The sequence below is a fragment of the Campylobacter sp. CFSAN093259 genome (genome assembly GCF_012889985.1).
GTDB lineage: Bacteria > Campylobacterota > Campylobacteria > Campylobacterales > Campylobacteraceae > Campylobacter_D > Campylobacter_D jejuni.
On the sequence record NZ_CP040617.1, the window covers coordinates 1,153,432 to 1,268,774 of the forward strand.

Genomic DNA, 115,343 nt, shown 5'->3' on the forward strand with positions numbered 1-115,343 from the left:
GTGGTTAAAATAACCCCCATTGCCCAAAGAAAGTTAATTTGCTTTGGTATCCAATACTTTACCATTAAAACATCAAGCAGTTTATGTACCGCAAGTCTTTGATCAAGCCAATCTACAAGACCATTAGCTTTTCTAATTTGTGCCATCTTAAGCCTCCGCTATCATTTTTTTATATTCAGGACCCTCTTCACCTAAAACAAGCTTGGTTCCATCAATTTTAAAAGGAGGAATTTCAAGAGGCTTTGGAGGAGGTCCAAAGACATTTTTTCCACTTGTGTCAAATTCTCCACCATGACAGGCGCATTTAAACAATTGCTCACTTGGTTGGTAAGCAGGTATACAACCCAAATGCGTACAAAGTCCTATAACCACAGTATAAGCTGCGTTATCTACCACAACATCACGTTTTTCATCTTTTGGCATACTCGCATCTTTTTTTAATATAAAAATAGGCTTTTTACGCCATTCTATAGTTCTAAGCTCCCCATCTTGCATTCCTGATAAATCTACTGTAGTAAAACCTGCAGCTTTAACACTTGGAAGCGGATCCCAAGTTTTTTTCATCGCAACAAGTGAGAAAATACCGCCTACAGCAGCTACGCTTCCAAATGCAAAGCCCATAAAGCTTCGTCTACTCTCAGATGTAGCCATAACTTGCTCCTTTCGATTTTATTTTTTAACCAAGTTAAAAGTTTATCGAAATTAAAATAAATTTTTTCTTTGTTTAACAAGTTTTGATATTTAGACAATAAGAGCAAAAAGAGAAAAAACAAGCACAGGTAAAGTTATCAAAAAGCCAAATTTACAATATTGCCAAAAAGAAATATTAATGCCTTTTCTAGCCAAAACTCCAAGCCAAAGCAAAGTTGCTAAAGAACCTATTGGCGTAAGTTTTGGACCTATATTTACACCTAAAAGATGTGCATAAATCATCAAAGAATCAAAAGAAAAATTCTCAAAATATTCTTTTAATGCCAAATCTCCGATTAAAACCATAGGCAAATTATTAAACACAGAAGATCCAAAAGCTGAAATCAAGGCCACACCAAAAATTCCACTCTTATCTTGCATCAAAAAAGCATAGCTTTTAACCAAAATTTCACTCACACCTATTTTATGTAAAGCAAAAACCACCATATAAAGCCCAAAACTAAAAAGCAAAACTCCATAAGGTGCTTCAAAAAGAATTTTAATACTTTTTTTACCTTGAATTTTTAAAATAATAAGCCAAAAAATTCCCGCCCAAAGCAAAGCAAAAAAACTTATTTTAATATTAAAAATTTCACCTATAAAAAAACTGATAACAAAAAGAAATAAAAATACTATGCAAAGAAAAAACAATTTCAATGAAATTTGCTCTTTTTTGATTAATTTAAATTCAAGCCTTTTAGGTAAAACTCTCACATAAAGCACAAAAACCGTAACTATAGTAGAAAGCAAAACAAAAAAATTTGGCAAAAACATATTTTTAGCAAATTCTAAAAATTCTATCTTAAAATAATTTGCTGTGATGATATTGGTTAAATTTGAAATAACCAAAGCGTTTGAACTTGCATCACATAAAAAAGAAAGGCTAAGTAAAAAAGAACTTAAAATAAAAGCATGATTTTTACAATCTTTAAGAGATGAAAATAAAGCTATAATAATAGGTGTAATGATTAAAATCGCTCCATCGTTAGCAAAAAATGCAGAAAGAAAAAATACAAAAATCAACAAAAATAACATCATTTTTTTTGTACTGATATAAATTTTTTCTTGATTTTTCTCTCTAGAAAAATACAAAATTTTACTCGCAATAAAATCAAAAAATCCCAAAGCTTCCAAGCTAAAAGAAAGGATAATCAACCCAACCAAAGTTAAAGAACTATCCCAAACCAAAGAAAAAATAAAACAAGCATCTTTAAAATCTACCAATTGAAAAATAAAAACAAAAAAAGCCCCCAAGCTAGAAAATACCCAAATAGGTAAATCCCATGGACGCCAAAAAAGTAAAACTAAAGTAGATAAAAAAATAAAAAAAGCAAGCATTTAAGCTTTTTTCTTTTGCATTTTGATATAAATTTGCAAAATATCCAACGCTGCAGGAGTGATTCCACTGATTTGACTTGCAGCAAAAATGGTTGGAGGTTTATGATGATTAAGCTTTTCTACAACCTCATTACTCAAACCACTTACACTTTTAAAATCAAAATTTTCAGGAATTTTAAGCTCACTAAGATTTTTCATTTTTTCTACTTGAGCTTTTTGCATACTAATGTAATGATAATACTTTGCCTCATTTAAAATCTCTCTTAAGGAGTAATGATCCATGGTTTCAAATATAGGGTCAAGTTTTTTTAATTTTTCTATATCAAAACTTGCTCTTGCAACAATTTTTTGAAGATTGACTATAGAAGAAATTTTATCTTCTCCTAAACTCTCTAGAAAAGCATTATTTTGGTTGTTAGGCGTAAATTCTTTAGAAAGTAAAAATTCAAGTCCTTTTTGAAGATTGTTTGCGATATTTTGTATATAAGTAAAATCTTGCTCGCTTAAAAGCCCTAAATCATAGCCATATTTTCCAAGTCTAAGTATAGCATTTTCTTCCCTTAAAAGCAGTCTAAATTCCGCTCTTGAAGTAAACATTCTATAAGGTTCTTTTGTGCCTTTTACTACCAAATCATCGATTAAAACTCCTATATAAGCTTCATCACGCCTTAAAATCAAAGGCTCTTTCATATCTATGCTTAAGCTTGCATTGATTCCCGCCATAAAGCCTTGTGCTGCAGCCTCTTCATAACCTGTAGTTCCATTAATCTGTCCTGCACAATAAAGATTTTTAATCTTTTTAAGTTCTAAAGTATGCTTAAGTTCAGTTGGCTCTATATAGTCATATTCTATAGCATAACCAAAACGGGTTATTTTAGCATTTTCAAAACCCTTTACAGAACGCAACATTTGAATTTGTACTTCATAAGGTAAAGAAGTAGAAAAACCATTGATATAATACTCCGTCGCATCGATAGTTTGAGGCTCTATAAAAAGATGATGGCTTTCTTTGTCGCTAAAACGATTGATCTTATCTTCTATAGAAGGACAATACCTTGGCCCCACACCTTCAATCTGTCCTGTAAAAAGCGGAGCACGATAAAAATTATTCTTAATAATCTCATGTGTAGTTGTATTAGTGCGTGCGATATAACAAGGAAGTTGAGTAGGATTGAAATTTCTTGAACGAAAACTAAAAGCTTTAGGATTTACATCACCATCTTGAATTTCAAGCACGCTAAAATCAATGCTTTTTGCATCCACTCTTGGGCAAGTTCCTGTTTTTAAACGTCCCATTTTTAAACCCAAAGTTTGCAGATAATTTCCTAAATTTACCGAAGCAAGCTCCCCTACCCTTCCTGCTTGAAGTTTGTTTTCACCTACGTGAATAAGTCCATTTAAAAAAGTTCCTGTTGTAAGTATCACTTTTTTGGCAAAATATATATTTTCTAAATTTGTTTTTACGCCTTTAACTTCATCATTTTCTACGATTAAAACACTCGCTTGTTCTTGAGAAATTTCTAAATTTGGAAGTTTTAAAAGTTTATTACGTGTAATGATACGGTATTTATCCATATCAATTTGTGCCCTACTTCCTTGAACGGCTACACCCTTACTTTCATTTAAAATGCGAAATTGTATCCCTGCTTCATCGGTGATTTCACCCATAAGACCACCCATGGCATCAAGTTCTTTTACCAAATGCCCTTTAGCAAGTCCACCTATGGCTGGATTACAACTTGCCGCTCCTATTTGCTCAATCAATGTAGTTAAAAGTAAGGTTTTTTTACCCATTCTAGCAGCAGCAGCACTTGCTTCAACACCTGCATGTCCACCACCTATAACAATGACATCAAACATATTTTGCCTTGAAAAATGTGAATTTTTAAAAGAAAGATTATATAATATTTAGACTTAAAACAAACTCGTTTTAAGTCTAACAAAAATTTATTTAGCTTCTTGAAGAGAAAAGATTAGCTCATTATAAGTTTTATCTGCATCTTTGCAGAAATTTTTAAGCATCTCAACACCCTTATTTAAGCCTTGTTGCTGTTCTGCTCTTAAAAGATCGCTATAAAGACTTTCTATTGTAGAAATAGCGCTTTTATTTGGCATACGACGAACGGAATAATAGCCTATGATATTATTATTAACATCTATTGATGGGGTTACATTTGCAAAAACCCAATAGTAATTGTTATCTTTGGTTTTATTTTTTACGTAAGCAAAAATTTCTTTGCCTTCTTTCATATAATCCCATAAATATTTAAAAACAGTTTTTGGCATCTCTTCATGTCTTACTATGTTATGAGGTTTATTTAAAACTTCACCCATGGTATAACCTGCATACTTTAAAAAATCATCATTTGCATAAACTATTTTACCTTTTAAATCTGTTTTAGAAGTAATTAAACTATCTTCTTGTAAAAAAATTTCTCTTGACATTTTCCCACCCTCTTAATTTATATTTTTAATTTTGCTAAGATTTCAGCACTTCTTTGCTCTAGTGATTTAATATCATTTACAATCGCATCATAAGCTTTTTGATCGATATAATCTTGACTTGATTCTTCTATTGCTTTTTTAGCGTTATCTTTTATAAATTCTTTAGCTAAATTTAACTCAGTTTCAGAACTAAGCTCATTAATAACACCTTGAGCTCTCTCATCTTGACAAAGATTAGAAATTGGATCTACACTTTCAAGATTGAAATTTTGAGCCCCATTTAAATTTAAATATATATTTGATTTATAAAGAATATGATCGATTTTAACCACAGACAAAATCAATCTCTTTGCAAAGGATCCAAAATTAACACCAAGAGCACTACTATTTTCTTCTAGACGTTTAAAAGCTTGAGAAAATTTATTAATTCTTTCTTCAGATTCACTAACAATGTTAAAAACTTGCTCACTGCCACTTTGGATATTTACAAAATCTTGTTGCATAGTCTGAATTGCAATAGAAATTTCGCTTGTAGATCTTTGAGTTCTTTCTGCTAACTTTCTAACTTCATCAGCCACAACCGCAAAGCCCCTACCATGCTCTCCTGCACGCGCAGCTTCAATAGCAGCATTTAAAGCTAGAAGATTGGTTTGATCGGCTATATCGCGTATTACTTCAACCACTGAAGTAATATTTTGGGAATTAGCCACAAAAGTTTGCACTGTTTCCTTGCTCGAATTTACAACATCCATTAAAGAACCCATAGCACTTTGCAAAGAATCCACCTCTGAGCCATTTTCTGTAGCTGTATGAGAAATGGCATCCACTGTATCATATACATTTTTCATCATGCTAATATCTTGATTTAATGAGCTAGAAATTTGAGACATATCTTTATTTTGATTTCCAAGGCTTAAATCCATTAAAGTTCTTGATAAAGCATTTTTAAAAGTAGATCTTGCTGTCACTTCTATGTTTGCTAAAGCTTTATTTATAAATTCGATATTATGAGCAAAAATTCCTTTTAAACCTTCAGGCAAAGCCTTACGATAAAATTCACCTTTTTGAGAACATGAAATAGAAGTATTAATTTCCCTTAAGTAAGCTTCTAGCCCATCAATAGTATTGTTAAGATTATCTGCTATTTCGGCTAATTTTTTGCTTTTTGTTTTTACATAGATGATTCTATTGTCGAAATTACCCTCCTTTAACTCTCTACAAAGAACCAAAAGTTTATCTATCATTATTTGCTCATCTTTGTGTTGTCTAAGCAAATAAATCATTAAAACAGCGATTAAAACAAAAATTATCGCTCCAACAAAAATATGAATAAAAATGACACCTAAAACACCGATAACACTTAGAAAAATAGTTAATAATAATCCATTTTTCACCATAAATTTACCCCTTTTTATTGAAAATTTTTTGAAGTCATAAATCAAAACAATACTTTAATAATATATTACTTTAATTTCTAGGTGAAAATTATACAATAAAAAAGATTAAATATATCTTATTTAATTATTTTCTTGTAAGTTAAAAATAAGTTCATTATAAGTCATTTTATAAGAACTTACAATATCCATTAAAGCTGAAACTCCAGCATTAATGCCTGATTTTTGCTCTTTTTCAAGTAAAATTTTATAAACTTCTTCAATTATAGAAAGAGATTTTCTATTGGGTGCACGACGAACAGAATAATAATTGACGATATCTCCATTAGCATCAAATGAAGCACTTACATTTGCAAAAACCCAGTAAAAATTACCATCTTTGGATTTATTTTTCACAAATGCAAAAATTTCATCTCCTTTTTGAATATAATCCCAAAGACATTTAAATACAGTGCGTGGCATATCTTCATGTCTTACTATATTATGAGATTTATATAAAAGCTCATCGACTTTATAACCTGCGTATTTTAAAAAGTCATTATTGGCATAAATGATATTCCCCTTAAGATCTGTTTTAGAAGTAATTAAAGCATTTTCAGACAAAACTATTTCTTTCATAATTTAAAACATCCCAATAAAACAAATAAATCAAAAATAGAATTATTACCAATAATAAATAACAAAAAGCAAACTGAATTACAAAATTATAAAATTTTCAAAAATATTTTAAATTTTATAATGCAAATAATGAGAAATTTTGTAACGTTTATATAAAAAATTATCATATCATATAAAAGAAAGTATTTCTAGATTTGTTTTTTTGTTAAAATTTACGATACACATTGTTAAAATTATATTTTACAAAGATCAAAAGGAGTGAATAAACTTGGAAACTTTAAGTCAAACTTTAGCTGAAAGAAAACCGCCTTTATATAAACGTATTATCAAAAGTCTTGGATTTTGGGTGATTATAGGCATTATTACAGGTATTGTACTTGGCTATACAGATAAAGAATTAGCCATTGCTAGCAAACCAGGAGTTGATTATTTTATAGGTGCTTTAAAGGTTCTTATAGGCCCTATTATTTTTGTTACTTTGGTTTTGGGCATCATTAGTCTTGAAAGTTTAAAAAAAGTAGGTAGCATTGGTGCTAAAGCGGTTATTTACTTTGAAGTTGTAAGTACTTTAGCACTTGCTATAGGTATTTTTATGGCAAATGTTATGCAACCAGGCCATGGAATGAATCTTGATCCAAGTCAACTTGATACAAAAAGCGTTCAAAAATACATTTCTCAAACCACAGAAGTAAGTGCGAGCTCTGAGATTATGCATATTTTAAAAGATGCTATGCCTACTGATATTATCACACCTTTTACAGAAGGAAAAACCATACAAGTTTTAGTTATTGCTATAATTACTGCTTTGATTATTTCTTTAATGAGAATAGAAGAAAAACAGGCAATTCAAAGAGTTTTTGAAGTGGTACAAAATTTTGTTTTTAAAATTCTACAAATCATTATGTATTTTAGTCCTATTGCCGCCTTTTCAGCAATGGCTGTACTCATAGCTCAATACGGAATTGGCTCTTTGATCAACTTAGCATATTTACTTTTAGTAATGCTGATTTCATGTCTTGTTTTTATATTTGGAATCTTAGGTCTGATTTGTTATTTTGCAAAAGTAAATATCTTCAAATTTATGAGATTTATCTCAAGAGAAGTATTGATCGTTTTTGCAACCAGTTCAAGCGAGTCTGCACTTGCTCCTTTAATGAGAAAACTAGAAAAAGCAGGACTTTCTAAAGCAACAGTCGGACTTGTTTTACCAACGGGATATAGTTTTAATCTTGATTGTACAAATATTTATCTAGCTATGAGCTTAATCTTTCTAGCACAAGCTTTCAATGTAAATTTAAGTTTAGCACACGAAATCAGTATTTTAATAGTATTAATGATAGCCTCAAAAGGTGCAGTAGGTGTAACTGGATCAGGTTTTATAGTGCTTGGAAGTACGCTTGCGGCTCTAGGAAATATGGAAATTTCAGAAGCAAATGCAACCTTAGCACAAGTTCTACCAGTAACTGCTATAGGTATTCTTTTAGGTGTTGACAAATTTATGTCTGAAATGAGGGCGGTTGGAAATCTTTGTGGAAATTCAGTAGCAGCCTTAATCGTTGCCATCTGGGATAAACAAATTGATTGGGAAAAATTCCGCTATGCTATGGATAATCCAGAAAAATTCCATAATGCTGGAATGAACTAATGAGTTCTTTGGAGGAAATCATATCGATTAACCTCCTCTAAAGTATTATCTTTTTTTCTAAATTGCTTTAAAAAACTTTCATTGAAATTAAAACTAAATCCAACTTGAACAACAGTATCATCAACAGTCTCTCTTGCACTATAATCACGACGCAATAAATTTAAACTAAATACACTATAAGGAGAGTAAGATACTTGATAATTAGTTTTATCATTATCCTTACTTATATCAAAAGCAAAAGCGGTATAAGTTGGAATTACAAAACTCATTCCAAGCTGTAAATTTTTTTCTGCTTCATTGGGTATATAATAATTACTATAAGCCTTTATAAATTTACTATAACCAAACTCTGTACCAAAGCTTTTAGTATCTTTTTGTTCCTTTTGTTTATCAATAAAACCATTAACTCCAAATAAAAAATCATCTTTTTCATAACGATTGATTAAACCCCCTGAGTAATTATAATTATTTTGAGCCACAAAAAGTTCTTTTTGAAAAAGCAAAGAATTATTCTCCCCCTCATAAAGAGAACTTAAATTTTTAACCTGCGCGTTTTCGTTTTGAAAATCCAAATTCCCATCTGTTTTATCTATACCATTATTATTTTCTAAAGTTTTTGAAAGCAAGCTATCAAAAGTGCTTTTAAAATCCACATTCTCTTCTTGAATTTTTGGAGCTTCTTTGGTATTTTTATAATCAAAGTGCTCCCAAGAATTTTGATTATTATTTTTTACTAAAGCCTCTGTAAGTTCATCGGCATTGAGTAAAGAAAACAATGCTATTATATAAAAAATACCCCTCATTATTCTTATATTCCTTATTATTTCTTGTTTGAGTATTTATTATAAAAAAATAATATAAATAAAAATTCCACAAAGACTAAAAAATAAAATTAGCAAATTTAAAGTAAATAAGTGTATAATTAAAATAAAAAAGGGTTATTAATGCAAAAAGACAACCTCATAGCTTTTGTTATTTTTATTATCAGTACTATCGCATTTGTTATTTGGGGATTTGGTTATATTTCGCAACATCAATTGATTCTTTTTATTCTTGCTTCTATATTTGGCATTTTTATGGCATTTAATATAGGTGGAAATGATGTAGCCAATTCTTTTGGAACAAGCGTTGGTGCAAAAACAGTAACCATTAAACAAGCTTTAATTATAGCAGCTGTTTTTGAGCTAAGCGGGGCAATCTTCGCAGGCGCAGAAGTTACTAAGACCATACGCAGCGGTATTGTTATTTTTCCAAATTCTTTAGATCCTATGCTTTTTGTTATCATTATGCTTGCTGCACTTTTAAGCTCTGGGGTTTGGATTTTTATTGCAACCAAGAAAGGCTTACCTGTATCAACCACACACAGTATAGTTGGTGGGATTGTAGGTGCTAGCATTATGATGGGGCTTTTAAAATTTGATGGAATCCAAACACTCTCTATGGTTAAATGGAGTGAAATTTTAAGAATAGCTATTTCTTGGGTAGCTTCGCCTCTTTTAGGGGGTATTGTAGCTTATATTATTTATTCATATATTGATAAGAAAATTTTAAAACCATCAGAAAAACTAAATGATGATTTGAAAAATATCAAAAAAGAAAGAAAAAAATTCAAAGAAGAATATTTTTTAAATTTAAAAACAAAATCCCAAGAAGAACAAATCAAAGAACTTTCCGCTATAGCTTTGGATGAAGAAGAACAAGAAAATAATTTCTATAGAAATAAAATGAAGGAATTTAAGGATCAAGAAAAAGATATAGATATTTACTCTATTTTAAAAACTCATATGCCAATCATTGCTTGTATTGCTGCTGCTATCATTTCGGCAATGTTTTTATTTAAAGGTTTAAATAATGTTAGCACTTTGGATATTTTACAAAACTTTTGGATTATCGGAATTATAGGAACTATAAGTTATGTTGTAACATTTGCTATAGTCAAAATCGTTAAAAAAACAGAACTTAATAAAACTACTGATAGAATTTTCTCATGGTTTCAAATATTTACAGCCTCTAGTTTTGCATTTTCACACGGAGCCAATGATATAGCCAATGCTATAGGTCCTTTTGCAGCGATTTTAGATGTCTTAAAAAACGGTACAATTAACGCGACTTCTCCTGTACCTTTTGCAGCTTTAGCTATGTTTGGAGTTGCTCTAGTTGTAGGGCTTTGGTTTTTAGGTAAAGAAGTGATTACTACAGTGGGTTCAAAACTTGCAACCATACGCCCTACTACTGGATTTTCTGCAGAACTTGGTGCAAGCATAGTTATACTCTTAGCTACACAATTTGGAATTCCTGTTAGCTCCACCCATATACTCATAGGTGCTATATTGGGTATAGGAGTGTATAATAAAAACGCAAATTGGATTATGATGAAGCCTATAGGATTGGCTTGGATTATCACTTTACCAGCCGCTGGTATTATGGCAGCACTTGTATTTTTAGGATTTAAACTATCTTTAGGAATTTAAGTAAAGCTTATTTTTCTAAAATATTTTTTCCTTTAATTATATGCATTTTAATCTTTCCAAAAAGTTTATCCTCAGAATAAAGAGAACTTTTTGGAGCAAAAATTTCTTCATTCTCATCAAAAAGAACTAGATTAGCTTCTTTGCCAACTTCTATAACTCCACTATTTAAACCTAAAAATTCACTAGGATTTTTACTTGTAAATCGACAAAGCTCTTGCCAATTTAAAAATCCTTCTTTGATTAAAAAAGTATAACAAAGACTTATAAATTCGCATACGCTATGAATTCCAAAAGCCGCTTCATCAAAAGCTAAATCTTTTAAAGAAATTGATTTTGCACTATGCAGGGAAGTTAAAAAGCTAATCTTTCCTTCTTTTAAAGCCTCTCTTAAAGCCAAAACATCTTCTTTGCTTCTTAAAGGTGGCATAAGTTTCGCAGCCGTATTAAAATCTTCACAAGCACTATCATCTTTGATAAGATGATGAATGCTTACAAGTTTTAAATCCTTTTCATCTAATAATACTAAAGAATCTTTCAAACTTAAAAGATCAAAAATAACTTTATTTTTATAAAATTTAGCCAATTCTTTCATTTTAGCTATCTGGCTAGTTTCAGCGATTTTACTCATGCCTATAAGCCCTAGCTCAAAACTCATTTCACAATCATTCATCACTCCATTATCATCAAAATCCTTATCATAACAACGCACAAAAATTGGAGAGTCTTTCATAAAAGCATATTGTGAACTTACTTTTAAAGTATTTGCATCTAAAGAGCTGTCAAGTTCTAGAGCACAAGCACCTTTATTTAAAAGAGTGGCTAAATTTTTAAGCTTGCCGTTTGCATCCTTAACCCGCACACTTGAAAAAATTTGCATCTTTCTTTGAGCTAAATTTTGTAAAAATAAAGCAAAACTTTCTTCATCAAAATCCATGCAATCACGCAAAACTATACTAGAAATTCCTCCTTTTAGACACTCATTTTCTAAAAGCTCTAAATTAGCTAAAGAAAATTTATCGTTTTTTAAACTCACACACAAATCCACAAAAGATGGAAGTAAAGTCATACCTTTAGCATCTAAAATTTCTTCGCCTTGTAAATTAGAACCAATATTGGTAATTTTTCCTTCTTTAATCTCTATATCTTGTAAAGAATCTCCATAAATTTTTGCATTTTTAATTATCATGATTTTTCCTTAATCATTTTGCTTTAATAAACTCTGCGTTGCTTCTTGCACGCTTTTACCCTTAAAAATTGCCACTACTTCATTTACAATAGGTGTATAAATTCCTTTCATTTTTGCTAGTTTTTCTATAGCATAAGCAGTTTTTACACCTTCTGCTACTTCATTAAGTTCGACTAAAATACTATCTAATTTTTGATTTTGCGCCAGTTTTAAACCTACTCTATAATTTCTTGATAAAACACTCGTTGCAGTTAAAAACAAATCCCCTGCCCCACTTAACCCTAAAAAAGTTTCTTCTTTAGCACCAAAAAATTTACCAAAACGATGCATTTCTATAAGCCCTCTTGAAATCAGTGCCGCTCTTGCATTATTGCCAAGTTTTAACCCATCACTAATCCCACTTGCAATTGCTAAAACATTCTTATAAGCACCACAAATTTCAGCACCACGAACATCATTATCAATATAAGTTTTAATAAAATCAGGGAAAAAACTTGCAAATTTTTTACAAAGCTCTTGATTTATCCCGCTAATCATCAAAGCAGTAGGAAGTTTTTGCATTACTTCAGCAGCAAAAGAAGGACCGCTTAAAACACAAAAATTTTCTTTTGGTACAAAATCTAAAAAAATTTCATCTAAAAATTGACAACTTTGATCTTCTATGCCTTTTGAAGCAATTAAAATTTTTTGTCCCTTGTTGATGAAATTTTCTTTAAGCCAAGCACGCATCCCTTGAGAACTTAAAGCAAAAACAAGATATTCACATTCTAAAGCTTCTTTTATGCTAACAAAATCTTCTAAATCACGCTGATGCAAAGAACTGATAAAACAATTGTGATTTTCTTTTAAGGCTAGATGTAAAGCACTGCCCCATTTTCCCGCACCAATAACCGCTATACGCATCAACCAAGCTTTGTTTTTAAAATTTCATTTACTTTTGCAGGATTAAAAGCTCCTTTGCCTTCTTTCATTGTTTGACCCACAAAAAATCCAAAAAGCTTGTCTTTACCACTTTTATACTCTGCAACCTTATCGGCATTTGCATTTAAAATTTGTTCAATCACCGCTTCTATGGCTGAATCATCACTTACTTGCTTAAGTCCTAGCTTTTCTATAGCTTCATCAATTTCCACGCTAGTATTTTCAAATACAAAAGCTAAGACATCTTTAGCCGCTTTTGCACTGATAGTGCCATCTTCTATGCGTTTAATTAAAACTCCAAGCTTTTGAGCATCTACAGGAGAATTTTCTATAGTCAATTCTCCTTTTAAAAGTCCCATAAGTTCAGTATTTAACCAATTTACGCAAAGTTTAGGATTTAAATTTTGAGAAATAAGACTTTCAAAAAAACGACTCATTTCTAAAGAACTGATTAAAACCTCTGCATCACTTTCTTTTATACCAAGCTTGTCTATAAAGCGTACTTTCTTCTCATCAGGAAGCTCAGGGATTTTAATATCCAAAAACTCATCTTTTAATAAAACAGGCAATAAATCAGGATCAGGAAAATAGCGATATTCTGCCGCTTCTTCTTTGCCACGCATACTTCTTGTAACTAAATTTGTCGTATCAAAAAGTCTAGTTTCTTGAACTACTTCTTGTTCGTAAGTTCCATCTTCCCAAGCCTCACTTTGTCTTTTTACCTCATATTCTATAGCTTTTTGGATAAAACGAAAAGAATTAAGATTTTTAATCTCTACTCTAGTATAAAGTTTTGTATCGCCCTTAGGTCTTATACTAACATTTGCATCGCATCTAAAACTTCCTTCTTGCATATTTGCATCTGAAATGTCTAAAAAGCGTATAATAGAATGAAGTTTTTTAAGATAAGCTACTGCCTCATCGCTACTTCTAAGCTCAGGCTCACTGACAATCTCAAGCAAAGGAGTTCCTGCACGATTTAAATCTACTTTAGAAAAATTACTTTCATGGATATTTTTACCTGCATCTTCTTCCAAGTGCGCTCTTGTAATACCTATGCGTTTATTTTCACCCTTTACATTGATAAAAAGCTCACCCTTTTCTACTATAGGGATATCAAATTGTGAAATTTGATAAGCCTTAGGTAAATCTGGATAAAAATAATTCTTACGATTAAAAACACTTTTTTTATTAATTGTTGCATTGACAGCTTTTCCAAAAGCTATAGCTTTTTTTACAGCCTCTTCATTTAAAACAGGCAAAGCTCCTGGTAAGGCCAAACAAGTGGGACAAACATTGGTATTTGGAGCTTCTCCAAAAGAAGTTGCACATGAGCAAAAGATTTTTGTTTTTGTATTTAACTGAGCATGAACTTCAAGACCTATAACTACTTCAAACATAAAATTTCCTTGAATTTTTAAATGTTTTATTTTATCTTTTTTTCTTTTAGAAAGGCTTTAAATATTAACTTTAAATGCTATAATTCTTAGACAATTTATATTTAAGGAGTTAAAATGCCATTATTAGACAGCTTTAAAGTTGACCATACTAAAATGCCAGCTCCTGCTGTGCGTTTAGCTAAAGTTATGAAAACACCTAAGGGTGATGATATTAGCGTATTTGATTTGCGTTTTTGCATACCAAATAAAGACATTATGAGCGAAAAAGGTACTCATACCTTAGAACATTTATTCGCAGGATTTATGAGAGATCATCTTAATTCAAATTCAGTTGAAATTATTGATATTTCACCTATGGGTTGTCGCACGGGTTTTTATATGAGTTTAATTGGAACACCTGATGAGAAAAGTATTGCAAAAGCTTGGGAAGCAGCCATGAAAGATGTTTTAAGCGTAAGCGATCAAAGCAAAATTCCTGAACTTAATATCTACCAATGCGGAACTTGCGCAATGCATTCTTTAGATGAAGCCAAACAAATTGCCCAAAAAGTTTTAAATCTAGGTATTAGCATAATAAATAACAAAGAATTAAAACTCGAGAATGCTTAAAAAGAATCTTTATTTTTTAAATGATTAAGCTTTAATTAATATATTTTTATATATGATTTTGAAATTTTATTATTTTAAAAGGAGAAAAAATGAAACTGATGTGCGAGATGTGTAGTATCTAGTGCGTCCTTTGGCTTAACATTATGTTTCCAAAGGTCCAAAAAGTGGATAAGGAGATATAATGTGTAAGAAAGTCAAAAAAGTTTATTTTTTCAAAATACTCATTTAAAATCTTAACTTACAAAAATTTCTCTAATAAAATTTTAATTCAAAATATCTTCTTATCCTTAATTTTAATTTAAGGAGCAAAAATGAACTTACCTATACTTGATTTACAAGCTTATGAAAAAGATAAAAGCACTTTTCTTAAAAATTTAAGAGAAATTGCTTCTAAAATAGGTTTTTTTTATCTTATCAATACCAGTATAGATAAAAATTTAAACGAGAAATTATTCAAACTTGGCAAAGAATTTTTTAATCTTTCTAGAAGTTCGAAAGAGCTTATTTCTATGGTACATTCTCCTCAATTTAGAGGTTATACTAGCGAAGGTTTTGAATACACAGCAGGATCTAAGGATTATAGAGAACAACTGGATATAGGCACAGAAAGAGATGCTTTAAACTGGAATTTAAACTCACCCTTATGGCAAAGACTAGAAGGTCCTAATCTTTGGCCTAGTGAAATTCCAGAACTTAAAAAAACTTTCTTAACTTGGCACAAACAAACCAAAAAAGCTTGTTTAAAGCTTTTAAAAGCCTTCGCTCAAGCTCTTGATCTACCTAACAATGCTTTTGATAAACTTTATGGAGAAAATTCTTACGAACATTGTAAAATCATACATTATCCAAAAAGCTCAAAAAATATCACTCAAGGCGTAGGTTCACATAAAGATGGTGGGCTTATCACTTTTGTTTTTCAAGAAAAACAAAGCGGATTTGAAGCTTTTATAGATGGTAAATGGCTTAGTATACCCCCACTTGAAAATAGCGTTGTAGTTAATATAGGAGAATTTTTAGAACTAGCTACCAATGGCTATTTAAAAGCTACTATTCACCGCGTGAATTTAAGCCCAAAAGAACGCTTTAGCATAGCTTATTTTCTTGGAGTGCAGCTTGATAAGGATATACCTATTTTTAAGTTAAATCCAGAGCTTGCTAAAGAAAGTAAAGGTGTGGATACTGATCCTAAAAATCCACTTTTAAGAAATGTTGCAAGTAATTATTTTAAAAGAATGATACGCTCTCATCCTGATGTGGCAAGTATTTATCATAGTGACTTGATAGAAAAATTTAGTTTTGCGTAAAGGAGAAAAAATGACTTTATTTACTAAAGCTTTTTGCGTCGCTACTCTTTTTACCGGTTTTGCATGGGCAAATGAAGAACTTAAAGTTGGCTCTTCTATAACACCTCATGCAGATATTTTAAGATTTATAAAATCAGCACTTCAAAAACAAGGTTATGATTTAAAAATTTATGAATTCAATGATGGAGTAATCCCTAATGTAATGGTTGAAAATGGTGAGTTAGATGCTAATTATTTTCAGCATGAGCCTTATTTAAAAGAATTCAATCAAAGACAAGGCACCCATCTTGTAAAAGTTGCCAGTATCCATATAGAACCTATGGCAGTGTATTCTAAAAAACACAAAGAATTTCACCCCAAGGAAGGACAAAGCATTTCTATACCCAATAATCCTACAAATGAAAGCCGTGCTTTACGCATTGTAGCAAGCAAAGGACTTATAGAAGTTAAGGATAATGAGCTCATCACTCCTTTAGATATCACTAAAAATCCTAAGAAGCTTAAATTTGTAGAGTTAAAAGACGCTCAACTTACAAGGAGTTTAGATGATGTAGATTATTCTCTTATTAATAGCAATTTTGCTATTTTAGCAGGTTTAAACCCTGTAAAAGATGGGCTTTATACAGAAAGTAAATATAGTGAATATGGCAATATCATCGCCGTTAAAGAAGGTAATGAAAACCTTCCTAAAATCAAAGCCCTAGTAAAGGCCTTGCAAAGCAATGAAGTTAAAAAATTTATAGAAGAAAAATATCAGGGTGCTTTAATCCCTACATTTTAAGGAGAACAAATATGAAAAATTCAATCATTTCTTACCCAAGAATAGGTGCAAATAGAGAATTAAAATTTGCTATTGAAAAATACTTTAAAAACCAAAGTTCTAAAGAGGAGCTTTTAAAGAGTGCTAAGGATTTAAGGATTAGACACTGGCAAGAAATTCAAAAAGCTGGCATTGATTTTATCCCTAGTAATGATTTTTCACTTTATGATAATGTCTTAGATGCAGCTGTGCTTTTTAACATTGTTCATACAAAGTATAAAAATTTAAATTTAGATGCTTTAGATGAATACTTTGCTCAAAGTCGAGGTTATCAAGGAGAAAATGGAGATGTTACAGCCTTAGCAATGAAAAAATGGTTCAATACAAATTATCATTATTTGGTGCCTGAGTGCGATAATGCTGATATTGTAGCTTTAACAGGGGATAAAATTTTTAAAGAATATCTCGAAGCTAAAGAGCTTGGTATAGAAAGCAAGCCTGTTTTAATAGGCATTTTCACACTTTTTAAACTCATTGCCTTTAAAGATGAAAAAACTCAAAAACTCGCCAAAGAAAAGCTTTTAAACGCTTACATAGAGCTTTTTGATAAACTAAATGAACTTAAAGTAACATGGCTTGAACTTGATGAGCCTTATTTGGTTTATGATTTAAGCAAGGAAGATATCGCTTTGTTCGAAGAATTTTACCAAGAACTTTTAAATCACAAAAAAGATCTTAAAATTTTACTTCAAAGCTATTTTGGAGACTTAAGAGATATTTATCCTAAACTTTTAGAAAGCAAATTTGATGCTTTGGGGCTTGATTTTATCGAGGGAAAACAAAGCTTAGCCTTAGTCCAACAATACGGTTTTGCTAAAGATAAAATCCTTTTTGCAGGTCTTATTAACGGCAAAAATATCTATGCTAATGATTATGCTAAAAGCCTAAAGCTTATTAAAGAGCTTCAAAAATATACACAAAATATCATCTTAAACACTTCTTGCTCACTTTTACATGTGCCTTATAGCACTGAATTTGAAAGCAAATTAGATTCAAGCTATCTTAAACTTTTTGCCTTTGCTAAAGAAAAACTTCAAGAACTTAAAGATTTAAAAGAAATTCTAAATTCTAGCGAAGAAAATCCGCTCTTTAGAGCCAATCAAGAGCTTTTTAAAAATATCCCAGAGCGTTTAGATGAAAAAGTCAAAGCAAGGCTTAAGGCCTTAAAAAAAGAAGATTTTACCAGAACGCCTAGTTTTAAAGAACGCGCCTTAATCCAAAAAGAATTTTTAAAACTCCCTCTTTTACCAACCACAACCATAGGTTCCTTTCCTCAAAGTGCCGATGTAAGATCTAATCGCCTTGCCTTTAAGCAAGAAAAAATTTCAGCTCAAAACTACACTGAATTTAACCAACAAAAAATCAAAGAATGCTTACAAATTCAAGAAGAAATAGGACTTGATGTTTTAGTGCATGGAGAATTTGAAAGAAATGATATGGTGGAGTATTTTGGAGAGAATCTAAAGGGCTTTTTATTTACTCAAAATGGTTGGGTGCAAAGCTATGGCACAAGGTGCGTTAAACCTCCTGTGATTTGGGGTGATGTATCACGCACAAAGCCTATCACCTTAGCTTGGTCTAAATTTGCACAAAGTTTAAGTCAAAAAATCGTAAAAGGTATGCTAACTGGACCTGTAACCATACTTAATTGGTCCTTTCCAAGAGAAGACATCAGTCTAAAAGAAAGCACTGAGCAAATTGCCTTAGCTATAAGAGATGAAGTGTTAGATCTTGAAAATGCAGGTATAAAAATCATACAAATTGATGAAGCGGCTTTGCGTGAAAAACTGCCTTTAAGAAAAAGTGATTGGCATAGTGAGTATTTAGATTGGGCTATTCCTGCTTTTAATCTTGTGCATAGCGGGGTAAAAGCTAAAACTCAAATTCACACTCATATGTGTTATAGTGAATTTAGTGATATCTTAAAAGAAATTGACGCTATGGATGCTGATGTGATTTCTTTTGAAGCTTCAAGATCAAACTTAAGTCTTTTAGATACCCTAAAAGCTATTCGTTTTAAAACTGAGGTGGGACCAGGAGTTTATGATATACATAGCCCTAGAGTTCCAAGCGTAGAAGAATTAAGTTTAACTATAGAAAAAATTTTAAACAAATTACCTAAGGAGCAAATTTGGATCAATCCAGACTGCGGACTTAAAACAAGAGCCTATGAAGAAGTTATAGCCTCTCTTAAAAATTTAGTTACGGCTACGCAAAAAATACGAGAACAATTATAAGGAGTTTTCATGTGTAGTTTTTCTTTTGAAGTTTTTCCACCAAGAAAGGATGAAAATATCAAAAATCTTCATGCTATCTTAGATGATTTAGGGCAATTAAGCCCTAATTTTATCAGCGTAACCTTTGGAGCTGGAGGCTCTATTAACTCACAAAATACTTTAGAAGTTGCAAGCTTAATCCAGGAAGAATATCAAATTCCTAGCATAGTACATTTACCTTGCATCCATTCTAGTAAAGAAAAAATCACTCAGATACTTCAAAAATGCAAAGAAAAAAATCTTAATCAAATTCTTGCCCTAAGAGGCGATATATGTGAAAATTTAAAAAAAAGCAAAGATTTTTCTTATGCTAGTGATTTAATTTCTTTTATAAAAAAACAAGAATACTTTGAAATTTATGCCGCATGCTATCCCGAAAAACATAATGAATCTAAAAATTTCATCGAGGATATACACCATCTTAAAACTAAGGTAAATGCAGGAACAGATAAGCTCATTACTCAACTTTTTTACGATAATGAAGATTTTTATACTTTTAAACAAAATTGTGCTTTAGCAGATATTGACATACCTATTTACGCAGGTATTATGCCTATTACTAACAAAAGACAGGTTTTAAAAATTTCTCAACTTTGCAGAGCTAAAATCCCTCCTAAATTTGTTAAAATTTTAGAAAAATATGAAAATAATACTTTGGCTTTAGAAGATGCAGGTATCGCGTATGCTTGCGATCAAATTGTCGATTTAATCACAAGTGGTGTAGATGGAATTCATCTTTATACTATGAATAAATCCAAAGCGGCTATTAAAATTTATGAAGCTGTAAAGCATTTGCTTAAAAAAGAGCTTCATGCTTAGAAAATAAACTATTTTTTGCTTTTATCTTAACTTATTTTCATTTTTTAGCTTATGGTTTTCTATAAGTAAAACAAAAATTAAAGATAAAAGCAAACCTGGTATAATACCCAAGCAAAGATAGAAAAAAGAATTATATTTAAAAAAGAAGAAAAGTGCACCAAAAAGCATTAAAGCTAAAGATGCACCTTTGAAAAATTCTAAAATATAGATCAATGACCTTCCTCAACAACAGTTGCACCCGCTAAATATACATAAGTTAAAATCATAAAAATAAAAGCTTGTAAAAATGCCATAAAAGTTAAAAGTACATAAGCAGGAAGTGGAGCTATATAAGGAACTAAAGCTAAAATTACCATTAAAAATAAATCGTCGCCTTTAATATTTCCAAACAAACGGAAGGACAAAGAAACCACACGAGAAAGATGAGAGACTATCTCTATAGGAAACATCAAAGGAGCTAAAAGTTTAATAGGTCCCATGAAATGAGCAAAATACTTTACAAAACCTTGTGCCCTAATACCCTCAAAATGATAATATACAAAAACTATAATAGCCAAGGACAAAGTCAAATTTAAACTTGCAGTTGGAGCGTGAAAACCAGGTATTATACCTATAATATTACTAAAAAACACTATAATTCCCAAAGTTGCAACCAAAGGAAGATATTTTCTTGCACCTTTTTCACTTCCCATGGTATCTCTACCCATAGATAAAACTCCCTCTAAAAAAGCCTCACCTAAATTTTGCATACCGCGTGGAACAAGTTGCATAGAACGAGTAGCCATCATAGCCACTATAACAGCAATTAAAGCTACCAAACCTATGTGAAAAAAATAAGAAAAAGTATGACTTGCATCAAGCAAAGAGCTAAATAAAAATAAATCTTTCATGGTTTCCTCAAAAATTTTATTCTAAACTCGAAATTTTAGCAAAATCTTACTTATATTTTAATGAAAATTTACATCCATTCTAAAACTTGCGAAAGTTCTTTAGCAACAAAACACTTAAGCCCTATATCTTCCAAAGGCTTAGAAGGAACAATGGCATTTTTAAATTTTTGCATTTTAGCTTCTTTTAAACGCGTATCAAGGCTAAAAACCTCTCTAATTTCTCCATTTAAACTAAGCTCCCCTATAAAAATACTATCTTTGCTCAAAGGGCGATTTTTAAAACTTGAAATAATAGCTGCAACCACAGCCAAATCCGCCGCAGTTTCGCTTACTTTTACTCCGCCACTAATATTTACAAATACATCATAATGCCCCAAAGGAATTTCAAGCTTTCTTTCAAGCAAAGCCAAAAGCATATCTAAGCGATTTTTTTCATAGCCCGTAGCGCTGCGTTTTGGATAAGAACTTTCACACACCAAAGCTTGAACTTCTAAAACCAAAGCACGAGATCCCTCCATTACAACACCTAAAGCACTTCCTGAAATAGCCTTTCCACGAGTAAAAAAACGATTTGCCAAATCTTTTGCACTGATCAAACCCTTAGCAGTCATCTCAAAAATACCTACTTCATTCGTTCCACCAAAACGATTTTTAAAGCCTCTTAAAAGTCTGATTTCTTTAGTGGCATCTCCCTCAAAATAAAGCACCACATCTACCATATGCTCAAGAACTCTAGGTCCTGCTATAGCACCTTCTTTAGTAATGTGCCCTATGATAAAAGTACTGATATTATAAGCCTTACTCACACGCATAAGCTCAAAAGTAATCTCACGCACCTGAGTGATGCTTCCTGCTGCTGAAGTGATTTTATTTGAATATAGAGTTTGTATAGAATCAACGATAAGAATGCTATAATCTTTTTTGTGCAATTCTTCTAAAATATTTTCAAGGCAAAGTTCAGTAAGTAAAAATAAATTCGGAGTATTAGCCTCAAGACGATCAGCTCTTAATTTAATCTGGGCTTTACTTTCTTCGCCACTGACATAAAGCACTTTTTTACCCTGTTTAGCTAAATTTGAAGCAATTTTTAACAAAAGCGTAGATTTTCCCACACCTGGACTTCCGCCTATAAGCACTAAAGAACCTTCAACAAGCCCTCCGCCTAAAACCAAATCAAGCTCATTATCATCTGTGCTGTATCTTGTAAAATGCTCTAACTCCACATCTTCAATACAAACAGCCTCACTTGTTTTCATGCTAACTTGCGCAAGCTCTTTTAAAACTTTAATTTGCTCAGCTTTTAATTCTACAAAACTATCCCAAGCTCCACAATCAGGACATTTTCCAAGCCATTTGCTTTGTTGATTTCCACAAGCTTGACATTCAAAAAGTGCTTTATTTTTTGCCATTATTCAAAAATAGGATCTAATAAAGTATCTAAATAAGCACTTGCATTAAATTCTTGTAAATCCGTCATTTGCTCACCCACGCCTACATAAAAAATAGGAAGCTCAAGCTCTCTTGCTATACTAAAAAGTGCACCCCCTTTAGCTGTCCCATCAAGCTTTGTGATAATCACACCATCAAGTTTTACAAGCTCATTAAAAGCTTTAGCTTGTAAAATTCCAGCATTTCCCTGTGTTCCATCTAAAACTAAAATTTTTCTATGGGGTGCGCCTTCTAAAGCTTTGTTTGAAATTCTTACAATTTTTTCAAGCTCATGAGCTAAATTTTTTTGATTTTGCAAACGCCCTGCTGTATCGATAATAACTCTATCAAAATCCTTTGCTTTTGCTTTAGAAATGGTATCAAAAGCAACCGCTGAAGGATCATGCCCTTGTGCAGTTAAAACTATATCTACATCCACTTTTTGCGCCCAAAGTTTTAATTGCTCAATCGCACCTGCTCTAAAAGTATCACACGCTCCTAAAATCACTTTTTGATTTTGGTTTTTGTATAAATAAGCAAGCTTGGCAATACTTGTTGTTTTTCCTGCTCCATTTACTCCTAAAATAAGCTCTACAAAAGGTTTTTCTTGATTGGTTTCTTTTTTTTCATAAAGAAAATAAGAACCCATAACACGCTTTAAATCTTCTTTTTTTACTTCATTTTGAGGTGGTAAATAATAAATTATCTCTTCAACTATTTCATAACTTACATCTGCTTCAAGCAAAATTTCTTCAAGCAAATCTTTGGTTATCTTTTTATTCTCTCCTTTAACTCCAACAATATTTTCAAGAGTTTTTGCAAGTCCTTTTTTAAAAAAATTAAACATTAAAGTATAGCCTTTTGTATATCAATTTCTAGCATTTCTTCAGGAATAAGCCCTAAATACTGATTAATCAATTTAGAATGCTTGTTGTAAAGAAACATGGTAGGAATTCCATTTACCCCACCTAAAGCTTTAGCTAAAAGATAGTTATTTTCACCATTAGCGACTTTATAAGATATTTTATGCTGTTCTATAAATTTTTGAATCTCATCGTTAGATTTATCTTCTAATAAAACCCCAACTATATTAAAATCATTATTATACTTTTCTTGTAATTTATTAAGATGAGGGATTTCAGCAATGCAAGGGGTACACCAAGTGGTAAAAAATACAAACAAAGTTACCTTATCTTCATCGTTGAAATTTAAAACGGCATTTTCTTTTTTAACTGAAATTGATCCTCCATCAATCAAATTAAGTTTAAAATTCATATCATCACTTTGATTTATACTTGCCTCGGTGCTTAAATTTACATCATTTTGCTGCTTTTCTTTATCATTGCTACAAGCAACAAACAAACAAGATATTGCCACTAGTAAAAGTATTTTTTTAATCTTCATTATTTATCAATCCTTTATTATTCTTTATAAAAATGCTAAAATTATAACATACATAAGATAATATTTTTTTAAAGGCATATTAATGGAAAAAACAGATTTTAGGGCATTGCAAAAAATACGCCTTTTCAAACATTCAAAACTAAATTTCAAACAAGATTATAAAATATTTAAAGAATGTCTTAAAATAATAAAGCTATTTAAAGCTAAAAATATTTTAATTTTTATTCCTTTGCATTATGAACCAAACTTAATAAAATTTCGCCATATTCTTAATAAAAATTACAAACTTTTTGTTCCATTTATGCAAGATAAAAGTTTAAAAATTGTAAAATTAAGATTGCCTTTTATTAAAAAAAGGTTTGGGGTTTTAGAGCCTATAGATTCTTTTTTTAAAGCAAAAATTGATTTAGCTATTGTGCCTGTAATTGGCGTCGATAAAAATTTAAAAAGAATAGGACATGGGCAAGGTTTTTATGATAGATTTTTTGAAAATTTAAATTACAAACCTCATATAATATTTATCCAAAGTATAGATGCTTTAAGTCAAAATAATCTAACACAAAAGCATGATATTTCAGGAAAATTATACATAAACCCTTATAAAAAATATTACAAGAAAGAAAGAAAAAATGATAGAATCACTTATCGCACTTATAGCCGCTATAGTCGGACTCGGTATAGGATATTTAGTTGCAAAAAAAATCAATGATGCCAAATATGAAATTTTCGTAGAACAAGCCAAAGCTAAAGCCAAAGCTATAGAATACGAAGCGGAGCTTATTTTAAAAGATGCAAAAAATTCAATTCTTAATGCAGAATTAGAAGTTAAAAAAAAATACGAAGAAAAAACTCACAAATTTCAAAAAGATTTTAATCAAAAATTTGATGATCTTTCTAAAAAAGAACAAAAACTTCAGCAAGAAGAAGAAAAACTAAAAGAAGATAAAGAATACCTTTGCAAGTCACAAAAACACATTCAAAACTTACAATCTGATGTTGATAAATTAAAAAATAAATATCAAGAAAAACTTGACGATGTTTTAAAAATTTTAGAACATTCGACAGGACTTACACAAAATGAAGCCAAAGAAATCATTCTTAAAAAAGTAGAAGAAAATTCTCGCGAGCAAATTGCACATATAGTAAGAAAATATGAAGAAGAAGCAAAAAATGAAGCTAAAAGAAAAGCTAATTTCATCATTGCTCAAGCTACTTCTCGTTTTGCAGGTGAATTTGCAGCTGAAAGACTTATCAATGTTATTAACATTAAAAACGATGAACTTAAAGGACGTATCATTGGTAAAGAAGGGCGCAATGTTAAAACCTTGGAAATGGTTTTAGGTGTTGATATTATCATCGATGATACACCAGGTGCTATTATAGTAAGTTGTTTTAATCTTTATCGCCGTGCTATTGCTACAAAAGTTATAGAACTTTTAGTTGAAGATGGCAGAATTCAACCCGCGCGCATAGAAGAAATTCACGAAAAAGTGTGTAAAGAATTTGATAGTGCCATTCTAGAAGAAGGCGAAACCATAGTTATGGATCTAGGTTTAAATAAAATACACCCTGAAATTGTAAAACTCATAGGAAAACTCAAATACCGAGCAAGCTATGGACAAAACGCTTTAGCACATTCTTTGGAAGTGGCTCACCTTGCAGGAATCATTGCTGCTGAGTGTGGTGGAGATGAGAATTTAGCACGTCGTGCGGGAATTTTACATGATATAGGAAAAGCATTAACCCATGATTTTGAAGGATCTCATGTGGATTTAGGTGCAGAACTTTGCAAACGCTACAAAGAGCATCCTGTAGTAATCAATGCTATTTACGCACATCATGGACACGAAGAAGCTACAAGCATAGAATCAGCAGCTGTTTGTGCAGCAGATACTTTAAGTGCTGCACGACCTGGAGCTAGAAGAGAAGTGTTAGAAGCTTTCTTAAAAAGAGTCAGTGAGCTAGAAGATATCGCTAAAAGTAAAGAAGGAATTAAAAATGCCTATGCAATCAATGCCGGAAGAGAAATTCGCGTCATAGCCAATGCTCAGCTTGTTAATGATGATGAAAGTGTACTTTTAGCTAAGGAAATAGCAGCTGAAATTCAAGAAAAAATGCAATATCCTGGTGAAATTAAAGTCAATGTTATACGTGAACTTAGAGCTGTAGAATACGCTAAATAAGGTTTATTATGCAAGATATGATTGATACTTTAATAAAATATGGTTATATTGTTTTATTCTTTTACTCTTTAGGGGGCGGGATGGTTGGAATTTTAGCTGCAGGAGTTTTAAGTTCTCAAGGAAAAATGGATCTTAGTTTTTGCATTGCTCTTGCTTTTATTGCTAATACCATAGGTTCAACTTTGCTTTTTATACTTGGAAAATATTATAAAAAAGACATTATGCCTTATTTTAAAAAACACCGACGCAAGATAGCCCTTGCTATGATAAAAACAAAACAACATGGAATTATTTTACTTGTAACTCAAAAATTTATTTATGGTTTAAAAACTTTCATTCCCATAGCTGCAGGTATGGCAAAATATAATTTTATTAAATTTTTTATTATCAATACTCTAGCTAGTTTGGCATGGGCTATTGTTCTAGGTTTTACTGCTTATACTTTTGGGTATGTTATTGAAGCAATTTTTGATAAACTGAGTTTATATCCTTATGCTGCTCCTTTATTTTTATTATTTTTAGCCGGAATAATTTGGCTTTATTTAAGTAAATTTTCTAAAAAATAATGTCTCTATGGAATTCTTTTTCTTACTCTTTTAAAGAATTTCATTATTTATTTTTCTCTGTTGTTGTTATTTTTATTTTTAATATCCTTTTAGAATATAATAATTTTTTAAACTTTAAAAACCAAAAACATTACCTTATAGACAACGCTCTATTAACGCACCAATATATAAAATATAATAAAAAAAATAAAAAATACTGGGTTTTAAAGTTACAAACTGAAAACTTCACTTTTTATACTACAAGTTTTAAGGATTTAAATTTAAGCAAGAATCAATTTTTAAGCCTTAGAATTATCACCCATAATATTAACTTTAAAGACTATCTGAGTAAAAGTTTTTACGCACCTTCTTATGATTTTGAAAAATTAAAAGAAAAAGAATACAATCCCATTATATCTTACTTCTTAAATCAACATACAAATGAAAAGATTAAAGAATTTTATGGTGCTTTATTTTTTGCACTGCCCATATCTTTAGAGCTTAGAAACGATGTAAATTACTACGGTATAGCACACCTTATAGCAATTAGCGGTTATCACATAGGCTTACTTTTTAGTTTAATTTTCTTTATTTTAGCTCCAATTTATAGTTTTTTCCAAAAAAGATATTTTCCTTATAGAAATTTACGTTTAGATTTAAGTATTTTAATTTTTGCACTACTTTTAGCTTATGCTTGTTTAATAGGATTTGTCCCTTCTTTTGTGCGCTCCTTGATTATGGCTTTTTGGGTTTTTTATCTATTGTGTAAAAATATAAAAATCATTAATTTCGTTACGCTTTTTTGTAGTATTTTATTGTGCATTTCTCTTTACCCTAGACTTTTATTTAGTATTGGATTTTTATTTTCTATTTTAGGTGTTTTTTATATTTTTTTATATATGCATCATTTTGCAAATAAATTTAATAATCTTATAAATATTATTTTGCTTAATATTTGGACTTTTTTTGCTATGGTTTTACCTGTGCTTTATTTTTTTCCACTTATAAGCTACCAACAAATTTTAGGTATTATTTTGAGTGGAATTTTTGTAATATTTTATCCTTTAGTATTATTTTTGCATCTTATAAACTATGGAGATTTGCTCAATTTTATCTTAGATGAATTTTTTAAATTTAAAATTTATGGAACTAATATCCATATCCCATTTTGGATTTTTATAAGTTATCTTATTGCTTCTTTAATCTCTGTGCGATTTAAATATCTAGCTTTTCTTTGTATTTTTGCGAATTTTATTCCCTTCATTATGATTGTGATTTAGAAAATAATAGAGTTTAAGCCCAAAAAGATAAATAATCCAAGAAATATAAATCCAAATAAAAAAGAATAAAATAGTAGAAAAAGATCCATAAACGCTAGCGTATGTTTTATTATATACCACGTAATATACAAATAAATTTTTTCCTATATACCAAATAGTACCCGCTCCAAAAGATACTAAAGCTAAACTTTTAAGAGTTCCCTTATGAACAGAACTTGAATAAGATATAAAAAATAAACCCCAAATAATTACAAAGGGTAAAATTTCAAAAAAATTAAACCCTATTTTATAATCATCTAAAGTTTGTTGGATAAAACCTGAAATATAAAAACTAAGCCCAAGCCCCAAAGGAACAAGAGTTAAAAGAGTCCAATAAGAACTAATACTTTGCCAAAGTCCTTTAGGTTCATTTTTAGTAATGCGATTGATTACAAAATCATAGCCTGAAAAAAAAGCTAAAGAAGTAAATGCCATAGCAATAAGACCTACAATACCCAAATTTACACTATTTTTTAAAAAAGTATCGATGTAGGTAGCAACAACATCTTGTTGCGTTGGTATTAAAAAAGCAAAAATTACTTGCTTTGCTTTTTCATAATAAGCTTTAAAACTGGAAATTTGCGTAAAAACAGAAAAACATACAAATAAAATAGGTATTAAAGATAATACAGTATAAAAACTAAGCGCTGCTGCATAATTTAAAATTTCCTTATCACGCAAATTTAGTAAAATAGTAAAAAAATTTTTCACCTTCTAAAGTCCCATTTTAAAAGGATTTAGTATATTATTTGGATCAAAAGCTTTTTTAATATTTCTCATTAAATTCATTTCGGCTTCAGAAAAAGCTAAATTCATAAAAGGTGCCTTAGAGAGTCCGATACCATGCTCTCCGCTTAAAGTTCCTCCAAGTTTCACTGTTAATTTAAAAATCTCTTCCACAGCTTCATAGCCTTTTTTCACCTGCTCTTTATCATTTTTATCAGGAACCATAACATTAGTATGCACATTTCCATCCCCTGTATGTCCAAAGCAAGGAATTTTAAAACCATATTTTTTAGAAATCTCATCTATACCTTCAAGCAAAGTAGGTAGTTTAGAACGCGGAACTGTAATATCTTCATTAAGTTTTAAAGTTCCATACATGGCAATGCTTTGAGAACAATTTCTTCTAGCAAACCAAATATCTGCGGTTTCTTGTTCATCTTTTGCTATTTTAAATTCGCTAGCGCCAGCTTCTAAAAAATAATATTCTAAATTTCTTAAATCCTCATCAATAGCCTCTTTAACATTACCATCCACATCAGCAATCAAAATAGCTCCAGCTTCTATAGGCAAACCTTTATTAAATTTGCTCTCAACCGCTCTAATGCTAAGATTGTCTAAAAATTCCATAGATACAGGACTTACACCGCTAGCAAGACTTTTGTAAACCGCATTCATAGCACTTTTTACACTTGGAAAAATAGCAAAAGCAGTTTTTTTAAATTTAGGCAAAGGTATTAATTTTAAAGTAAGCTCACTTAAAACTGCCAAAGAACCTTCACTAGCGATTAAAATTCCTGCCAAATTATAACCTGCTACATCTTTAATAGTGCGTTTCCCTGCACGAATGATTTCTCCGCTAGGCAAAACAGCCCTTAAAGCCATCACATAATCTTTTGTAATGCCATATTTTGCAGCTCTCATTCCCCCAGCATTTTCGCTTACATTACCCCCTAAGCTTGAATACTCCATGCTAGCAGGGTCAGGTGGATAAAAAAGTCCGTATTTGGCTACTTCTTTTTGTAAATGTATATTAATAACCCCAGGTTGCACAACAGCCACTAAATTTTCAAGATCAATTTCTAAAATTTTATTCATATGCTTTTCAAAAGCAAGCACCACCCCGCCATTAACAGCTAAAGCTCCTCCTGTAAAACCAGATCCTGAGCCTCGCGGTATGACTATGATATTATTTTCATTACAAAATTTTAAAATTCGAGCAATATCTTCTTCATTTCTTGGAAAAAGAACCCCATCGGGTAAATAATGTTTTTTTGTCGCATCATAGCTATAAGCTCTTTTGTGAATTTCATCAAAATAAGCGTTTTCTTCTCCTAAAAATCGTTTAAAATATTGTTCAAATTCTTTTTTCATGTTTATTGCACCTTAGGAAGATTAATCAAAGCATCATAATACCTATAATAATTTCCTATTTCTTGAGAGTTAAAATCAAAAAAATTACTTTTATATCCACCTATACGAGAATAAAAAGGAACCTGAACGCTAGTTGGCTTGCTTATAGGCACTTCATAAAGCTTATTAAAATCTTGACAATCCACAACTTCTGCATGATTTTCCAAAGCCACAACCAAAATGCCGACCGCATTATCATCACAAAATTGCCTAAAATCTGAACGCTTAGGAGAAAGAGTAGCCGTTCTAATTAATTGTGCTCCAAAAATATCAATATGGGTAAAATATATCTGCGGAAATTCTCTAACAAGTTCATTATAAGTTTGTTCATCAGGAGCAATTACCAATCCTCTATCATAAAGAAAATTTAAAACAACCTCATCACCTACTTTAGGTAAAACATTTGGTAAAGGCAAAGCATCTTGCTTAAGAGCTGAAAAAACACTAAATTCTAATTTTGCCAAACCATTTTTTTTATCTATAACACTTGCTCTAGCGATGATACTTTGCGAATTGCTAAAATGTTGCACTACTACGCCACTTGAATAAAGTTTTATATCATCACTATCTTTAATATAACCATAAATATCATCAACTTTTACAAGTTCACTTTTTATAGGTTTTAAATCAAATCCAACCGCAAAGAGGCTAAGGTTTAAAGCTAAAAAACACACTATAGTTTTAAACAAATTTGCTCCTTAAATAAAAATTTATAGAATTATAATCCTTTTTTGTTAAGCAATTGTAAGAAAAATAAAGTAAAATATAGCTTTCAAATTTCAAAATTCTTTTAAAAATTAAGGTTATCTCATGAAAAAATTATTGCTTTTATTTATTTTTGTTGTTCAAAGCTTTGCAGCTTTAAGTGTTGAAGAGCTAACTTGGGATAATGGAGATACCTTGCTTAAATTCCTACAAAGAAATTCCATACCTATGTCGCTTTATTATGGACTTGATAGAGAAGATCAAGAACTTGCTTCTGATATAGCCTATAAAATAAAATATCAAGTTTTAAAAGATGAAAACAACAACATAGAACAAGTTTTAATTCCAATTAGTGATGATTTACAAATTCATATCTATAAAGATAAAGATGGACAATACACTCTTGCTTTTACTCCTGTATCTTATCAAAAAGAAGATAGAATTTTACATTTAACCATTAAAAGCTCTGCTTATCAAGATGTCTATGAAGAAAGTGGTAGCAGTACTTTAGCTCGTGCTATGGTTCGTGCTTTTCGAGGAAGTATAAATTTTCGCAATATCCAAAAAGGTGATGAAGTAACCCTATATTATGAACAAAAAAGACGCATGGGTAAACTTTGGGGCGATATAAATATAAAAATGGCAATGGTAGAAATTAATAAAAGCGCTAGAGAAGTCTTTTCTTATAATGATATATTCTATGATCGCGATGGCAAAGAATTAGAATCTTTTTTACTTACAAAACCTGTGAACTACACTAGAATTTCCTCTCCTTTTACAACAGCAAGATATCATCCTATATTAAAACGCTATCGCGCCCATCTTGGTATAGACTATGCTGCACCTACTGGAACTCCTGTAAAAAGTGCTGGCAAAGGAGTAGTAACCTTTATAGGCACAAAAGGTGGTTATGGAAATGTAATTCAAATCAAGCATGACTCAGGTTATATGACTTTATATGCTCATCTTAGTCGTTTTGCAAAAATTAAAAACGGACAAAAGGTAAATCAAGGACAAGTAATTGCATATGTTGGTTCAACAGGTATGAGCACAGGTCCTCATTTGCATTTTGGAGTATATTTAAATAATAAAGCTATAAATCCTGCATCTGTTGTAAAAATCGCCAAATCAGAACTTAGTGGAAAAGCAAAAGAGAATTTTAAACATATCATAGCTGGATACGAGCAGGTTGTTAAAGAAGCCCTAGCCTCGAATCAACCTAATCCTCCAAAAGAAGAAGATTTTGAAAACTATATAGAATTTTAATTACTCAACAACGCTTTATCTTTTGCATTGATTAAAGAATTTAGAAGAGTTGCAAGCTCTTCTTTTTCTTTTTCATTAATTTCACAAAAATCTGCATCAATCAATTGTTTTACCAAAGCTTCATTTAACAAATCTCCATCGCCAAATTCTCTAGCTTTTTGAATGATTTTTAACACTCTTAAATCTTTTCTTTCATACATTTTAATCCTTTAAATAAACCACACTCACAAAACGCTTAGGCGTTTTATCACGACGATAAGAAAAAAAACTCTCATCATCAAAACTACAAATTCCACAATCTTTAATATTTTCAATGCCTAAATTTTGAGCTTGAAATTTTACTAAAGCTTTTAAATCAAGTTTATCATCTTGAACAAATTCTTTAAATTCTTTTTTAGCAAATTCTAAAATTTCTCCATCTATTTCATAATTTTTAGCACAAATTCCAGGCAGGATAAAAAGATGAAATTTATTCTTATCTAAATGTGAATTTTGCATAGTAATTTGATCAACGCATTCTTTTAGGATATTTTCAAAGCTTCCTTTTCTACCTGAATGCAAAGCTGCTATAATGCCGCTTTCATGATATAAGATCAAAGGCAGACAATCCGCACTTAAAACACAAAGAGCGATATTTTTTTCTTTACTTATAAGCCCATCACAGCTAAGATTTTTTAAATTTTTTTCATAAATGATAACTTTATGAGAGTGAATTTGATCCATAAAAACACATTTTTTAATATCTTTAAAACCTAAATGATAAAATAAATTCTCACTATAAACCTTAGCTCTAAAAACATTATAATCCTTATCAAAAGCACAAAAAATAACGACTTTATCATTTTCTAATAAAGATAAGAAATTCTTTCGACTTCTTCCCATGATAATCCTTTGTTTTTACCTTGCAATTGTGCATAAATATAACGAGCAAGTAAATCACTTTCTATATTTATTTTTCTACCTACTTGATAGTCTTTAAAAAGCGTTTCTTTAAAAGTAATAGGAATAATAGTAAGCCTAATACCATTTTTTAAAATTTCATTGATAGTAAGACTTACTCCATCAACAGCTATACTTCCTTTTTCTGCCATAAATTTCATAGCTTCTTTAGGTAAAGATATATAAAAATCCACTCCATTTTCATCTTTTTGAATCTTTTCAAGTGTGCCGATAAAATCAATATGTCCTTGCATAAGATGTCCATCAATTCTATCGCCATATCTTAAAGCAGGTTCTATATGAACTTTATCTTTTAAATTCTCTATAGCTATATGAGTGCGACTTTCACGAGAAAGCTCCACTTCAAAACCCCCTTCATAAAGTTTTGTTACACTTAAACAAGCTCCATTTACGGCTATGCTATCGCCAAGATTTGGGCGATATTTTGCTTTTAAGCTTAAAGTATTGTTTTGATAAGATTGAACTTTAGCAATTTCTCTTATGAGTCCATTAAACATTTTTTACCTTAAAAAATCTTATTTAATAATTTATTCACCGCTTTATCAACTTTATCGCCCGTACTTTTAGCACCATCACTCACACCGCCACCTACTACATTTTTAATAGAATTTAACACACTTCCTGCATTTAAATTCACTTTAGGATTTTCCGTAGTTCCTGTAATACTTCCTTTAAAATTGGCTCTATCGAGTTTAATATCAAAAGGCAAATTTAAAGCTCCGCTTTTAGAATTTAAAGCTCCTGATTGTACTAAAATATAAGAACGATCTGCTTGCATATTAAGATCAAGTTTGATATTTTCTTTTTTAATCAAAGCTTTAGCATTAGCAGTGCGATAAACATCATTGGTAATATCTTTTAGTGTTAAAATTTTTAAAGCATTGGTAATAAGATTTGGTTTTAATTTACCCTCTTTCATATCCAAATTAACCTCTCCTTCTTCACTTAAAAGATTGTAATTTGCCTTCACATCTGCCTTACCTTGATAAACATCCATAAAATCTAAACCTTGAGCTAGACTACTTAAATCCACTCCATTTAAATCAGCAAGCAAAAGGTTATCTTTAAGTGTGCTTTGAAGCCTCCCTTCAAATAAATTTGGACTATTTACAACAAAATTTAAACTCTTATCAAAACCTACCTTTCCATTAAATTCTGCCTTACCTTTAAGTTTTCTATCCAACAAAAAGCCTAGTTTTGAAAAATCATTTATCTTTAGATTAAAATCCGAATTTAAAAGCATTTTGCTTATATCAAAACTTCCTTGTAGCTTTGTAAGATCAGCTAAAGATGAATTTAAAACAGAATCAAATTGAGCGATATTGTTTTTAAAATTAATTTTGGTATTTAAATCATAACTTGTATTGTTTGGAAAATTTTTATTTAAAATTTTACTTAAAGTTGCAGCATTTAAAATACCCTTAGCTTCTAAATTTGCTTTACCATTAAGATTGTTAAAATCGATATTATCTAAATTAACTTTTGCATTAACAATCCCACTGGCATAATTTGGCATACCTGTTATAACAAAAAGTTTAGATAAATCAAGTTTATCAATGTTTAAATCAAGTTTTTTACCATTTGAATCAGCCTTGATTACACCATCTGCCAAATTTGCATTTGCATTTAAATTTTGTACTTGAGTGCCTATAATATGAGCTTTTGCAGTAAGATCTGCCTTACCTTGTAATTTTTGTCCTGCTATAGCACTAAACTGAGACAAGTCATCAATAAAAGCATTTAAATCTGTATTTAACTCACTATTTTTTAAATTATAAGTTCCTTGAAGTTTTTTGATATTAAGCAAATTTGAAGCAAGTAAAGCATTGTAAGAAATATTACTATTTTTTGCATTTGCTTTAGCATCAAAACTAAAAATTGCATTTGGAAGTTCTATTTTAGCTATTTTTTTAAGCTCATTGGTGTTAATCTTTGCATTGTTTATTTTTGCTTCAAGATCAAAATTAGAAAAATCCAAATCTGCATTTAGAAGTTTAGCATTTAAATTTCCAGAAACCAAAGCTCCGTATCCTGCAAGAGCTAATAATTTTTCCAAACTTGCTTCATTAATATCTGCAAAAATTTTATTATTTTTCAAACTTGCCTTTACCTCTCCACCAAGTCCGATAACTTGAGCATTTAAACTTGATAAGGCATTATTTACAACACTTGTTTGACCTATCACATCCAAACTACCATTTAGTCTAGTTTTTGTAAGTTTTTCAAGCTTTACAAGAGAAGGAATACTTAAATTAAAATCAGTACTTAAAGCATTCTTGCTAATATCATAAAGAGTTTTTTGGGTTTGTAAGTTAAGATAATCATTGTAAATTTTACTTACAGCATAAATCTTATCTTCTTTAATATTGGCCAAAATTTCTGCTTTAGGATTAGAATTTAAAGGCAAGTCTAAAGAAAAATCTTTTTTTATCGCCTCATAGTTTATATAACTTGTATCAAGTTTTATGATGATATTTCCATCAGGTTTTAAATTCTGTGCTGAAATTTTTGCTTGAGCATTTAAAAAACCTTTAGCGTAACTAGGGTAAGATAAAAGATGAAGTATTTCTTCTATCTTAAGATTTTGCGCATCTAAATTTAAAGCAATAGGGCTGTAATTATACATTCTTGCATTTAAAAGTACATTTGAACCTAGTAAATAACCCTTTCCATCTAAAGTAAAATCACTTGCTTTACCTTGAATCTTACCGCCAAAAGAAAGGTTTTGATTTAAATTTAAACCTAAATTTTTAGCATAATTTTGATTTAAAGAAATAAGATAGTCAAGATCAAATCCAAGCTTAAAAGGACTCAAAGCTCCCTTAAGATTAAAATCTGCCATATTTGCGATATTTGCTTGCAATTCAAGGCTTGAAAAACGTAAATTAAAATGCGTGATATTTACATCTAATCCCGCACTTTCTTTGATCTTTTTTTGCGCTATATTTGCCACTATATTATTACCAAAACTTGTGAAAAGTATGGTATAAATAGCAATCAAAAGCACAACAACAAAAGCTATAACTCCATAAAAAATCTTTTTCATTTTTATCCTTTAGTTTATTTTATAAAATAACTTTAGTCTATAAAACTAAACTTTTATAAATATTTTAATTTAAAGTATTGACAAAATTCATTTTTTATAGTATGATATTATCACTCTAAATAAAAGAGTGCTAAAATCAATATTTTTAAGGATGGACAAAAATGAATTTTCAACCTTTAGGAAAGCGTGTTCTAGTTAAACGCGTAGAAGAAACTAAAACAACAGCCTCAGGCATAATTATACCAGATAATGCTAAAGAAAAGCCTTTAATGGGTGAAGTAGTAGCAGTAAGTAAAGAAATCACTGATATTGCAAATGGTGATAAAATCGTGTTTGCTAAATACGGTGGAACAGAAATTAAACTTGATAATAATGAATATTTAGTTTTAAATTTAGATGATATCTTAGGAATTTTAAAATAATTTATAAAAAAGGATAAAAAATGGCAAAAGAAATTATTTTTTCAGATGAAGCAAGAAATAAACTTTATGAGGGCGTTAAAAAACTTAATGACGCGGTAAAAGTAACTATGGGGCCAAGAGGACGCAATGTTTTAATCCAAAAAAGCTTTGGTGCTCCAAGCATTACTAAAGATGGCGTAAGTGTTGCTAAAGAAGTAGAGCTTAAAGATAGTCTTGAAAATATGGGTGCTTCACTCGTAAGAGAAGTAGCGAGTAAAACAGCTGATCAAGCAGGCGATGGAACAACTACTGCAACGGTTTTAGCTCATGCAATTTTCAAAGAAGGTTTAAGAAATATCACAGCAGGTGCAAATCCTATCGAGGTAAAACGCGGTATGGATAAAGCTTGCGAAGCTATAGTAGCAGAACTTAAAAAACTTTCTCGCGAAGTAAAAGATAAAAAAGAAATTGCACAAGTTGCTACAATCTCAGCCAACTCTGATGAAAAAATCGGAAATTTAATCGCTGATGCTATGGAAAAAGTGGGCAAAGATGGTGTTATCACTGTTGAAGAGGCAAAATCAATCAATGATGAATTAAATGTAGTTGAAGGTATGCAATTTGACAGAGGTTATTTAAGCCCTTATTTTATCACTAATGCAGAAAAAATGACAGTAGAGCTTTCAAGCCCTTATATCCTGCTTTTTGATAAAAAAATTACAAATTTAAAAGATTTATTACCGGTTTTAGAACAAATTCAAAAAACAGGCAAACCACTTTTAATTATCGCTGAAGATATTGAAGGTGAAGCGCTTGCAACTTTGGTTGTAAATAAACTTCGCGGTGTTCTTAATATTTCAGCAGTGAAAGCTCCAGGTTTTGGCGATAGAAGAAAAGCTATGCTTGAAGATATAGCGATTTTAACAGGTGGAGAAGTGATTTCTGAAGAACTTGGAAGAACTCTTGAAAGTGCGACTATACAAGATCTTGGACAAGCTTCTAGTGTAATCATCGATAAAGACAATACAACCATAGTAAATGGTGCAGGCGAAAAAGCAAATATTGATGCGAGAGTCAATCAAATCAAAGCACAAATTGCTGAAACAACTTCAGATTATGACAGAGAAAAATTACAAGAAAGACTTGCAAAATTAAGTGGTGGTGTTGCAGTTATTAAAGTAGGTGCAGCAACTGAAACTGAAATGAAAGAGAAAAAAGATCGCGTTGACGATGCTTTAAGCGCTACTAAAGCAGCAGTTGAAGAAGGTATAGTAATCGGTGGTGGTGCAGCGCTTATCAAAGCAAAAGCTAAAATCAAACTTGATCTACAGGGTGATGAAGCAATTGGCGCAGCTATCGTTGAAAGAGCTTTAAGAGCACCTTTAAGACAAATTGCTGAAAATGCAGGATTTGATGCAGGTGTGGTTGTAAATAGCGTAGAAAATGCTAAAGATGAAAACACAGGATTTGATGCTGCAAAAGGTGAATATGTTAATATGCTTGAAAGTGGAATTATCGATCCTGTTAAAGTAGAAAGAGTAGCTTTACTCAATGCAGTTTCTGTAGCTAGTATGCTTTTAACCACAGAAGCAACAATTAGTGAAATTAAAGAAGATAAACCTACTATGCCAGATATGAGCGGTATGGGAGGAATGGGTGGCATGGGAGGAATGATGTAATATCTGCTCTAACCTCTTATCAGCAAGGATTTTCCTTGCTGATTACCAATTTAATTTAAAAACACTCCCTTGATTTTCTACAGATTCGCAAATAATCTTAATATCATTATCATCACAAACTTTTTTTACCAAAGAAAGCCCTATACCAAATCCTCCTTGATCGGTATTAAATCTTGTATATCTATCAAAAATATGATTTAAATTTGACTTTGAAATTCCACAACCTGTATCCGCAATACTTAAAAAATTGGCTTTCAAAATTATAGAAATTACTCCACCTTTTTTATTGTATTTAATAGCATTGCTTATAAGATTATCAATCAATTTAGAAATTTGACTTTTAGGAGCAAAAATATTTGCTTGATTTAAATCAAGCTTTAGTGTAATTTTTTTTTGCTCAAAAAATACTTTAAAATATTCCAATCTTTCTTCAAGTAGTATTCTTAAATCAAATTTTTGTTTTTCTGTTTCTAAGGTATTAGGGAAATTATAAAAAACAAGATCAGAATACACTTGAGACAAACTTTTTGCAGCAAGCTTAATCCTTGTAAATTTAGCATTATCTCCTAAATTTTGATGCTCAAGTTGTTCTATACTCATCAAAATAACACTTAATGGGGTATTGAGTTCATGAGTTGAATCTTTAATAAAACGATTTAGTGTGCTGATTTTATCCTCCAAAGGCTTTAGAGCAATTTTTACTAAAATATAAGATATTAAACCCAATATGCAAAAAGCCATAATAGCAAAACCAAAAACTTTCGTTCTAATCCAAAAAAGATCTTTGCCAACATCTTCACCCTGTATTAAAATTTGCAAACCATCGTTAGTATTTACTTCTTCATTGCTAGCATGTCTTAAAAAATAATGATCTGCACTCATAGGAGCAAGGAAAAAAACCTTATTATCACAAATACCTCTACCTTTAAGCTCTATCTTTGCCTTTCTTAAATCAAAATCTATATTACTAAAAACAATCTTTTTAACATCAAATATAGCAAATTTTAGTGCTGTGCTTTGAGCAATATTTTTTGCACTTATATCTATAGGGGTAAAACGAGAATTTAAGATGCTTATAACAATGTTTCTATGATTTTCTCTCAAAGTGGCACCCTTTAAAACAACTAATTCTTCATATAATTTTTGATACCATAATGCAAAAAAAATAGTTAAAAAAATACCTGTAGTTGTTAGGTAGATTAATAAAATTTGCCTAATGACTTTTTTAGCCATAGCAATATCCCCTGCCTCTTTGATTTATAATTTTTTCTTTTCCTAAAATTTTACGTAAATTTTTCACATAAGCCCTTAAACTTAGCTCACTAGGCTCCTCATCATAATCCCAGAGTTCTTCAAAAATTCTCTCTGTACTTAAAAAGTTGTTTTTATTTTTAAGTAATAAAGACAAAAGCTTAATTTCTTTACTCGGTAAAGTCAAGGCTTTATTATTATGGTAAAGAATTTGTGTAGTAAATTCAAATCTAAATCCATCTCCTAAATCTTCAAAATCTTCATTTTTATGTGAAAAAGCTCTTTTAAGCAAAGCTTTAACCCTGATAGATAACTCGGCAAGTTCAAAAGGTTTTTTTATATAATCATCACAACCTGCGTCAAAGCCTTGTTTTAAATCGTTTGTTGTGTTTAAAGAAGTCATGAAAATTGCTGGAGTTTGCTTTCCGCTTTTTCTTAATTCTTTAAGTAATGAAAATCCATCTCCTAAAGGAACTTTTACATCTAAAATCCAAAGATCAAAATATCTTTCATAAGCCATATCTAAAGCTTCTTGCGCATTATCGCATAAAAATACTTCATATCCCTCATCGTTTAAAAACTCTTCAATGATCTCACTCAAGCTCAAATCATCTTCTAAAAGTAAAATTTTAGCAGCCATAATTTAAATCTTTCTAACTTCAAATCTCTTAAATATATATCATTGTATCAAAATTCTTATCAATTATTTAATAAAATTTCATTTTTATTTAATTTATTTTTATCTATAATCCTTTCATACAAATAAATTTTTCCTTAAGGAGTTAAAATGCTTCCAAAATGGGATAACAGCTATAGTGTGCACAATGCTAAAATTGATGAGCAGCATAAAAAGCTTTTTAAACTTGCTGCAAAAGTTGAAGTTGTATCAGATAGATCTGTAAGTAAAAATGAAGTCAAAGAACTTTTGGCTGAATTTTTTAATTATATGAAAGATCACTTTAATGATGAAGAAAAATACATGCAGCTAATAGGCTATCCAAATTTAGAAGAACATCGAAAAATACATAAAGAAATCATCCAAACCATGATTAATTTAATCAAAGATATCAAATCAACCAATGATCTTAAAGAAAAACTTTATATAGTGGCTAAAAAGTGGCTTTTAGAACACATACTATATGAAGACATGAAAGTTGAAAAATGGAGAAGTTCTTCTTTGTCTACAGATGATGGTGGCGATGTTAGCTTTGAAGCAGCAGAAGATGAAGATAATGAGCATCCACAATTTTATCTTTATACCTGTAATTGTCCTGGTAAAATTCACGATGTTCCTTATAGCATTCATCAAAAAATAGAATTACAAGGTCATAAATTTACTTGTAAAACTTGTAAACAAGCTATAAAATTTTACAAAAAATATTCTTAAGGAGGATAAAATGAAACGCAATGTAAAAACTTATTCTTTTAGAATGCCTTTAGAGCTTAAGGAGCGTTTGGATAATTTAAGTAAAAATCTTTCTAAACCAAAATCAACCATAGTAAAAGAAGCCATAGAGGCTTATCTTAATGAAGTTGAAGATTTTTCTTTTGCTGTTAATGCCCTAGAAGAACTTAAAGATGGGGATTATCAAAAGGCAAGTAAAAAAATAGATAAAATTGTCAAAAATCTTAAACAAACAAAATAAAAAACTTTATCACAATTTTTTTGTGATAAAGACTTATTAATTTTTTATATTAAAATACATTTATGAATATTAAAAATGGAGTTAAAAAAGTGGCTCCGGATGTAGGATTCGAACCTACGACCAATCGGTTAACAGCCGACTACTCTACCGCTGAGCTAATCCGGAATATTTAAAAGTAAAATGTGATTATAGTGAAATTAAAAAACTTTGTCAAGGGTTTTTTCACAAAAATGCATTTTTTATGTAAAAAAATTAATTTACTCCTTAACAATAACACTTTTTAAATTTCTAAAATAAAACAAATTTACCCCATCTTCATATAAATAATCAAGCTTCATTCCATGTGTTTCTAAAATAGTATTTACAATATAAAGCCCTAATCCAAAACTTGATTTTTGTTTTGATCCTTGAGTAAAAGCTTGAGTATAGTATTCTAAAGTATTGTTAAGCTCAGGACCACGATTTTTAAAACAAATATAATCATCTATAATATCAATTTGCACAAACCCATCTTCAGAATGTTTAATACCATTATCTATCATATTTTTAATCGCCGTAGTAAAAAGTTTAAAATCCACATTTACAAAAAAACTTTCTTCCATAAAAATACGTATATTGCTATCATCTCGCATTGCAATTTCTTTGGCTTCATCTAAAACATCTAAAATATTGTATTTTTTTCTATTTATAAAAGCAGCCCCTGAAGTAATTTGCTCAATAGCAGCAAATTCATTAATTAAAATTTCAAGTCTAGTAAAAACCCCATTTAAGCGCTCTTTATATTTATTATCTTCTATCATTTCTAAAGTTAAGAGCCCTTTAGTAATAGGAGTTTTGAGTTCATGCATAATATTTCTTAAAAAAAACTGACGAGATTGGTTTAACTTTCGAATTTGAACAATAGCTTGATAAAAAGCTTCACTTACTTGTGAAATTTCATCCACCCCAGTGCTTACATCTTCTATATCACCAAGCTTTCCTTGGGCAAATTTATCAATTTGTTTTTTAAGTCTTTTAAGTGGTTTTAATTTTTTAAATATATAAATATAAAGCAATACAAGAATACAAATCACAGCTACAGCTATAGCTTTGATAATAAAATACCTATAGGTTTGATAATCTTGATCCTTATAAAGATAAACCTTTCCATCATAAATAATATTTAAATACACCTGTCTATTATAAGAAATAATCTCGATTAAGCCATTGTTAACCTCAACCCTAGCTAAAACATCACCTCTAAAAAGAATTTTACGGATCTGCTTTGCTTCTGTTATCTCATCCATTTTATTATAATTTTTTGTCTGCTCTTCAAATTCTTTTTCACTGATAACTCCTGCAAAATTTAAGAGCCTTGCATTAGCTATCAAAGAATATTTTGTATTTAATTCTCTAGTATAATTTTGCTGATCATATTCTATAAGCCACAAAAAGCCAAGTACAACACTAACCCCAGCAAAAATAAAAATAAAAGTTATAGTATAAAAAATCGAAGATTTATTCATTGAGTAAGCTTATAACCTATTCCACGTATAGAGTGAATATATTTTGGAGTTTTTGGATCATCTCCCATCTTTTGACGAATTCTACTGATAATAACATCTATACTTTTATTACTAGAATCCTCACTAATAGAAGAACAATTATAAACAAGCTCTTCACGACTTACCACTCCACCCTCTTTTTTAATCAAATAGCTTAAAATATCAAATTCAGCATTAGTTAAAGTAAGCTCTTGTCCTTTCATGGTAATAATATGCTTATATTGATCATAAACAAGATCTTTTACACTTTTTGCTATGGCGCTTTTTGTATTTGAAATACGTCTTAAATGACTTTTAATACGTGCTTGTAATTCTTTTGGATTATAAGGTTTTGGTAGGTAATCATCTGCTCCAAGCTCTAAAGCATTAACCTTATCTGTAATATCATGTCTTGCGCTTGAAACAATAATAGGCGTATCATACTTTTTACGAATCTCTTCACACACTTCAAGCCCATCAAGCCCTGGCAAAGAAAGGTCTAAAATGATAAGCTGATATTCTTTTAATGCAAGCTTAGAAAGACCTATATAAGGTTCATGAGCTATATCAACTTTCATATCAAATTTTTCCAAATATTCAGCTGTAATTTCTGCTAATTCTAAATCATCTTCTATCATAAGAATATTTGTCATAGTTTTCCTTTATTTTAAACTTAATTTTAATTTTAAACTAAAATTTATAACGAAAGGAAAATCCTTCCGTTATTTTTATTTAAGCAGAAGCAAAGTCGCAAAACCATTGCGATATACCCAAACTTTGGTAAATTCTTTTTTATTAACTTGTTTTAAAGCTTGTTCTAAATCTTTTAAATTTTTAATTTCACTTTGTCCAACACCTATGATAATATCACCCTCTTGGAAACCAGAATTTTTTCCTTTGCTCTTTTCTTTAACACTATCAACCAAAACACCATTAACATCTTTTGGAATTTGCAAACGATCCTTAAGTCTTGGATCTAAATTTCTCAAACTCAAACCATCAATCAAATCGCTTTGTACGCCTTTAGGATTTTCTTTTTCACCTTTAAGAATAAAACTTGCTTGCTTATTTTCTCCATCTCTTTCGTAACTTAATGAAATTTTTTGACCAATCTCTAAAGTTCCTATATAATTTTTAAGATCAATAGGACTTTTTATAACCTTATCATTAACTTTAGTAACTAAATCTCCACGCTTAAGCCCTGCTTCATCAGCACTTGAACCTTTTTGAACATCAGTGATTAAAGCTCCTTCTTGATTTTTGTAAGCTTTTTTAGTATCACCTTGCAAAGCTAAAATAGTCACACCTAAAAATCCTCTATCAATCTTGCCTTTTTCAATAAGTTTTTTAGCTATATCTTTAACCATATTTGAAGGTATGGCAAAACCTATGCCATTATTTCCACCACCACGAGAAAGAATAGCTGAATTAATACCTACTAAATATCCGCGACTATCCACCAAAGCTCCACCTGAATTTCCTGGATTGATAGAAGCATCTGTTTGTATAAAATTTTCATATTGATTTAAACCTATATTGTCTTTATTTAAAGCAGATATTATCCCACTTGTAACACTAAAACCAACTCCAAAAGGATTTCCAAGTGCAAAAACAACATCTCCTTCCATTAAATCATCAGAATTTGTAAAAGTAATAGCTGAAAGATTATTAGCCTCTATTTTTATAACAGCCAAATCTGTTTTTGGATCTTTACCTATAAGTTTTGCTTTATATTCTATGTCGCTTCCTGGTAAATTCACTGTAATCGTATCAGCATCATCTACAACGTGATTATTTGTTACTATATAACCATCTTTTGAAATAATCACCCCTGATCCCAAAGAACTCACCACTTCTTTATCATTTTTTCCTTTTCTTTGAGAAAAATCAAAATCAAAAAATTGTTTAAAATAAGGATCATTAAAAAAATCATCCAAAGGGCTTGGACGATTTGCTCTTGTAATAGTTTTTGAGGTGGAAATATTAACCACTGATTTTTTTGCATCTTTAATAGAATCATGATAAGAAAGCACTGCATTTCCAGCAGCAGGATTCACACGATTAGCCGTTGCAGTCGATTCGTTAAAATTAATACTTGCAGCAAATAAAGCACTTGCTAAACTTAATGATAAAAAAATCTTTTTCATTTCATTTCCTTTTGTTCTTAAAGATAAATTATCTCGTAAAATATTTTACTGTCTTCATAGTATAAAACCGAAAATTTACAAAATTGTAAATAAAACCTTGAGTGATAAAAATTTATAAAACTTGATTGACTTAGGCTAAAGTTTATGTTATAATTTAATCCTCTATATAATCAAGTAAAAATTTTTAAGGAAATATAACATGAATAGTTTATACGAAACTCTTGGAGTTAGCAAAAACGCTAGTGCAGATGAAATAAAAAAAGCTTACCGTCGCCTAGCTAGAAAATATCATCCTGATATCAACAAAGAAAAAGGTGCTGAAGAAAAATTTAAAGAAATTAATGCTGCTTATGAAATTTTAAGTGACGAAAAAAAACGAGCTCAGTATGACCAATACGGCGATTCTATGTTTGGTGGACAAAGTTTTCATGATTTTTCAAGAAATACTGGTGGGGTAAATTTGGACGATATTTTAAAAGATCTCTTTGGAGGAGGCTTTGGTGGACGCTCAAGAGGGGGTTTTAACGGCTTTTCTTCAAAAGGCTTTAGCAGTGGTTTTGGAGGATTTGGAGGTTTTGAAGAAGAAATTTTAGACAGCAATCTAGAGCTTCACATTCCTTTCGAAAAAGCTGTTAAAGGCGGGGAACATAGTTTTAATTTTCAAGGCGAAACCATTAAATTTAAAATTCCACATGGTATAAAAGAAGGCGAGAAACTAAGAATTCGCTCTAAAGGAAAACAAAGCAGAAATGGAGCTAGAGGAGATTTAATCATTATTGTAAAAATAGAAGAAAGTCCTATTTACACAAGAGAAGATGATGATTTATATCAAAAGGTTGATATTTCTTTAAAAACTGCACTTTTTGGTGGAAAAATAAATATAAAAACACTCAAAGAAGGCAAGGAAGAAGCAACAATTAACATAACGCCTAATTCAAAAAATAACCAAAAAATTCGTTTAAAAGGTTATGGTGTGCAAAATAGAAAAAGTGATATTTATGGGGATATGTATTTGATTTTAAATGTTGTTTTGCCAAATTTAGATACCCTTGATGAAAAATTTATAGAACTCTTAAAAGAAAAATTACCTTAAAGAAAGGAATAAAATATGGAACAGCATTATGATGAACCTGTATATTTAATCAGTGTTGTGGCTAAAGTTTTAAGCATACATCCACAAACCTTAAGGCAATACGAAAGAGAAGGATTGATAGAGCCAAGTAGAACCGATGGCAAAATAAGACTTTATTCTCAAAGAGATATTGACCGTATTAAACTTATATTGCGTTTAACAAGAGACATGGGAATCAATCTTGCTGGAGTAGATGTTATCTTAAAATTGAAAAACCAACTTCACGAATTTGAAAATTTAATTGATGAACTACGCTTAGAATTAAGCAAACAACAAGATAAAGAAGCGGCTAGTAAAGCCGTTGTTAAGCATAAAAATAGCTTTGATTTGATTTTTTATGAGAAAAAATAAAAAATAATGGATAATTTTTTAGAAATTTTTTTAATCACCGTTGCTATAGCTATAGTTTTAAATGTCATATTTAAAAAATTTGAAATTCCAACTATCATTGGATATATAGCTGCTGGAGAAATCATTTCTGAAATTTATCATTTAAGTGGCAAAGGCGAAATCACCCATATAGCCGAATTTGGTATAGTGTTTTTAATGTTTACCATAGGGCTTGAATTTTCTTTTAAGCATTTAATGGCAATGAAACAAGAAGTTTTTTTAAACGGCTCTTTGCAGATGCTTACTTGTGGCTTTGTTTTTATGTTACTTGCTATAGGAATTTTAGGACTTGGAGATAAAAGCGCTACTATAGTAGGCTTTGCACTAGCGCTTTCTTCAACCGCAGTGGTGCTTAAAATTTTAAATGATAATGGCGATATCAATGAGCAATATGGTAGAAAAGCATTGGGAATTTTGCTTTTTCAAGATATAGCCGTTATTCCTTTGCTTTTGCTTGTAGATATTTTTTCATCCAACAATCAAAACATAGAAAAACTCCTTTTTACCACTTTAATTTCAGCACTTATTTTAATCACTTTATTATTTTTCATAGGTAAATATCTAGTGGATAGAATTTTTAGACTCATTATCCACACTTCTTCTCAGGAAATTTTTATTAGTACTGTTTTATTTATGGTTATTGGAGCAAGTTTTTTAGCAAATTATTTTGGATTTTCTTATTCTTTGGGTGCTTTTATAGCAGGTGCTTTGATAGCAGAAACAAAATATAAACACAAAATAGAAGCGGACTTGATCCCATTTAGAGATTTGCTTTTAGGGCTTTTTTTCATAACTGTAGGCATGCAAATTCAACTTGATGTAGTGGCACAAAATTGGTTTTTAATCATAGTTTTAACCCTTCTTGTAATGGCTTTAAAATTTGGCATAGTTTTTGGCTTTTTATTTCTTTACACCAAAAAAAGAGTAGCGCTTAAAACAGCTTTTGCCATAGCTCAAATTGGCGAATTCGCCCTAGCAATTTTTTCTCTTTTACAAGCAAAAAATATGCTTGATATCAAAACTTCACAAATTTTAATTGTTGTTTCTATTTTAACCATGATTATCACACCTTTTATTTTAAACAATATAAGAAAAATTACCAATGTTGTAGAAGATATAGCACTTAATACCAACGCTGTGCAAAATATTGACAGCAATATCAAGCTTAAAAATCATCTTGTTGTTTTTGGCTACGGACGCTTAGGACAAGAAGTCGTACAAAAAATCAAAAACACAGGCGTACCTTATCTTGTTTTAGAAAGTGATTTAAATTTAGTAGAACTTGGAGTTAGTCGAGGTGAAAATGTCGTTTTTGCCAATGCTGCTCAAGAAGAAACCTTAAAAATTGCCAATATAGAAGAATGTGCCGTAGCTATTATCACAGTTACAAATGAAGCTAAACTTGAAATTTTATGTCAAGTGCTAGCTAATTATCCAAAACCTATAGACACCATCATTCATGTAAATGGAACTTTAAAAAAGATGCTTTTTTCTAGCATAGATGAAAATATACGCATCATTCGCTCTGAAAAAGTAATCGCTAGAAATTTAGTTCAAGAAGCGCTAGAATGCCGCATTCACAAAAATACCTAAGGAAGAATTTTGACAAAAAATGAAGAAAAAGCCTTACGCGTAAAATACCTAAGAAATCTTGAAAAATTTTTCAATGGCGCTATATCTGCACTTAAAAAAGAAGATTTTGATAAAACTAAATTTGAAGAAAGAATGTTAAAAAATGCTAAATTTTTTGAAAAAAATCCCGCGGTAAATCTTAACTCAACCTATGCAAAAAATCTTGAATTTTTTGTCAATGCTTGTTTAGATTTTTCCAAAGAAAAAAACGAGCTTTTAAATCTTGCCAATGCTTTAGATAAGCAAAAAAAACAAGGTGGGAAAAAAGAAAAACATAAAAATTATTTAAAGGATTATGAATGATTAATGTATTTTTTGATATGGATGGAACTTTAATCGATAGTGCAAATGCCATTTCTTGTGCAGTCAATGAAATAAGACAGGATTTAAATCTAGCCCCACTTTCAAGAGAAATCATTATGCAAACCATCAATACTCCCAATATTGACTGGGCAAAAGAACTTTATAATATAGAAAATTTCCATCATTCTAATTTTAAAGAAGGCTATGAAAAATATTTTGTCAAGCACTATGAACAAAGCGTGGTGCTTTTTGAAGGAGTAAAAGAACTTTTAGAATTTTTAAAAAGCAAAAATTGTTTTTTAGCTATTGCTACTAACGCCCCACAAAGCTCACTTTCAAACATACTTAAAAAACACGATATCATTCCTTATTTTGATAAAATTTTAGGCGTAAGTTTAGGCATAGAACCCAAACCTCATCCTATGATGCTAGAGCTTTTAAAAAGCGAGGCTCCATATAAAACAAGCGTTTTTATAGGAGATAGTCAAAAAGATAAAGAATGTGCTAAAAATGCTAATTTGCCTTATTTTCATGCCAAATGGTATCAAAAAAATTTAAAAGAAAATGAATTTAGCAACTCTAGTGAACTTAAAGACTTTTTGCAAAAGTATTTATAAGTTTTTTAATGAAATTTTAGTTAAAATTAGAAATAAATTTTAAAAAGAGTAAATTATGAGTGAATTATTAATAGAAATTGGTACAGAAGAATTACCTGCTATTCCTTTGCTAAAAGAATTAGCTAATATAGAAAAAAAATGGAACAATGTTTTAGAAGAATACCGCTTGGTAAGTGATTTTAAATTTTATTATACTCCGCGTCGTTTAGTTTTTTTTCATGAAAATTTTGCAGACAAACAAGAAGATAGCTTTGCTGAATTTATAGGAGCACCTAAAAATGTTGCTTATAAAGATGGAGTTTTAACTCCTGCGGGACAAAGTTTCCTGCAAAAAGCAAGGATCAGTGAAAATGAACTCTCTTTTAAAGAAATCAAAGGCAAGGAAGTTTTGTACCATCAAAAAGCTATTAAAGGTTTGCAAAGTCAAGAAATTTTAGGAGAAATGGTAGAAAAATTTTTAAAAAGTCTTAGTTTTGGCAAAAGTATGCGCTGGGGTGCAAATTCTTTTGAATTCATCCGTGCGATCCGTTCTATAACTTGCATTTTAAATGATGAACTTGTTAATTTTCAAAGCTATGGAGTAAAAAGTACTAAAAAAACTTTCATTCACAGAAGCGTAAGTTATGATTTGCAAGATTTTAACAATGCAAAAGAATATTTTGAACTACTAGAAAAAAACTATATCATCCTTGATCCAATCAAAAGAAAGGAAAAAATACTTGAGCAATTTAAACTCATAGAAAGTCAAAAAAATATACAAATTGGAGAAGATGAAGAGCTTTTAGCTGAAGTAGTTGCTATCACAGAATATCCTAATGCACTTTTAGGAAGTTTTGAAGAAGAATTTTTAGAAATTCCTAGCGAAGTAATCATCACTTCAATGAGAGAAAATCAACGTTATTTTGCAGTTTTTAACGATAAAGGCTTAAGTAATCATTTTATAGTAGTAAGTAATGCAGTATGTAAGGATTATTCAAAAATCATACATGGAAATGAAAGAGTTTTGCGTGCAAGACTTAGCGATGCAATGTTTTTTTATCAAAATGATTTACAAAATGGCTTAAAACCTGAAAAACTTGCCAAAATGACCTATCTTGAAGGTTTAGGCACAATGCAAGATAAAAGTTTAAGAGAGATTAAAATTGCTGAAATTTTATGTCAAATGCTCCATAATGATAAAATCGAAAATATCAGCACAGCACTAAAATACGCCAAAGCAGACTTAGCCACACAAATGGTTTATGAATTTACTGATTTGCAAGGCATTATGGGAAGTTATTATGCGCAAAAAATGGGCTTAGATTATCAAATTTGCTTAGCCATCAAAGAACAATATCTTCCTAATTCCGAACAAGCTCCACTTCCAAGTACAGAATTTTCAAGCATAGTAGCCCTTGCAAACAAGCTTGATACCCTTATAGGACTTTTTAGCATAGGAAAAATTCCAAGCGGAACAAAGGATCCTTATGCCTTAAGAAGAGCTGCCAATGGGATCATTAAAATTGCTTTAAATTTAAATAAAGAATTTGATATCCAAATTTTATTAGAAAAACTTTCAAATCATTATAAAAGCTTTGATATGCAAATTTTAAAAGATTTTATTTTTGAAAGACTTTATACTTTTTATACAGTCAATGCTTCTTTTGTAAAAGCGGTTTTAAGCTCACAAAATACAGATCTTATCCATATCAATCAAAGCGTAAATGCTCTTATAAAACTTAGCAAAAAAGATAATTTTAATGAAAATTTTGCAACCTTTAAAAGACTAGCCAATATCGCCACTAAAAATCCTCATAAAGTTGATGAAAGTCTTTTTGTTCAAGAAGCAGAAAGTAAACTTTACAAAGCTTTTCAAGAAAAAACTAAAGCCAACTCTTTACAAGAAAAACTTGAAAATCTTTTTGCACTTAAGCCTTTTATTGATGAGTTTTTTAATCAAGTGATGATTAATGCTGAAGATGAAAAACTTAAAAATAATCGCCAAGCTTTGGTTTATGAAATTTATGCGGAGTTTTTAAAAATCGCCGATCTTAAAGAGTTAAGCCTATGAAAGCCTTATGGCTTTTTTTAAGCCTTACTCTTTGGCTTTTTGGAGCTCAAAATTTAGAACTCATCAAAGGTCAAGCTTTATTTTTGGAGCTAGATAAGAAAGATTTTTTATCTTTAAAAAATAATGATAAAAATATTCCCACCTTTGCACATCCTAAAAATCAAGAAAAAGTTCTAGCTATTTTTTCCTTACCTTACAAAAATCCCCCGCAAAATACAAAACTTATCGCATTTTATAAAGATAAAAAAGAAGAAATTTTCATAAAAACTTTAGAAGGTAATTATAAAAGTGAAAAATTGCAAGTTGAAAACAAAAAGATTTTTCCGCCAAAAACCGTAAAAGAACGCATCGCTAAAGAATTAAAAGAAGCCAATGCGATTTATAGCTCTTATACTCCAAAAGCTTTATTTAACGGTGCTTTTAATATACCTTTAAATTCTTTTATCACAAGTGATTTTGGCAAAGCAAGAACTTTTAATGAAAAAGTAGCAAGTTATCATAGCGGAACGGACTTTAGAGCCGCTACAGGAACACCTATTTATGCAGCCAATTCAGGTATAGTAAAAATCGCAAAAGATCGTTATTTTGCAGGAAATTCGGTAGTCATTGATCATGGTTTTGGAATTTATTCACAATACTATCATCTTTCTAAAATCGATGTTAAAGTAGGACAAAAGATAAAAAAAGGTGAGCTTATAGGACTTAGCGGAGCTAGTGGTAGGGTAAGTGGGCCGCATTTGCATTTTGGAATTTTAGCTGGAGGCAAACAAGTCGATCCTTTGGATTTTGTATCTAAATTTAATGCTATTTTTCAATGAAATTTAGTGACTTTTTCCATGCTTGGCTACATGAAAGCTATTATAAAAATGCTGTAAGTATAGGAAAAAACGGAGATTTTTTTACTGCTGTGAGTGTAGGAAATCTTTTTGGCACACTTTTAGCCAAGCATTTTTTAAATTTAATAGATGAAAAAATTCTCAAACCTCCACTAGAACTTGTAGAAATAGGCGCTAATGAAGGCTATTTAAGTCGTGATTTTTTAGCCGCTTTGCTTGAATTAAGACCTGAAATTTTTTCTCAAATTTCTTTTTTCATCATAGAACCACATGAAAAATTAAGAACATTACAAAAAAAGACTTTAGAAGGAGTGGAATTTACTCACAAAAATAGTCTTAAAGAATGCCATTTTAAGAACGCTTTTTTCTTTTGCAATGAACTTTTTGATAGTTTTACTTGTGAACTTATAGATCATGATAAAATGGCATTTGTAGAAAATTTTAAACTTATTTTTAAAAATATGGATGAAAATTTGATCACAAAATGCAAAACTTTAAATCTTAAAAAAGGCGAACTCAGTTTAGAGCTTGAAAATTTTTTTAAAGATTTAGATCAAGCTTGCGAGAGATTTATATTTGTGGGATTTGACTATGGAACTTTGAATCCACAAAATTTTAGCTTAAGAATCTATCAAAAGCACGAAGTTTTTAGCCCTTTTGAAGTATCTTTAAAAGATTTTTTCGGCAAAAGCGATCTAACTTATAATGTCAATTTTGCTCATCTTCAAAAACTCATCAAAGAATATGATTTTAAACCTTTAGCTTTTAAAAAACAAAGTCTTGCTTTAATGGATTTTGGTTTTGAAGATTTATTAGAATACACAAAAAATAAAAACATTAAAACCTATGAAAGTTTTTTATCTCAAGCTAAAATTTTATTTTTTAATTTTGATGAAAAATTTCATTTTTTCGAATTTCAAAAAAACTAAAATTTTATATTTTTCATACTCGCTAAACAAACCCCCTCTCTTAAACCCTCATCAATGACTAGAAGTTTATGTTTATCAAACAAAGCATAAAACAATAAACAACCTGCACTCAAATAATTTTTTCTCATCATACCTACTTCTTTTATAGCCTTTTTTTCTTCCATATGAAAAAGTTTAATAGCATAATTTAAAAAATCCTTATGGCAAAGTTTTTTACCATTTACTCTAGTTGTTTCATACTTTTCATAGCTTATATTTTGTTTTAATGCGCTAAGTGTAGTAGGAACTCCGGAATTTAAAACCACCGTTTTAGCCCCTAAAGAACGAAGTTCCTTTTTAATCATAGCCACCTCATCAAAAGCCATAAAAGCTAAATGCTTTAAATAGGGATTTGCAATTAAAAAATGAATTTTAAGTTTTTTATCTTTAATATTGATGATAAATTTAGGATATTTTTTTATCAATTTTTTATAAGAAATACAAGATTTATAATAAGAATGGCAATTTTTTTCATAAAAACTAATAATACCAAAATCAAAACTTTTAAAACTTTTTCTAAAAGAAAGCTCACAAGAAGCCCCTCCTAAATCACAATACGCAAACTCTCCCCAAATTTTAAGCCTTCTTAAACCTGATTGCATACCTAAAACACTAATCTTAGCTTCACTTTTGGCATCTATAAGCTTAAAATCAATCCCAAATTCTTCTTTTAAATGAGCAAAAATTTCATTTGTATTACTTGCCTTTCTAAAAGCTGCAGTCGCTACAGCTCTTGCTTTGCTTAAATCTTGCTCTTTAGCTAAAATACTCAAAGCATTTTTTAATCTTTGTATGGCTTCTTTCGAAATTTCTCCACTTTGATTTAGATTTTTCGCTGCCCCAATAACAAATTCATATTCTTTTAATTTATTTAATTTTTCATCCATTTGTACTGCTCTTAAAGTATTCGAACCAAGATCTATACCTAACATGACTTTCCTTGTTTGATTTTATAGTATAATAGCAAAAAAGTTCTAAAGGAAAAATATGCTTTTAGGTGTAAATATCGATCATATCGCAGTGTTAAGACAAGCTAGAATGGTAAATGATCCTGATCTTTTAGAGGCTGCTTTTATAGCAGCTAGACACGGAGATCAAATCACTTTGCATGTAAGAGAAGATCGCCGTCATGCTCAGGATTTTGACTTGGAAAATATCATAAAATTTTGCAAAAGCCCTGTCAATTTAGAATGTGCTTTAAATGATGAAATTTTAAATTTAGCTCTTAAACTCAAACCCCACCGCGTTACTTTAGTGCCTGAAAAAAGAGAAGAGCTTACTACAGAAGGGGGACTTTGTTTAAATCATGCTAAATTAAAACAAAGCATAGAAAAACTTCAAAATGCAAACATTGAAGTTTCACTTTTTATCAATCCTAGTTTAGAAGATATAGAAAAATCAAAAATTTTAAAAGCCCAATTCATAGAGCTTCATACAGGACATTATGCGAATTTGCACAACGCACTTTTTAGTAATATCTCTCATACTGCTTTTGCCTTAAAAGAACTTGGTCAAGATAAAAAAACCTTGCAAGCTCAATTTGAAAAAGAATTACAAAATTTAGAACTCTGTGCCAAAAAAGGCCTAGAACTTGGCTTAAAAGTAGCCGCGGGACATGGTTTAAATTACAAAAATGTAAAACCCGTAGTAAAAATTAAAGAAATTTGCGAGCTAAATATAGGACAAAGCATTGTAGCAAGATCTGTATTTACAGGACTTCAAAACGCTATTTTGGAAATGAAAGAACTTATTAAAAGATGAAAAAACTAGCCATTAGTATAGGCGATATAAACGGCATAGGACTTGAAATTTTAGTGCGTTCTCATGAAGAACTAAGCAAAATCTGTACACCTTTTTATTTTATCCACGAAAGCTTGCTTGATAAAGCTTCAAAACTTTTAAATTTAAAACTTTTTAATGCAAAAATCGTAGCTTTTAAAGATGGAAAAGACTATGAGTTTAATTTTGTAAAAAAAGAAAATTCTCTTGAAATTTACTCTTTCTACCTTCCTTTAGGCTTTAAAGTGGATGAAAATTTTGAAATCAAAGCCGGAGAAATAGATACAAAAAGTGGACTTTATAGTTTTTTAAGTTTTAAGGCGGCAAGTTATTTTGTCTATGAAAAACACGCCCATGCCTTGCTTACCCTACCTATACACAAAAAAGCCTGGGAAGATGCAGGACTTAAATACAAAGGACACACCGATGCTTTAAGGGATTTTTTTAAAAAAAATGCCATTATGATGTTAGGTTGCAAAGAACTTTTTGTAGGGCTTTTTAGCGAACATATACCTTTAGCTAAAGTGAGTAAAAAAATCACTTTTAAAAATTTAAGTATCTTTTTAAAAGATTTTTACAAAGAAACGCATTTTAAAAAAATGGGGCTTTTAGGTTTTAATCCTCACGCTGGAGATTATGGAGTTATAGGTGGAGAAGAAGAAAAGATCATGGAAAAAGCTATAGCCTTTGTTAATGCCTTTTTATACTCTAAAAAAGATGAAAAATTTTTCAAAAAAGCCTTAAAAGATGGAAATTTACAAAAAGAATTGCTTTTAAATTTTAAAGGCAATGGCGTTTATCTACCCTATCCTTTAGTAGCTGATACAGCTTTTACTAAGGCTGGTTTAAAAAACTGCAATCGTTTAGTGGCTATGTATCACGATCTTGCCCTTGCTCCTTTAAAGGCCTTGTATTTTGATAAAAGCATCAATGTAAGTTTAAATTTACCTATCATACGCGTTAGCGTTGATCATGGCACGGCCTTTGATAAGGCCTATAAAAATGCTAAAATCAACACTAAAAGTTATTTTGAAGCGGCTAAATTTGCAATCAATTTAAATTCTAAAGCTTAAATTTAGCCCTAGAATCAATCAAATCTTCTTTAGCTAAGCTGTCTATCAAATCTTGCAAATCTTTATTGGTATTTAAACTTTGAGTGAGTAAATTTTCATATTTGTCAACTTTATTTTTAAAAATTTGCTCTAAAACTTCTTTAATCTTTGTATCTTTTTTTGCTCTTTGCATAAGTTCTAATAAAGCCTTAATATAAGCTTCTTGCATGCAATCACTTGCATTGAGTAAAGATAAAATAGGATTTTCCCCTGCTTTTGTATTTTGCATATTTTTTATACAAATTTTTCTTTCTTTAAGCATCTTTTTTGAAATGGCTTTAAAATCTTTTTTCATCTTTTTATCTGCTTTTTTTGAAATATTTTGATATAAACTACTATAGATGTTATCTACTAAAGCAAGTTTTTTATTTTCAAATTCATTACGCACACCAATTTTATTGCATATCATAAGCTCATCATCACTTTTGCCATCATATTTGATTTTAGAGCAATCAAAACTAGGTTTTACTTCATCTTTATAAATAAGCTCATCAAAACTCAAAGCCCCTAAACTCGCCAAACTTAAACCAAGCAATAAAATAATTTTTTTCATTATTTACCTTTAAAATTTTTATTTTATTTTAACAAAAATATTTTGAATTTTTTAAGGAAATTAAGCCTTTATTTTATTATAATGCATTTTTATTTTTTATAAGGAACTTAAAATGCAAAATTACAAAAAAGCTCTTTTTGCACTAGCTCTTAGTGCTTTTTGTATGGGCGTAACTGAATTTGTTATGGCAGGAGTTTTGGTTGATGTTGAAGCGTATTTTAGCGTAGATGCAAAAACCGCGGGCTATCTTACAACCTTATATGCTATAGGTGTTGTTATAGGTGCTCCTCTTATCACCATACCTTTAAGTCGTTTTCATAGACATACACAACTTTTAATCAATCTTGGAATTTTTGCTTTAGCAAATTTCATCATCTTTTTTAGCCAAAATTTCTATCTTACTGCCTTTGCACGCTTTATAGCAGGAACACAACATGGGGTATTTTTTGTCATTGCCACCTTAGCTGTAAGTACTATAACACCAGATGATAAAAAATCAAGTGCTCTAGCTATAATGGTCACAGGGCTTACTGTAGCCTTAGTTACTGGAGTGCCGCTTGGAACTTTTATAGGGCATTATTTTGGCTTTAAATTTATCTTTTTACTCATTTTTATCATTACAAGCCTAGCATTTTTTGGAGTATGGCATATGATGCCCAAAAATTTACATCCTAGCCCAACCAGTCTTAAAAATCTAATCCCTGCTTTTTCTCATCAAAATTTGTTAAAAACTTATACTATAACCATTTGTAGTTGTGGGGCTCAATTTGTTCTTTATACTTATTTGCAAAAAATACTTGTAGAAATAAGCGGTTTTAAAGTCCAAGATACAGCTTATATCTTGCTTTTATATGGAATTTGTGCAATTTGTGGGAATTTATGGGGCGGAAAAATAGTAGATAAAAAAGGTGCTATTTTTTCTTTGCGTCTTATTTTAAGCATACAAGTTCTAGTATTTTTAAGTGTATTTCTCACCATGTATTCTAAAATTTTAATCATTTTTAGCGTAGCTTTGATAGGATTTTTTGCCTTTTCAACCATACCTGCACTAAAAATGCTTAGCATTACTAAAGCTAAACGCCATACTTATAAAGTCATAGACAGTACAGTAAGTGTGAATGAAGCAGCTTTTAATGTAGGCATAGCTTTAGCAAGTTTTTTAGGTGGGATTGTTTTAGCAGGATTGGGTATAGAATTTAATGCTTTATTTTCAGCACTTTTTGTAAGCCCTGCTTTGATTTTTGCCTTGCTTTTTGCCAAAGATAAATTAAATTATAAAAAATTTCAAAGAAAAAGTTTTACAAAGGTATAAATTGGAATAGAAATTGCTTGCTTATTTAATGTAAAGTTAAATAAAGGAGGAGAAAATGGTAGTAGATAATACTCAAAAAACATCAAATGCTATCTTTAGCATCACAACTAAAGTTAAAGAAAAAAATACTTCGGCAGATGAATTTCAAGCCACATTAAATGAAGTAAAAAACAAAGAAGAAAAGGAAGATAAAAAAACAAACTCAAGCAAATTTACTAACGAAGATATTGATCTTGGTGCTGTTAGAGAAGATTTTAGATCTTATGCTTGGCAAAAAATGAGAGAAGATCAATACAAAAAAAATGAGGAGACTTTGCTAAATAAGCTTTTTGCTACAATTGACGCAGGAAATGCCACAAACAATACAAAGGCTTAATATACAAATCAATCAAAACTCAAACTACATAAACGAGAATTCCAATAATTCTCATAAAATTTCTAATAACTCTGGATAAAATGAAAAAATTTATTATTTCCTCTATATGAAGAAAATATAGAAAAATTGACCAATTTAATTTATTAAATTCTGTTATAATTTTGCTAAAAACAAAGGAAAATAATGATTTTTATCGATGCTTGCTTTAAAAAACCTACACCCTACACCCCTATTTGGATGATGCGTCAAGCAGGAAGATATTTGCCAGAATATATGGAAGTAAGAAAACAAGCGGGTGATTTTCTCTCTTTATGCAAAGACTATAAAAAAGCTTCTGAAGTTTCTTTGCAGCCTATTGATATTTTAGATGTAGATGCAGCAATCATTTTTTCAGATATTTTAGTTGTTCCTCTCGAAATGGGTATGAATTTACGTTTTGAAAAAGGAGAAGGGCCTGTTTTTGATAATCCTATTTCAACCCTAGAAGACTTAGAAAAACTTGACGATCAAAATGCGCATAAAAAATTAAATTATGTCTATGATGCCTTAAAGCTTACTAGAGAAAAATTATCTCAAAATAAGGCTTTAATAGGATTTTGCGGAAGCCCTTGGACTATAGCTACCTATATGATAGAAGGAAGTGGAAGTAAAAATTATGCAAAGTGTAAAAAAATGCTTTATCAAAACCCAGAACTTTTACATAAAATTCTAAATAAACTAACTCAAGTTTTAAAACTTTATTTAGAAGAGCAAATTAAAGCAGGTGCCAATGCTATACAAATTTTTGATAGCTGGGCAAGTGCTTTAGAATATGATAAGTTTTTTAAATTCTCCTTTAATTATATGCTTGAAATTTCAAATTTTATTAAAAGCAAATACCCAAATATACCTGTAATTTTATTCCCTAAAGGCATTAGCGGTTATTTGGATAGAATCGATGGTAATTTTGATGTTTTTGGAGTTGATTGGAGCACTCCGCTTGATTTAGCACGTGATAAACTATCGCACAAATACACTCTTCAAGGCAACATGGAACCTTGTAGACTTTATGATAAAAATGCCATCAAAGAAGGAGTCGAAAAAATACTAAAAACCATGCAAAATAAAGCTCATATTTTCAACTTAGGACATGGAATCTTGCCTGATATTCCTGTTGAAAATGCAAAATATTTTATCAAGCTTGTACAAGAAAGTTCAGCTAAATGAAAATACTCTTTGGTCCTGTTAGCTCAAGGCGTTTTGGAAGATCTTTGGGTATAGATTTAAGCCCTAGCAAGAAACAATGCAATTTTGATTGTGTTTATTGCGAGCTTGATCCAAAAAAAGCCCAAGAAAAACAAGATGAAATTATCAGCATAGACAAAATTATCTCTGAAGTTAAAGCTATGCTTGAAAAAAATATTGAATTTGATTTTCTTACCCTTACTGCCAACGGAGAGCCTAGTCTTTATCCTCATTTAAATGAGCTTATTTTATCTTTACGTAGCATTGCTAAAGATAAAAAATTGCTTATTTTAAGCAATGGTACAGCTGTATTAGATGAAGACAAATTTAATGCTTTGCTAAAACTAGATGTGGTCAAATTTAGCCTAGATAGTGCAGTTACTAAAACTTTTTATCGTATTGATAGAGCTTTAAAAAACATTGATTTAGAAAAAATGATAGAAAAAATGGCAGATTTTAGAGCTAGGTTTAATGGAGATTTGATTATGGAAATTCTAGTTGTTAAAGATCTTAATGATAACGAAGAAGAATTTAAAGCGCTCAATCAAGCTTTAAAAAAAATCATGCCCTTAAGAGTTGATCTAAGCACCATAGATAGACCTCCTGCTTATGCTGTTAAAAAAGTAAGCGAAGAAAAACTTTTAGAACTTTCTAAACTTATAGATTCTACTCCCGTACTCTTAGCCAAAAGGCATTATGAAGGTGAAAAACTAAGCTTCAATGAAGAAGAATTATTAAAAATGCTTCATTTACGCTCACAAAGCGAAATAGACATTGAAGTGAAATTTGATGAACAATCCAAAACTCTCTTAAATCAACTTATCAAAGAAAAAAAGGTAAAAATTCTCGATTTAGCTGGAGTTAAATTTTATAAAGTTTAAGCCTTTGGCAAATACTTTCTAAGTAAAATTATAAGATCATTTCTACTTACATCACTTAAAACTTCACTCACACAATCAAAATCCCTAACTTTTTCCTTTGAAAAAAAGATGATATGGCTTTGCGGATGCTGTTTTTTATAAGCACTTAGCAAATTTCTCATTTGCTCAAGATCAAATTTAATTAATTCATAATCAAGCAAAATCAAACGATAAGTCTCCTTGCTTAATTCTTGTTTTAATTGACTAAAAGAATTTATACATATATTTTTATCACATTGTTTTTCTATTATATTAAAAAACAAGGTTGCATCAAAATCATTTTGTTTAAAAAGCAATACATTATTTTGATAAGGGGTTTTAAATTTTAAAGCGCAAACCTTATCAAGCTTGTTTTGCAAAATATTTTCAAGATCTTTTTTTTCAAAAGGTAAAGTTAAAAAATACTCATAATGTGTATTTTTATGCCGACCCATCACTATAAAATCATAGTTTTTCTTTACATTTTCATTGAAAATTTTATCCTTGATAAAAATCAAATGAAAGTCATTAACATCAAAACTTAAATTTTTAAAACAAGTGCTTTCTATGCCAAAATACGAAAGTAAATTTGCAAGTAAAAAATTCTCAAGCTCATCATTATTAACTATGGCCACACTTGCTTCAAATTGTAAAACCTTTCCATGAGATGTTCCTATAATGCTTTTATGATGCTCTAAAGCCTCATTTAATTCTAATCTAATTTGATCTTTTTGAGAATTTAAGGCATTTAAAATTAAAGAATTAATTTCTTTATTATACCCTTCATTTAAGCAACGCATTGCATTGGATATATTTCCAAGCTGATATAAATTTTCTTCCAATAAATGCAAATATCTATCTTTTTCATGGGATATTTTAGTTAAATTTTGGCTCGTAGTTTCAAATTTTTCCTTTAACAAATCAAGCGCACTATCAACATCAATCTTTTTTTGAAAATTTAAAAAATCATTTTGCATGCAAAAAATTTTTTGATATATTTTGTTTATATTCCTATTTTGCCTAAAAGCAAAAATAAAAAGTGTTAAAGATAAAACAAAAATGCTAGAAAACATACCTATTTTCAGTTGTTCAGTAACACTATCAAGCTTTGAGATATCAATACTTAAATACGCTAAAATTAGATTAAAAATAAAAATTATCCCTGCTAATATCAAATCAATTTTCCTTTATCTTTTGCGCCGCTTTCCTGCCTACAAGCATTGTAAGATCTTTAAAATCGGCCTTATATATAGATTCAAAATTTCCATAATACGCTAAAAGTTTTTGTATAACCCCTGAACTAAGTCCTAAATTTGCAAGCTTAGAACTTTTCAAGTCCTGTTTTTTCTTAGTATTTTGATGAAAGCTAATAGCAAAACGGTGTGCTTCATCTCTTAATTTCTGTAAGAATTGTAGTTTTTTATCGTTAATACTTAGATTAAATTCTCCTTTTAAGGAATGAATTTTATCCTTAGCACCCCCTTTAGCTCTATGTGCTTTTGCATCGATTTTTTCTTTTGAAATAGCTAAAATATCGACATTTGCCCCACTACTTACAATGATTTCTTTAGCCAAATCAAGCAAAGCCTTTCCCCCATCTATAAGCCATAAATCAGGAGGAGGTATTTTATCAAAGTCCAAAGCCCTACGCGTTAAAACTTCACGCATTTGATCATAGTCATTTTTATGTTTTAAATGAAATTTTCTATATTTTGACTTATCCCAAGAATTTATTCTATAAGTTACCATAGCTCCAACATTTGCCACGCCTTGCAAATGAGAATTGTCAAAAATTTCTATATCATTTGGTAAATTTTCAAGCTCAAAATAAAACTTTAATTCTTTTTGTATAGTAAAATCATGATTTTTTTGCTCTTTTTCTATATTTAAAAGGGCATTTTGAAAAGCCAAATCACAAATTCTTCTTTTTTCTCCTATTTTAGGGATTTTAATACTGATTTTTTTATCAAACCTTTGGCTTAAAATTTCTTCTAAAAGCACTCTATCTTCAAATTCTTCATAAACATAAATAACATTTGCAAGCAAAGGAATATCCATGCTAAAATTTTCTAAAATCAGTTGCTTATAAATTTCATTTTTATCCCATTGTATATCATTTTTTATAGGAGTAATCTTAGAATTTGCACTGATAATTTTTCCATTTTGCACCACAAAACGCAAGGTTGAAAGCATGGAATTTTTAAAAGCTAAAGCAAATACTTCAAAATCTTCTAATTTTGCAATATCTATTTCAACCTTAACTTCCAAATCTTTAATCATTGCAATCTGATCTCTTACTTTAGCTGCTTCTTCGTAATTTTCATTTTGTGCTAAAACAAGCATTTGTTTTTCTAAGTTTTTAAGCAAAACACTAGGATTTAAAAGTGCGTGTATAGCCTCATCTAAAATTTCAAGGTATTTTTCTTTGCTGATGAGTTTATCACAAGGCGCAAGACAACGAGAAATTTGATAAAAAATACAAGGGGATTTACAACTTGCTTTTTGCTTTAAAGGATAGTATAAATAAAGCGCATCTAAAAGCTCTCTAGCGCCTTTAAAAAAAGGGCCAAAATATTTAATTTTGCTTTTTTTTACTAATTTTCTAGTGATCTCAAAGCGTGGAAATTCTTCTTCAAAATCCACATAAATATAAGGATAAGTTTTATCATCTCTTAGCAAAATATTATATTTTGGATGCAGTTGTTTGATAAAAGAATTTTCTAAAATCAAAGCATCAGCCTCTGAATTAGTAGCAATAAATTCCAAATGCACTGTTTCTTCAATCATTTTTTGAATTCTTAAAGAATTTCTTGGATTTGCATGTAAATTTGGAGTAAAGGCAAAATAAGATTTGACACGATTTTTAAGATTTTTAGCCTTGCCTACATATAAAAGCTTTCCTTCTTGATTGAAGTATTGATAAACGCCAGTGCTATTAGGAAGAGTTTTTAACTCATTTTCTAAATTCTCTTTAGTCAAGATTAGAACCTTTTTTTATAAGCTCTCTTAAATCTTCAAATTTTTTAAATAATTTTTTATCTTTAAAGCAATTTTTAAATTCACCCTTAGAAAGCTCCAAATAAGAATTTTTAGAGAGTTTTTCATCATTTTTGTTTTTATTTGCCGCATAAGTGTATTTTTGAGAAAAGATTTTTATATCTTTTATATCAACAAATCCACTTAAAGGATATTTCTGTCCATATGCTTTTATGAGAAATTTAATATAAATTTTGCTATCATCATGATTTAATTCTTGATAAGCTGCTGGATGTAAGGTTATTATATTTAAAATATGATTTTTTACATAAATTTTAGCAATCAAACGTTGCTTAGCAAGCGGAAAAGAACTTAAAAAATCTTTGCAAAAAAATAAGGTTTTTAAAGGCTTATAATGAGGTTTATCCATCAATTCATTAATAACAGCACTAGCATTTTTAGTCATCTTAATATTATTTCTTTTTCCCATAAGATGATTTTAGCATTTCTTTTCTTAATTTTCTTCTGTGCTTGCGGATATAAAGGCAACCCTCAATACACAAGCTATGAACAAAATGGTTCAGTAAAAACCATTAAAAAATACGAACAATTACATAGGTGGTAAATAATGAAAAAAGCAGATATTTTAGTTTTAGACTTTGGCTCTCAATACACTCAGCTTATAGCAAGACGCTTAAGGGAACAAGGAGTTTATGCAGAAATTTTACCTTTTAATGTAAGCTTAGCTGATATTAAGGCGAAAGAACCAAAAGGTATTATTTTAAGTGGAGGTCCAGCAAGTGTATATGCAACTGATGCGTATTTTTGCGATAAAGGTATATTTGACTTAAATCTACCTGTTCTTGGAATTTGTTATGGTATGCAACTTATGGCACATCATTACAAAGCTACAGTAGCACCTGCAGGACATAAAGAATACGGCAAAGCAAACATAGAAATTAAAAAAGATAACGCTTTGTTTAAAAATCTTCCAAAAAAACAAACCGTTTGGATGAGTCATTCTGATAAAGTAGAAAATTTACCTCAAGGTTTTGAAGTTTTAGCCACAAGTGAAAATAGCCCTTTTTGTGTTTTTGGAAACGAAGATAAGAAATTCTTTGCTCTACAATTTCACCCAGAAGTACAACACAGCGAATTTGGCAAAAATATCTTAAAAAATTTTGCTAAATATGCTTGCAATTGTGAAAGTATTTGGAATATGGGTTCTTTTGCAAAAACTCAAGCAGAAAAAATCCGTGAAGAAGTAGGCAATGATAAAGTGCTTTGTGCTGTAAGTGGCGGAGTAGATAGTAGCGTAGTTGCTGCACTTTTAGCTAGTGCTATAAAAGAGCAAGTTATAGTAGTTTTTGTAGATAATGGACTTTTAAGAAGTGGAGAAAAAGAACAAGTTGAATTTATGTTTAAAAACACTTTAGGCATCGATCTCATCAGCATTGATGCAAGTGAAATTTTCTTAAGTCGCTTAGCTAATGTCACAGATCCTGAACAAAAAAGAAAAATCATAGGAAATACCTTTATAGAAGTTTTTGAAGAAGAAGCAAAAAAACATAAAGATGTAAAATATCTTGCTCAAGGCACACTTTATACTGATATCATAGAAAGTTCTGTTGTAGGTTCAAGCAAAACCATTAAAAGCCATCATAATGTAGGGGGCTTACCTGAAAAAATGAATCTTAAACTCATAGAGCCTTTAAAAGAAATTTTTAAAGATGAAGTGCGTGCCTTAGGACTTGAGCTTGGACTTAGCAAAGAAGTAGTTTATCGTCATCCTTTCCCTGGGCCAGGTCTTGCTATACGCATTATGGGAGAAGTAAATCGCGCTAGCTTAGAACTATTACGCAAGGCTGATGTAATTTTACTTGAGGAACTTAAAAGTACAGGTTGGTATGATAAAACTTGGCAAGCATTTTGCGTACTTTTAAATGTTAAAAGCGTTGGAGTTATGGGGGATAACCGCACTTATGATAATGCAGTTTGTATACGCGTTGTAGATGCAAGTGATGGTATGACAGCTACCTTCTCGCATTTACCTTACGAAATTTTAGAAAACATAAGTCGCCGTATCATCAATGAAGTAGAAGGTATAAATCGCGTTGTTTATGATATCTCAAGCAAACCACCTGCAACTATAGAATGGGAATAATCCATTTTTTCTAGCTCTTATTTTTAATATAAAATTTTTATAAAAATAAGGCTAGAATTTATTTAAGAAATTTCAAGGAAGAAATATGCATGGAAAAATAGCTATTTATATGGATTCTACAGGACGTGGAACCGTTACAAACTCAGCAAATACCTTTTTTGACTTTAATCGCCAAATTTGGAATGATAAAAAAAGTATGCCAAGTGTTGGTATGCTTGTGGAATTTAGAACTCTTTCTAGCGAAAAAAAAGCAGAAGACGGCAAACTCGTTCAAACAAGCAAAACCATAACAGGTATAAAACCTTCAAAATTTCAAGAATTCAAAGAAGGGGATTTTATCACTGAGCATGATTTTTGGAAAACTGATAATGATGATGAATTAGAAGACTTGCAAAACTCAAGAAGAAGTGCTTATATAACAGAACTCTATAGAACAACAGACTTTGACACTATAGAAAAAATTCCTCTTTCTTTTACTATACCTCAAGCTATACAAAAATATTTTGCCCATGAAATTTTATCCGTAGAAACGCTTCAAGCCAATCTACAAGATGAAAAGGAAATTCCTTGTATACTTGATTATCTTATACTTAAAAGATTTTTATTTAAAGCTTATGATACTTTAATTTTTATGGATAATAGCATAGACCAAACCCAATTTAGCGCATTAAAAAGCATCATGATGCATTTAGAGAATTCGTATAAGCAAATGATGGCTGATCAAAAACCAAATATCACTAAAATTTTTAACGAAACTTTTTTATCTTTGCAGTGTCATTACCAAGCTTTAGTAGCCACCATAGATACAAGAAAAAATCGTCTAGCCTCACTTGAAGCACAAATGAAAACTTTACAATCTGAAATAAATCTTAAAAGCAATGCGACCGATGCAGACCCTGAAAAACTTAAAGCACGACAAGAAAGATTGGCTAAACTACAAAAAGAAGCAGAATACTACAGAACAACACTAAAAAGACTTGATGCTATAAGGGAAGATTTTTATAAGAAAAATTACAATATTTTCGAAAATGCTTTTAAACTTTCACGAGAAAAACTCTTTAAAAAAATTGTCACAGGTTTAAATCTATGTGCAACCATAATGGATGTCAAAATTTGGCACTTATCTTTAAAATCATCAGGGGTTAAAAATTCTTATTTTACTATGAGTAATATAGAAAATTCTTTCTGTTCTCTTTCTTTTGCAGAACATTACTTAAGTCGCTTAAATAAATCCGCTCTAAATCCTTTTGATCAAAAACTTTTAGTGTATATTCAAAAAATCACAAAAGAACAAAGAAAAAAATTTTTAGTTGTCACATCGGATTTAGATTTATTATGCAAATTAAAAATTGAAAACTTTTCACAAAATCCGTATTATTTAGTAAAATACGCACCCAAAAAAGTAAATTATCAATCTTTAATGCGTGATAACACCTTTGATATAGTCTATATTGATGAAAAACATGTTTGGGAAAATGTTGCCGATATTATTTTACAAGGAAAGCATTTTGACAAATCAGGAAAAACCAAATTTAAACTGATTTAAGACATAGAAATTTAAGCTAAATTAAGTTATAATTTCCTTGCCTAAACAGTTTGTAGTATTTAAAGTGATCCAACACATTTTTATTAACTGCGATTGTGTGATTTACCGTGTTCTGTGGCATCGTTTGAGCTTTGAAAAAAGTGAGAAGTTGCAGCCTTTAAAAATTACCTAGCGGTTTTCTTTGACTTTTTGGGGTCAATCTTTGTTAAACGGCTGTTTGGGTTTAAAAGGAGATATAAATGAAAATAATGATTTTGGGTAGTGGTGCAAGAGAATATTCTATTGCTTTAGCCTTAAGAAGAGTAGACAAAAATTTAGAGTTTTATTTTGCTCCTGGAAATGGCGCTACCGAAAGTCTTGGAACAAATTTAAACCTAAAAGATCCAGTAGTTTTAGCAACCTATGCAAAAGAAAAAGGTTTTGATCTTTGTATAGTAGGAAGTGAAAGTTTTTTAGCTGAAGGGGTTGTAGATATTTTTAAACAACAAGGACTTGCTATTTTTGGGCCAAGTAAAGCTGCTGCAATGCTTGAAACCTCAAAATCTTTTATGAAAAGCTTTCTTAAAAAATACCGTATCAAAACAGCCAAATTTTTAAACACAAATGACATTGAAAAAGCAAAAAATTTTATATATAGTTTAACCCCTCCTATAGTAGTAAAAGCCGATGGACTTTGCGCAGGAAAAGGTGTTATCATAGCTAAAACTCATGAAGAAGCCATAGAAGAAACAGCTAAAATGCTGAGCGGAGAAAGCTTTGGAGATGCTGGAAAACTCGTTGTAATTGAAGAATTTTTAGATGGTTATGAATTAAGCATTTTTGCAGTATGTGATGGCAATGATTTTGTTTTACTTCCTGCAGCACAAGATCACAAAAAATTACTCGATAATGATCAAGGGCCAAATACTGGTGGAATGGGTGCTTACGCTCCTAGCTCTTTGGCGAATGAAAGCTTGCTTAGAAAAGTTCAAAAAGATATTATTTTACCAACTTTAGCAGGTATGAAAAAAGAAGGAGCGGAATTTTGTGGTGTTTTATTTATAGGTGCTATGATCGTTGGAAATAAACCTTACGTATTAGAATTTAACGTTCGCTTTGGCGATCCTGAATGTGAAGTTTTAATGCCTTTAATCGAAGATCCTTTAGAGCTTATTTTAGCTGCTACTCAAAGACGCTTAAGACACTCAAAAATCAAAATCAAAAAAGAATTTGCAGTAGGGGTTGTATGCGCGAGTGAAAACTATCCTTACAAAAGTTCACCAAAAAGTGAAATTACCGTAAATAACATTCCTGAAAACTCTCATATTTCTTATGCTGGAGTAAGCCTAGAAGATGGCAAATTAATGGCTGATGGTGGAAGAGTTTTAGTTTGCGTTGGCACAGGAAAAAGTATAGAAGAAGCGCAAAAAAATGCTTATAAACTTTGTGATAATGTAAATTTCAAAGGAAAACAATACAGAAAAGACATCGCTCATCAGGTTCTGAAATGAAAGAAAATTTACAAGACCGCTTAGAGCGTGAAAATCTAAAAATAGCAAGTTTTGGAAAAAGAGTTCTAGCTTTTTTAATCGATGATATGGTTATTTCTTTGATTGTGTTTATCATTTTTTATGATCGTCTAATCCAAGCAAAAGATTTATTTGAAACAACTCAAATTGTAGGAAATTTTTACCTTGGCTTCATCTTGCTTCATTTTAGTTATCAAGCAATTTTTACTTATCTTTATGGGGCAAGTTTGGGAAAAATATTATGCAAAATTATCATCTTGGATGAAAATCTTCTTGATAAACCCAATCTCATTCAAAGTTGCATCAGGTCTGCCGTAAGACAAGTTAGTGCTATGGCGTTTATGCTTGGATTTGCTTGGGCTTTAAGCAATGATTTACGCAAAGCTTGGGAGGATTATCTAGCAAGGACAATAGTAGTCGATGTGGCGTAAATTTTCCCTATTGCTAGGAACTAGCATAGCTTTAAATGCAGCACAAGTTGATATTTACGCTCTTGATGCAAAAAAAGAAGGTGATATTCTTACTGCGAACAATGATGTTATTATTTTTTCTGATTTTTATTTCATCACTGCCAATAAAGCAATTTACAATGAAAAAACCGGAGATGTTGAGCTTTTTGGCGATGTTAATATCCTAAGGGGACAAAACGAAAGATCACATTCTGATTATGCTAAAATCAACCTAAATTCCAATCAAGCCGATTTTAGTAATTTTTTCTTTTCCAATAACAATCTTGAAGTATGGTTTCAAAGCAAAACAAGCCATCTAAATGATAAAGTCTTTGAAAGCAAAGTTTCAGCAGTTTCAAGCTGCAATGTTGAAGATCCTGATTGGGAAATTCGTTTTTCAAAAGGCTGGCTTAACCGGGAAACCAATTTTGTTCATCTTTACAATGCAAGATTATATGTTAAAAATACCCCAGTTTTTTATCTACCTTATTTTGGATTTAGCGCTGATACTCATAGACAAAGCGGGCTTTTAATCCCAAAAATCGTTTTAAAAAGTAGCGAAGGCTTATACTATGAACAACCTATTTATATAGCCACTCAAGAAAATTGGGATTTAGAACTTGATCCACAAATTCGAACAAACCGTGGTTTTGGACTTTATTCTACTTTAAGATTTCTTGATTCTCCATATTCAACAGGAGAATTAAATTTTGGTGCTTTTAGGGAAAATAGCTCCTATTTTCACGATGAAAATTTGAAAAATCAAACCCACTATGGAATAGAACTAAAATACTCAAGAGATGATTTAATCAAATCTTTACTCAGTGATAATTTTCAAGAAGGTCTATGGATAGATGCAACCTATCTCAACGATGTGGATTATTTAAATTTAGGAAGTAGGGATTATCGAGATCTTAACTCGCTTGTAACCTCCAAAATCAATTATTTTTTAGCTGATGAAAACAATTTTTACGGAGCTTATGCAAGATATTATATCGACACATCTAAACTTAGCAACAATACAACCTTACAAGAATATCCAAGCTTTCAATATCATAGATTTTTAAATAACCTTTTTGATGAACGCTTGCGTTATTCATTTGATGCTTCATTTCATAATTTTTACCGACCTGCTGGTTCTTATGCAAATGAGCTAAATTTAGACTTGCCTATCTCGTATCACAACGCTTTTTTTGGAGACTTTTTACACTTTACTTTTACAGAAAGATTTTATGCTTCTTTTGTAAATTATAGCAACAATCCCGAAAGAAACCATGAGCATTATTTCAGAAACACTCATGATTTTAATCTCTACACCGATCTTTCAAAAGCTTATGAAAATTTCTTTCATACTTTAAATTTAGGGGTGAATTACGTTTTGCCAGGAGCAAAATCAGGTAAAATCACGCAAGATTATCTTGAAGAATACGACAAAGAAAACGAGCATACAAGTCTTTATGCTGTGCAATATTTCTATAACAACGAAGGACAAAAAAAACTCAAACACAGAATTTCGCTTGACTATCTCAATAAACAAAATGAATTCTATGAACTTGAAAATCTTTTAACTTATTATTTTAATGAAAACATCAATCTCAACAGCGAAGTGCTTTACTCTTATGAACAAAGTCGCTTTACCAATGTCATCAGCCAAATAGAAGTCAATACAAATTCAAAATTTAATTGGATGTTTTCTCATGCTTATCAAAACGATGAGTATGGAAAATATAGCTTTATTGGTACAAGAGCAAATTATATTGCCACACCTAATTACAATTTATTTGGTGGAATTTGGTTTGATACTCAAAGAGCTCATGCAAACATGTGGGAACTTGGCTATACCTACCAAAGAAAATGTTGGAACTATTCTTTAATGTATAGAGAAAGAATCGATCCACAACTTACAAGTGGTGGTATCACAGCTAAAAATCAAAGCGGAGTTTATTTTATTTTCAACTTCTATCCTTTAGGAGGAGTAAAATACGATTTCTCTTTAGCAGAAAGTGAAAACAAAATTTAAAAAGGATGAAATTTGCTAAATATTTTAAAAAATTTTACGAATTTATTATCTGGTAAAAAAGGAAAAATAATGCAATACAGCATAGAAATTAACAAAAATACAGAAATATTTAATATAGACAAAGTCGCCAAACAAGCTGCCGGTGCTGTTTTAATGAGACAAGGCAAAAGCGTTGTTCTAGCTACAGTTGCAAGAGAAGAAAAACAAGTTGAAGAAGATTTTTTACCTCTAACCGTCCAATACATCGAAAAAGCTTATGCCGCAGGAAAAATCCCTGGTGGTTATGTCAAAAGAGAAACCAAGCCAAGCGATGCAGAAACCTTAACAGCACGCATTATTGATAGAAGCTTACGCCCTCTTTTTCCAAAAGGCTATGCTTATCCGACTCAAATCGTTGTGATGGTTCTCTCAGCTGATCCTAAAGTAGATTTGCAAGTAATGAGCTTAAATGCCGCAAGCGTGGCACTTTATCTTAGTGATATACCTATGAAAGCTCCAGTATGTGGTGTGCGTATAGGAAAGATAGATGGAAATTTCATACTCAATCCAAACAATGAAGAGCTTCAAAATAGCACCCTAGATCTCTATGTAGCAGGTGTAAAAGATGAGCTTTTGATGATAGAAATGAGAGCCTTACCTGATCAAAAAGAAAATGAAATCTTTATCGAAGCTCCTTATGCTGATGTTTTAACTCAAACCACTTCACAAAATATGAATGAACTTAGCGAAGATGAAATTTTAGAAGCTCTAAATTTAGCTCAAAAAGCTATATTAAATGGTTCAAATGCTTATGAAGAAGCCTTTAGCAAACACGAAAAAAATTCTCAAATCGAACTAAAAAATGAGATTGAATATCCTGAAATTTTAGCTTTTATAGAAAATAATTTCCAAAAACAAATCAAAGAAGCCATCAACCAAATGGCAAAAAGCGAAAGAGCAAGCGAACTAAATAAAATCGCTAAAGAAATTTCAAATCTTGAAATCGCTAAAGAGTGGAGCGAAGAAAGTGTCTTAAATACCTTAGCTAAAGTCAAACGCAAACTTATTCGTGAGCAAATTTTAAATGAAGGCAAAAGAGCTGATGGTAGAAGTTTAAACGAAGTGCGTCCTATTAATATAGAAACCAACATCTTACCAAACGCTCATGGTTCTTGTCTTTTCACTCGTGGACAAACTCAAGCCCTAGTGGTTGCAACCTTAGGCGGAGAAAACGATGCTCAAATGATAGACTTGCTTACAGAAAAAAATCCTATAAGCGAACGCTTTATGGTAAATTATAATTTTCCAGGTTTTTCAGTAGGCGAAGCAAGTCCTATCAAAGCTCCAGGAAGAAGAGAACTAGGACATGGAAATTTAGCCAAAAGAGCACTTTATCCAAGTGTGGATGAAAACTATCCTTATGTAATCCGCTTAGTCAGTGAAATTTTAGAAAGCAATGGCTCAAGTTCTATGGCAACGGTTTGCGGCGGATCTTTAGCCTTAAAAGCAGCAGGAGTGCCAAGCTTAAAACTTGTTGCAGGAGTAGCCATGGGGCTTATCTTTGAAGATAACAAGTATGCTGTTTTAACAGATATCATGGGACTTGAAGATCATGATGGGGATATGGACTTTAAAGTAGCAGGAAGCAAAGACGGCATTACGGCTCTTCAAATGGATATAAAACTAGGTGGAATCGATCAAGAAATACTAAAACAAGCTTTATACCAAGCCAAAGAAGGAAGAATTCACATTCTAAATATCATGGAAGAAGCCGCCAAAGAAATCATAGTCAATGAAGAAGTTTTACCTAAACTTGAGCTTTTTAGCGTTGATCCTTCAAAAATCGTTGATATCATAGGACAAGCCGGAAAAACCATCAAAGAAATCGTAGAAAAATTTGGCGTTTCTATAGACTTAGATCGCGAAAAAGGTGAAGTAAAAATAGCAGGTAGTCAAAACGAACAAATCAAAGCCGCAAAAGACTACATCATAAACATCACAAGCTCTCAAAAAGGAACTAAAAAAGGCTCTAAAGACAAAGATATATCAGGCTTTGAACTTGGGCAAGAATTTCAAGGTATTGTTAAAAAAATCGCTCCTTTTGGAGCCTTTGTGGAACTTAAAAATGGTGTTGATGGTTTATTGCATAGTTCAAAAAGCAAGCATCTTAATTTAAGCGAAAACCAAAGCTTAAAAGTTAAAATCAGCGAAATTAAAAACGGAAAAATTTCTGTGGATTTGTGTGAGTGAGTGAATTTCTAACTCATCCTTTTGAGCCTTTTTTTGACAAAGATTCTAAAATCTTAATTTTAGGATCTTTTCCTTCGGTAAAATCAAGACAAGATGGCTTTTATTATCAACACCCAAGAAATCGTTTTTGGCCTATACTAGAAACACTTTTTGATGTAAGATTAGAAAATATCACAGAACAACAAGCCTTTTTAAGAAAAAAACATATCGCTCTTTGGGATGTACTTCAAAGTTGCAAGATAAAAAATTCAGATGATAAAACTATAAGTTATGCAAAAGCCAATGATTTAAGCCCGATCCTTTCTCAAACCAAAATCCAAGCCATTTTTACTACTGGACAAAGTGCTTATAAATTTTTTATTAAATTCCACCCTCGCTTAAAAGCCATAGCCCTACCCTCAACTTCTCCTGCAAATTTAAATTTTTCTTTTGAACAGCTTTTACAAAACTATGAAATAATCAAAAAATTTACAAAATAACAAACTAAGCATTACCCCCAAGTAAAACAAGAAAAAAGCTAGTTAATATCTAGCTTTTGCGTGTTATCCTTGAATTCAAATTCCACTCTCTTAGCTCCAAAACCTTTAGCAATAGCTTCTAAAGTATCCTTAGCACTTTTATGAATTTTGCTTTCTAAATTTTGGATAAGATTTAAAGACAAGTCTTTAACCTCATCTTTGGCTTCTTTTATGAGTTTGTTTTTATCACTTTCGCTAAAACTAATCCCCGTACTATTGATAGAATCAGGCAGTAAAAAAGGTAAAAATTTAGCATTTTTTTCATCATAAAATTTCATATCTATGATGCTGTGTTTGTATCTACACTCTGGCATGATGATCTTATAAGCATCGTCCCCTAAAGGCAAAATATCAAAGTTTTTATCCCTTAAATCATACAAGAAAGTGATCTCAAATTCAAAAATCAAAGCAATCTGTCTTTCACTCAAAGACCATCCTAAAAGATTTTTCCAAATTCCATTAAAAGCGCTATCTTTTTTAGTAACAATCTCTTTACTAAAAACTTGAAAAACACTTAATTCTCCTATGGATTTAAGCTGCATGATATCGCTAAAACTTTGCGTGCTTTTTTCTTCTATTTTAGGGCTTTTATACTGCCTAAAAAGCACTACAAACAAAAGTACAAGTAAAATCATCACTAAAACAAATAAAATCATTTCCATTTTAAACCTTTCTAAATTTATAAACCTTGATTTGAAAAGATATATTTTTTCTCAAACGCTAAGAAAATAAAAGCATTAATGATAAAAATCAAACACACAAAAGTAAAAACAAATTCCACGCTAAAATGTGAAGCCATAATCCCTCCGCCAAAAGCTCCACAAAAATTTCCCAAAAATTGACAAGTTTGATTAAAACCAAAAATCACACTTAAATTTTTAGCACTCACACTTTTTTTAAGCAAGGCATTCACACAAGGCAAAAGCCCTCCAAGTCCTACACCTATAAGTAAACGCACGAAAATAAGCGTATAAACATTACTTACTACAGCCTGCAAATAAAAGCAAATTCCACAAAATATCAAAGCTCCAAAAATAATCTTACTAGGCCCTATCTTATCGGCGATTTTTCCAAGTTTTGGTGCGAAAAAAAGATTGCTAATCCCACTTGCAGCCACTACTATACCCGCCCAAAGAGCCAAATTTCCACCTTGATGAATTTGCTCAACATAGATACTTAAAATCGGCATCACTCCAAAAGTACCAAATTGTATCACAAAAGTAGTGATAAAAAGAACGATAATAAGGGTTTTGTTTTCTTTCACTTTTTGAGTATTTTTCTTCGCCTCTTTTTGAATTTTTCTCTCATGGATGAAAAAATAAATCGTCACAAAAGAACAAGCGATCAAAAAAGCCACCATATCAAAAACCGTACTAATACTAAAAAATTCAGCCACAAAGCCACCAAACAAAGGCCCAAGCAAACTTCCACTTATAGAAGCCGTAGAAAGAGTTCCTAAAGCATAAGCCACTTTTTCTTTAGGTGCTATCACAGCGATAAACACAACAGCAGCAGAAGTAAAACCTGAAATTATCCCTGTTAAACCCCGCACAAAAACTACTTCTAAAGCACTATGAGCAAAGCTAAGCCATAAGGTTAAAACCGACATCCCAAAACTTGCACGAAGAAGCATATTTTTATAACCATACTTTGCACCCAAAAAAGCCCACAAAGGTGAAAAAACAGCCATAAAAAGTGGAGTGATCCCAAAAGCAAGCCCTGAGTAAAACGCTATTTCACTCGTATCAACATGTCCTAGTTCTTTGATATAAAAAGGCAAAATCGGAGCGATTTGACTAAGCCCCATACTTGTGGTAAAAACACCAAACCAACACACAAGCAAAGTTCTATTGAAATTTTCCATGGATTTATTGTATGATATTTTTTATAATTTTTAATTAAAACTCAAGGATAAAAATGAAAAAAATACTCTTTATATGCTTAGGCAATATATGCCGTTCGCCTATGGCAGAATTTATCATGAAAGATCTTGTCAAAAAAGCAAATTTAGAAAAAGAATTTTTTATAAGCAGTGCTGGAACTTCAGGAGAACACGATGGAGAAGGTATGCACTATGGCACCAAAAACAAACTTGCTCAACTTAACATAGAACACAAAAACTTCACAAGCAAAAAACTCACTCAAAAGCTTTGCGATGAAAGCGATTTTTTAATCACCATGGACAATTCTAACTTCAAAAATGTTTTAAAAAACTTCACCAACACCCAAAACAAAGTTTTAAAAATCACTGATTTTAGTCCTAGTCTAAACTACGATGAAGTCCCTGATCCTTGGTATAGCGGGAATTTTGATGAAACTTATAAAATTTTATCCCTAGCTTGTAAAAATTTACTTGTTTTTTTATCAAAATAATTTAAAACAACTATATATTACTTCTCGTTTACTTTTTAGGCTTATACTTCTAAACGAACCGAAAAACATTCATAAGAAAAACTCCTTAAAATTACACGCCTAGCTTAAATCCCTTTAGCTAGGCTTTTCTTTAGATGTTTTTATCCTTCGGATTTAAAATTTTTACTATTTTAAGCGCTTCTTAAGAAAAAACTCCAAATTTATGTGCTACAATTACAATGTTTTATTAATTTTTGACAAGGAGAATTCTCATGAAACTAGTTAAACTTAGTTTAGTTGCAGCTCTTGCTGCAGGTGCTTTTTCAGCAGCTAACGCTACTCCACTTGAAGAAGCGATCAAAGATGTTGATGTATCAGGTGTATTAAGATACAGATACGATACAGGTAATTTTGATAAAAATTTCGTTAACAACTCAAATTTAAACAACAACAAACAAGATCACAAATATAGAGCACAAGTTAACTTCGGTGCTGCTATAGCTGATAACTTCAAAGCTTTCATTCAGTTTGACTACAACGCTGTTGATGGTGGCACTGGTGTTGATAACGTAACAAATGCCGAAAAAGGACTTTTTGTTCGTCAATTATACTTAACTTATACAAATGAAGATGTTGCTACAAGTGTAATCGCTGGTAAACAACAATTAAACCTTATCTGGACGGATAACGCTATTGATGGTTTAGTTGGAACAGGTGTTAAAGTAGTAAATAATAGCATCGATGGTTTAACTCTAGCTGCTTTTGCCGTAGATAGCTTCATGGCTGCAGAGCAAGGTGCAGATTTATTAGGACATAGTAATACTTCAACAGCAACACCAAATCAAGCTCCTTTTAAAGTAGATTCAGTAGGAAATCTTTACGGTGCTGCTGCTGTAGGTTCTTATGATCTTGCTGGCGGACAATTCAACCCACAATTATGGTTAGCTTACTGGGATCAAGTAGCATTCTTCTATGCTGTAGATGCAGCTTATAGTACAACTATCTTTGATGGAATCAACTGGACACTTGAAGGTGCTTACTTAGGAAATAGCCTTGATAGCGAACTTGATGATACAACACACGCTAATGGCAATTTATTTGCTTTAAAAGGTAGCATTGAAGTAAATGGTTGGGATGCTAGCCTTGGTGGTTTATACTACGGTGATAAAGAAAAAGCTTCTACAGTTGTAATCGAAGATCAAGGTAATCTTGGTTCTTTACTTGCAGGTGAGGAAATTTTCTATACTACTGGTTCAAGACTAAATGGTGATACTGGTAGAAATATCTTCGGTTATGTAACTGGTGGATATACTTTCAACGAAACAGTTCGCGTTGGTGCTGACTTCGTATATGGTGGAACAAAAACAGAAGCTGCTAATCATTTAGGTGGTGGTAAAAAACTTGAAGCTGTTGCAAGAGTAGATTACAAATACTCTCCAAAACTTAACTTCTCAGCATTCTATTCTTATGTGAACCTAGATCAAGGTGTAAACACTAATGAAAGTGCTGATCATAGCACTGTAAGACTTCAAGCTCTTTACAAATTCTAAGAAGCTTTCAAGTCTAACTTCAAGGCGGGGTTTTGCTCCGCCTTTTTTTATGCCTGATTTTTAAAACTTAAATTTATATAAAAAATTTTCCCAAGCTAAAACGCTTTAGGAAAATTAAGACTTAAACCAATTAGTGATTTTTTCAAAAAGCCCTTTTTGCTCTTGATGCATACCATCTTTGATGCCAAAACTTTCACTTAGTTTTTCTAAAAGTTCTTTTTGTTCATCGTTTAAAGAAGTTGGGAATTTGATAGAAATTTGAACGATTTGATTTCCCATGCGAGAACTATGAACATCTTTTACCCCTTCTTTTTCAAGAACAAATCTTTGTCCATCTTTAGCACCCTTTGGTAAATTTAAGGTCGCTTCACCGCGTATGGTGGGTACTTTTATACTCTCTCCTAAGATAGCTTGAGTAAAAAACACTGGAAATTCTATATATATATCATCATCATCTCTGATAAAAGTATCATCTTCAGCGGCGATGATCTTAACATACATATCCCCTCTAGTACCATTTTTTAAGATATTACCTTTAGCATTGACACGAAGCTTCATACCTGTATCTACACCTTCTGGGATATTAAGCTCGACACTATCTTTGCTTTCATTATAACCCAAACCTTTACAATCACTACATTTTTCACTAGCTTTTTCTCCAATTCCTTGACAATCAGGGCAAGTTTGTGCAAAAGTGATAAAACCTTGAGAAACCCCAACCTGTCCTCTACCTTGACACTTTGGACAAGTTTGAAGCTTTCCATCTTTAGCCCCTGTTCCATTACAAGTTTTACAAGAGCATTTATAAGTAAAGTCTATATTTTTCTTACAACCAAAAACCGCTTCTTTAAAACTTAATTTTAAATTAACGATAAAATCTGAAGGGATTTTCTCATCATTTGAACTTTTTCTACGACGCGATGAGCCAAAGCCTTCTCCAAAAAAACTAGAAAATATATCTCCTAAATCCTCAAAACCACCAAAACCTGAGCTACTAGAACCAAATCCACCGCCTTTTAAAGCATCTTTTCCGTATCTATCATAAATAGCTCGCTTTTCATCATTGCTTAAAACTTCATAGGCTTCATTAACAAGCTTGAATTTATCTTCTGCTTCTTTATCACCTTGGTTTCTATCAGGATGATATTTTAAAGCCATTTTTCTATAGGCTTTTTTTATGGTTTCTTTATCAGCATTTTGCGTGATTTCAAGAATTTCATAATAACTTATTTCCACATTATTCCTTTAAAAAATTTAAAATTTTACTAGAATTTTAATTTTAAAAATTCAAAAATATAATTTTAGCAAAAATAAAATCAATAATTTATCAAATTTTAAATAAAATTATGTAAAGATTTTAAAGACTACATAAAAATTTACAAGGACACTAGAATGATTAATGTGTTGATGATAGAAGATGATCCTGACTTTGCACAATTATTATCTGAATATTTAGCGCAATTTAATATTAAAATCACAAATTTTGAAAATCCTAAAAGTGCTTTAAATGTGGGTATTCAAGGCTATGATTGTCTGATTTTAGATTTAACTTTACCTGGAATTGATGGTCTTGAAGTTTGTAGAGAAATCCGACAAAAAAGCAATATTCCTATTATCATCTCATCGGCTAGAGGTGACTTAAGCGATAAAGTTGTGGGGCTTCAAATCGGTGCTGATGATTATCTACCAAAGCCTTACGATCCAAAAGAAATGTATGCAAGGATTATGAGTCTTATTCGTCGCACAAAAAGAGTTGAACACACTAATAATGAAAATATTAACTCTGCTTTCAAAATTGATGAAAGAAGACATGAGATCACCTATGAAGATAAGGTTTTAACACTTACTCCTGCTGAATTTGAAATTTTAGAATACCTTATCCAACAACACGGATATAGTGTTTCAAGAGAACAGCTTGTAAGTCGCTGTAAAAATCTAAAAGATAAAGATTCTAAAAGCCTTGATGTTATCATCGGTCGCTTAAGGGTAAAAATAGGAGATAGTTCAAAATCTCCAAAACATATTTTTTCTGTTAGAGGTATAGGATATAAACTGATAGGATGACAAAAAATTATTCTATTCATACCAAACTGATTATTTTATTTGTTGTTACTTTTTTCTTGGTTTGTGTGCTTTTTATCGTTCTTTTAAAAATAGAAGGGAATACCTATAATGAAGAAGAAAGTTTAAAACAAGAAAATCTTATAAAAAATTTACTCATCTCCTATGAAAACACTTCAGGTGTTGAAATAGGAGCTTATCTTGGAAACAGCGGTTTTAACGCTATACAAAATCCCAATCTTGTAAAAGCTATAAGAAATAATGGACAATCACTTTTTAAAGCAGGCGGAGAGCTTTGTACTCTTTCTTCTTTAAAATATCATAGCAATCTTTATTTTGATGTTCAATGTAAAGATTTTGATGGCTTGTATGAAGAAAATACTAGTGATAGGGTTTATAATCTTTTATTGATAGGATTTTTCTCTTTTTCTTTGTTGGTTGTTTTTATGTATTTTTCTGTATTAAAATCCTTAGAACCTTTAAAAAAATTAAGAAGACAAGTTGCCGAAGTTGCAAATGGGGAACAACCTGATTTTCTAGACTATCAAGAAGATGAAGTAGGCAAGATCGCCTTTGAATTTCAAAAAGCTTTCAAGAAAAACCAAGAATTAATTCAATCAAGACAACTTTTCCTAAGAACAATCATGCATGAGTTAAAAACCCCTATAGGAAAAGGGAGAATCATTTCTGAAATGATCAAAGAAGACAGACAAAAAGAAAGACTTATCGCTATATTTTTACGCATGGATTCTTTGATCAATGAATTTGCCAAAATCGAAAATTTATTTTCAAAAAACTACAACTTACACTTTAAACCTAGTCGTTTTAGCACTATACTTGAAGAAGCTAAAGAACACCTTATGATAGATGATTTTAATAAAGTTGTAAAAGTCGATATAAGATATGACGCTTTAATCAATGTTGATATGGAAATTTTCTCTGTAATTTTAAAAAATCTTATCGATAATGCCTTAAAATACTCAAACAATGGCACTTGTGAGCTTTTTTGTTGTAAAGAATGTTTTACCATTAAAAATCCAGGCAAACCTTTAGCAGAGCCTATAGAGCATTATCTTGAAGCTTTTACAAGAGAAAAACACAATCAAGTCAAAGGTATGGGACTAGGACTTTATATAGTTTCAGAGGTATGTAAACTGCATAATTTTGATTTGATTTATTTTTATGATGATGGAAAGCATTGCTTTAAAATTTTCTTTGGAGATAAAGAAAAATAATGGTAAAAGGCCTGGAAAAATTCAATGAACTTGTTGAAAGTTTTGCAAATTTACCTACCATAGGAAAAAAAACCGCCATAAGGCTTGCTTATCACCTTTGCATAAATAATCAAATCGATGGTATGAAACTCGCACACAATATAGAAAATGCTATCCGCTTTATAAAACCTTGTGAGCAATGCGGTGCTTTAAGCGAAAATGAGCTTTGCGAAATTTGTAGCGATAAAGAAAGAAATAAAAACATTTTATGTATAGTTGAAAGCCCAAAAGATATACTAACACTCGAAGAGAGTCAAAGTTACAATGGGCTATATTTTGTTTTAGATGAGTTAAATGAAGAAAAACTTGAAAAACTAAAGCAAATCATACTTAAGCTAAATATCTCTGAGCTCATTTTTGCATTGACACATAGCATTAATTCTGATGCAACCATCTTTTTTATAGAGGATAAATTTAAAGGCTTAAACCTAACTTTTAGTAAAATCGCTCAAGGAATTCCAAGTGGTGTAAATTTAGAAAATGTGGATTTAATCTCTTTAAATAAAGCTATGAATTTTAGAACAAAAATTTAGTAATTTTTATAAGAAATATCGGCTAATTCTTGCAAAGAAAAATCCGCAATCTTTTCATAAGCAAAACCTTCCTTGCTTAAAAAATCAAGTAAAGTTTTTTCCATGATTTTAGCTCCTTGTATAAGCTCATCTGAAAGCTTAAAACTCATCGCTTCAATACGCTTTGGCACACAAGCTAAGATGTGTGTTTTAGGCAAATCTCCTGCAAGTTCCATGTATTGTAAGGTTTGAAGCATTTCTATTTCATGGGCACTTCCACTCCAGCTAATTTTATTAGGCATAGCATCATAAGGAAAGAAAAATACATCTCCTATACTCGCACCTTGCGCTTCTATACAGTCTAAAACGATAAGTCTATCGTATCGAGCGATGATATAGCTAAGCTGCAAAGCCAAAGTTCCACCATCAACAAAATCTAAAGTAAATTCAGAATGAGTGAATTTGTAGTTTTTTTCAAGTTGTTTGCAAAGATGAACGCCTAAGCCTTCATCCGCAAACATGATATTACCTATTCCAAGGACTAAGAATTTCAATGCTGTTCTTCTTTTACAAATTTATATCCGCTAATAATAGCATCCATAGCACCATCTTTACCTTTTACTGCGTTAAAAATCGCCATGTAAATATGTACTGGCACAAAAATCATAATTACCCACATCAAAATTCTATGATAAGTTCTTACATCGGCCAAACCGCCCATTGCAGCTTCAAGCGGTCTTAAAATATGATATAAAAGCCCACCTAAGCCCTCATGGTAAGTATGAGTATAAAGAATAAGCCCTGTAAGAATGATACCTAATATCACAAGATAAAAGAAAAAATAAGTTACAAATTGCAAAGGATTATAAACCCCTTTTAAATGCGGATGTTTTCCTAAGAAAATGTAAAATTTTACTTGTTCTATCCATAATTTGATATTAAAAATATCCCATACACTTCTGCGTTCTTTTGCGCTTACCTTATCGCAGAAAAACAAATATACTTTAAAAATAATACAAGCGATTAAAACAAAACCCACCGCTTGATGTACTAAGCGGTATTTTGCTTGCATAAAATTTACGGGTTCACCGTTACTAATAGGGCTTTGGAACACATAGGAAAGATAATACCCTGTGCCAATAAGAATCACTATAGCAATAGCTCTTACCCAGTGCGTTAAACGCAAACCTATGCTAAATTCATATTCAGCTTTTCTTTGCAATTTTTCTTCTTTGTTTTGCATGAAAGCCTCCTTATAAATTGACATTCACTTTATATTCACTTAGATTATTGCCCTTAGTATCCATTACATGCACCGCACAAGCAATACAAGGATCATAAGAGTGAATTTTTCTAATGATTTCAAGTGGTTGTTTTACATCAGCGATTTTAAGTCCTATCAAACATTGCTCATAACTTCCACCTACGCCATTTGCGTCTTTTGGACTTGCATTCCAAGTAGAAGGCACCACAGCTTGCCAATTTTCAATAACACCATTTTTAATTCTACACCAATGGCTTAATGTTCCGCGTGGCACATGCCCCATATAGCGTCCTTTGTATTCTTTAGAATTATCGATCACATAAGGAGCACAAGTACTCTGGTCTACTTTTAAATTTTCAACTAAATTATTAAACGCTTTTAAAGCATTATTTGCAACGATTTTTGCTTCAATACAACGAGCAGCTGTTCTTCCAAGTGTGCTAAATACAGCATTTAAAGGAAGTCCTGTTTCTTTTAAGAACTCATCTACCACAGGAACAACATTTTGATTACCTTTAGCATAATTTACAACGACATTTGCTAAAGGTCCTACTTGCATAGGATTTCCTTCATAGCGTGGAGCTTTAATCCAGCTATATTTACCCTTAGTATCAAACACTTTAGAATGGACATTATTTCCATGATGATCTACGCTTTCTCCATCTACAAGTCCTGTATAATTTGGATTTGTTTTGCCATCATAAGGATGTAAAGGTTCATTGTCTGCATACCAAGAATGAGTTGCCTCTTCAGTAATCTTATCTTCTTCTACTTCATAAACCTTGCTTAAATCTCCATTTTTGATAATACCACTTTCAAAAAGCCATTCATCTCTTCCGATTTGGAATTCTTTAAAGGTATAAAGATTATTTACCCCTATATCATTTAAAACACTTGCTTCATGTGCATAAGCTTTTCCTGCCATCACAAGATCAGGATAATACGCACGATTAACAAAGTCTTGCACTTCTTGGAATTTAACCATATATTCACCCATTCTTGCAGGATCGAGTAAATCCATAACGCAAGTTACACCACCAACGGTTAAGCTTTGTGGATGTGGATTTTTAGCTCCAAAAATCGCCATACATTGAGCAATGATTCTTTGAATTCTTAAACATTCTAGATAGTGAGAAAGAACGATTAAATTTTGCTCAGGACTTAAACGATAAGTTGGATGACCATAATACGCATTAGCAAAAGGTCCTAAATTTCCTTTATCTACAAAAGTTTTAAGTCTTTGTTGCACTTCAAGAAGTTTATCCACACCTGTTGCATAAGGATTTGAAGTGTATTTAAAAGCTTCATCGCTTGCTTTTTTAACATCAGCACTTAAAGCACTTACCACATCAGCCCAATCAAGCCCATGAAGTTGATAAAAATGCACAATATGATCGTGTAAAAATAAAGCCGCATTCATTAAAGTTCTTGTTAAAAGCGCATTTAAAGGCGGAGTAATACCTAAAGCATTTTCAACAGCAACTATACCTGCTTTATAATGTGAAAAAGTACAAACTCCGCAAATTCTTTGCGTCATAAAACCCGCATCTCTTGGATCACGCCCTTTTACTATGGTTTCAATACCACGCCACAAAGTAGAGCCCGCATAAGCTTCTTTTACCACATTGTTATCATCAACAACAACTTCAACTCTTAAATGCCCTTCAATTCTTGTAATAGGATCTACGATTATTTTTTGACTCATTTTTATTCCTTATCTTTTTGCATGGAAGATATAACTGCGTGTGCTGCTATAGCAACGCCTGTGAGTGTAAGCACACCTATACCGATTTTATCTGAAACACTATCCGCACCCAAACCAAAAACGGTATCAAATTTACGACTAGCCATAGGCTCTTCAAAAGGTCCCATAGTATCCCAAAAATTAGGCTCAGAACAACCTATACAACCATGCCCTGCTTGAATAGGCCAAGAAGTGTGCTGGTTAAATCTCTCTCTTGAGCAGTTATTAAAAGTATAAGGTCCTTTACAACCTACTTTATAAAGACAAAAACCTTGTTTTGCTCCTTCATCCCCAAAAGCATGTACAAATTCACCCGCATCAAAATGTCCGCGTCTTTCACAAAGATCATGAATTCTTAAACCATAAGCCCATTTTGGTCTATTATACACATCAAGTGCTGGTAACTCACCAAATAATAAATAATGAAGTACATTACCCACTATATTTTTTTCACTTGGAGGACAGCCTGGAACATTGATCACAGTTTTGCTTGTTACTTTGCTTAAAGGCTGCGCGTTGCTAGGATTTGGTCTTGCGGCTTGAATTCCTCCAAAGCTAGAACAGGTTCCTATAGCAAAAATCGCCAAAGCATTTTCACTTGCCATTTTTGAAAGCTCATAGCCTGTTTTTCCATGTGCACCTATGGTTAAAAAATGCTCTGTATCACCCATAGGGATACCACCTTCAACCATTAAAATGTATTTATTTTTATGCTTTTGAATGGCACTTTCTAAATTTTCTTCAGCTTGCCAACCTGCTGCAGCCATCACTGTTTCGTGATATTCTAAAGAAATATAATCAAAAATCAAACTATCAATCGTTGGAGTATCACTTCTTAACAAACTCTCGCTACAGCCTGTACACTCAGCCATATGAAGCCACACAACAGGAAGCCTATCAGCAAGCTCAGCAGCTTTTGCCACCATAGGAGTAAAACTCGCTGGCAAAGCCAAAAATGCAGTCATAGCACCTGCCCATTTCATAAAATCCCTTCTAGAAAAACCTGACTTTTCTAATGCTTTTGTAATACTATCATTGTCTTTCAAAGAAGGAAGCTTTTCAAGAGCCGATAAACGCGACTCTATTTGATGATAATCAATCATTATATTTCCTTTATAACATGAAATTTATTCTCTATAAATAATAAAATAAAGAAAGTTAAAATAAAGTTAAAAACTTACTCTCATAAGTAAATATTAGCATCACTCTTAATTAAAGCTTAATCATAAGCCTTTTTTAAGTTTGCGAATCAAAAATCTTGCAGGATGAATAGCGTGGATGTATTTTTTTTCTAAACACAAGGGTTCATTATTTATCAATGCACACAAATACCTTGCCGCTAAAACACTTGTACTAAAACCCCTTGACCCATGAGCAAAATTAAAATACAAATTACAAGACATTTTAGCTGGTTTTTGCTCCTTATTTTTTGTCCATAATAAAGCTTTATATTCTTCTTTATAAAACGCTTCATCATAAGCATTTCCAACTATCATAAAGCGATCACTCGAATAAGATCTAAAACCTACTTTAGAACCTATGATTTCTAATTTTGTATTTTTATCCATAAAATCGGCTATATTTTCTATATTTTGTTTATCATCTTCTTCTTTTGATTCTAAACTTGCATTAAGCCTATCATAACTTGCACCAATTACTTGCAAATCGTCTTTTACAGGGCAAATATAAGCCTTAGAAGATAAAGGAAATGGGGTATCTAAAAAAGGTTTTAGATGTGTAACTTGACCTCTTACTTTGCTTAATTTCATCTCATCATAAAAAACAAAGTCTTTTGCATCTGCACCCATAGCATAAATCAAAACCGCATAATCACTTTTAACAACATCATTTTTAAATTTTAAACTAAAACACCCATTTTCAAATTTATAAGCTTGAAATTCATGATTAAAATATATACAAGCTTTGCTTTTTTCAAAAAGATTTTTAACCAATTTTTTTGGAAAAATCACTCCACCCTCTTCTAAAAAAGCTTGATTTTTTGAAATTTTAAACAAAACATTTTCTCTTTGCGTGTCAAATCTTTCTTGCATTAAATCATTATGTGCAAACTCCACCACACCCTTAAATTCTAAATCTAAAATTTGTCTATAAAAACGACTTGCCTCTATAAAAGAAAGCTCTGAAAACTCCCCTAAATTTACCTTAGGCTTTAAGATTAAAGAGCTTAAAATTCCACTTTCATTTCCACTTGCACCCTTGCCTAATTCTAAATGTTTTTCAAAAATATCTATTTCAAAACCTCTTAAACTAAGCTCATAAGCTAAAACAGCACTTGATATACCTGCACCAATAATAGCTACTTTTTTATTTTTTAAAGATGAAAATGTTCTTGAAAAATACGCTTCTTTGTCTTTAAACTCAAGCTCATTTTCCAAATAAGCTTTAATCATTTCTCTTTTTCTAAAACCTTTGGTTTTTTCTACTCTAAAGCCATATTTTTTTAAATTTTTTTGCAAAAAACTTGCCGAAGAAAAGGTGCAAATTTGTGTATTTTTTTTAGAAAGCCTTGCCACTTCAAAGATTAAATTTTCATCAAACATTTGCGAGTTTTTATTTGGAGAAAATCCATCTAAATACCAAACATCAGCTTTAAAATCCAATTCTTTTAAAACAGCTATATCTTCAAAAACAAGATCTAAAAAACAATCTTCAAAATAAAAACGATAAATTCCTTCTTTAGCCTTAGGATAAAATTTTAAAAATTGTTCTAAAAGCTCTTTAAACTCTTCATAAAATTCTAGTTTTTGATAAATTTCTCTTAATTGTTCTTTTTCGATATAAAAAGCTTCTACGCTAATATAAAAAAGTTTTTTAGGACGCTTAGAAGGGGTAGTTTCTAAAAAGCGTTTCAAAGTAAGAAAAAAATTTAAACCTATGCCAAAACCACTCTCTGCGATAATAAAATTTTCTTGATTTTTCCATTCAAAAGAATGAGTGTAAACAAATTTGCTTTCATTTAAGCCATCTTTGAAATTAAAATAAAAATCATCAAAATCCAAAGAAAAAGGAGTATTATCCTTAAAAATTAGCTTAGCTTTTTTCATCGGTTGTTATAAAAATAACTCTCAACTCCATCAGCAATACCCTTAACCAATAAATCTTGAAAAGCTTTATTGGCGATTCTTTTGCCTTCATTTGGATGTGTAATATAGCCAATTTCAATCAAAATTGCAGGCATTTGCGCACCTACTAAAACCCAAAAAGGTGCTTCTCTTACACCGCCATCTACAATTTTATACTTTTTGCGTGTTTGAGTGAGTATATTTTTTTGTACATCAATGGCTAGTTTATTTGAAGCAACGATTTTTTCACGATTTAAGAAATTTAAAATACTTTGTTTTGAGAAATAATTAATCTCTTCAAAATCCCCTTGATTTTCTTTTTCTGCTGCCTTTTTACTTCTTTCACTTCTTGCAGGACTTAAAAAGAAAGTTTCCACGCCTTCGCTACTTTTGGCTTTTGTGGCATTTGGTGCTGCGTTAGCATGTATAGAAATAAACAAATCCGCTCTTTTATCATTGGCATATTTGGTTCTATCACGAAGATTGATAAATTTATCCGAACTTCTAGTATAAAGCACTTTATAACCGCGTTTTTTAAGTTCATTTCCAAGTTTTAAAGCCGTACTTAAAACTATATCTTTTTCTTTTAAACTTCCTTTTTTATCACTTAAAGCACCGCTATCTTTTCCACCATGCCCCGCATCGATAACCACAAGCTTTCCTGATTTGTAATTTGTATTTAAAGTTTTACTAGAACTTTGAGTTGCTTTTTTGTTTGCATTTTGATTTGTAGTTTGTATATAAAAACCTAAAGTGAGATTATTATTATCCAACTCCTTTAAAAGTTTAAATTCTTTAGGAGCACTCAAAACCACACGAACGGTTTTTGGATTGTATTGAGTAACTGTAATCACATTTTGTCCAAAAGTAAAGCTTTTTCTATTACCTTCTAACACACCCTTAAAACTTACAACATATCGGAATTTTTGATCTTTGGTATCAAATACTGCTATTTCTTTTTCATCTAAATCATCGCTTAAATTTAACACCACAGCATTAGAAATTTTATCCACATCTAAAACATATAAAGGTTCTTGATTTTCTTTTTCATTATTGGTTTTTTTATCTTGTTTTTTTGTTTCTAAAACTTTGGTTTTAATTTCTGTTTTTTGATCTTGCTTTTTCTCTGAAATTTTACTAACTTGCTCAGTCTTTTTTTGGCTAGTAGTTTCTTTTGAAAAAATTATTTTTTCTTCTTTAAAAGATATATCAATAGGAATTTTTTCTTTAGCATAAACCACTATGCGTATGGTTTTGGGATTAAATTGTGAAATCACTAAACGATAGTCATCAAATTTAAACTCTTTTTTACCCCCTTCTAAAACCCCATCAAAATCACTAATAAAACGATAGTTTCCTTTTTCGTCTAAAGCAAAACTTTTTAATTGATCCTTATCCAAATCTGCATTTAGTTCAAACTCTACACCTTGGTTTGTTTTACTTGACTTTAAAACATAAATTTTATCATCGCTTTTTGCTTTAGAAACGATACTGCTCTTTGGTGCTTGCGAAGTTTTAGAATTTGTTTTTTCTGTATTTTTTATTTGTTCGTTAGATGATTTTTTTTCATTTTTTTGAACTGTTTTTATAGGTTCAAAAGTTGATTTTTCAGTGTCTTGAGAAATATTTTGAACCTTAATATCTTTAATAACAGCCTTTCTTAAAGCATTAATACTTGTTTCACTTATACCACTTTCTTTTAACTCATTAGCATATGACTTGTCATCTAAATTTAAAGTATTTGAACTGATAATCAATCTTTTTAAAATTTCAATTTTAGTTTTTTCATCTTCATTAATAACACTTTGTATATAAAGGCTTTTGAGCTGATGGTGAAATTTTACTTGCACTTCACTTTTAGAACCGATAAAATTTTTATCAAAATTTGCAAGTTCATTTTCATAAACTCCAAAAAGAGTTGTGAAAACAAATACTAAAAATACAAAAATTTTAGCCATTATTCACCATTAACCAATTTTTCCATAAGTTCTTTAACACTGATAAGCTTATCTAAACGATATCCATTTGCACCTGTAAAGAAAAGTCCTGTTTCTTTTTTGCCTGACCACGCATCAAAAAGCCTATCTGCTATACAATACCCTACTTTAGTCGCCTCTTTTCCACGTCCACAAGGCGCTACACAATTGCTTATACAATTAATCTTTGGACCCATTCTTTTATCTACCAAATTTAAAAGATTGGTTCTAACTCCACGAGCAGGATAGCCCACAGGAGATTTAATAAGCTCTATATCTTCTTCTTTAGAAGCTAGCAAAACGCTTTTAAACTCTTCACTCGCATCACATTCAAAAGTTCCTATGAAACGCGTTCCCATTTGAACACCACTAGCCCCTAAAGAAATAGCATTTTCTATATCTTTTTTATCCCAAATTCCACCTGCAGCAATCACGGGAAAAGACCCCCAATTTTTAGCCTCTTCTACCACAGGAGCGATTAATTTTTCTAGCTGATAATTCGGATCTAAGCACTGCTCATAAGTAAAACCTTGATGACCTCCACTTTTTGGCCCTTCTAAAACCACTGCATCAGGTAAGCGATTGTAACGGCTTTGCCATCTTTTGCAAATAATTTTTAAAGCCTTTGCAGATGAAATGATAGGCACTAAAGCCACATCAGGAAAATCTGCAGTAAATTCAGGTAAATTTGTAGGAAGTCCAGCGCCTGAAACAATCACATTAAAACCAACCTCACAAGCATCGCGTGCTATTCTTGCATAATCATTACTTGCACATAAGATATTACACCCCAAAGGTGCATCGCCACAAACTTTTCTTGCATTATTAATCAAAGCTTGCAAACCCTTGCGTGAGTAAAAATTTTCACTTCCATAAGGCTTAGCGTTTAATTCTTTACTTGCATACTTTCTTTCTTCATAATATCCTGTTCCCACAGAAGAAATAATCCCAAGTCCACCATTTAAAGAAACTGCAGAAGCTAATCTATCCCAGCTTATGCCTAGTCCCATTCCTCCTTGAAAAATGGGATATTTTATAGTATGTTTTCCTATTTGTAAGGGTTGTAAATTCATTCTTTTACCTTTAATTTTGCAAATTTTCTTTTACCTATTTGTAAGATGTATTCTCCTTGTTCTAAATACATTTGCTCGTCGCTAACTTTTTGAGAATTTACACTTACTGCATTAGCACTGATGCTTCTTCTTGCCGCAGAAGTAGAACTTTCCAAACCACATTCAACCAAAGCCTTAGCAAGCCAAATTTTTCCTTGTATTTCAAACTCAGCCATATCACTTGGCAAAGCATTTTGAGAATGAATTCTATCAAATTCAGACTTAGCATTATTAGCCTCTTCTTTGGAGTGAAAACGCTCTGTAATCTCTAAAGCTAAATTTTCTTTAGCTTTTTTAGGATGTAAATTGCCTTGTTCTATATCTTTTTTTATTTGCGCAATTTCTTCTAGACTTTTTTGACTTAAAAGTTCATAATATCTAAACATCAATTCATCACTAATACTTAAAATTTTAGCATACATATCATTAGCTTTTTCTGTAACACCAATGTAATTATTTAAACTCTTACTCATTTTGTTTACACCGTCTAAACCTTCGAGTAAAGGCATCATAATCACAGCTTGTTCTTTTCCTATGTTATAAACTCTTTGAAGCTGTCTTCCCATCAAAAGATTAAATTTTTGATCCGTTCCACCCATTTCAATATCGCTTTTTAAAGCCACACTATCATATCCTTGAAGTAAAGGATACAAAAACTCGCAAATCGAAATAGGACTTTGCTCTTTAAATCTCTTGGTAAAATCGTCACGCTCAAGCATTCTAGCTACACTAAAAGTTGAAGTAAGCTCTACTATACCCGCGGCTCCAAGTTCATTAAGCCAAGTAGAATTAAACTTAATCTGTGTTTTTTCTTTATCCAAAACCTTAAAAACCTGCGTTTTATAAGTTTTAGCATTGATTAAAACTTGCTCTTTATCCAGCTTTTTACGCGTTGCACTTTTTCCACTTGGATCGCCAATTTGTCCTGTAAAATCTCCAATCAAAAACTGCACAATAGCTCCATGTTTTTGCAAAAAAGCCATTTTTGTTAAAACCACGCTATGGCCTAAATGTAAATCAGGCGCTGTAGGATCAAACCCTGCCTTTATAAAGAAATTTTCACCCTTTTCATAATAATTTTTAATTAAATTTTCTATTCTTTCTTCATCAATAAGCTCTGCACAACCACGCTTAACTTCTGCTAATATTTTTTTTATATCCATAATAAACCTTTTTAACTTTCTTTATAAGCATCATTTAAAGATGTAAAATCTAAAATTTTACAACGAGATTTTAACCTATCCTTGACACTATCTGGATTGATATTATCAGGAATTTCCATTGTAATCTCAAAATAATCTACCGCCGAATTTAAATCACTTGATAAATTAATTGTTAATAAATTTATCTGCATTTTAGCTAAAAATGCCAAAAATTCCGCTAAAACACCTTTTTTATTTTCCAAAGAAAAAATCAATTTATAAGATTTAGGGATGTTAGAATCCCATTTTATAAATACCATATCTTGATTATTATCTATCATTTTATCAGCTCTATCGCAAAGCTTATGATGGACAATAGCGTTACCACCTTTAACAAAAGCTAAAACAGCATCACCTCTTTTTGGATGGCAGCAAAAATCAAAATCCACATTAGCGATTTTATGGTTACAATATAGAGTAAAATTTCCTATTTTTTGCTCTTTAATCTCATATTTATCAAACCAATATGACTTCTTGGCGTATTTTTTAAGACCATTAACTATATCTTTCAAATAAGCACTATCTGTTGCTACTTGTCTAATACGTCTGACTAAATTTTCTTTTTCTATCCAAGTTTCAATTCTGTTTTTATCAACTCCAAAAATAAAACTTAACATATTAATAGAACTTGCTAGATTAATCTCTCTGATTTTTTGCTTGCAAAATTCCCTTATACTTGCTTTTGCTTTTCCTGTTTTAACACTATCTATCCAAGAACAGCGATAAAATTTATCATTGCTAGTAACCACTCGCACAATATCGCCATTTTTAAGCTCGGTTAACAAAGGTACTTTAATACGATTTACATAAGCACTTTTTGCATGAAGCCCTACTTTGGTATGCACTTCATAAGCAAAATCAAGAACCGTTGCACCACGAGGCAAAGTGAAAATTTCTCCCTTAGGAGAATAAACTGCGACATCTTCAACATAAAGACTATCTTTAGCATATTCATAAAGCTCAATAGCATTATAATCTTCTGCATTTTCAAGATTGTTTATACTTTGCATTGAAATATCTGTAAGCCAATCAAGACGAGGCGCAACCACGCTGCCATCTTCTTTATATTTCCAATGCGCTGCTATACCAAATTCCGCAATTTTATGCATATCAAAAGTTCGAATTTGTGCCTCTATAATACTTTTAGCATCAAAAAGTGTGGTATGTATAGTTTGATAACCATTTTGTTTAGGCAAGGCTATATAATCCTTAAAACGCGAAACCAAGGGATTAAAATGTGTATGTAAAATTCCCAAAGCTAAGTAACAATCACTTACTTTTTCAACCAAAATTCTTACCCCAAGCAAATCAAGAACTTCTTCAATACCAATGCCTTTTCTTTGCATTTTAAGATAAATAGAATAGCTATGTTTAATGCGTTTTTGAATTTCAAAACTACCTTGTCTAAAGCCATTACTCAAAAATAAAAGTTCGATTTTGGAAATAAATTCATTTAAACCTAATTGCATTTCTTGATTATTGGAATTGATATAATTGTCAATAAGCTTATACTCATCTGGCATAAGATATTTAAAACTAAGATCTTCCAAATAATTTTTTATGCTTGAAATACCAAGTCTATGGGCTATTGGGGCATATACAACTAAAGTTTCTTCGCTGATTCTTTTTTGCTTATCTTCTCTTAGAATATCAAGAGTAAGCATATTATGCAGCCTATCGCATAACTTCACAATCAAAACCCCAACATCTTCAATACTTGCTAAAAGCATATTTCTGAAAGTCAAGGCTGATTTAGTTAAACTTTTTTTAGATTTTGATGAAATGAGATTATCTTCTCTAATTTCTATAATTTTAGTAAGTCCTAAAACAAGTTTTAAAACCTCAGAACCAAACTGCTCTCTAAGTTCTTCTTCAGTGCAGTTTGTATCTTCAATCACATCATGCAATAAAGCAGCTAAAATATTGCTTTTATTTTCACTTAAAAATCCAACCAGTGTTGCTACTAAAATAGGATGTACCGCATAAGGCTCTCCACTTTTTCTAAACTGCCCTTCATGGCAAAATATACAGTAATCTACCGCTTTTTCAAGAATGGCATCATGGCCACAAATTTCGAAAAGCAAAGCCTTAGCAGCTTCTAAATCTTTACAATTTTTTACATTATCGATTAATTGTTCAAGCAATAATTCTTCATCGATTGGTTTCAACTAAACCCTCTAAAGTGATTTTATTTTCTGCAATTTCATATAAAGCTATATCTGCAAGTTTATTTTTATTTTTATCAAAGTCTACCAAAGGGGTTGCTCCATTTGCCAATTGTTCCGCTCTTTTTGCTACCACTAAAGAAAGGCGATATCTATCATTACCCATTTTTTCCAAAGCTTTTGCCGCTACTTCTTCTATTCTTTTATCCATAATTTTCTCCTTAATTATTTTTAACGGTTGAACAAAGGCTAGTATCACCTTGTATGATTTTAAGTAAATTACCCTCTTCAAACATATTACAAACCACAATAGGAAGTTTGTTATCTTTAGCTAAAGCTATAGCTGTATCATCCATCACTTTAATATTATCTTGCATAGCCTCATCATAACTCAAAGTATTTAAAAATACTGCATCATCAAATTGTTTTGGATCTTTATCATAAACTCCATTAACTTTTGTAGCTTTTATTACCATATCTGCATCAATTTCCACAGCTCTTAAAATAGCTGTTGTATCCGTAGTAAAATAAGGGTTTCCAGTACCTGCAGCAAAAACCACAACACGACCCTTTTCTAAGTGTCTTTGCGCTCTTCTCATAATATAAGTTTCACAAAATGCTTCCATCTGAATGGCGCTTTGAACCCTAACTTCAAGTCCAGAGCTTTCCAAAGCTTCTTGTATAGCAATAGCATTGATAACCGTAGCAAGCATCCCCATATGATCTCCACTTGTCCTTTTAATCAATCCGCCCTTAGCAGCACTTACTCCGCGAATAATATTACCACCGCCTATAACTATGCCTACTTCTATTTGATTTTTTATAAGTTCTTTAATCTCTGAAGCTATGAATTTTAAAATAGAATTTTCTATACCAAAGCCATTTTCACCTGCTAAAGCCTCTCCTGAAAATTTTACTAAAACTCTTTTTCTCTCTTGCATTATTTCTCCTTATTTAACTTGAAATTATATTTTAAATTCCATTAAATTTAGCTAATTTAAGCTAATGAGTTCCAAAGGATTGATATGAAAATTTTTTTGAGTTACTTCAAAAGTAAGATCATTTTTTATTCTACCCACTACGGCACCTTTTTTAATATTCTTACCAACTTTAATATTAGGAGCAATCTTATCTAAATGTGCGTATATTGTATGTATGCCATTATCATGTTCAACAATAACAACTCGAGCTAGCATACTAGTATCTTTAGCAAAAACTATTTTTCCATCTAGCACATTTTTAACAACTGCATCGCTTTTATTGCTTCTTAAAACTACATTCTCGTTAAAAATTTTAAGATTGTAAACAGGATCAACATAATTTCCAAATTTTTGCTTCACAGTAAAAGAATCCAATGGAGCTATGGTTTTTTTTCCTGTGTAACGCTTGACTGAACTTCCTTGATAGCTTGAACCTAATTGTCTTATTTTTTGATTATTTTTTACTATTTTAGTATCATTTTTGTTTGAATTTGCATCTTCTTTATCATTAATAATTTTTAATTGATTTAATGTTTTTCTAAGCTCTTCTTGCTGAGCTTGTAAATCATCGAGTTTTTTTGCATATATAGCTCGATCTGTTTTTTGTTTATTAATTTCGCTAATTTGTTTTTGTTTTAAACTTTGAAGCTTGGCTAATTGAGCGTTGTAATCCTTAAGACTTTCATTGATTTTCTTAATCTGAGCTTGTTTATCATCAATAAGCCTGCTTACTCCCTCATAATCTTTAGAAATTTTAAAAATTTCTTCATTTAAAACTTTGTTTAAACTTCCTAAAATTTCAAAAGCCATAAAACTTTCTTCACTTTCAATATAGCCTTGAGGGATAGGTAAATCATAAGCAAAATCTTTAGCCATTAAAGATATAAGCTTACCTTCCATATTTGATTTACTTTTAAGCAAATCTTCATTTTGGCTTGTAAGGGTGTTTAACTCTTGATTTTGAGCCTTAGCACTTGCTTCAAGCTTAGAAGTTTGTGAATTTAAGCTTTCAATTTGCAAACTTAGATCTTTCAAACTTTTTTCACCATTTAAAATATCGCTAGCCAAATCTTCAAGTTTTTTATTTAACTGTTCTTGTATGCGTTTATTTTCTTCTAAACTTTTTGTTTTTTCATTTATAGCGTTTGCTAAACTTATATCAACAAACAAAAAAAAACAAAAAAAGATAAGAATATTTTTTCTCATCTTTTAACCTTAAACATAACCGTATTTACACACAACAAGCAAATAAACAAAGTAGCTAAAAAAATTAAAGTCAAATGTAAAATAAAATTAATAGGTGGAAAAATAATATCTACAGCCTTTAAACTTTCTTGGATAATAGAAAGATCAAAAATTTGGGTAAAAAAGGCAAGTAAAATAACAAAAGCAATAAAACAATCAACCACAACCACCTTATAAAGCATAAAAGATCTAAACCAAAACGGAGCTCCAAATAAACACATAATTTCAATACGATCGGTATGTTCATAAAGCCAAATTCTCATCTGTTTTAAAAACAAAACAAAGGCAAGTAAAATAATGATAAACAAAAATAACCAAAAAACAAATTTCATCAAAATAAGCAAAGAGTATATCTTATCATGGGTTTTGGAAAAAGTTTCAACCTTACTAACACCTACAATATTTAAAAGTTGATTTTTAATCGAATTTAGTTCATTTTGATCGGGTAAAGAATTTAATTTTAAAGTATAAAATTTTGGCAGAGAATCTTTTAAAACTTTCAAATTCTTTTCAGAAACATCATTTTTCAAACGATCAATTAAATCCTTAGGATCTAAAGATTCAAGTCCAGCAAAAAATGGTACTTTTGTTTTTACTACATTCTGATCAAGTTCAGTTTTGCTGACAACTATAATATTATAATCTTTATTAACAAGTTCTTCATAATGCTTCAAAGTTGCATTTGTAATCAAAATAAATTCAAAAGCAAACATCATAAAAAGTAAAGGTAAAATTAAAGATAAATGTGTTTTAAAAAATTTCATTCATTTTTCCATTTTCTATATTAAAACGACGATAATCCACTCTTAAATTACTAGGAATTCTATGTGTTACCACTATAACACAAGTTCCTAAAAGCTCTCTAGCAGACTTTAAAAGAGTCCATATAATATCAGAAGAATACTCGTCCAAATTTCCCGTTGGCTCATCGCAAAGCAAAAGCTTTGGATTATGAGCTAAAGCCCTAGCCATAGCGACGCGTTGTTGCTCACCACCGCTAAGTTGATTAGGCAATTTATCTGCTTTAAAAGTTAAATTTACATGCTTTAAAAGCTTAGTAGCTTGATCATGGCATACTTTTTTGCTATAACCTTTAATCATTAAAGGCAACATAACATTTTTTTCAACACTATATTCTTGTACAAGTTTATAATCTTGAAAAATAATCCCTATTCTTTGACGTAATTTTAAAAGTTCTAAATTTCCAATTTTATTCATCAAAGATCCACATACTTCAAGTTTACCAGAAATAGGTTCTAAATCTCCATAAAAAGACTTTAAAAGCGTACTCTTACCACTCCCACTTTTACCCGTAATAAAAACAAAATCATCATCCTTAAAAGCAAAACTCGCTTCTTTAATAACTAGTTCATCATAACCTAAAGTAAGTTTATTTGCTTGGATTAAATTAGGCATCCTTTTTCCTTAATTTCCCTTTTTAAATTTTTAAATTATGCTTTATTTTTGCTTAATTTTCAAGAAAAATTATATTTTAAACTGAACTTTTAAAATTTCTTTTAATTCATTTATCGCTTTAATATTTTCTTGAATTTTAAATGGCTCTTTAAAAGCAAAATCAATCGTTTTATCAAGATGCAAATAACAATGTTCAGGCTTATTAAAAGCTCCAAAAGCAACCTTTAAAAGCAAATTCTCATCTTGTTTATAGATGCTTTCAAAATGCAAGAAAAAATCATCTTTTTTTATAGTAATATTTTTAAAGTTCTGCTCTATTTTTTTCAAATCCTCTTTAGAAAATTCAACCGATGAGAGATTAAATTCATTTAACTCATAGTTTTTACACTCTTGGTTAAAATTCCACACCCAAAGATCATATATATTTTTTTCTTGCTTTTTCCATCTATCTTCATATTTGCTTGAAATTTCTAAATTTTCATTTTTTCTAAGGCTAAATTTTGGAGCAGGAAAAGTCAAAAATTGCTCTAAAGTAAAATTAAAATACTCAAAACTATCTGTTCTAAGCTCAAAACGACCATTTTGAACTAAAACCCTAGCACATTCTTTGCAAAAATCTTTCCCAATAACTCGCCTATGAGGCTTTTTATCCCAAGGAACAGGGAAATGTAAAAAAATCTTTTCAACTGATTTTGATTTTAATACACTCAATAACAATCTCGCATCACTTTGGATTAGCAAAATATTATTTACATTTTGTGCTTTAGCAAGTTTAGCCACTTGAGTTAAAGCTGGGTTGTAAATTTCCACCCCTAAAATTAAAACATTTGGATTTTCTTTTGCTTGATAAAGCAAATGTCTTCCTGATCCAAAGCCTATTTCTATATAAATTTTACCTTGAAGTCTAGATAAAAGCTCATCAAAATTATCAACGATAAATGGTGTTTTTTCAATTAAAGCATTATTTTTAAGTCCAAAAGCTTCATTGATAATATCCTCACAAAAACCTTCTTTAAAGATTTTTAAAGCCTTTTGCAAATAACCTATTTTAGAAGGTTTTGTATGTTTATCGCCTTTAATCACAAAACCATTTTGTGCTTTTTTAATCTGCAGAAAAAAACTCTCTTCTTGAACCTTTGTATAAATAAGACTAACATTATCATTCTTAGCAAGCCAAAGAAATTCAACATCATCCTTACTATAAGGCAGATTTATTTCTTTGATCTTTTTACTTTTAAAATTTGGCACTACTGAGCCGCCTTAACTTTGCTTGAAGGTTCTGAACGAAGCCCGGCTGAATCAATAGCAATAACTTCATAACTATATTCCACCCCTGGCAAAGCTTTTACATCTTTTAATCGCTTTTCTTTAATGCCTTTAAAAACTGCATTTTGCTCCCCGCCATAGCGTCTTACTTCATACTCAACAGCTCTAGTATCATTATCACTCCATTCTAAATTTATCCCTTCGCTTGTACTTTGAGCCAAAATAATACTAGGAGCCAAAGGGTTGCCTAAAGTTTTACCTTCTACACCATCTTTTGGCATAGGACTTTCAAGACCATCTTTATCCACCATTGTTACTTTATAATACTTGCTTTTACCTGCTCCTTCTACTATATCCTCATAAGAATTTTTATCAGTCTTTGCCAAAACACTAAAAGGAAGGAAGCTTGAGCTCGTAGAATAAACTTTATAATAAGAAAAATCTTCATACGTAGGAGCATCCCAAGTTAAAATGATTTTACTAGAACCATCTGTGCTAGCACTTAAATGCTCAACTTGAGGAGGTAAAGCCTTGCTTGTAGAACTTACAACTTGACTTGACCCACTCTTTATCCCATTAAAACTCACAGCAATAATTCTATAACTTGAATTTTCATTAGGCTTTAAATCACTATCGATGTATTCAGCGTTTAAACGATTTTTTACTTCTGCAATTTTTTTAAATTCTTTATCATCACCTTTGGTTCTTTCAATAATATAAGAATCAACCCTAAAATCAGGATGCGGACGCCAAATAAGTTTAATACGATTAGGCAAATTAGTCACAGCTTGAACAAAAGGAACAGCTTCAAGTCTTGGAGCTGTGCTCACTTCTATAACCTTGCCATCTTCTGAAATTTGTCCTTGCTCATTAAAGCTTTTCATCATATAACGATACTTAGTACCAGGCTCTAATTTAGTATCTACATAATGAGTTTGAAACTTATCTTTAATAGTGCCTACAAGTTTAAAATCAGGATTTTCATCACTAGAACGATACAAATAAAATCCTTTAATATTTTCATTATATAAAGGCTCCCATTCAAAAGCAATATTACTCATATCACTAAGACTTTTTAAACTTTCAACCTTTGGCAAGCTTTCATTTACAGCAGGCTCTTTACTTGAAGCTAGCGAATTCATTTGCGAAACACTACAAGCGCTAAGCAAAAGAGTTAAAAAACTCAAGTAAAAACTCAAGCGAAATCTTTTCATCATTCTCTCCTAAATTAATTTGTTCAAACATAATATTTTTAAAATCTTCCATCAAAGGTGCTTTAACAAAAATTTGTTCTTTGGTTTTTGGATGGATAAAATACAAAAAATAAGCATGTAACATTATCCTACAATCATACTTACCCTTATAACCATACAAACTATCACCTAAAATATAGCGATTTAAACTAGCCAAATGCGCTCTAATTTGATGAGTTCTTCCTGTAAAAAGCTTAGCAGCCATCAAAGTTAAATTTTCAGTTTTTACTACATTTATAAAAGCTGATTTTGCGTTTTTACTGAATTTATTTTCCTTATCTATGGCTATTTTTTTAATAGCATTAGAAGGCGAACGCATTAAAAATTTTTCTACTATAATTTTATCTTCTTTTAGTGGCAAATCAATTAACGCAAGGTAAATTCTTCCCATGCTTTTATCTGCAAGCTGTTCACTTAATTTTTGATGGGTGAAATTATTTTTCGCTATTAGTATAGCTCCGCTTGTATCTTTATCTAATCTATGGACAAGACCAGCTCTTATCTCTCCTCCTAAATTTGATAAAGTATATTTTTTTTCTATTAACCAATCCACCAAAGTGGCATTTTTAACGCTACTTGCTCCATGAACGACTAAATTTGAAGGTTTATTTAAAACAAGCAAGTCTTCATCTTCGTATAACACATCAATATCAAAATCCACTTCAAACTGAGGTTTTATCTCATTGCAAAGCTTTAAACTTGCAATAGAAATAATATCACCATTTTTAAGCTTAAATGAATTTTTATCTTGAATTTTATCATTAACCTGTACACAATCTTTTTCTATAAGTAAAGCAACTTGATTGCGACTTTGGTTTAATTTTTTAGCCAAAAATACATCAAGCCTTGAATTTTCATCTACTAAAAAAGTTTGCATTTTTTCCTTAGAGGTTTTGATAAATTTAAAATTTTAGTTTATAATTATAGCTTTATATTACCAACTGAAGGCAAATTTTGTTTAGATTAGATAGAAGAATTTTAACTCATTTTGACTATATACAACCCATTTTATTTTTACCCATAATTCTTATTTCATTTTTCTTAATCTTTGAAGCTAATCCTTTTTTAGCAGAAAAACAGTTTGTTTATGCCTGTGTGGGATTGTTTGCTTTTATGGTTTTTTTCTTCTTTCCCATAAGGAAATTTATTTGGATTATTCCTGTTGCTTATTGGATTAATATTTTTTTATTGCTAAGCGTAGATATTTTTGGGGTTGAAAAATTAGGTGCTAAAAGATGGCTTGAAATTCCTTTTACTCACTTTACTATACAACCTTCTGAAATTTTTAAACCTAGTTTTATTTTAATGCTTGCCTATCTTATTTATCAAAATCCTCCTCCAAAAAATGGATACAAACTTAAACAATTCATCAAACTTAGCTTTTACATCATCTTGCCTTTTTTGCTAATTGCAAAAGAACCTGATTTAGGAAGTGCTATGGTTTTACTACTTGTTGGTTTTGGAGTGCTTTTTATCATGGGAGTTCATTATAAAATTTGGTTAAGTATTGTTATAGCTATAAGTGTTAGCTCTCCTATTATTTATACACATCTTTTAAAACCCTACCAAAAGCAAAGAATTCATGATTTTATTTCAGAAAAACCAAGTTATCAAGTAGCCCAATCAATGATAGCTATTGGAAATGGTGGTTTAACCGGAAAATCTCAAGATGAAGCTACGCAAACTCATTTTAAATTTTTACCTATTTCAACTAGTGATTTTATTTTCGCTTACATGATAGAAAGATTTGGATTTATTGGGGGATTGACATTAATTATATTTTATATTTTACTTATTTTTCATCTACTTAGTTTAAATTATAAACTTAAAGATGATTATTTTGCTAGAGTTGCTATTAATTGTGTTGCATTATTTATTTTTATTTATGCGGCAGTAAATATTTCAATGACTATAGGTTTTGCACCAGTAGTTGGGATCCCTTTGCCTTTTTTTAGTTATGGTGGAAGTTCTTTTACTATTTTTATGATTTTTTTTGGAATTTTACAGCATTTAATCACTTTTAGATATTTTTGGACGGATATAAAGGCTAAATAAAATATTTTTAAGCATTAATAAGATATAATTTTATCTTTTAATTCAACTTAGGCGGATTTATAGCTCAGTTGGTTAGAGCAACCGGCTCATAACCGGTTGGTCGCAGGTTCGAGTCCTGCTAAATCCACCATTCTACATATAAGCTATAGACTCTTTCTTTAAAAAATAACTTTTAGTTCTTTAAATATTTCAATCTTATATAAAAAAAGTATGTGATGTGATTTTTTGAAAGATAAAGTGGTGGTTAGAGGCAGAATCGAACTGCCGACACGCAGATTTTCAGTCTGCTGCTCTACCGACTGAGCTATCCAACCACAATGTTTGATAAAGTAAAAATGTAATTGTATCTTTTTTTCTTTAATTTAAGTTTAAATACAAAAATAAAATTTTATTTCCCTTAAAGTTTTAATAAGATAGAATACCCGCTTTAGATCATTATCAAATGGAAATTTTTTGAAACAATTTGGACTAGATAGACGAACTTTTAAAATTTTACTAGCTGGTTATATTATTATTGCATTGTTTGGGGCTTTATTGCTACATTCAAGCTGGGCACATACAACTCCTATTGATTTTTTAGATGCCTTTTTTACAAGCACATCTGCTGTTAGTATGACAGGATTAGTAGTTAAGAACACTGCGGTTGATTTTACCTTAGCAGGACAAATTATTATCTTAGCTTTGGTGCAAATTGGAGGCTTGGGATATATGGGTATAGGTTTATTTGTTTATATACTCATACGCAAAAAAGTTGGTTTTAGTGCAAGAAATTTACTAAAAGAGTCTTTATTTTATCCATCAATGGATGGTTTATTTAAATTTTTTAAAAAGGTTTTGCTGTTCATTTTTACTATAGAATTGATAGGTGCTATACTTCTCACCATGCGTTTTGCCCTTGAAATGAATTTTAAGAAAGCTTTATGGTTTGGAATTTTTCATTCTATTAGCGCTTTTAATAATTCTGGATTTACTATATTTGAACATGGATTTATAGCTTATAAACATGATATAGCAATTAATCTTATTATCACTTCTTTGATTATTATTGGAGGGCTTGGATATTTTGTTTTGGTTGAATTATACTTTTTTCAAAGAAAAAAATTGCAAAATTTAAGCCTACATACAAAAATGGTTGTTGTTGCAAGTATTTTTCTTATTTTCTCTTCAACGCTTATTATTTTTGCTTTTGAATACTCAAATCCTCAAACTATAGGACATTTTTCATTTTTTGATAAAATTTTAAGCTCATATTTTATCGCTATTAATTACCGCACAGCAGGATTTAATACCTTAGATATGGGACATTTGCATGATGCAAGCTTATTTTTTGGATCATTGTTTATGGTTATTGGTGGTGCACCAGGTGGAACAGCTGGGGGTATGAAAGTAACAACTGTAATGGTTTTATTGCTCTATGCTTATTGGAGTATCCGCGATGGAAGAGTTAGAATTTTTGGACATGAAATTCCAAGAGAAACTATATCTAAAGCTTTTATTATAGCTGTAGGTTCAGCTGTTTATATAGTAATAGCTGTTATTTTGCTTTCCTTGCTAGAGTCAAAATTTGATTTTATAGCCTTGCTTTTTGAAACTTCTTCGGCTTTTGCAACCGTAGGAATTTCAGTGGGAAATGGTGGAACTTTATCTTTATGTGCTTTATTTAGTGATCCTAGTAAGGTGATTATCATCATTATGATGCTAAGTGGCAGGATAGGTGTTTTTGCTTTTTTACTCTCGGTATTCAAACAAGACAAAGCTATTCATTTAAAATTCCCTGAAGGAAAGGTTAATTTATAAAGGTAAAATCGTGAAAAATCTTAATTATGGAATCATAGGACTTGGAAAATTTGGCTCAGTTGTAGCAGATGAACTCATTGCTGGAGGTCATACTGTTATCGTTGCGGATAAAGATGAGGAAGCTTTAAAAAGTATACAAAATCCTCCAAGCTATGCTTATATTTTAGATTCTACAAATATTTCAGCCCTAAAAGAAGCAGGCTTTCATGATGTTGAAGTTGTTATTGTTAGCATAGGAGAAAATGTTGAAAAATCAATCCTTACTCTTATGGCGCTTAAAGATATAGGTGTTAAAAATATCATTGCTAAAGCAACCTCTAATATCCATGGTCAAATTCTTTCTAAGTTAGGTGCAACAAAGGTTATTTATCCTGAAAAAGAAAGTGCTAAAAGACTAGTAAAAGAATTTTTAACTAAAGATGCTGATTATGAAGTTTTTGATCTTTCAGCAAATACTATACGAGCTATTAAGATCAATATAGATGAAAAATTAGCAGGAAATTCTTTAAAACATGTAGCACAAAATATGAAAGTGATTTCTTATAAAAAATTAAATAGTGACTGGGAAATACTACCTGATTTAGAAACCACGACAGTTTATAGTGGAGATGTTGTAATACTCCTTGGAACAGTTAAAGAACTTAGAGAATTTGAACACTAAGCAAGATTTAAAGCCTTACAAGCCTTTACAAAACGCTTTAAGGCTGTTTTTTCTTTGGTAGAAATTTTATGATATATAACTTCATCTAAATAATATCTAACATCTTTTATATCTAAATCCCTTGTTTTGGCATAATTTTGCAGTATATAATAAGGAATTTTAATCTTTGTTTTTGGAAATTTTTTCAAAATTTGTTTATATAAAGCTTTTTTTTGCACACAAGAAAATCTAGCAAAAACAAAAGGCAATCCTGTTTTTTCGTGCCATTTTGCACATAAATCGATATATTTAGAAGGATCTTTTAGATAAAGCTTTAAAGCCTTATCACCTATAATTACTTTTCCATCTTGTTTTAATACTTTAGCCAGAGCGTTTGAAGTTGCTGAACTTGGATCTTTGGCATTTGATGTATTTTTTTCTACTAATACACTTAAAACTCTTTTATTGGCACAAATACCCAAATCTAAATTTTTATATTTTTTTCTAGCACTTTCTATGCTTGAAATGATAGCTGCATCAATTCTTCTATAAAATAAATCTTTATTTAGCTTACTTGGAACTCCTTTTTTATACTCCATACTTGCTTTATAACCATTAGGTAGGGGATATTTCTTAAGATATATATGTAAAGGTAAAAGATTAATATAATCAATTTTTCCAAAAATCATCTCTTTTATAGAGTGTTAAACACTCTATCTCCTGCATCTCCAAGCCCTGGGATAATATAACCTTTTTCATTTAAACCTTCATCAATACAAGCCACAAAAACTTCTACATCATCATGCATTTGGCTAAATTTTTTCAAACCTTGTGGAGCAGCAAGTATGGATATAAATTTTATTTTTTTAACTCCTTGGCTTTTTAAAAAATTACAAGCATCTATAGCAGTCCCACCTGTAGCAAACATAGGATCTATAACAATAGCAGTGCGTTTTTTTGCATCTTTGGGAAGTTTTTGAAAATAAAAATCCGCCTTTAAAGTTTCTTCATTTCTCACAAACCCCAAAAACCCAACACTTGCATCAGGAATCATCTTAAAAACACTTTCAAGCATTCCTAATGCAGCTCTTAAAATAGGACAAATCATAATCTTTTCATCAAGTTTTTTTACTATAGTTTTTTGTATAGGTGTTGAAATTTCAATTTCTTTTAAAGAAAAATCTTTACTCACTTCAAAAAGCAAAAAAGATGAAATTTCATCGATTAACATACGAAATTGAAAGGGCTTTGTCTCTTTAGCCCTTAAAATTCCTAACTTATGTTCGATCAATGGATGATTGATACAATGAATATTTTTCATTTTAAGCTTTCAAAATAAGCTTTCTCGTTAAAATTTTTTACCTTAGCCACACCATCTTTTACCGCAGCTGCTGCTACAGCTGTACTTACTGCAGCTTTTACTCTTTCATCAAAAGGTTTTGGTATGACATAATCTCTTCCAAATTCTAAGGTACTTAAATTATAAGCCTTTTTAACTGCATCACTTACAGGAAGTTTTGCAAGATCTGCTAATGCTTTAGCAGCCGCTACTTTCATATTTTCAGTGATTTTACTTGCACGCACATCTAAAGCCCCACGGAAAATAAAAGGAAAACCTAAAACATTATTGATTTGATTTGGATAATCACTTCTTCCTGTTCCTACAATCGTATCTTTTCTAAGTCTAGCTACATCTTCAGGCATCACTTCAGGAATAGGATTTGCCAAAGCAAAAATCACAGGATCTTTTGCCATGCTTAAAACCATTTCATCATCAAGAATTTTTGGCGCACTAAGTCCTAGGAAAACATCAGCTCCTTTTAAAACTTCTTTTAAAGTCTTTTCCTTAGAATCAACAGCAAATTCAAGCTTTTGAGGAGTTAAATCATTTCTATCTTTAGAAATCACTCCTTTGCTATCTACTAAAATAATATTTTCAACCCCTAAATTTCTATACATCTTAGCACTTGCTATACCTGCGGCACCTGCGCCACTTACAACCACCTTAATGTCTTTAAATTTTTTACCGCTTATCTCCATTGCATTCATAAGCCCTGCAGTTGAAATAATAGCTGTTCCGTGCTGATCATCGTGCATTACAGGAATTCCTAAATCTTGTAAAGCCGCTTCGATTTCAAAACATTTTGGAGCAGCTATATCTTCTAAATTTATCCCGCCCACAGTTGGAGCCAAAGCTTTGCAAAAATTTACAATCTCTTCCACACTATGAACATCAATTTCTATATCATAAGCATTGACATTTGCAAATTTTTTAAACAAACAAGCCTTACCTTCCATAACAGGTTTTGAAGCCTGCGCTCCTATGTTTCCAAGTCCTAAAACAGCAGAACCATCACTAACTATAGCTACTAAATTAGCCTTATTTGTATAAGTATAAGCAAGCTCATTATCTTTAGCGATTTCAAGGCAAGGTTCTGCAACTCCTGGGCTATACGCCAAAGATAGATCATGGCTTGTAGCCATTGGCTTACTTGGTACAATATCAATTTTCCCACCTAAATGGTATTTTAAAGCTTCTTCTTTTAAATTCATTTTATTTTCCTCTAACTTTTAAAAAATTTTCTATTCTTTTTTTGCACTCATCAACCTCTAAAAATTCTAATACTTCAAAAATACTAGGACTTACCGCACTCCCTGTTAAAGCTATGCGTATAGGCTGAGCCAAATCTTTTAACTTTGCTTCTTTTTTTTCTAAAAAATCATTTGTAAAATCTTCAAAATCTTTACCTGTTTTTTGATCTTTAAGTGTATTAGCAAATGCTTGGAGCAATTCTAAATTATTTTTGTTAATAAATTTTTGTACTGCATTTTCATCATAATTTTGCGGCGCATTAACTATACTTTTTGCACCATTGATAATATCATGCAAGGTTTTTGCACGCTCTCTTAATAAATCAAGTAAAAATCCTGCCTTTTCACAAACAGATAAATCAAAGCCAAGATCCTTAAGCTGACGGTTAATCTCTTCAAAAGGCAAAGTTTTAATATAATGAGCGTTAAGCCATTCAAGCTTTTTAGCATTATAACAAGATGCGCTTTTATTAATATGATAAGGGTCAAAAAGTTTTTTCAAATCTTCTAATGAAAAAACCTCATCATCACCATGGCTCCAACCTAAACGCACAAGAAAATTAAGCAAAGCTTGAGGTAAAATTCCCATTTCTTTGTATTCCATAACATCAGTTGCCCCATGTCTTTTTGAAAGCTTTTTACCATCTTCTCCATGTATCATAGCCACATGAAAAAATTTAGGAATTTTAAAACCCAATGCCTCATAAAGCACAATTTGTTTAGGAGTATTTGAAAGATGATCATCTCCGCGAATCACATCACTTACCCCCATTAAAGCATCATCAATAACAACAGTAAAATTATAAGTTGGAGTTCCATCACTTCTTGCAATGATAAAATCATCCATTATATCCTCTGCTTTAAATCTCACCTCGCCTTTAACCCCATCTTCAAAAACAATCTCACCGCTTTGAGGTGCTTTAATACGCACAACAGGCTCTATACCCTGAGGTGGCGTGCCTGTAAATTCTCTATATCTTCCATCATATCTTGGGCGCTCTTTGGCAGCTTCTTGCTTGGCGCGCAATTCTTCTAATTCTTCTTTACTCATATAACAATAATACGCTTTACCTTCATCTAAAAGCTTTTTAACATATTCTTTATAAAGATCAAAACGCTCTGATTGGTAAGTTACTTCTCCATCATGTTCTAAACCGCACCATTTAAAAGCTTCGATAATTGCTTTAGTAGCTTCTTTGGAATTTCTTTTTAAATCCGTATCTTCGATACGAAGTAAAAAATTTCCACCATTTTTTCTAGCGTATAAATAATTATAAAGAGCTGTTCTAAGTCCACCTATGTGCAAATACCCTGTTGGGCTTGGAGCAAAACGCGTTGTAAGTTTTTCGTGCATTTTTTGCCTTTTCTTAAATTTTTATTGATATAATGCGATATTTATACTTAAACAAAGGTTTGAAATGAAAAAAATTTTATTAAGTTTTGCATTTTTTGCAAGTTTAGCTAGTGCAAATACCATTAATGCTATAGCTGTAGTTGTAGATAAAGAGCCTATCACAACTTATGATATAGATCAAACTATGAAAGCACTTAAAATTGATAGAAATAAAGCTTTAGGCGTACTCATCAATGAAAAAATGGAAATTTCACAAATGAAACAACTAGGTATTGTAGTCAATGATCTAGAGCTTGATGATGCTATAAATAAAATGCTTGCTCAAAACAAAACGACTTTAAATGCTTTCAAAGCAAATTTAAAATCCAAAAATCAAAGCTATGAACAATTTCGTGCAAATTTTAAAAAAGATTTAGAAAAAAGAAAGCTTTATGAAAAAATCGCAAGTATGGCAAAAACTGATTTTAGTGATGATGGAGCAAAAAAATTTTTCGAACAAAATAAAGATAAATTCACTTTTTATACACAAATTAATGCAAATATTTATCTATCAAACAATCCTCAAACTTTAGAAAATATCAAAAATACAAAAAAAACAATCCTTAAACCACAAAATGCATCTTTAAACACAAGTAATGCCGATCCAAGACTTTTAGGGCTTTTATCACAAATTCCTGTTGGAGGCTTTTCCCCTATTTTAAATGGAAAAAATGGCTATGAACTCTATGAAGTTAAAAGCAAAGATGGGGCACAAACTCCTGAATATGAACAAGTTAAAAATGAAGTTTTAAACGCTTATATAAGCGAACAAAGACAAAATTTCATACAGGATTATTTTGATAAACTCCGCTCTAAAATCAATATAGAATATTTAAGATAAAAATTACAATTAAAATTTCCCTTTAATAGGGAAATTTTAATGTCTTGCAAGATAATTTGTATCGTAGTTATTATTAATAAAATCAGGATTTTCCATCATAGAAAGATGAAAATCTTTGGTTGTTTTTATCCCACTTATAAGCAACTCATCTAAAGCTACTTTCATTTTTGCAATAGCTTTATTACGATCTTCTGCCCAAACTACAAGTTTGCCTATCATAGAATCATAATAAGGAGGCACGCTATAGTCTTGATAACAATGACTTTCCATTCTGACATTGCGTCCTGCGGGTGGAATGTATTTAGTAATCTTACCTGGACTTGGCAAGAAAGTTTTGGAATCTTCAGCTGTGATTCTACATTCTATAGAATGCCCATTTAATTTAATACTTTCTTGAGATGGTAAAGCATAACCTTCTGCTACTTTAATCATTTGTTCTATGATATCAATCTCACTTACCATTTCACTTACACAGTGTTCAACTTGCAAACGCGTATTCATTTCTATAAAATAAAAATCCAAATTTTTATCTACCAAAAACTCAAAAGTTCCCGCACCTTCATATCCTATAGCTTTAGCTGCCTTAATAGCAGTTTCATGAAGTCTAGTGCGTGTTTTTTCATCAAGCAAAATCGCAGGGGATTCTTCTATAAGTTTTTGATGGCGTCTTTGCATAGAACAATCTCTTTCGCCCACATGAATCACATTGCCAAAACTATCTCCTATAACCTGCACTTCTATATGGCGTGGATTTTGTATGTATTTTTCCATATACATAGTTCCATCGCCAAATGCTGTCATAGCCTCGCTTTCAGCCGACCAATACGCTTTTTCAAGATCTTTTTCATTTTCAACCACACGCATACCACGACCACCACCACCTGCAGCTGCTTTTAAAATCACAGGATAACCTATTTCTTTGGCAAGTTTTTTAGCTGCTTCAGCTCCTGCCAAAGCCCCATCGCTTCCTGGGATCACAGGTACGCCTGCTCTTTGCATGACTTGTTTTGCTTTTGATTTATCACTCATTAAATTCATAGCTTCCACAGAAGGACCTATAAATTTGATGTTATGTTTAGCACAAATTTCAACAAAATTTTGATTTTCACTTAAAAATCCGTATCCTGGAAAAATCGCATCTGCTTCAGCAATTTCAGCTGCTGTAATAATAGCTGGGATATTTAAATAGCTTTCAGAACTTCTTGCTTTGCCTATACAAATGCTTGCATCAGCGTATTTTAAATACAAAGCATCTTTATCTGCTTCAGAATACACACAAATTGCTTTTTTACCCATTTCTTTAATCGTTCTTAAAGCACGCAGTGCTATTTCTCCACGATTAGCAATTAATATGCTTTTAATTTCCATTTTATAATTTCTCCACCGCAAATAAAGGCATTCCAAATTCTACAGGCTGACCATCAGCAACTAAAATTTCAGCGATCCTACAATCAAATTCCGCTTCAATTTCATTCATGATTTTCATCGCTTCGATAATAGCTATAGTATCGCCTTTTTTAACCGTACTACCTACTTTTACAAAAGGTGCTGCACCTGGACTTGGAGCTTGATAGAAAGTTCCTACCATAGGGCTGTTTATACTTGGTTTGTTTGATTTTACACTTTGACTAGGTTGAGCTTCGTTTACAACGCTTACATTGATAGGTTGTGGAGCTGGAACTGGAGGACAAACAGGAGCTGGAACATCGCAGCACATATCTCTTTCAAGTTCTATTTCAAAACCATCTTGTTCTTTGATCTTAATTTTACTAATATTTGCTTCAGCAAAAAGGTTGACTAACTCTTTAATTTCTTCTTTTGTCATAAAATTCTCCTACAAAATTTAAGAACTTAACCTTGTATTATATAAAAAAACTTGAAATTTAACTTTAAAAAAGAAAAAAATCATAAAAAATATAGATTTTTTAGGTTATAATCCTTACAAAAAATTACAAATATTAAAAAGGTTAAAAATGGGCTTAAAAGCGGATAATTGGATAAGAAAAATGGCATTAGAACACAAGATGATCGAACCATTTTGCGAAGCAAATATAGGAAAAGGTGTGGTAAGCTATGGACTTTCAAGCTATGGTTATGATATACGTGTAGGGCGTGAGTTTAAAATTTTTACCAATGTTAATTCAACTGTAGTGGATCCAAAAAATTTCGTAGAAGAAAATGTAGTAGATTTTGAAGGCGATGTATGTATAGTTCCTGCAAATTCTTTTGCCCTAGCTAGAACTATAGAGTATTTTAAAATGCCTGATAATGTCTTAGCTATTTGTCTTGGCAAAAGCACTTATGCAAGATGTGGCATCATCGTCAATGTTACCCCTTTTGAACCAGGTTTTGAAGGACATATCACTATAGAAATTTCAAATACTACACCTTTACCTGCAAAAATTTATGCCAATGAAGGTATAGCGCAAGTGTTGTTTTTGCAAGGCGATGAAAAATGTGACACCACTTATAAAGATAAAAAAGGCAAGTATCAAGCCCAAACTGGCATAACCTTGCCAAGAATTTTAAAATAGGAACACTTATTGCTTTAATTTTAAAAAAAACTTAAGCAAAGGAAGGCAAAATGTTTAACAAAAAAAATATCTTAATCACGGGCGGAACAGGCTCGTTTGGAAAAACTTATACTAAGGTTTTGCTAGAAAACTATAAACCTAATAAGATTATCATTTATTCTCGTGATGAGCTCAAACAATTTGAAATGGCAAGCGTTTTTAATGCTCCTTGTATGCGTTATTTCATAGGAGATGTAAGAGATAAAGAGCGTTTAAGTGCTGCTATGCGTGATGTGGATTTTGTTATACATGCTGCTGCAATGAAGCATGTGCCTATTGCTGAATATAACCCTATGGAATGTATAAAAACAAACATACACGGTGCGCAAAATGTCATCGACGCTTGTTTTGAAAATGGGGTTAAAAAATGTATCGCTCTTAGCACAGACAAGGCTTGCAATCCTGTAAATTTATACGGCGCAACCAAACTTGCAAGCGACAAGCTTTTTGTCGCTGCAAACAATATAGCAGGCAACAAACAAACACGCTTTGGTGTTACAAGATATGGCAATGTTGTAGGTTCAAGAGGATCGGTAGTACCTTTCTTTAAAAAACTCATCAGCGAAGGAGCTAAAGAACTTCCTATCACCGATACAAGAATGACTCGTTTTTGGATCAGCCTTGAAGATGGAGTGAAATTTGTACTGAGCAATTTTGAAAGAATGCACGGAGGAGAAATTTTCATCCCTAAAATTCCTTCGATGAAAATCACCGATCTAGCTCATGCTTTAGCTCCTCATTTAAGTCATAAAATCATAGGTATCAGAGCAGGAGAAAAACTACATGAAATCATGATTTCAAGCGATGATAGTCATTTAACCTATGAATTTGAAAACTACTATGCCATAAGCCCTAGCATTAAACTTGTAGATAAAGATAATGACTTTAGTATCAATGCCCTAGGCGAAAAAGGACAAAAGGTAAAAGATGGTTTTTCTTATAGTTCGGATAATAATCCTTTATGGGCAAGCGAAAAAGAACTTTTAGAAATCATCAATCACACCGAAGGTTTTTAAAATGCTTACTTATTCTCATCAAAACATCGATCAAAGCGATATAGATGCGCTTACAAAAGCTTTAAAAGATGAAATTTTAACAGGGGGTAAAAAGGTAAATGAATTTGAAGAAGCCCTTTGTGAATATATGGGCGTAAAACACGCTTGTGTATTAAACTCAGCCACTTCAGCCCTTCATCTTGCCTACACAGCACTAGGTGTCCAAGAAAAAATCGTTTTAACTACCCCTTTAACCTTTGCCGCTACAGCTAATGCGGCCTTAATGGCTGGAGCTAAGGTAGAGTTTATCGACATTAAAAACGATGGCAATATTGATGAAAAAAAACTAGAAGCAAGACTTTTAAAAGAGAGTGAAAATATAGGAGCTATTAGCGTGGTAGATTTTGCGGGCAATAGCGTTGAAATGGATGAAATTTCAAACCTTACTAAAAAATACAATATCCCTTTAATCGATGATGCAAGCCATGCTTTAGGTGCTTTGTATAAAAGTGAAAAAGTAGGAAAAAAAGCCGATCTTTCTATATTTTCTTTTCACCCTGTTAAGCCTATCACTACTTTTGAAGGTGGGGCTGTGGTGAGTGATAATGAAGAGCTTATCGATAAAATCAAGCTTTTAAGAAGCCATGGTATTGTTAAAAAAAGGCTTTGGGATAGCGATATGGTAGAACTTGGCTATAATTACCGCTTAAGTGATGTTGCTTGTGCTTTAGGGATAAACCAGCTTAAAAAACTCGATCACAATCTTGAAAAACGCGAAGAAATCGCAAATTTTTACGATAAAGAATTTGAAAAAAATCCTTATTTTTCCACGATAAAAATCAAAGACTATAAAAAAAGTTCAAGACATTTATATCCTATTTTGCTTTTTCCTGAATTTTATTGTCAAAAAGAAGAACTTTTTGAAAGCTTACTTCATGCAGGAATTGGCGTACAGGTACATTATAAACCAACTTATGAGTTTAGTTTTTATAAAAAACTCTTGGGGGAAATCAAACTCCAAAATGCAGATAATTTTTACAAAGCTGAACTTAGTATACCTTGTCATCAAGAAATGAATCTAAAAGATGCAAAATTTGTCAAAGATACTTTATTTAGCATTCTTGAAAAAGTTAAAAAGGGATATTGTGGATAAGCTAGACTTTAGAAGCCAAGATTTTAGCCAAACTGGAAAGGCTATGTATGAACTAGCTTGTGAACTTTTTCCTATCCCTAGGAGTATCACAGGGCAAGGTTTTAGAGATAGCTTAGAAATTTTAAATAAAACTCTGGGGGGGGGTATACTCAAATTTCACTCTATAAAAAGTGGCACAAAGGTTTTTGACTGGATAGTCCCTGATGAATGGAATGTTAAAGAAGCCTATATCATCACTCCAAAAGGAGAAAAAATTTGTGATTTTAAAAAGCATAACTTGCACCTTCTAAACTATAGCGAAGCCATCGATCAAGAAATCGAACTAGAAGAACTTCAAGATCATCTTTACTCCATAGAAGAAATGCCCGATGCTATTCCTTATGTAACGAGTTATTATAAAAGGCGTTGGGGATTTTGTCTCACGCACAACGAAAGAAAAAAACTCAAAAAAGGCAAATACAAAGTCTATATCGATGCAAAACACGATGAAAATGGAGTTTTAGATTATGCTGATTTTATCCTACCTAGTACGCAAAACTCAAAAGATGAAATTTTAATTTCAACCTATCTTTGCCACCCTTCCATGGCAAATAATGAGCTTAGTGGCCCTGTAGTGAGTATTTTCTTAGCAAAATGGCTTTTGGGTTTAAAAGAAAGAAGATATAATTACCGCTTTGTCATCATCCCTGAAACCATAGGCTCTATAGTCTATCTTAGCAAACATTTAGAGTGTTTAAAAAAACATGTTAAAGCAGGCTTTGTGCTTTCTTGCTTAGGCGATGATCATACTTACTCACTCATACACACAGTTAAAGAGAACACTCTAAGCGATAAAGTCGCCCTGCATACGCTCAAAAATAAAGAAAATTTCAAAGCTTTTAGTTTTTTAGATCGTGGAAGTGATGAAAGACAATACAATGCCCCACTTGTAAATCTTGGCATAGTAGGGGTATGTCGCACAAGGTATGGTGACTATGATGGATATCATAACTCAAAAGATGATCTCAATTTTATCTCTGAAAAAGGTTTAATGGGTGGACTTCAAAGCATGCAAGAAATGATTTTAAATCTAGAAATCAACGCCGTATATGAAAACACCATAGTATGCGAACCCAATCTTGGCAAAAGAGGATTATATCACACCCTTAGCACTACCAATGACATTCCTTTGGCTTGTAATTTTTTGGCTTATTGCGATGGAGAGAATGATATCATCGATATAGCCAATATCTTAAATATGCAAGCTTATGAATTTAAAGAACTTTTGGAAAAAATAAAATTTTATGGACTGGTAAAATGAAATATTTTTTAGAACACAATGGCAAAAAATACTCCGATAAGGATTTAATAGATGCTTTTTATCAACTAGGTATAAAAAGGGGTGATATTTTATGCGTACATACAGAACTTATGAAATTTGGCAAAGCTTTGCTTACTAAAAATGATTTTTTAAAAACCTTACTTGAATGCTTTTTTAAAGTACTAGGCAAGGAAGGCACTCTTCTAATGCCAACCTTTACTTATAGTTTTTGCAAAAATGAAGTTTATGATAAAGTGCATTCTAAAGGCAAAGTGGGAGTGCTGAATGAATTTTTTAGAACTAGCGGGGGGGGGTTAGGCGAACTAGCGACCCTATTTTTTCCTTTGCTGTGAAGGGTGCTAAAGCGGATATTTTTTTAAAAGAAAACTCAAGCTGTTTTGGAAAGGATAGTGTATATGAAATTTTAACTAGGGAAGGTGGGAAATTTATGCTTTTAGGCTTGAATTATGGACACGCCCTAACGCATTATG

At 31.1% G+C, this 115,343-nt stretch carries 109 protein-coding genes, 3 tRNA genes and 1 pseudogene (2 of these 113 only partly in view); 52 read left to right on the forward strand and 61 right to left on the reverse strand.

The features are described from left to right. The 7 genes from FBF20_RS06065 to cetC all read right to left on the reverse strand — a co-directional run. Positions 1-146 carry the 5' portion of a cytochrome bc complex cytochrome b subunit gene (locus FBF20_RS06065; RefSeq protein ID WP_002865731.1) on the reverse strand. Its footprint begins 1,105 nt before the window's first position, so the window shows 146 of its 1,251 coding nt (coding positions 1-146); it begins with the start codon at positions 144-146; its stop codon lies off the left edge, out of view. A gap of 1 nt (position 147) precedes the next feature. Next, positions 148-651 carry a ubiquinol-cytochrome c reductase iron-sulfur subunit gene (gene petA / locus FBF20_RS06070; protein ID WP_002889842.1) on the reverse strand — a complete coding sequence of 168 codons (504 nt, stop codon included), beginning with the start codon at positions 649-651 and terminating at the stop codon, positions 148-150. Between the two features lie 90 nt (positions 652-741). Then, on the reverse strand, positions 742-2,028 hold the full coding sequence (locus FBF20_RS06075; protein WP_100626453.1) for an arsenic transporter: 1,287 nt from the start codon (positions 2,026-2,028) through the stop codon (positions 742-744). Next, on the reverse strand, positions 2,029-3,888 hold the full coding sequence (gene mnmG / locus FBF20_RS06080; RefSeq protein ID WP_002889833.1) for a tRNA uridine-5-carboxymethylaminomethyl(34) synthesis enzyme MnmG: 1,860 nt from the start codon (positions 3,886-3,888) through the stop codon (positions 2,029-2,031). It abuts the gene before it with no gap. Between the two features lie 87 nt (positions 3,889-3,975). Continuing rightward, on the reverse strand, positions 3,976-4,473 hold the full coding sequence (gene cetB, locus FBF20_RS06085; protein ID WP_002777340.1) for a bipartate energy taxis response protein CetB: 498 nt from the start codon (positions 4,471-4,473) through the stop codon (positions 3,976-3,978). Positions 4,474-4,490: 17 nt separating this feature from the next. Further along, on the reverse strand, positions 4,491-5,870 hold the full coding sequence (gene cetA / locus FBF20_RS06090) for a bipartate energy taxis response protein CetA (RefSeq protein ID WP_002790076.1): 1,380 nt from the start codon (positions 5,868-5,870) through the stop codon (positions 4,491-4,493). Positions 5,871-5,990: 120 nt separating this feature from the next. Beyond that, the gene (gene cetC / locus FBF20_RS06095) at positions 5,991-6,485 is read right to left on the reverse strand and encodes an energy taxis response protein CetC (protein WP_002859273.1); all 495 of its coding nucleotides are present in this window, start codon (positions 6,483-6,485) and stop codon (positions 5,991-5,993) included. Between the two features lie 268 nt (positions 6,486-6,753). On the opposite strand from cetC, the gene FBF20_RS06100 reads away from it, so the two are divergent. Then, entirely contained in the window at positions 6,754-8,130 is a 1,377-nt protein-coding gene (locus FBF20_RS06100; protein WP_002865645.1) for a cation:dicarboxylase symporter family transporter, read from the forward strand. On the opposite strand, the gene FBF20_RS06105 is transcribed toward FBF20_RS06100, so the two are convergent. Beyond that, entirely contained in the window at positions 8,127-8,933 is an 807-nt protein-coding gene (locus FBF20_RS06105) for an inverse autotransporter beta-barrel domain-containing protein (protein ID WP_002889830.1), read from the reverse strand. The two genes, FBF20_RS06100 and FBF20_RS06105, sit on opposite strands and share 4 nt — an antisense overlap. Before the next feature lie 141 nt (positions 8,934-9,074). Here FBF20_RS06105 and FBF20_RS06110 point away from each other — a divergent pair, with 141 nt between their 5' ends. Further along, positions 9,075-10,601 carry an inorganic phosphate transporter gene (locus tag FBF20_RS06110; protein WP_002852729.1) on the forward strand — a complete coding sequence of 509 codons (1,527 nt, stop codon included), beginning with the start codon at positions 9,075-9,077 and terminating at the stop codon, positions 10,599-10,601. A 7-nt stretch (positions 10,602-10,608) separates the two neighbouring features. Here FBF20_RS06110 and FBF20_RS06115 read toward each other — a convergent pair whose 3' ends face one another. From FBF20_RS06115 to gatB, 3 genes are read right to left on the reverse strand one after another with little or no spacing between them, the layout of a single operon-like run. Continuing rightward, complete coding sequence (locus tag FBF20_RS06115) at positions 10,609-11,787, reverse strand: metal-dependent hydrolase (RefSeq protein ID WP_002858139.1); 1,179 nt, start codon at positions 11,785-11,787, stop codon at positions 10,609-10,611. Between the two features lie 9 nt (positions 11,788-11,796). Next, a complete protein-coding gene (locus tag FBF20_RS06120) occupies positions 11,797-12,693 on the reverse strand; it encodes an NAD(P)H-dependent glycerol-3-phosphate dehydrogenase (protein ID WP_075888380.1) in 897 nt (298 codons plus the stop codon). Beyond that, positions 12,690-14,108, reverse strand: coding sequence for an Asp-tRNA(Asn)/Glu-tRNA(Gln) amidotransferase subunit GatB (gatB, locus tag FBF20_RS06125; RefSeq protein ID WP_002858123.1), 1,419 nt, complete (start codon positions 14,106-14,108; stop codon positions 12,690-12,692). Before gatB ends, FBF20_RS06120 begins: the two co-directional genes overlap by 4 nt. A 114-nt stretch (positions 14,109-14,222) precedes the next feature. On the opposite strand from gatB, the gene luxS reads away from it, so the two are divergent. The 5 genes from luxS to metF all read left to right on the forward strand — a co-directional run bounded on the left by luxS (position 14,223) and on the right by metF (position 19,936). Then, positions 14,223-14,717 (forward strand): S-ribosylhomocysteine lyase, encoded by a 495-nt coding sequence (gene luxS, locus FBF20_RS06130; protein ID WP_002857890.1) that lies wholly within the window; start codon positions 14,223-14,225, stop codon positions 14,715-14,717. 311 nt (positions 14,718-15,028) lie between these two features. Next, positions 15,029-16,021: an isopenicillin N synthase family oxygenase gene (locus tag FBF20_RS06135; protein ID WP_002858100.1), complete on the forward strand. Its 993-nt coding sequence runs from the start codon at positions 15,029-15,031 to the stop codon at positions 16,019-16,021. Between the two features lie 10 nt (positions 16,022-16,031). Then, complete coding sequence (locus FBF20_RS06140) at positions 16,032-16,802, forward strand: MetQ/NlpA family ABC transporter substrate-binding protein (RefSeq protein WP_002857994.1); 771 nt, start codon at positions 16,032-16,034, stop codon at positions 16,800-16,802. 11 nt (positions 16,803-16,813) lie between these two features. Next, positions 16,814-19,078: a 5-methyltetrahydropteroyltriglutamate--homocysteine S-methyltransferase gene (gene metE / locus FBF20_RS06145; protein ID WP_002903924.1), complete on the forward strand. Its 2,265-nt coding sequence runs from the start codon at positions 16,814-16,816 to the stop codon at positions 19,076-19,078. A gap of 9 nt (positions 19,079-19,087) precedes the next feature. After that, positions 19,088-19,936, forward strand: a complete 849-nt coding sequence (gene metF / locus FBF20_RS06150; protein WP_002889826.1) for a methylenetetrahydrofolate reductase [NAD(P)H] — start codon at positions 19,088-19,090, stop codon at positions 19,934-19,936. A 21-nt stretch (positions 19,937-19,957) separates the two neighbouring features. On the opposite strand, the gene FBF20_RS06155 is transcribed toward metF, so the two are convergent. From FBF20_RS06155 to FBF20_RS06175, 5 genes are all read right to left on the reverse strand, one after another. Next, on the reverse strand, positions 19,958-20,149 hold the full coding sequence (locus FBF20_RS06155; RefSeq protein WP_002852856.1) for a membrane protein: 192 nt from the start codon (positions 20,147-20,149) through the stop codon (positions 19,958-19,960). Continuing rightward, positions 20,146-20,826 (reverse strand): F0F1 ATP synthase subunit A, encoded by a 681-nt coding sequence (locus tag FBF20_RS06160; protein WP_002858390.1) that lies wholly within the window; start codon positions 20,824-20,826, stop codon positions 20,146-20,148. The genes FBF20_RS06155 and FBF20_RS06160 overlap by 4 nt, the downstream gene beginning before the upstream one ends. Positions 20,827-20,894: 68 nt before the next feature. After that, positions 20,895-22,235, reverse strand: coding sequence for a DNA repair protein RadA (gene radA / locus FBF20_RS06165; protein ID WP_002858434.1), 1,341 nt, complete (start codon positions 22,233-22,235; stop codon positions 20,895-20,897). Beyond that, positions 22,235-23,101, reverse strand: coding sequence for a signal recognition particle-docking protein FtsY (ftsY, locus tag FBF20_RS06170; RefSeq protein WP_002858085.1), 867 nt, complete (start codon positions 23,099-23,101; stop codon positions 22,235-22,237). Before ftsY ends, radA begins: the two co-directional genes overlap by 1 nt. Continuing rightward, on the reverse strand, positions 23,101-23,658 hold the full coding sequence (locus tag FBF20_RS06175; RefSeq protein WP_002858112.1) for a TlpA disulfide reductase family protein: 558 nt from the start codon (positions 23,656-23,658) through the stop codon (positions 23,101-23,103). Before FBF20_RS06175 ends, ftsY begins: the two co-directional genes overlap by 1 nt. An 82-nt stretch (positions 23,659-23,740) precedes the next feature. Between FBF20_RS06175 and FBF20_RS06180 the strand changes: the two genes are divergently transcribed. The 4 genes from FBF20_RS06180 to FBF20_RS06195 are packed head-to-tail and all read left to right on the forward strand — an operon-like array spanning position 23,741 to position 27,666. Further along, positions 23,741-24,367 (forward strand): 5-formyltetrahydrofolate cyclo-ligase, encoded by a 627-nt coding sequence (locus tag FBF20_RS06180; protein ID WP_002875342.1) that lies wholly within the window; start codon positions 23,741-23,743, stop codon positions 24,365-24,367. Next, positions 24,288-25,841 (forward strand): ribonuclease Y, encoded by a 1,554-nt coding sequence (gene rny, locus FBF20_RS06185; protein ID WP_002858133.1) that lies wholly within the window; start codon positions 24,288-24,290, stop codon positions 25,839-25,841. The genes FBF20_RS06180 and rny overlap by 80 nt, the downstream gene beginning before the upstream one ends. A gap of 8 nt (positions 25,842-25,849) precedes the next feature. Then, on the forward strand, positions 25,850-26,407 hold the full coding sequence (locus FBF20_RS06190; protein ID WP_002856055.1) for a DedA family protein: 558 nt from the start codon (positions 25,850-25,852) through the stop codon (positions 26,405-26,407). Continuing rightward, positions 26,407-27,666 (forward strand): ComEC/Rec2 family competence protein, encoded by a 1,260-nt coding sequence (locus FBF20_RS06195; protein ID WP_002873165.1) that lies wholly within the window; start codon positions 26,407-26,409, stop codon positions 27,664-27,666. Before FBF20_RS06190 ends, FBF20_RS06195 begins: the two co-directional genes overlap by 1 nt. On the opposite strand, the gene FBF20_RS06200 is transcribed toward FBF20_RS06195, so the two are convergent. From FBF20_RS06200 to FBF20_RS06210, 3 genes are read right to left on the reverse strand one after another with little or no spacing between them, the layout of a single operon-like run. Then, positions 27,610-28,416, reverse strand: coding sequence for a YihY/virulence factor BrkB family protein (locus tag FBF20_RS06200; protein WP_002852725.1), 807 nt, complete (start codon positions 28,414-28,416; stop codon positions 27,610-27,612). The genes FBF20_RS06195 and FBF20_RS06200 overlap by 57 nt on opposite strands. A 3-nt stretch (positions 28,417-28,419) precedes the next feature. After that, positions 28,420-29,802, reverse strand: a complete 1,383-nt coding sequence (locus tag FBF20_RS06205; protein ID WP_002874588.1) for an FAD-linked oxidase C-terminal domain-containing protein — start codon at positions 29,800-29,802, stop codon at positions 28,420-28,422. Between the two features lie 2 nt (positions 29,803-29,804). Further along, a complete protein-coding gene (locus FBF20_RS06210) occupies positions 29,805-30,530 on the reverse strand; it encodes a plasminogen-binding N-terminal domain-containing protein (protein ID WP_002852692.1) in 726 nt (241 codons plus the stop codon). Between the two features lie 121 nt (positions 30,531-30,651). Here FBF20_RS06210 and FBF20_RS06215 point away from each other — a divergent pair, with 121 nt between their 5' ends. Next, entirely contained in the window at positions 30,652-31,812 is a 1,161-nt protein-coding gene (locus tag FBF20_RS06215) for a M23 family metallopeptidase (protein ID WP_002852845.1), read from the forward strand. Here the strand turns inward: FBF20_RS06215 and FBF20_RS06220 are convergent. From FBF20_RS06220 to FBF20_RS06235, 4 genes are read right to left on the reverse strand one after another with little or no spacing between them, the layout of a single operon-like run. Then, positions 31,809-32,012 (reverse strand): hypothetical protein, encoded by a 204-nt coding sequence (locus tag FBF20_RS06220; protein ID WP_002853612.1) that lies wholly within the window; start codon positions 32,010-32,012, stop codon positions 31,809-31,811. The two genes, FBF20_RS06215 and FBF20_RS06220, sit on opposite strands and share 4 nt — an antisense overlap. A gap of 1 nt (position 32,013) precedes the next feature. After that, positions 32,014-32,694: a laccase domain-containing protein gene (locus tag FBF20_RS06225; RefSeq protein ID WP_002866218.1), complete on the reverse strand. Its 681-nt coding sequence runs from the start codon at positions 32,692-32,694 to the stop codon at positions 32,014-32,016. Beyond that, the gene (locus FBF20_RS06230) at positions 32,658-33,269 is read right to left on the reverse strand and encodes a riboflavin synthase (RefSeq protein WP_002877087.1); all 612 of its coding nucleotides are present in this window, start codon (positions 33,267-33,269) and stop codon (positions 32,658-32,660) included. Before FBF20_RS06230 ends, FBF20_RS06225 begins: the two co-directional genes overlap by 37 nt. A gap of 8 nt (positions 33,270-33,277) precedes the next feature. Next, positions 33,278-35,818 (reverse strand): hypothetical protein, encoded by a 2,541-nt coding sequence (locus FBF20_RS06235; protein ID WP_002889812.1) that lies wholly within the window; start codon positions 35,816-35,818, stop codon positions 33,278-33,280. Between the two features lie 161 nt (positions 35,819-35,979). On the opposite strand from FBF20_RS06235, the gene groES reads away from it, so the two are divergent. After that, on the forward strand, positions 35,980-36,240 hold the full coding sequence (gene groES / locus FBF20_RS06240; protein ID WP_002825273.1) for a co-chaperone GroES: 261 nt from the start codon (positions 35,980-35,982) through the stop codon (positions 36,238-36,240). A gap of 20 nt (positions 36,241-36,260) precedes the next feature. After that, complete coding sequence (groL, locus tag FBF20_RS06245; protein WP_002858047.1) at positions 36,261-37,898, forward strand: chaperonin GroEL; 1,638 nt, start codon at positions 36,261-36,263, stop codon at positions 37,896-37,898. 42 nt (positions 37,899-37,940) lie between these two features. Here the strand turns inward: groL and dccS are convergent, their stop codons facing one another. Then, a complete protein-coding gene (gene dccS / locus FBF20_RS06250; protein ID WP_002868563.1) occupies positions 37,941-39,131 on the reverse strand; it encodes a two-component system sensor histidine kinase DccS in 1,191 nt (396 codons plus the stop codon). Next, positions 39,124-39,789 carry a two-component system response regulator DccR gene (dccR, locus tag FBF20_RS06255; RefSeq protein WP_002853205.1) on the reverse strand — a complete coding sequence of 222 codons (666 nt, stop codon included), beginning with the start codon at positions 39,787-39,789 and terminating at the stop codon, positions 39,124-39,126. The genes dccS and dccR overlap by 8 nt, the downstream gene beginning before the upstream one ends. 147 nt (positions 39,790-39,936) lie before the next feature. Between dccR and FBF20_RS06260 the strand changes: the two genes are divergently transcribed. Both FBF20_RS06260 and FBF20_RS06265 read left to right on the forward strand, forming a co-directional pair. Beyond that, entirely contained in the window at positions 39,937-40,536 is a 600-nt protein-coding gene (locus FBF20_RS06260) for a bacteriohemerythrin (RefSeq protein ID WP_002859294.1), read from the forward strand. 10 nt (positions 40,537-40,546) lie between these two features. Beyond that, positions 40,547-40,795 (forward strand): ribbon-helix-helix domain-containing protein, encoded by a 249-nt coding sequence (locus tag FBF20_RS06265; protein WP_002853192.1) that lies wholly within the window; start codon positions 40,547-40,549, stop codon positions 40,793-40,795. Between the two features lie 90 nt (positions 40,796-40,885). Here FBF20_RS06265 and FBF20_RS06270 read toward each other — a convergent pair. The 4 genes from FBF20_RS06270 to htrA all read right to left on the reverse strand — a co-directional run bounded on the left by FBF20_RS06270 (position 40,886) and on the right by htrA (position 44,465). Next, positions 40,886-40,960 (reverse strand) — tRNA-Asn (locus FBF20_RS06270). Between the two features lie 92 nt (positions 40,961-41,052). Beyond that, a complete protein-coding gene (locus FBF20_RS06275) occupies positions 41,053-42,300 on the reverse strand; it encodes an ArsS family sensor histidine kinase (RefSeq protein WP_002868562.1) in 1,248 nt (415 codons plus the stop codon). Then, entirely contained in the window at positions 42,297-42,971 is a 675-nt protein-coding gene (locus FBF20_RS06280; RefSeq protein WP_002853196.1) for a response regulator transcription factor, read from the reverse strand. Before FBF20_RS06280 ends, FBF20_RS06275 begins: the two co-directional genes overlap by 4 nt. A gap of 75 nt (positions 42,972-43,046) precedes the next feature. Beyond that, the gene (gene htrA / locus FBF20_RS06285) at positions 43,047-44,465 is read right to left on the reverse strand and encodes a serine protease HtrA (RefSeq protein WP_002873156.1); all 1,419 of its coding nucleotides are present in this window, start codon (positions 44,463-44,465) and stop codon (positions 43,047-43,049) included. 199 nt (positions 44,466-44,664) lie between these two features. On the opposite strand from htrA, the gene FBF20_RS06290 reads away from it, so the two are divergent. The 8 genes from FBF20_RS06290 to FBF20_RS06325 are packed head-to-tail and all read left to right on the forward strand — an operon-like array spanning position 44,665 to position 52,354. Beyond that, positions 44,665-45,558 carry a DnaJ family protein gene (locus FBF20_RS06290; protein ID WP_002860449.1) on the forward strand — a complete coding sequence of 298 codons (894 nt, stop codon included), beginning with the start codon at positions 44,665-44,667 and terminating at the stop codon, positions 45,556-45,558. Between the two features lie 15 nt (positions 45,559-45,573). After that, entirely contained in the window at positions 45,574-45,948 is a 375-nt protein-coding gene (gene hspR, locus FBF20_RS06295) for a heat shock transcriptional regulator HspR (protein WP_002853230.1), read from the forward strand. Between the two features lie 6 nt (positions 45,949-45,954). After that, a complete protein-coding gene (locus FBF20_RS06300; protein WP_002859297.1) occupies positions 45,955-47,580 on the forward strand; it encodes a cation:proton antiporter in 1,626 nt (541 codons plus the stop codon). 9 nt (positions 47,581-47,589) lie between these two features. Further along, a complete protein-coding gene (locus tag FBF20_RS06305; RefSeq protein ID WP_002859298.1) occupies positions 47,590-47,922 on the forward strand; it encodes a hypothetical protein in 333 nt (110 codons plus the stop codon). After that, the gene (locus tag FBF20_RS06310; RefSeq protein WP_002868560.1) at positions 47,919-48,539 is read left to right on the forward strand and encodes an HAD family hydrolase; all 621 of its coding nucleotides are present in this window, start codon (positions 47,919-47,921) and stop codon (positions 48,537-48,539) included. Before FBF20_RS06305 ends, FBF20_RS06310 begins: the two co-directional genes overlap by 4 nt. Positions 48,540-48,594: 55 nt before the next feature. Next, on the forward strand, positions 48,595-50,589 hold the full coding sequence (gene glyS / locus FBF20_RS06315) for a glycine--tRNA ligase subunit beta (protein WP_002889810.1): 1,995 nt from the start codon (positions 48,595-48,597) through the stop codon (positions 50,587-50,589). After that, the gene (locus tag FBF20_RS06320; protein ID WP_002889809.1) at positions 50,586-51,407 is read left to right on the forward strand and encodes a M23 family metallopeptidase; all 822 of its coding nucleotides are present in this window, start codon (positions 50,586-50,588) and stop codon (positions 51,405-51,407) included. The genes glyS and FBF20_RS06320 overlap by 4 nt, the downstream gene beginning before the upstream one ends. After that, positions 51,404-52,354 carry an SAM-dependent methyltransferase gene (locus tag FBF20_RS06325; protein ID WP_002889808.1) on the forward strand — a complete coding sequence of 317 codons (951 nt, stop codon included), beginning with the start codon at positions 51,404-51,406 and terminating at the stop codon, positions 52,352-52,354. Before FBF20_RS06320 ends, FBF20_RS06325 begins: the two co-directional genes overlap by 4 nt. Here FBF20_RS06325 and FBF20_RS06330 read toward each other — a convergent pair. Next, positions 52,351-53,325 (reverse strand): exopolyphosphatase, encoded by a 975-nt coding sequence (locus FBF20_RS06330; protein ID WP_002903909.1) that lies wholly within the window; start codon positions 53,323-53,325, stop codon positions 52,351-52,353. The genes FBF20_RS06325 and FBF20_RS06330 overlap by 4 nt on opposite strands. A 55-nt stretch (positions 53,326-53,380) precedes the next feature. Between FBF20_RS06330 and FBF20_RS06335 the strand changes: the two genes are divergently transcribed. Together FBF20_RS06335 and pdxA are read left to right on the forward strand one after the other, a co-directional pair. Then, a complete protein-coding gene (locus tag FBF20_RS06335; protein ID WP_002889806.1) occupies positions 53,381-54,154 on the forward strand; it encodes a pyridoxine 5'-phosphate synthase in 774 nt (257 codons plus the stop codon). After that, positions 54,151-55,245: a 4-hydroxythreonine-4-phosphate dehydrogenase gene (gene pdxA, locus FBF20_RS06340; protein ID WP_002889805.1), complete on the forward strand. Its 1,095-nt coding sequence runs from the start codon at positions 54,151-54,153 to the stop codon at positions 55,243-55,245. The genes FBF20_RS06335 and pdxA overlap by 4 nt, the downstream gene beginning before the upstream one ends. On the opposite strand, the gene FBF20_RS06345 is transcribed toward pdxA, so the two are convergent. Further along, on the reverse strand, positions 55,235-55,837 hold the full coding sequence (locus FBF20_RS06345; RefSeq protein WP_002869650.1) for a hypothetical protein: 603 nt from the start codon (positions 55,835-55,837) through the stop codon (positions 55,235-55,237). The genes pdxA and FBF20_RS06345 overlap by 11 nt on opposite strands. A 112-nt stretch (positions 55,838-55,949) precedes the next feature. Between FBF20_RS06345 and FBF20_RS06350 the strand changes: the two genes are divergently transcribed. The 4 genes from FBF20_RS06350 (at position 55,950) to FBF20_RS06365 (ending at position 59,630) form a co-directional block, all read left to right on the forward strand. Next, positions 55,950-57,149, forward strand: coding sequence for an MFS transporter (locus FBF20_RS06350; RefSeq protein ID WP_002889803.1), 1,200 nt, complete (start codon positions 55,950-55,952; stop codon positions 57,147-57,149). Between the two features lie 55 nt (positions 57,150-57,204). Further along, positions 57,205-57,525: an invasion antigen CiaC gene (ciaC, locus tag FBF20_RS06355; RefSeq protein ID WP_002889801.1), complete on the forward strand. Its 321-nt coding sequence runs from the start codon at positions 57,205-57,207 to the stop codon at positions 57,523-57,525. A 183-nt stretch (positions 57,526-57,708) separates the two neighbouring features. Beyond that, a complete protein-coding gene (gene hemE / locus FBF20_RS06360) occupies positions 57,709-58,731 on the forward strand; it encodes a uroporphyrinogen decarboxylase (RefSeq protein WP_002869651.1) in 1,023 nt (340 codons plus the stop codon). Next, positions 58,728-59,630, forward strand: coding sequence for a radical SAM protein (locus tag FBF20_RS06365; RefSeq protein ID WP_002869652.1), 903 nt, complete (start codon positions 58,728-58,730; stop codon positions 59,628-59,630). The genes hemE and FBF20_RS06365 overlap by 4 nt, the downstream gene beginning before the upstream one ends. Here FBF20_RS06365 and FBF20_RS06370 read toward each other — a convergent pair. The 3 genes from FBF20_RS06370 to FBF20_RS06380 are packed head-to-tail and all read right to left on the reverse strand — an operon-like array spanning position 59,627 to position 63,114. Beyond that, on the reverse strand, positions 59,627-60,823 hold the full coding sequence (locus FBF20_RS06370) for a hypothetical protein (protein WP_002869653.1): 1,197 nt from the start codon (positions 60,821-60,823) through the stop codon (positions 59,627-59,629). The two genes, FBF20_RS06365 and FBF20_RS06370, sit on opposite strands and share 4 nt — an antisense overlap. Before the next feature lies 1 nt (position 60,824). Further along, entirely contained in the window at positions 60,825-62,627 is a 1,803-nt protein-coding gene (gene uvrC, locus FBF20_RS06375; RefSeq protein ID WP_002869654.1) for an excinuclease ABC subunit UvrC, read from the reverse strand. Continuing rightward, positions 62,620-63,114, reverse strand: coding sequence for a hypothetical protein (locus FBF20_RS06380; protein WP_002859309.1), 495 nt, complete (start codon positions 63,112-63,114; stop codon positions 62,620-62,622). Before FBF20_RS06380 ends, uvrC begins: the two co-directional genes overlap by 8 nt. A gap of 138 nt (positions 63,115-63,252) precedes the next feature. On the opposite strand from FBF20_RS06380, the gene guaA reads away from it, so the two are divergent. From guaA to FBF20_RS06415, 7 genes are all read left to right on the forward strand, one after another. Further along, a complete protein-coding gene (guaA, locus tag FBF20_RS06385; RefSeq protein WP_002868550.1) occupies positions 63,253-64,788 on the forward strand; it encodes a glutamine-hydrolyzing GMP synthase in 1,536 nt (511 codons plus the stop codon). Between the two features lie 85 nt (positions 64,789-64,873). Then, positions 64,874-66,334 (forward strand): hypothetical protein, encoded by a 1,461-nt coding sequence (locus FBF20_RS06390; RefSeq protein WP_002853236.1) that lies wholly within the window; start codon positions 64,874-64,876, stop codon positions 66,332-66,334. A gap of 239 nt (positions 66,335-66,573) precedes the next feature. Beyond that, positions 66,574-67,824 (forward strand): phosphoribosylamine--glycine ligase, encoded by a 1,251-nt coding sequence (gene purD / locus FBF20_RS06395; RefSeq protein WP_002853212.1) that lies wholly within the window; start codon positions 66,574-66,576, stop codon positions 67,822-67,824. Continuing rightward, positions 67,821-68,273, forward strand: a complete 453-nt coding sequence (locus FBF20_RS06400; protein WP_002853161.1) for an RDD family protein — start codon at positions 67,821-67,823, stop codon at positions 68,271-68,273. The genes purD and FBF20_RS06400 overlap by 4 nt, the downstream gene beginning before the upstream one ends. Then, positions 68,263-70,311 carry an LPS-assembly protein LptD gene (locus tag FBF20_RS06405; protein ID WP_002869655.1) on the forward strand — a complete coding sequence of 683 codons (2,049 nt, stop codon included), beginning with the start codon at positions 68,263-68,265 and terminating at the stop codon, positions 70,309-70,311. The genes FBF20_RS06400 and FBF20_RS06405 overlap by 11 nt, the downstream gene beginning before the upstream one ends. 69 nt (positions 70,312-70,380) lie before the next feature. Further along, positions 70,381-72,540, forward strand: coding sequence for a polyribonucleotide nucleotidyltransferase (locus tag FBF20_RS06410; RefSeq protein ID WP_002889797.1), 2,160 nt, complete (start codon positions 70,381-70,383; stop codon positions 72,538-72,540). Then, complete coding sequence (locus FBF20_RS06415) at positions 72,537-73,019, forward strand: DNA-deoxyinosine glycosylase (protein WP_002859314.1); 483 nt, start codon at positions 72,537-72,539, stop codon at positions 73,017-73,019. The genes FBF20_RS06410 and FBF20_RS06415 overlap by 4 nt, the downstream gene beginning before the upstream one ends. A 38-nt stretch (positions 73,020-73,057) precedes the next feature. Here the strand turns inward: FBF20_RS06415 and FBF20_RS06420 are convergent, their stop codons facing one another. Both FBF20_RS06420 and FBF20_RS06425 read right to left on the reverse strand, forming a co-directional pair. After that, positions 73,058-73,720, reverse strand: a complete 663-nt coding sequence (locus tag FBF20_RS06420; protein WP_002859315.1) for a DUF4230 domain-containing protein — start codon at positions 73,718-73,720, stop codon at positions 73,058-73,060. Positions 73,721-73,737: 17 nt separating this feature from the next. Then, on the reverse strand, positions 73,738-74,922 hold the full coding sequence (locus tag FBF20_RS06425) for an MFS transporter (RefSeq protein ID WP_002878587.1): 1,185 nt from the start codon (positions 74,920-74,922) through the stop codon (positions 73,738-73,740). Positions 74,923-74,975: 53 nt separating this feature from the next. On the opposite strand from FBF20_RS06425, the gene FBF20_RS06430 reads away from it, so the two are divergent. After that, positions 74,976-75,431, forward strand: a complete 456-nt coding sequence (locus tag FBF20_RS06430) for a low molecular weight protein-tyrosine-phosphatase (RefSeq protein WP_002853170.1) — start codon at positions 74,976-74,978, stop codon at positions 75,429-75,431. A gap of 251 nt (positions 75,432-75,682) precedes the next feature. After that, positions 75,683-76,960: a major outer membrane protein gene (locus tag FBF20_RS06435; RefSeq protein WP_002903905.1), complete on the forward strand. Its 1,278-nt coding sequence runs from the start codon at positions 75,683-75,685 to the stop codon at positions 76,958-76,960. A gap of 114 nt (positions 76,961-77,074) precedes the next feature. Here FBF20_RS06435 and dnaJ read toward each other — a convergent pair whose 3' ends face one another. Then, the gene (gene dnaJ, locus FBF20_RS06440; protein ID WP_002853203.1) at positions 77,075-78,196 is read right to left on the reverse strand and encodes a molecular chaperone DnaJ; all 1,122 of its coding nucleotides are present in this window, start codon (positions 78,194-78,196) and stop codon (positions 77,075-77,077) included. A 156-nt stretch (positions 78,197-78,352) separates the two neighbouring features. Here dnaJ and FBF20_RS06445 point away from each other — a divergent pair, with 156 nt between their 5' ends. Genes FBF20_RS06445 through recR form a run of 3 tightly spaced genes read left to right on the forward strand, consistent with a single transcriptional unit; the run spans position 78,353 to position 80,828 of the window. Next, positions 78,353-79,024, forward strand: a complete 672-nt coding sequence (locus tag FBF20_RS06445; protein WP_002853168.1) for a response regulator transcription factor — start codon at positions 78,353-78,355, stop codon at positions 79,022-79,024. Then, positions 79,021-80,256: an ArsS family sensor histidine kinase gene (locus FBF20_RS06450; protein ID WP_002857920.1), complete on the forward strand. Its 1,236-nt coding sequence runs from the start codon at positions 79,021-79,023 to the stop codon at positions 80,254-80,256. The genes FBF20_RS06445 and FBF20_RS06450 overlap by 4 nt, the downstream gene beginning before the upstream one ends. Beyond that, complete coding sequence (gene recR, locus FBF20_RS06455; protein ID WP_002853214.1) at positions 80,256-80,828, forward strand: recombination mediator RecR; 573 nt, start codon at positions 80,256-80,258, stop codon at positions 80,826-80,828. Before FBF20_RS06450 ends, recR begins: the two co-directional genes overlap by 1 nt. On the opposite strand, the gene FBF20_RS06460 is transcribed toward recR, so the two are convergent. The 17 genes from FBF20_RS06460 to FBF20_RS06540 all read right to left on the reverse strand — a co-directional run bounded on the left by FBF20_RS06460 (position 80,825) and on the right by FBF20_RS06540 (position 100,390). Then, positions 80,825-81,361 carry a HyaD/HybD family hydrogenase maturation endopeptidase gene (locus FBF20_RS06460; RefSeq protein ID WP_002859319.1) on the reverse strand — a complete coding sequence of 179 codons (537 nt, stop codon included), beginning with the start codon at positions 81,359-81,361 and terminating at the stop codon, positions 80,825-80,827. The two genes, recR and FBF20_RS06460, sit on opposite strands and share 4 nt — an antisense overlap. Next, positions 81,358-82,050 (reverse strand): Ni/Fe-hydrogenase, b-type cytochrome subunit, encoded by a 693-nt coding sequence (gene cybH / locus FBF20_RS06465; RefSeq protein ID WP_002853164.1) that lies wholly within the window; start codon positions 82,048-82,050, stop codon positions 81,358-81,360. The genes FBF20_RS06460 and cybH overlap by 4 nt, the downstream gene beginning before the upstream one ends. Positions 82,051-82,060: 10 nt before the next feature. Beyond that, entirely contained in the window at positions 82,061-83,776 is a 1,716-nt protein-coding gene (locus FBF20_RS06470) for a nickel-dependent hydrogenase large subunit (RefSeq protein ID WP_002889784.1), read from the reverse strand. A 2-nt stretch (positions 83,777-83,778) separates the two neighbouring features. Next, positions 83,779-84,918, reverse strand: a complete 1,140-nt coding sequence (locus FBF20_RS06475; RefSeq protein WP_002853195.1) for a hydrogenase small subunit — start codon at positions 84,916-84,918, stop codon at positions 83,779-83,781. A 120-nt stretch (positions 84,919-85,038) separates the two neighbouring features. Next, entirely contained in the window at positions 85,039-86,880 is a 1,842-nt protein-coding gene (gene mnmC / locus FBF20_RS06480) for a bifunctional tRNA (5-methylaminomethyl-2-thiouridine)(34)-methyltransferase MnmD/FAD-dependent 5-carboxymethylaminomethyl-2-thiouridine(34) oxidoreductase MnmC (protein ID WP_002853221.1), read from the reverse strand. Beyond that, a complete protein-coding gene (locus tag FBF20_RS06485) occupies positions 86,877-88,856 on the reverse strand; it encodes an N-acetylmuramoyl-L-alanine amidase (protein WP_002858145.1) in 1,980 nt (659 codons plus the stop codon). Before FBF20_RS06485 ends, mnmC begins: the two co-directional genes overlap by 4 nt. Further along, complete coding sequence (locus tag FBF20_RS06490; protein ID WP_002857924.1) at positions 88,856-89,947, reverse strand: nitronate monooxygenase family protein; 1,092 nt, start codon at positions 89,945-89,947, stop codon at positions 88,856-88,858. Before FBF20_RS06490 ends, FBF20_RS06485 begins: the two co-directional genes overlap by 1 nt. Beyond that, the gene (gene tyrS / locus FBF20_RS06495) at positions 89,944-91,149 is read right to left on the reverse strand and encodes a tyrosine--tRNA ligase (protein WP_002858315.1); all 1,206 of its coding nucleotides are present in this window, start codon (positions 91,147-91,149) and stop codon (positions 89,944-89,946) included. Before tyrS ends, FBF20_RS06490 begins: the two co-directional genes overlap by 4 nt. Positions 91,150-91,160: 11 nt before the next feature. Further along, positions 91,161-93,356, reverse strand: a complete 2,196-nt coding sequence (locus tag FBF20_RS06500; protein WP_002858057.1) for a bifunctional (p)ppGpp synthetase/guanosine-3',5'-bis(diphosphate) 3'-pyrophosphohydrolase — start codon at positions 93,354-93,356, stop codon at positions 91,161-91,163. After that, positions 93,340-93,564: a DNA-directed RNA polymerase subunit omega gene (locus tag FBF20_RS06505; protein ID WP_002853464.1), complete on the reverse strand. Its 225-nt coding sequence runs from the start codon at positions 93,562-93,564 to the stop codon at positions 93,340-93,342. Before FBF20_RS06505 ends, FBF20_RS06500 begins: the two co-directional genes overlap by 17 nt. A 10-nt stretch (positions 93,565-93,574) precedes the next feature. Continuing rightward, positions 93,575-94,294 carry a UMP kinase gene (gene pyrH, locus FBF20_RS06510; RefSeq protein ID WP_002858454.1) on the reverse strand — a complete coding sequence of 240 codons (720 nt, stop codon included), beginning with the start codon at positions 94,292-94,294 and terminating at the stop codon, positions 93,575-93,577. 51 nt (positions 94,295-94,345) lie between these two features. Then, positions 94,346-95,539, reverse strand: coding sequence for a M23 family metallopeptidase (locus FBF20_RS06515; protein WP_002853860.1), 1,194 nt, complete (start codon positions 95,537-95,539; stop codon positions 94,346-94,348). Next, on the reverse strand, positions 95,536-96,342 hold the full coding sequence (locus FBF20_RS06520; protein WP_002853622.1) for an FtsX-like permease family protein: 807 nt from the start codon (positions 96,340-96,342) through the stop codon (positions 95,536-95,538). Before FBF20_RS06520 ends, FBF20_RS06515 begins: the two co-directional genes overlap by 4 nt. Continuing rightward, complete coding sequence (locus FBF20_RS06525; RefSeq protein WP_002853534.1) at positions 96,329-96,994, reverse strand: ABC transporter ATP-binding protein; 666 nt, start codon at positions 96,992-96,994, stop codon at positions 96,329-96,331. The genes FBF20_RS06520 and FBF20_RS06525 overlap by 14 nt, the downstream gene beginning before the upstream one ends. Before the next feature lie 69 nt (positions 96,995-97,063). Continuing rightward, a complete protein-coding gene (trmB, locus tag FBF20_RS06530; RefSeq protein ID WP_002858203.1) occupies positions 97,064-98,242 on the reverse strand; it encodes a tRNA (guanosine(46)-N7)-methyltransferase TrmB in 1,179 nt (392 codons plus the stop codon). Continuing rightward, a complete protein-coding gene (locus FBF20_RS06535; protein ID WP_010891920.1) occupies positions 98,242-99,477 on the reverse strand; it encodes a fibronectin type III domain-containing protein in 1,236 nt (411 codons plus the stop codon). Before FBF20_RS06535 ends, trmB begins: the two co-directional genes overlap by 1 nt. Continuing rightward, a complete protein-coding gene (locus tag FBF20_RS06540) occupies positions 99,422-100,390 on the reverse strand; it encodes an RluA family pseudouridine synthase (RefSeq protein ID WP_002858282.1) in 969 nt (322 codons plus the stop codon). The genes FBF20_RS06535 and FBF20_RS06540 overlap by 56 nt, the downstream gene beginning before the upstream one ends. Before the next feature lie 77 nt (positions 100,391-100,467). On the opposite strand from FBF20_RS06540, the gene FBF20_RS06545 reads away from it, so the two are divergent. Both FBF20_RS06545 and FBF20_RS06550 read left to right on the forward strand, forming a co-directional pair. Continuing rightward, positions 100,468-101,568, forward strand: coding sequence for an FtsW/RodA/SpoVE family cell cycle protein (locus tag FBF20_RS06545; protein ID WP_002864601.1), 1,101 nt, complete (start codon positions 100,468-100,470; stop codon positions 101,566-101,568). Positions 101,569-101,621: 53 nt separating this feature from the next. After that, positions 101,622-101,698: transfer RNA gene (locus FBF20_RS06550), tRNA-Ile, on the forward strand. 108 nt (positions 101,699-101,806) lie between these two features. Here the strand turns inward: FBF20_RS06550 and FBF20_RS06555 are convergent. Beyond that, a tRNA-Phe gene (locus FBF20_RS06555) sits at positions 101,807-101,882 on the reverse strand. Positions 101,883-102,021: 139 nt separating this feature from the next. Between FBF20_RS06555 and FBF20_RS06560 the strand changes: the two genes are divergently transcribed. Further along, the gene (locus tag FBF20_RS06560) at positions 102,022-103,365 is read left to right on the forward strand and encodes a TrkH family potassium uptake protein (protein WP_002864101.1); all 1,344 of its coding nucleotides are present in this window, start codon (positions 102,022-102,024) and stop codon (positions 103,363-103,365) included. Positions 103,366-103,375: 10 nt separating this feature from the next. Next, positions 103,376-104,026, forward strand: a complete 651-nt coding sequence (locus FBF20_RS06565) for a TrkA family potassium uptake protein (RefSeq protein WP_002853664.1) — start codon at positions 103,376-103,378, stop codon at positions 104,024-104,026. Here FBF20_RS06565 and FBF20_RS06570 read toward each other — a convergent pair. From FBF20_RS06570 to gltX, 4 genes are read right to left on the reverse strand one after another with little or no spacing between them, the layout of a single operon-like run. Beyond that, positions 104,023-104,694, reverse strand: a complete 672-nt coding sequence (locus FBF20_RS06570) for a menaquinone biosynthetic enzyme MqnA/MqnD family protein (RefSeq protein WP_002857885.1) — start codon at positions 104,692-104,694, stop codon at positions 104,023-104,025. The genes FBF20_RS06565 and FBF20_RS06570 overlap by 4 nt on opposite strands. Before the next feature lie 5 nt (positions 104,695-104,699). Beyond that, a complete protein-coding gene (upp, locus tag FBF20_RS06575; protein ID WP_002874417.1) occupies positions 104,700-105,326 on the reverse strand; it encodes a uracil phosphoribosyltransferase in 627 nt (208 codons plus the stop codon). Continuing rightward, on the reverse strand, positions 105,323-106,558 hold the full coding sequence (locus tag FBF20_RS06580) for a malic enzyme-like NAD(P)-binding protein (protein WP_002868535.1): 1,236 nt from the start codon (positions 106,556-106,558) through the stop codon (positions 105,323-105,325). Before FBF20_RS06580 ends, upp begins: the two co-directional genes overlap by 4 nt. A gap of 1 nt (position 106,559) precedes the next feature. Continuing rightward, positions 106,560-107,951: a glutamate--tRNA ligase gene (gene gltX, locus FBF20_RS06585; RefSeq protein ID WP_002869091.1), complete on the reverse strand. Its 1,392-nt coding sequence runs from the start codon at positions 107,949-107,951 to the stop codon at positions 106,560-106,562. 64 nt (positions 107,952-108,015) lie between these two features. Here gltX and salC point away from each other — a divergent pair, with 64 nt between their 5' ends. After that, positions 108,016-108,831 (forward strand): peptidylprolyl isomerase SalC, encoded by an 816-nt coding sequence (gene salC / locus FBF20_RS06590; RefSeq protein WP_145699570.1) that lies wholly within the window; start codon positions 108,016-108,018, stop codon positions 108,829-108,831. 36 nt (positions 108,832-108,867) lie between these two features. Here the strand turns inward: salC and FBF20_RS06595 are convergent, their stop codons facing one another. Next, entirely contained in the window at positions 108,868-110,199 is a 1,332-nt protein-coding gene (locus tag FBF20_RS06595) for an acetyl-CoA carboxylase biotin carboxylase subunit (RefSeq protein ID WP_002871650.1), read from the reverse strand. 1 nt (position 110,200) lies between these two features. Continuing rightward, complete coding sequence (gene accB, locus FBF20_RS06600) at positions 110,201-110,656, reverse strand: acetyl-CoA carboxylase biotin carboxyl carrier protein (protein WP_002853623.1); 456 nt, start codon at positions 110,654-110,656, stop codon at positions 110,201-110,203. Between the two features lie 148 nt (positions 110,657-110,804). Between accB and dcd the strand changes: the two genes are divergently transcribed. The 5 genes and pseudogenes from dcd to FBF20_RS06625 form a co-directional block, all read left to right on the forward strand. Next, positions 110,805-111,365: a dCTP deaminase gene (gene dcd / locus FBF20_RS06605; protein ID WP_002854086.1), complete on the forward strand. Its 561-nt coding sequence runs from the start codon at positions 110,805-110,807 to the stop codon at positions 111,363-111,365. Between the two features lie 50 nt (positions 111,366-111,415). Further along, complete coding sequence (gene pseB, locus FBF20_RS06610; RefSeq protein WP_002873131.1) at positions 111,416-112,420, forward strand: UDP-N-acetylglucosamine 4,6-dehydratase (inverting); 1,005 nt, start codon at positions 111,416-111,418, stop codon at positions 112,418-112,420. A 1-nt stretch (position 112,421) separates the two neighbouring features. Then, complete coding sequence (gene pseC / locus FBF20_RS06615; protein WP_002889769.1) at positions 112,422-113,552, forward strand: UDP-4-amino-4,6-dideoxy-N-acetyl-beta-L-altrosamine transaminase; 1,131 nt, start codon at positions 112,422-112,424, stop codon at positions 113,550-113,552. Further along, a complete protein-coding gene (locus FBF20_RS06620; protein ID WP_002878575.1) occupies positions 113,545-114,852 on the forward strand; it encodes a DUF4910 domain-containing protein in 1,308 nt (435 codons plus the stop codon). The genes pseC and FBF20_RS06620 overlap by 8 nt, the downstream gene beginning before the upstream one ends. Beyond that, positions 114,849-115,343 (forward strand): annotated as a pseudogene (locus tag FBF20_RS06625) (AAC(3) family N-acetyltransferase); it runs 296 nt beyond the window's last position. The gene FBF20_RS06620 and the pseudogene FBF20_RS06625 overlap by 4 nt, the downstream one beginning before the upstream one ends.

What these genes read in the sequence shown, in the direction of transcription:
- petA (WP_002889842.1), bottom strand. Translation starts at nt 651, where the DNA reads ATGGCTACATCTGAGAGTAGACGAAGCTTTATGGGCTTTGCATTTGGA.
- FBF20_RS06075 (WP_100626453.1), bottom strand. Translation starts at nt 2,028, where the DNA reads ATGCTTGCTTTTTTTATTTTTTTATCTACTTTAGTTTTACTTTTTTGG.
- mnmG (WP_002889833.1), bottom strand. Translation starts at nt 3,888, where the DNA reads ATGTTTGATGTCATTGTTATAGGTGGTGGACATGCAGGTGTTGAAGCA.
- cetB (WP_002777340.1), bottom strand. Translation starts at nt 4,473, where the DNA reads ATGTCAAGAGAAATTTTTTTACAAGAAGATAGTTTAATTACTTCTAAA.
- cetA (WP_002790076.1), bottom strand. Translation starts at nt 5,870, where the DNA reads ATGGTGAAAAATGGATTATTATTAACTATTTTTCTAAGTGTTATCGGT.
- cetC (WP_002859273.1), bottom strand. Translation starts at nt 6,485, where the DNA reads ATGAAAGAAATAGTTTTGTCTGAAAATGCTTTAATTACTTCTAAAACA.
- FBF20_RS06105 (WP_002889830.1), bottom strand. Translation starts at nt 8,933, where the DNA reads ATGAGGGGTATTTTTTATATAATAGCATTGTTTTCTTTACTCAATGCC.
- FBF20_RS06110 (WP_002852729.1), top strand. Translation starts at nt 9,075, where the DNA reads ATGCAAAAAGACAACCTCATAGCTTTTGTTATTTTTATTATCAGTACT.
- FBF20_RS06115 (WP_002858139.1), bottom strand. Translation starts at nt 11,787, where the DNA reads ATGATAATTAAAAATGCAAAAATTTATGGAGATTCTTTACAAGATATA.
- gatB (WP_002858123.1), bottom strand. Translation starts at nt 14,108, where the DNA reads ATGTTTGAAGTAGTTATAGGTCTTGAAGTTCATGCTCAGTTAAATACA.
- luxS (WP_002857890.1), top strand. Translation starts at nt 14,223, where the DNA reads ATGCCATTATTAGACAGCTTTAAAGTTGACCATACTAAAATGCCAGCT.
- FBF20_RS06135 (WP_002858100.1), top strand. Translation starts at nt 15,029, where the DNA reads ATGAACTTACCTATACTTGATTTACAAGCTTATGAAAAAGATAAAAGC.
- FBF20_RS06140 (WP_002857994.1), top strand. Translation starts at nt 16,032, where the DNA reads ATGACTTTATTTACTAAAGCTTTTTGCGTCGCTACTCTTTTTACCGGT.
- metE (WP_002903924.1), top strand. Translation starts at nt 16,814, where the DNA reads ATGAAAAATTCAATCATTTCTTACCCAAGAATAGGTGCAAATAGAGAA.
- metF (WP_002889826.1), top strand. Translation starts at nt 19,088, where the DNA reads ATGTGTAGTTTTTCTTTTGAAGTTTTTCCACCAAGAAAGGATGAAAAT.
- FBF20_RS06160 (WP_002858390.1), bottom strand. Translation starts at nt 20,826, where the DNA reads ATGAAAGATTTATTTTTATTTAGCTCTTTGCTTGATGCAAGTCATACT.
- radA (WP_002858434.1), bottom strand. Translation starts at nt 22,235, where the DNA reads ATGGCAAAAAATAAAGCACTTTTTGAATGTCAAGCTTGTGGAAATCAA.
- ftsY (WP_002858085.1), bottom strand. Translation starts at nt 23,101, where the DNA reads ATGTTTAATTTTTTTAAAAAAGGACTTGCAAAAACTCTTGAAAATATT.
- FBF20_RS06175 (WP_002858112.1), bottom strand. Translation starts at nt 23,658, where the DNA reads ATGAAGATTAAAAAAATACTTTTACTAGTGGCAATATCTTGTTTGTTT.
- FBF20_RS06180 (WP_002875342.1), top strand. Translation starts at nt 23,741, where the DNA reads ATGGAAAAAACAGATTTTAGGGCATTGCAAAAAATACGCCTTTTCAAA.
- rny (WP_002858133.1), top strand. Translation starts at nt 24,288, where the DNA reads ATGATAGAATCACTTATCGCACTTATAGCCGCTATAGTCGGACTCGGT.
- FBF20_RS06190 (WP_002856055.1), top strand. Translation starts at nt 25,850, where the DNA reads ATGCAAGATATGATTGATACTTTAATAAAATATGGTTATATTGTTTTA.
- FBF20_RS06195 (WP_002873165.1), top strand. Translation starts at nt 26,407, where the DNA reads ATGTCTCTATGGAATTCTTTTTCTTACTCTTTTAAAGAATTTCATTAT.
- FBF20_RS06205 (WP_002874588.1), bottom strand. Translation starts at nt 29,802, where the DNA reads ATGAAAAAAGAATTTGAACAATATTTTAAACGATTTTTAGGAGAAGAA.
- FBF20_RS06215 (WP_002852845.1), top strand. Translation starts at nt 30,652, where the DNA reads ATGAAAAAATTATTGCTTTTATTTATTTTTGTTGTTCAAAGCTTTGCA.
- FBF20_RS06220 (WP_002853612.1), bottom strand. Translation starts at nt 32,012, where the DNA reads ATGTATGAAAGAAAAGATTTAAGAGTGTTAAAAATCATTCAAAAAGCT.
- FBF20_RS06225 (WP_002866218.1), bottom strand. Translation starts at nt 32,694, where the DNA reads ATGGGAAGAAGTCGAAAGAATTTCTTATCTTTATTAGAAAATGATAAA.
- FBF20_RS06230 (WP_002877087.1), bottom strand. Translation starts at nt 33,269, where the DNA reads ATGTTTAATGGACTCATAAGAGAAATTGCTAAAGTTCAATCTTATCAA.
- FBF20_RS06235 (WP_002889812.1), bottom strand. Translation starts at nt 35,818, where the DNA reads ATGAAAAAGATTTTTTATGGAGTTATAGCTTTTGTTGTTGTGCTTTTG.
- groES (WP_002825273.1), top strand. Translation starts at nt 35,980, where the DNA reads ATGAATTTTCAACCTTTAGGAAAGCGTGTTCTAGTTAAACGCGTAGAA.
- groL (WP_002858047.1), top strand. Translation starts at nt 36,261, where the DNA reads ATGGCAAAAGAAATTATTTTTTCAGATGAAGCAAGAAATAAACTTTAT.
- dccS (WP_002868563.1), bottom strand. Translation starts at nt 39,131, where the DNA reads ATGGCTAAAAAAGTCATTAGGCAAATTTTATTAATCTACCTAACAACT.
- dccR (WP_002853205.1), bottom strand. Translation starts at nt 39,789, where the DNA reads ATGGCTGCTAAAATTTTACTTTTAGAAGATGATTTGAGCTTGAGTGAG.
- FBF20_RS06260 (WP_002859294.1), top strand. Translation starts at nt 39,937, where the DNA reads ATGCTTCCAAAATGGGATAACAGCTATAGTGTGCACAATGCTAAAATT.
- FBF20_RS06265 (WP_002853192.1), top strand. Translation starts at nt 40,547, where the DNA reads ATGAAACGCAATGTAAAAACTTATTCTTTTAGAATGCCTTTAGAGCTT.
- FBF20_RS06275 (WP_002868562.1), bottom strand. Translation starts at nt 42,300, where the DNA reads ATGAATAAATCTTCGATTTTTTATACTATAACTTTTATTTTTATTTTT.
- FBF20_RS06280 (WP_002853196.1), bottom strand. Translation starts at nt 42,971, where the DNA reads ATGACAAATATTCTTATGATAGAAGATGATTTAGAATTAGCAGAAATT.
- htrA (WP_002873156.1), bottom strand. Translation starts at nt 44,465, where the DNA reads ATGAAAAAGATTTTTTTATCATTAAGTTTAGCAAGTGCTTTATTTGCT.
- FBF20_RS06290 (WP_002860449.1), top strand. Translation starts at nt 44,665, where the DNA reads ATGAATAGTTTATACGAAACTCTTGGAGTTAGCAAAAACGCTAGTGCA.
- hspR (WP_002853230.1), top strand. Translation starts at nt 45,574, where the DNA reads ATGGAACAGCATTATGATGAACCTGTATATTTAATCAGTGTTGTGGCT.
- FBF20_RS06300 (WP_002859297.1), top strand. Translation starts at nt 45,955, where the DNA reads ATGGATAATTTTTTAGAAATTTTTTTAATCACCGTTGCTATAGCTATA.
- FBF20_RS06310 (WP_002868560.1), top strand. Translation starts at nt 47,919, where the DNA reads ATGATTAATGTATTTTTTGATATGGATGGAACTTTAATCGATAGTGCA.
- glyS (WP_002889810.1), top strand. Translation starts at nt 48,595, where the DNA reads ATGAGTGAATTATTAATAGAAATTGGTACAGAAGAATTACCTGCTATT.
- FBF20_RS06320 (WP_002889809.1), top strand. Translation starts at nt 50,586, where the DNA reads ATGAAAGCCTTATGGCTTTTTTTAAGCCTTACTCTTTGGCTTTTTGGA.
- FBF20_RS06325 (WP_002889808.1), top strand. Translation starts at nt 51,404, where the DNA reads ATGAAATTTAGTGACTTTTTCCATGCTTGGCTACATGAAAGCTATTAT.
- FBF20_RS06330 (WP_002903909.1), bottom strand. Translation starts at nt 53,325, where the DNA reads ATGTTAGGTATAGATCTTGGTTCGAATACTTTAAGAGCAGTACAAATG.
- FBF20_RS06335 (WP_002889806.1), top strand. Translation starts at nt 53,381, where the DNA reads ATGCTTTTAGGTGTAAATATCGATCATATCGCAGTGTTAAGACAAGCT.
- pdxA (WP_002889805.1), top strand. Translation starts at nt 54,151, where the DNA reads ATGAAAAAACTAGCCATTAGTATAGGCGATATAAACGGCATAGGACTT.
- FBF20_RS06345 (WP_002869650.1), bottom strand. Translation starts at nt 55,837, where the DNA reads ATGAAAAAAATTATTTTATTGCTTGGTTTAAGTTTGGCGAGTTTAGGG.
- FBF20_RS06350 (WP_002889803.1), top strand. Translation starts at nt 55,950, where the DNA reads ATGCAAAATTACAAAAAAGCTCTTTTTGCACTAGCTCTTAGTGCTTTT.
- ciaC (WP_002889801.1), top strand. Translation starts at nt 57,205, where the DNA reads ATGGTAGTAGATAATACTCAAAAAACATCAAATGCTATCTTTAGCATC.
- hemE (WP_002869651.1), top strand. Translation starts at nt 57,709, where the DNA reads ATGATTTTTATCGATGCTTGCTTTAAAAAACCTACACCCTACACCCCT.
- FBF20_RS06365 (WP_002869652.1), top strand. Translation starts at nt 58,728, where the DNA reads ATGAAAATACTCTTTGGTCCTGTTAGCTCAAGGCGTTTTGGAAGATCT.
- FBF20_RS06380 (WP_002859309.1), bottom strand. Translation starts at nt 63,114, where the DNA reads ATGGGAAAAAGAAATAATATTAAGATGACTAAAAATGCTAGTGCTGTT.
- guaA (WP_002868550.1), top strand. Translation starts at nt 63,253, where the DNA reads ATGAAAAAAGCAGATATTTTAGTTTTAGACTTTGGCTCTCAATACACT.
- FBF20_RS06390 (WP_002853236.1), top strand. Translation starts at nt 64,874, where the DNA reads ATGCATGGAAAAATAGCTATTTATATGGATTCTACAGGACGTGGAACC.
- purD (WP_002853212.1), top strand. Translation starts at nt 66,574, where the DNA reads ATGAAAATAATGATTTTGGGTAGTGGTGCAAGAGAATATTCTATTGCT.
- FBF20_RS06400 (WP_002853161.1), top strand. Translation starts at nt 67,821, where the DNA reads ATGAAAGAAAATTTACAAGACCGCTTAGAGCGTGAAAATCTAAAAATA.
- FBF20_RS06405 (WP_002869655.1), top strand. Translation starts at nt 68,263, where the DNA reads ATGTGGCGTAAATTTTCCCTATTGCTAGGAACTAGCATAGCTTTAAAT.
- FBF20_RS06410 (WP_002889797.1), top strand. Translation starts at nt 70,381, where the DNA reads ATGCAATACAGCATAGAAATTAACAAAAATACAGAAATATTTAATATA.
- FBF20_RS06420 (WP_002859315.1), bottom strand. Translation starts at nt 73,720, where the DNA reads ATGGAAATGATTTTATTTGTTTTAGTGATGATTTTACTTGTACTTTTG.
- FBF20_RS06425 (WP_002878587.1), bottom strand. Translation starts at nt 74,922, where the DNA reads ATGGAAAATTTCAATAGAACTTTGCTTGTGTGTTGGTTTGGTGTTTTT.
- FBF20_RS06430 (WP_002853170.1), top strand. Translation starts at nt 74,976, where the DNA reads ATGAAAAAAATACTCTTTATATGCTTAGGCAATATATGCCGTTCGCCT.
- FBF20_RS06435 (WP_002903905.1), top strand. Translation starts at nt 75,683, where the DNA reads ATGAAACTAGTTAAACTTAGTTTAGTTGCAGCTCTTGCTGCAGGTGCT.
- FBF20_RS06445 (WP_002853168.1), top strand. Translation starts at nt 78,353, where the DNA reads ATGATTAATGTGTTGATGATAGAAGATGATCCTGACTTTGCACAATTA.
- FBF20_RS06450 (WP_002857920.1), top strand. Translation starts at nt 79,021, where the DNA reads ATGACAAAAAATTATTCTATTCATACCAAACTGATTATTTTATTTGTT.
- recR (WP_002853214.1), top strand. Translation starts at nt 80,256, where the DNA reads ATGGTAAAAGGCCTGGAAAAATTCAATGAACTTGTTGAAAGTTTTGCA.
- cybH (WP_002853164.1), bottom strand. Translation starts at nt 82,050, where the DNA reads ATGCAAAACAAAGAAGAAAAATTGCAAAGAAAAGCTGAATATGAATTT.
- FBF20_RS06470 (WP_002889784.1), bottom strand. Translation starts at nt 83,776, where the DNA reads ATGAGTCAAAAAATAATCGTAGATCCTATTACAAGAATTGAAGGGCAT.
- FBF20_RS06475 (WP_002853195.1), bottom strand. Translation starts at nt 84,918, where the DNA reads ATGATTGATTATCATCAAATAGAGTCGCGTTTATCGGCTCTTGAAAAG.
- mnmC (WP_002853221.1), bottom strand. Translation starts at nt 86,880, where the DNA reads ATGAAAAAAGCTAAGCTAATTTTTAAGGATAATACTCCTTTTTCTTTG.
- FBF20_RS06485 (WP_002858145.1), bottom strand. Translation starts at nt 88,856, where the DNA reads ATGGCTAAAATTTTTGTATTTTTAGTATTTGTTTTCACAACTCTTTTT.
- FBF20_RS06490 (WP_002857924.1), bottom strand. Translation starts at nt 89,947, where the DNA reads ATGAATTTACAACCCTTACAAATAGGAAAACATACTATAAAATATCCC.
- tyrS (WP_002858315.1), bottom strand. Translation starts at nt 91,149, where the DNA reads ATGGATATAAAAAAAATATTAGCAGAAGTTAAGCGTGGTTGTGCAGAG.
- FBF20_RS06505 (WP_002853464.1), bottom strand. Translation starts at nt 93,564, where the DNA reads ATGGATAAAAGAATAGAAGAAGTAGCGGCAAAAGCTTTGGAAAAAATG.
- pyrH (WP_002858454.1), bottom strand. Translation starts at nt 94,294, where the DNA reads ATGCAAGAGAGAAAAAGAGTTTTAGTAAAATTTTCAGGAGAGGCTTTA.
- FBF20_RS06515 (WP_002853860.1), bottom strand. Translation starts at nt 95,539, where the DNA reads ATGAGAAAAAATATTCTTATCTTTTTTTGTTTTTTTTTGTTTGTTGAT.
- FBF20_RS06520 (WP_002853622.1), bottom strand. Translation starts at nt 96,342, where the DNA reads ATGAAATTTTTTAAAACACATTTATCTTTAATTTTACCTTTACTTTTT.
- FBF20_RS06525 (WP_002853534.1), bottom strand. Translation starts at nt 96,994, where the DNA reads ATGCCTAATTTAATCCAAGCAAATAAACTTACTTTAGGTTATGATGAA.
- FBF20_RS06535 (WP_010891920.1), bottom strand. Translation starts at nt 99,477, where the DNA reads ATGATGAAAAGATTTCGCTTGAGTTTTTACTTGAGTTTTTTAACTCTT.
- FBF20_RS06540 (WP_002858282.1), bottom strand. Translation starts at nt 100,390, where the DNA reads ATGCAAACTTTTTTAGTAGATGAAAATTCAAGGCTTGATGTATTTTTG.
- FBF20_RS06570 (WP_002857885.1), bottom strand. Translation starts at nt 104,694, where the DNA reads ATGATTTTTGGAAAAATTGATTATATTAATCTTTTACCTTTACATATA.
- upp (WP_002874417.1), bottom strand. Translation starts at nt 105,326, where the DNA reads ATGAAAAATATTCATTGTATCAATCATCCATTGATCGAACATAAGTTA.
- FBF20_RS06580 (WP_002868535.1), bottom strand. Translation starts at nt 106,558, where the DNA reads ATGAATTTAAAAGAAGAAGCTTTAAAATACCATTTAGGTGGGAAAATT.
- gltX (WP_002869091.1), bottom strand. Translation starts at nt 107,951, where the DNA reads ATGCACGAAAAACTTACAACGCGTTTTGCTCCAAGCCCAACAGGGTAT.
- salC (WP_145699570.1), top strand. Translation starts at nt 108,016, where the DNA reads ATGAAAAAAATTTTATTAAGTTTTGCATTTTTTGCAAGTTTAGCTAGT.
- FBF20_RS06595 (WP_002871650.1), bottom strand. Translation starts at nt 110,199, where the DNA reads ATGGAAATTAAAAGCATATTAATTGCTAATCGTGGAGAAATAGCACTG.
- accB (WP_002853623.1), bottom strand. Translation starts at nt 110,656, where the DNA reads ATGACAAAAGAAGAAATTAAAGAGTTAGTCAACCTTTTTGCTGAAGCA.
- dcd (WP_002854086.1), top strand. Translation starts at nt 110,805, where the DNA reads ATGGGCTTAAAAGCGGATAATTGGATAAGAAAAATGGCATTAGAACAC.
- pseB (WP_002873131.1), top strand. Translation starts at nt 111,416, where the DNA reads ATGTTTAACAAAAAAAATATCTTAATCACGGGCGGAACAGGCTCGTTT.
- pseC (WP_002889769.1), top strand. Translation starts at nt 112,422, where the DNA reads ATGCTTACTTATTCTCATCAAAACATCGATCAAAGCGATATAGATGCG.